Raw genomic sequence first — 115,343 nt, forward strand, 5'->3', positions numbered from 1 at the left:
CGCCGGCGGGGAGCGGGTCGCGGCCACTGAACGCTCCGCCGGCGGTGCGGGGGTGCTTTCCGGGTGGGCGGACACCCCCTGGGCTGACCGGGGAGGTCGGCCGATCAGGCCCGGCCGCGGAGGGGGCGGCGACGGCGCATCACGTGGACGCCGGCGCCGAGGGCCGCCGCGCCGACGAGGCCCGCGCCGATCGCGGTCTCGGCGGTGGACGGGCCGAAGGATCCGCCGATGCCGCCCTGCGAGGGGTTGCCGCGGAGGATCGTGAAACGGTGGGTGGCGACCAGGCTGCTGTCGTTGCACTTGACCGACAGCGTGTGGTGGCCGGGAGAGGCGTGGTTGAAGATCCGCACGGTGGCGAAGCCGACCGAGCCCGCGGACAGGTTGGCCGGCGGAAAGTTGCCGTGCGACGTGACGGTGCCGCCGTGCCCGCAGCCCGAGGCACTCACCTGCATCGTGGACCCCTGGTGCACGGCGTACGGATTGACCGAGATGTTGCTGGGACCGCCGCCCCCACCCAGCGGGGGGTTCGCGGAGGCGAACGGGGCGCTGAGGGCGATCGCGGCGAAGGCCGCCGCCGTCACGGTAAGAGCGCGGAAAGCACGCATGGTGGAACCTCCAGCGGAAAGCGCCCCGGAGCGTCGGCCCCGGATGATCGACGAGAACGCCTCCCACGTCGAACACTCGGGGGCACCCGCAACCTCCGCATGTCAGCCTTTGGGCCGCCCGGTTGAGCGACACGCCGAAGCGGGGGCGGCTCAGCTGACGGACCCGCAGGTCACGACCCGTCAGGCATTTATGTGACGATTACCTGGATGGGCGCACCCCTTACGGCCCCCTTCGGCCCCGGCGCCCCCGGCGCCACCCGTTCGCCCCTCAGCTCTCGCCGTCCCGCCGAGGCAGCCTTAGCGTGCGTGAAGTAGGGCGTACAGGGGTGGGACAGGACCGCGGGACGGGACCCCCGCGTCGGGAAGGGAGAACGATGGGCGAGGACGAGACAGGGCAGTCACGCAAACGCTCGCCGTGGGGCGTACTCGCCCTTGTCATGCTCACCGGCCTCGCCATGGTGCGCAACGGTGTGAACACGGAGGACGGGCCGCCCCAGCCCACCGCGGCCTCGGCCGTCGCGGTGACGGCCGATCAGCTGCCGGCGAATCCGCCCGTGCCACGGCCGGACCTGGAGGTGCTGGAGCACTCGTCGGTGCAGCGCGTCCGGATTCCCTCGATCAGCGTGGACGCTCCGGTGATGACCGTCGGGCTGGACGCGGAGGGGTGGATCGACGCCCCGCCGGCGCAGGAGCGGAATCTGGCCGGCTGGTACCTCAACGGCATCTCGCCGGGGCAGCGGGGCTCCTCGGTGATCGTCGGCCATGTGGACAACGAGCAGGGCCCGGCCGTCTTCTTCGGTCTGGGCTCGGTGAAGCCGGGCGGCCACATCGAGGTGGAGCGGTACGACGGGCGCACGGCGGTGTTCGAGGTGTACGGAGTGGAGGTGTTCTCCAAGGACGCCTTCCCCGGAGCCAGGGTGTACGGGGACACCGGGCACCCGGAACTGCGGGTGATCACGTGCGGCGGCGCCTACTCCAAGGCGGGCGGCTACAACGGCAACGTGGTCGTCTTCGCGCGGATGGTGGAGGCCCGCTAGCTCCCCGCCCGCGGGGAGCCCGGCCCGACCGGGCTCCGCCGGCGCGGGCTGCCTCGACCCGCGCTGCGTCGACCCGGGCTCGCACCCGGCCCCCGGCGCGGCGGTCCCCGCCGCCCCGCCGGGGGCGGCTTCCTCAGCCCGGCGCCGTCGCCGGAAGGGACGGCAGCGTCATCCGGTAGCCCCGCGCGAGCAGTTCGGGCAGGTACGAGGAGACGGCCCGGACGCTCTGCGACCGGTCGCCGCCCGCGTCGTGGGACAGCACGATCACCCCCGGCGCGGCCGCGCCCAGCACCCGGGAGACGATGGTGGTGGTCCCCGGCTCCTTCCAGTCGAGGGTGTCCACGGTCCAGGCGAGCGGCTCCATGCCCAGCTCGGCCCCGATCTCGAAGGTGGCGCGGTTCCACGCCCCGTACGGCGCGCGGAACCACAGCGGCGCCTCGCCGACGGTCTGCTGTACGACATCGCTCGTGCGGCCGATCTCGGAGGCCAGCGCCGGCCGGCTGAGCCGGGGGATGAGCGGGTGGGTCCAGGTGTGGTTGCCGATCACATGGCCCTCGGCGGCGATCCGGCGCAGCAGGTCGCGGTTCTCGGCGGCCATCTCGCCGCAGACGAAGAACATGGCGCGGACGCCGTACCGGGCGAGGGTGTCGAGGATGCCCGGGGTGTAGCGGGGGTCGGGCCCGTCGTCGAAGGTGAGCACCATGCCGCTCGACGCGGCGGGCGAGTGGGACGGCAGTTCCAGGATGGGCCGGGTCCGGACGACCGGTTTGGCGGCGGGCGGGCGGGCCGGGGCCTCGGCCGTCATCGGCCGCAGCCGGTAGGACTTCTCGGGCGGCCCCTGGGGCATCATCCCGGGCGCCCCCGCCGCGGGAAGGCCGCCCGGGCCGGCCGCGGGGCCCGTCCCGCCCGCCCCGCCCGGGCCGGGGGCACCGTTCTCGCCGCTGAGCAGGCCTGCCGCCGCGGCGACTCCGAGGAAGACGGCGGAGCGCAGGAGCACGCGTCGCCCTACTGTCGGCTCGTCATTTTTCATTATTACTACGTATCAACGACATCGCCGCGGATGTCGAGGGGCGCGGACGGACCTCCTCCCCGTCACCCGCCCGGACCAGCCGCCAGGACGGTCAGCCGCGCCGCACCAGGGGGAACGGAAGGGTCTCGCGGATCGTCAGGCCCGTGAGGAACATGACGAGGCGGTCGACGCCGATACCCAGTCCGCCGGTCGGCGGCATGGCGTACTCCAGGGCGTCCAGGAAGTCGTTGTCGATCTCCATCGCCTCCGGGTCGCCGCCCGCGGCGAGCAGCGACTGCGCGGTGAGCCGGCGCCGCTGCTCCACCGGGTCCGTCAGCTCCGAGTAGGCCGTGCCAAGCTCGGTCCCGAAGGCCACGAGGTCCCAGCGCTCGGCGAGCCGCGGGTCCTTGCGGTGCTGGCGGGTGAGCGGGGACACGTCGGTCGGGAAGTCCTTGTAGAAGGTGGGGAGCCCCGTCCGCTCCTCCACCAGCCGCTCGTACATCTCCAGGACCACGTCCCCGCGCGTGTCCTCGGGCGCGTGCGGCACCTCGGCCCGGTCGCACAGCACGCGCAGCGCCCGCTCCTCGGTGTCGGCGTCCACCTCCTCGCCGAGGGCCTCGCTGATCGCCCCGTACATCGTTTTGACCGGCCAGGGCCCGGAGATGTCGTGGACGACGAGCTTTCCGTCGGGTCCCGCCTTGTGCGCGACGGGCGAGCCGAAGGCGGCGACGGCCGCGCCCTGGATCAGCTCGCGCGTGAGGTCGAGCATCACGTCGTAGTCGGCGAAGGCCTGGTAAGCCTCCAGCATCGTGAACTCGGGGTTGTGCTTGTAGGAGACGCCCTCGTTGCGGAAGGTGCGGCCCATCTCGAAGACCTTCTCCATGCCGCCGACGCAGAGCCGCTTGAGGTAGAGCTCGGGTGCGATGCGCAGGTACAGGTCGAGGTCGTAGGCGTTGATGTGGGTGCGGAAGGGGCGGGCGTTGGCGCCGCCGTGGATCTGCTGGAGCATCGGGGTCTCGACCTCCAGGTAGCCGCGCTCCAGCAGCCCCTGCCGCAGGGCCTGCACCGCGCTGGAGCGGGCCCGTACGACGTCCCGGGCCTCCGGGCCGGCCACCAGGTCGAGGTAGCGGCGCCGCACCCGCGCCTCCGGGTCGGCCAGGCCCTTGCGCTTGTCGGGCAGGGGGCGCAGGCACTTGCCGGTGAGCTGCCAGGTCCGGACCACGAGGGAGAGCTCGCCCCGGTCGCTGGCGCCGATCTCGCCGCTCGCGACCACGTGGTCGCCGAAGTCGACCTGGGTCGTGAAGGTGTCGAGGACGTCGGCCCCGGCCTCGTCGCGGGTCAGCATCAGCTGGATGTCCCCGGACCAGTCGCGCAGGACGGCGAAGACCACCCCGCCGAGGTCCCGTACGACCATCACCCGGCCGGCGAGGGTGGCCTCCTCGCCGGTGCGGGTGCCGGCCGCCGTGGCGGGGTGGGCCGCCTTGAGTTCGGCGACCGTGTGGGTGCGGGCGCGGATGCCGACCGGATACGGGTCGGTGCCGGCGGCCCGGATGCGCTCCATCTTGTCGTGGCGGACCCGGACCTGTTCGGGCAGCCGCTCGGCCCCGGCGCCCGTACCGCCCTCCTCCCCCACGGCGTCCAGGCCCAGGGAGGCGATGGAGGGGAGCCCTTCGGTGGTGGCGGGGGCGGTGAGCCCCCCGGGATGGCCGTTGCCCCACAGGGTGCGCAGGCTGGGTACGGAGACGAAGCCCTCGGCGATCCCGGAGGCGAGGCTGACCCGGGCGAGCGAGCCGGCGTCCTGGTAGCAGAGGTACCTCGGGTACCACTCGGGGCCGTACTTGACGTTCGACCGGTACAGGGCCTCCAGCTGCCACCAGCGGGAGAAGAAGAGCAGCAGCTTGCGCCACAGCCGCAGGACGGGCCCGGCGCCGATCCGGCCGCCCTCCTCGAAGGCGGACCGGAAGACGGCGAAGTTCAGGGAGATCCTGCGCACGCCCAGGGCCGGGGCGTGGGCGCAGAGCTCGGCGACCATGAACTCCATGACCCCGTTGGGGGCGCTGCGGTCGCGGCGCATCAGGTCGAGGGAGATGCCGTCCCGGCCCCAGGGGACGAAGGAGAGCAGCGCGATCAGCGCGCCCTTGCCGTCGAACGCCTCCACCAGCAGGCAGTCCCCGTCGGCGGGGTCCCCGAGCCGGTCCAGTGCCATGGAGAACCCGCGCTCGGTCTCGGTGTCGCGCCAGGTGTCGGCCCGGTCGACGATGGTGCGCATCTCCTCCTCGGTGAGGGCGGAGTGCCGGCGGATGACGGTGGTGGCGCCGGCGCGCCGGACGCGGTTGACGGCCTGGCGGGTGACCCGCATGTCACGGCCGTCGAGGTCGAACCGGGCCACGTGCAGGATCGCCTCGTCGCCGAGTTGGAGGGCGCCGAGTCCCGAGCGGGCGTAGGCGGTGGCGCCCTCCTCGGAGGCTCCCATGACGGCGGGCTGCCAGCCGTATCGGCGGGCGACGCCGAGCCAGGCGTTGACCGCGGGGGTCCAGGCGACCGGGTCGCCGACCGGGTCGCCGCTGGCGAGGCAGACGCCGGCTTCGACGCGGTAGGTGACGGCGGCCTTGCCGCTGGGGGCGAAGACGACGGCCTTGTCGCGCCGGGTGGCGAAGTACCCCAGCGAGTCGTTGCGGCCGTAGGCGCCGAGCAGCGCCCGGATCCGGGCCTCCTCGTCCCCGTGCAGGGCGGCGGTCAGCCGCTGGGACCGAAAGAGGGTGGTGGCGGCGTACAGCAGGGCGAGGGCGCCGAAGAGGCCGAGCAGGAAGGACAGCGGGCGGGGCGGACGGCCGTCGAACTCTCGGGCCGAGAAGAGGCCCCCGAAGACCTCCTTGGCCGCCCAGTCCAGCCACTGCCCGCGGGGCAGCGTGCCGGGGAAGACGGCGACGAGCCCCCAGCCCACGAGTACGGCGGCGAGCAGTCCCAGGCCGAGGACGAGCATGGCCCGCCACAGGGCACCGGGCCGGGAGGCCGCGTAGAACTCGTCGCGGGCGGCGATCAGTACGGCCATGGCCGCGACGGCGACGGCCATGGAGGGCACGCCGATCCAGTAGTCACCTACGGCGATGTCCAGCACGTCGTCCAGGATCAGCAGGGCCAGGTAGGTGACGACGATCCACCAGGCGACCTTCTTGCGGGTGCCCAGGGCCGCGGCGAGCAGGAAGAGGAAGACCGCGTAGGCGAGGTTGGCGCTGACGGGTACGACGACGAGGTCGAGGAAGCGCACGACGTGGCGCAGCAGTCGCCGCAGTGCGGGGGAGAGTGCCAGCAGGGCGCACAGCAGACCGAGCGTTCCGAAGAACGCCCCGCATCCGTCGGGCACCCGGTTCAGGAGGCGGTTCCGGGTTCCGCGCGCGTCCTCCACGGTGGCACTCATGGTTCGCACTGTAAGGACGGCGGCGCCGGTGCGCGCGCCGAGCCGGATAGCCTCGGAGGGTGACGGAGCACGGGAGCACCGAATTCGAACGCGGCACCGACGGGCCGAAGGTGATCCTCGCCGGGGTCGACGGATCGGACTCCTCGCTGCGGGCGGCGGCCTACGCGGCGGGGCTGGCCCGCCGGCAGAACGCGCTGCTGGCGCTGGTGTACGTCCAGCCCGTGATGCCGGCCGGGGCCTCGCTCGGCGTGCCGGTGGCCGATGCCACCGGCGAGATCGCCGAGGGCCTGGTCGCCGAGATCCGGGACGCGGCCGAGCGGCTCCGGGGCATCTACGAGGTGCGGTGGCAGTTCCACACCTTCCGCGGCGACCCGTACGGCGGACTGGTGAGCGCGGCGCAGGAACTGAAGGCGGACGCGGTCGTGGTCGGCGGGTCCGAGCAGGCGGGCCACCGGATCGTGGGTTCGGTGGCCGTCCGCCTGGTGAAGTCCGGGCGCTGGCCGGTCACCGTGGTGCCGTAGGACCGGCGGCGCTCCGCGCCTTTCTCACCTCGGTGAGGCCGTCCTTCGCGGCGCCGCGGCCCAGGACCGCCTCGCTGACGGCCGCCCGGGCCGACTCGTAGTCGCTGCGGCCCGGGTCCTCGGCCAGCGCGTCCGGGAGATTGACGACCCGGCCGACGGACAGGTCCATCATCTGCGGCACGAACTCGGCCTTGGCGACCTCCCAGCGCCGCCCGGGCCCGGTGGGCGGGGCGAAGGTGAAGCGTCCGATGGAGCCGTAGTTGCCGCGCATGTCGCGTGCGCCGCTGTGGTTGAACATCTCGCCGGCCACCTGGTCCCCCATGCCGTAGACGATCCAGGTCCCGTTGACCTTCTCGTACGCCTGCGGGACATGGGCGTGCGTGCCCAGAAGAAGGTCGATGTCCGGACGGCCCCCGGTCCGCGAGGCGGTCAGTGCCCTGCCCAGCGAGAGCTGCGTCTCGTCCGGGTCGGTCTGCCATTCCGTGCCCCAGTGCAGGCTCACCAGCACCACGTCGGCGCCCGCCGTCCGGGCCGCCCTGGCGTCGGCGACGATCTTCTCCTGGCGCATCAGGTTGACCGCCCACGGCTGGCCCTCCGGCAGCGGGTAGCCGTTCGTGTCGTAGGTGTACGCGAGGTGCGCGACCTGGGCGGAGCCTGCCGTATAGGTGGTGGCCTTGGCCGCCTCGGCGGCCGTACGGGCCGAACCGGCGTGCCCCAGGCCCACCTTGTCGAACCGGTCCAGCGTGCGGCGCAGGCCGTCGGCGCCGTCGTCCAGCGTGTGGTTCGAGGCCGTGGAGCAGCCGTCGTACCCGGCGTCCTTGAGTCCGTCGGCGACCGACGGCGGGGAGACGAAGGCCGGATAGCCGGAGAAGGGGCCGCCCTCCTCCCCGTAGATGGTCTCCATGTGGCACAGGGCCAGATCGGCCCCGGAGACCACCTGCTTGACGCCGGAGAACATCGGCCGGAAGTCGTGTCCGTCGCCGGCGGCGTCGTTCGCCGCGCGCCGGATGACCGAGGTGTGCGGCAGGACGTCCCCGCTCGCCACCAGGGTGAAGCCCTCGGCCGCCGGGGATCCGGCGGCGTTCGACGGAGTCGGCGAGCCGGAGCCCGCGAGGCGGGCGGGGGCCGGGCCGCCGGCTGCCGAGCAGCCCGCGGCCGCCGAGAGCAGGAGGGCCGAGAGGAGGGTGGCGGCCTGGCGGGTGCGCTGCGTCATCTGTCCAGCTCTCATTTGTATGACTATCCGCTTGTCCGATCACCTGCAATCCATAGAAAGAGACGCACCAAGTCAAGGAACGACTCCGTCCGCTCGGCGCGCGCTCACTCCGATGGCCGTTCGCCGCGCCGTTCGACCGTTCACCGCCCGGTGCGGCCGCCCACCGGACGACCCGGGTGCTTGGGCGCAACACCGCGACCGGACGGTTCCCGGAGGGCGAGGTGCAGGTCAGGGTGGTTGCGTCGCCCCCGCACGGACCCCACGCGCTTCGGAAGGAGCCCCTCGTGCCGCTCTCCCCCACCCTTCGGCGCACGGATGCGCAGACACTGGCCGAACTCCAGCGCGACCACGGGCGGGCCCTGTTCGGTTTCCTGGTCGGGCTCACCGCCGGCGACGCCCAGCGCGCGGAGGACCTCGCGCAGGAGACGCTCGTACGGGTCTGGCAGCACCCGGAGGTCCTCGCCACCGAGCACGAGTCCCTGCGCCCCTGGCTGTTCACCGTGGCCCGGCGACTCGCGATCGACGCCCGCCGGGCCAGGCTGTCGCGCCCGCAGGAGGTGGACCCGGAGGGGCTGGAGCTCGCACCGGCGCCCGAGGACGCCGTGGCCGGCTCGGTCACCGCGATCGACGTCCGGCGGGCCGTGGGCTCGCTGGGACCGGAGCACCGCGAGGTCCTGATGGAGGTCTACTTCCGGGACCGCTCGGTGGCCGAGGCCGCGGCGGAGCTGGGCATTCCGGCCGGGACGGTCAAATCCCGTACGTACTACGCCCTGCGCGCCCTGAAGAAGGGGCTCCAGGGGTACGGCTACGGCCTCGGCGCCTGAGACCCGTCCCGGGAGAAGGGCGCAACGGCGGCCCTGAATGCACGCGAACCGGACACGGACCGCATCGAAACAGGCATCAGGTCGTGCAAATTGAGTAAACATCCCCCGCTCCGCGAGCCGCTCGGGACAGGCTCGGAGCTGACAGCGGGACGCTCGACGTGCGGGAGAAGGTGGAACGGTGCAGCCCGAGGGTATGAACGGCACCAGTGACGGCGGGCTCGCGGTGCCCATGGCTTGGCTCTACGCCGAGTACATCGCAGACGAACTGCTGCGCACGGGCCGGCTGATCCCGGTCAGCACCCTGGAGTTCCGGGCCGGGCGGGACACGCTCGCGCTGACCATCTACCTCTCGGACGCGGCCGGGGAGCTCTCCGGGATCCGGGTGGTCTCGCAGCTCGACGAGTGGATGTCGCTGACCGCCTACGGGCACCCCTGGCGCGACTGGGTGCACACCCGCTTCCTCGCTCTGGGCGAGGAAGCCAGGGAGCACTGCGCGGGCGAGGACCCGGACCTGGAGCTCGCCCGGGCGGCATGGCGCTGGCTGGACCGCACCGAACTGTTCGCCACCAACCTCGACCCCGGGCGCCACGGCCACACCGACACCCCGGGGCTGGACGAGAACGCCCGGGTGTGGACCCCGGCCTGGCAGCTCGGCCTCCCCCTGGGCCACCTGGCGATGCACCTGTTCTAGGCCGTCCCTTCCCCGCTCATCGCGGCGGACGCGGGCCCGGCACCTCCGCCGGGTCCATGACCAGACCGGTGAAGTCGGCCTCGTTCCGCTCGGCCCGGGTCACGTACCAGCGGGCGATGAGCCACATCACCGGGTACACCAGCACGCCGAGCACCACCCACAGCAGCGGCGACGACCCGGCGCGCGGCAGCAGGAACACCAGCGGGAGGAGCCCGACCACCAGGACCAGAGCGGCCAGCGCCCCCAGCGCGGCCCGCAGTTGGCTGCGCATCAGGGCGCGGACGTAGGTGGCGCCGAGCGTGGTTTGCTCGGAGATCTCCGAACGGGCCGGAGCATGCGCCGGCGGCCGGCGGCGGGCGCCCCGGGGCACTCCGGTGACGACCTCGCGCCGCGGCGGCGACGGCTGGTGCTGCTGCTCCTCGGACACGGTGGCGGAGTCTACGCAGCCCCCGCCTATTTGAGGAGGCGCGAGAGCCGGCGGTCGGCGAGCGGCTTGCCGCCCGTCTGGCAGGTCGGGCAGTACTGGAGCGAGGAGTCGGCGAAGGACACCGACCGCACGGTGTCCCCGCACACCGGGCAGGGCTCCCCGGCCCGCCCGTGCACCCGCAGCCCGCTCTTCTTCTCCGCCTTCAGACGGCCGGCCGCCACCCCGTGCGCCCGCTCCAGGGCCTCCAGCAGCGTGGCCCGGACGGCCTCGTAGAGGTGGGTCACCTGGTCGTCGTCGAAGGAGGCGGCCAGTTTGAACGGCGAGACCTTGGCGCGGTGCAGGATCTCGTCGCTGTACGCGTTCCCGATCCCGGCGACGACCCCCTGGTCGCGCAGCACGCCCTTGATCTGGCGTCGCTCCCCCACCAGCAGTGCGGCGAAGGCGTCCCGGTCGAAGGCCTCGGCGAGCGGGTCGGGTCCCAGGCGTGCGACACCGGGGACCTCCAGGGGGTCGCGGACCACGTACACGGCGAGGCGCTTTTGGGTCCCGGCCTCCGTGAGGTCGAACCCGCCGCCGCCCTCCAGCGCCACGCGCAGCGCGAGGGGCCCCTTGCCGGGGCCGGGCGGCCGCTCGGGCAGGGTGTCCCGCCAGTGCAACCAGCCGGCGCGGGCCAGGTGGGTGACGAGGTGGAGGTCGCCGATCCGCAGCGCCAGGAACTTGCCGTACCGGGCGGTGCCCCCGGCGGTCTGCCCTTCGAGGGCGCTCGGCGGGGGCTCGTACGTCTTCAGCACGCTCACGGCGAGCGGGAGGACGTGCTCGACCACCCTTCCCGTGAGGTGCTCGTCGAGGTACTCCCGCAGGGCCTCGACCTCGGGCAGTTCCGGCATGCTCCCAGCCTGCCGCCGGGTCGGACCAAACGCGAGCTGGGGACGGGTCCGGGTGAGCCCCGGCGGTCCCGCGGCCCGGGGAGCCGTTCGGGGGCGACCGATGCCGCGTAGAGGCCTCGGCGTGCCGGTGCTCGTGACGAGGCCGAGCGTGGCGGCCCGAACCGGAAAGCGGGCCGGGGCCACGGGGCTCCACCCCGGACCCCGCGCCTCAAACGCCGGCGGGGCTGAATGTGCCGGTCCGCACTCCCGCCAGGAACCGCCGCCCGACCTCCGCCCCGCCAGGGACCACGCCCCGCAGGGGACCGCGCCGCCGGGCCCGCCGCGAGGCGTCGGGCGTCAGCCCATGATGAACTCGCACCAGACGCACTTCCCGCTCCCCCTCGGCTCCACCCCCCACACGTCCGCCAGCCGGTCCACCAGCATCAGGCCCCGTCCCGACACCCCCGCCTCCCCCGCTTCCCGCCGCCTCGGCAACGCGCTGGAGCGGTCCGCCACCTCCACGCGCAGGCGCCGTTCCGGCCCCGCCAGGACCCGCAGGGTCACGATGGCGGGGCCGTCCGTGTGCATCAGCGCGTTCACGATCAGTTCGTCCGCGACGAGTTCGATCTCGTCGGACCGCTCCCGCGCCCCCCACGCCCGCACCGCCGCCCCGATCATGTGCCGGGCCGCCACCAGGCCCTCGGGGTCGCCCGGGGCCACGTGCTGCTGCAGGCGGCCCCGGATGCCGTCCCTCGGAGCGTCTTCGACGCGGCGGCGCAGCAGGAGCAGCGCCATGTCGTCGTCCCCGCCGCGCTCGTCGACGACGCCGCACAGCCGGTCCGCCAGCATCTGGAGGTCCGCCGGTCCGGCGCGGACCAGCGAGGTCAGCAGTCGGATGCCGTCGTCGAGGTCTGCGCCGGGCTGTTCCACCAGGCCGTCCGTGCACAGCAGGAGCGTTTCTCCCGGGTCGAGCTCCGCCGTGGTCACCGGGTACTCCAGCCGGCCGAACTCCGCCGAGAGGCCCAGCGGCATGCCGCCGCTCACCGGAAGCCTGCGGCACTCGCCGTCCCGGGTGCGCAGGAGCGGGTCGATGTGGCCCGCCCGGACCATCTGGAGCACGCCCGTCGAGAGGTCGGCCTCCGCGTACGTACAGGTGGCGAAGCGCTCGGTGTCCAGTTCGTGGAGGAAGACGGAGGCCCGTGCCATGACGGTGGCGGGCGAGTGCCCCTCGGCGGCGTAGGCGCGCAGCACGATCCGCAGCTGGCCCATCACCGCCGCCGCGTGCGTGTCGTGGCCCTGCACGTCCCCGATGACCGCGCCGACCCGGCCGCCGGGCAGCGGGATCACGTCGTACCAGTCGCCGCCGATGTCCTGGCCCATCCGGGCGGACCGGTACCGTACGGCGATCTCCGCCCCCGGCACCGACGGGATCCGCCGGGGCAGCATGGCCTGCTGCAGGCCCTCCGCGAGGTCGTGCTCCTGTTCCAGCAGCATCGCCCGCTGGAGGCTCTGCGCGATGCTGCTGCCCAGGGCGACGAGCAGGTTGCGCTCGTCCTGGGTGAAGCCGTCCTTGTCCTGGTAGAGCAGTCCGATCGCGCCGATCGGCCGGGCCTGGGCGATCAGCGGCAGGTAGGCGGCCGCCGAGATGTCCATGGACGAGATCTTCGACCACAGCTCGGGGTACCCCTCGGCGAACTCCTCGGCCGAGTCGAGGAAGCGGGGCTGGAGCGAGCGGACGACCTCGCTCATCGGGTACTGCTCGTCGATGCGGGTGTAGCGGGTGCCCGGGACGAAGCTGCCCACCGGCCCCTCCGCCACGAGGTGGATGCGGCCCGCCTCGACGAGGCCCATCACCATGCCCATCGAGCCGAGCCGCTCCAGGCCGTGGGCGTCGCCGAGCGCGTCGATGACGTCCTGCACGGTGCGGGCGTGCGCCAGGGCGGCGGTGGTGCTCTCGACCACCGACGTCTGCCGGCGGCGCTCCTCGTCGAGCCCGAGGCGTTCCGCCGAGTGGCTCAGTTCCTCCGTGGCGTCCCGGACGATCCCGATGATCCGGTACGGCCGCCCGTCCCGGCCCCGCATGACGCGGCCCTGGGTGTGCGTCCAGCGCAGCCGTCCGTCCCGGCAGCGGATGCGGAAGTAGGCGCCGTAGCTGTCCACGCCGCGCTTGAGGGCGCTGGAGACGAGGGCGTCGAGCCGGCTCGCCTCGGCGGGCGGGACGCAGGGGCCCAGCGACGCGGGCCTGCCGTCGTACTCCTCGGGGACCGTGTCGAAGACGTCCAGCGCCGCCTCGTCCATGTGCATGAGGCCGGTGAGCAGGTCCCAGTCGAAACTGCCCATGCGGTTCAGCGAGAGCGACTGGTCCGGGTGTGCGGGCCAGTCGTCCGGCAGCGATACGGCGGTCGGCACCGATCCACCATGACACACGGGCCGGTCAGGCGCTCTCCAGCGAGACTCCGGGGTCCGAGGGCCACGACTGCTCGTCCGGGACGGCGAAGGGGTCGTCCGGTTCGGCCGGCGGGTACGGGTCCGAGGGCGCGGACGGGTCCGAGGGCTGCCCCGTCGAGCCGTCGGGGTCCGCCGGGAGCTCCGGGTCCGCGGGGAGCTCCGGGTCCGCGGGGAGCTCCGGGTCGGGCGAGAGCTCGGGCGGCAGGCCGGACGGGTCTTCGGACGGGAGCTCCGACGGGTACTCGGACCGCGGGTCCGAGGGGACCTCGGACGGCTGCTGCGGCACGATCGGCCGCGTCGGCGCGTCGGGGCGCGGCGGCCGCCCCTCGGCGGGCGGGCTCGGCGGGCAGTCCGTCGCCCCGTGGGTCGGGGGCGCGGCGGGGGCGGGAGCGCTGCCGTCGGGCGGCCTCGGGGGCGCGGTGCGGGCGAGGCTGTTGGTGACGGGGTTCTCGCAGGGGTCGCCGGTCGGGATACCGGGCCCGGTCGGGATGCCGTCGGCGGGGTCGAAGGGGGGCACCACCTGCGGGACCCGGTCCTGGGCCCCGTCGTCGCCGGCCCTGCGCTCGATCCAGGTGTTGTCGGCGACGTTGACGATCACCAGGTTGTGGATGACCCGGGTGGTGGGTTCGATGACGACGACCTGGTTGGGCTGGTAGCCGTTCCAGGGCTCGCCCTTGTGCACCGGGGACCCCTTCGGGGCGCGGGGCGGGAGCAGCGGGTTGCCGCAGCCGCAGCGGACCCTGGGCATCCCGTAGCCGTCGACCAGGACGGCGGTGCCGGCCTGCAGGACCGACTGGAAGCTGTCGGCCCGGCCGTCGCGGAAGCCGTGGTTGGTGACCCGGGTGTCCGCGCGGAGCACGACGGGGGTGAGGCCCCGCAGGAAATCGGGGATGCTCGCCTGTTCGATGTCGGAGGCCCGCGCGAAGGCCCGGGCCTTGGCCTCGTCGGCCGTCAGGAAGCGGACCTGCTGCTCCACGTCGCAGCTGCCGAGCCGGTGGGTACCGCCGTAGAGGCCGGGGGTGGCGGCGTTGACGGTACGGATGCCCTGGCCGGTCGGGTTGGGCAGCGGAGGCTGTACGGGGGCGGACTCGGCGGTGGCGGACGAGACGGTGAAGGGAGCCGGTCCGGCGGAGGCCACGGGCTGGAGGTGGACGTCCTGGCTCTCGGGTCCGGGGGCGCTGCGGCGCTCCTCGGGTCCGCCGCAGGCGGCGGCGAAGAGTCCGAGGACCGCGAAGAGGGCCGCGCCGGCGGGTGCGTGACGACGCGGCGCCTGACGAGGTGTCGGAGGTGTCGGTGCGTGCACGTGTATCTCCCTTTTCGCCCCGGTTGCTTTCTCCTGTCTGCCGCATCGCCGCGCGCGCCGCAACCGGAGGCCCCCGGGACGGGGCGCGACTGGGCCGAAGGGCCGCACGACGGCCGGTGCGAAAACGCTTTGAACATGTTCGAGGGCGCCGCCGCAGTCCGCCCCGGCAACCGGGTGGGGGTCGGCTCCTGAAGATCGCTCCTGGAGGTCGGGGCCTGCGGCACGGCTGGTTCACGGTGCCCGCCTTCAGCCGCCCGGACGTCTGGCACACCGGCTCGCCGGCCCCTTTGACCCTTCCTCCGGCTCCGCCGCGCGCGCCGGCCGGAGGACCGCATGCGCCCGCTGGTGGCCGCCGCCCGACCGGTCCGATACTGGAGGAGATGGACTGGTTCACGGCGCCCGGGTACTGGCTCGGCCGGCTGGTCTTCCAGCGGGCCCTGGCCGGTGTCTACGTCTTCGCCTTCATCGGGGCCGCCCTGCAGTTCCGGGCCCTGATCGGGGCGCACGGCATGCTGCCCGTGCCGCAGTACGTGCGGTACGTGCCCTTCCGGCGCGCCCCGAGCTTGTTTCAACTGCGCTACTCGGACAGGCTGTTCGCCGGTTGCGCCTGGCTCGGGGCCGCGCTCGCCGCGGCCCTGGCCGCCGGGGTGGGCGACGCCGTACCCTTGGGCGCCGCGATGGGCATGTGGGCGCTGCTGTGGCTCCTCTACCTCTCGATCGTCAACGTGGGCCAGACCTGGTACTCCTTCGGCTGGGAGTCCCTGCTGCTGGAGGTGGGCTTCCTCGCCGTCTTCCTCGGCAACGCGCGGACCGGGCCGCCGGTGCTGGTGCTGTGGCTGCTGCGCTGGGTGCTCTTCCGGGTGGAGTTCGGCGCGGGGCTGATCAAGGTGCGCGGGGACTCCTGCTGGCGCAAGCTGACGTGTCTGGACTTCCACCACGAGACGCAGCCGATGCCGGGACCGCTGAGCTGGTTCTTCCACCATCTGCCGAAGCCGCTGCACCGGGTGGAGTGCGCCGCCAACCACGTGACCCAACTCCTGGTACCGGTACTGCTGTTCACCCCGCAACCGGTGGCCTCGTACGCCGCCGTGATCATCGTGGTGACGCAGTTGTGGCTGGTGCTGTCCGGCAACTTCGCGTGGCTGAACTGGCTGACGATCACCCTGGCCCTGCCGGCCGTGGACTTCACCGGGCTCACGGGGGCGCCCCCGGCGGCCGCCTCACGCACGGGGCCGCTCTGGTACGTGGTCCTGGTCTGCGCGGTGACCGCGCTGGTGCTGTTCCTCAGCCGGCGCCCGGTGCTCAACATGCTCTCGCGCCGCCAGGTCATGAACCGCTCCTTCGACGCGCTGCACCTGGTCAACACCTACGGGGCCTTCGGCTCGGTAGGCCGGGTCCGGATGGAGGTGGTGGTCGAGGGGACCGCCGATCCGGTGCCGCGCGAGGACGGCGCCTGGCGGGAGTACGGCTTCAAGGGCAAGCCGGGCGACCCGCGCGCGCTGCCGCGCCAGTTCGCCCCGTACCACCTGCGGCTGGACTGGCTGATGTGGTTCGCGGCCCTCTCCCCCGGCTACGCGCGGGACTGGTTCGGGCCGTTCGCGGAGCGGCTGCTGGCCGGCGACCGGGACACCCTGCGGCTGCTGCGCCACAACCCCTTCCCGGACGAACCGCCCCGCTATGTCCGGGCCCGGCTGTTCCGGTACCGGTACACCACCTGGCGGGAGCTGCGCGAGACGGGCGACTGGTGGCACCGCACGCCGGTACGCGCGTACCTGCCGCCGACCCGTCTCGCGGGCGCGCCGCGGTCAAAGCCCGAGTAGGGCCGCCTCGCGGGCCGGGTCGATGCCCGGCGCCGGTCGGTCGGAGCGCTGCGGGGCGACGCCGCCGAGCTGCTGGAGCCACGTCCAGGTGTCGGCCACGGTCTCTTCCACGGGCCGGCACTTCAGACCCGCCGCGACCGCCTTGGACACGTCGGCCCGGTGCATGGTGTCGTACGCCTCGCCCTCCGGTACCCAGACCGGGAGCTCCGTCCACGGCTGCACGCCGGCCTCCTGGAGCACGGCCGGGTCGGTCCAGCGCAGTTCGGCGGCGCCGCCGGTGGCGGCGGCGCAGGCCTCCAGGAAGGTGGCCATGGTGGCGTGCCCGGGGGGTGAGACCAGGTTGTAGGCGCCGCCGAGCCCCGTGGCGGCCGCGTCGAGGGTCCAGCGGGCCAGGTCGCGCACATCGATGTACTGGAGCGCCAGTTCGCGGGGACCGGGCGCGAGTACCGGGCCTCCCCGGGCGGTGCGGTTCAGCCACCACGGCAGCCGGCCGACGTTCTCGTACGGGCCCAGGATCAGGCCGGCGCGGACCAGCAGGGCGCGGTCGCCGAAGGCGTCGAGGGCGGCGAGTTCCGCGCCCCGCTTGTCCTCGGCGTAGGCCAGGGAGGCCGCGTCGGGCGATCCCTCCACCAGCGGTCCGTCCTCGTCGAGGCCGGCCGGGGCGGGGTAGGCGTACACCGAGCGGCTGGAGATGTACGCGTAGTGCCCCGCACGTCCGCGCAGCAGCCGGGCGCTGTCGCGCACGGCGGTGGGGGCGCCGCCCCAGGTGTCGACGACCAGGTCCCACTCCCCTTCGGCGAGGGCGTCGAGCCCTCCCGGCGCCGTGCGGTCGCCGTGCACGGCAGAGGTGCCGGGCGGGGGCGCGTGGCGGCCCCGGTGGAAGACGGTCACCTCCCAGCCCCGGTCGAGGGCGTCCTCGGTGATGGCGCGTCCGACGAATTCGGTACCACCCAGCATCAGTAGCTTCATACACGTCAGCCTGCCGGGGCCGCGGGCGCGGCGGAAGCGGTGATCGCCCACAGCGATGACGCTCACGGCGTACGGGGGACGGGAACTCCCGGGAGATGCGGGCCTTCCCGCCCGTGGCGGAGGCACGTCGGTGGCGGAGCCACCCCGGGCGGAGGACGTCCCGGCGGCGCGCGTCCCCACGCGACACGACGCCCCCGCGCGGATCCGCGGGGGCGTCGGGTACGGCTCCGGTCCGGCGCGATGGCGCCGGGGCTCCGTACTAGTCGATGCCGGGCAGGATGTGCGCCTCCGCCAGGTCGTCCTCGTACCCGGCGAGCCTGATCGGGGCCGACCGGGCCCAGACCTCAAGGCTGCCGAGCTCGTCGGACCGGTGGGCGGAACCCCAGCCCGTACGCTCCAGAACTGTCGCTTCGGGCTTCGTCGATTCAGTCACCGCGAACTCCTTTTGTGTCGCGTAACCCGGCAGGCTGACCGCATGGCCGGGCAAAGGATGGGAGGGTCTCCGGACGCGGTGGCGCCTTGGTGAAGCGTGGCCCGGATGGGGGCCGTCTTGATGCCCCAGAGTACACATATGAGCGCACCCCCGCTCGATGGAACGGTAAAATTCACTCCTGTTTCTGAGTTTCACCGCGAATTCACGCAATCGTCAGCCGCACGGCCCACGTCGGTACCTCCACGCGGACCCTGCTTCCGGTAGGCGCGGCGCAGGGGACGGCCGCGGGCCGGGCCGGCCGGGCAGGCGGTTCCGAGGACGCTCGAACTGCCCCTTGCCGCAGGGGGGTTGAGACCGGTGGAGCTCCGGTCCGGCAGCCGCCGCAGCGCTCCCGACGGCCCTCGCGGACGGCGGATCCGGACCGTTCGACCGCTCCCGGGCTCACCGCCGTTCGTGGAAGAAGCGCAGGTCACGGCTTTGGCCCAGGACGCGGCCACAATGCTCCGTCCGGGTGAGCGGAGGAACCGGGCGGGTCGTCGGCGGGTCGTCGGCGTGTCGCGGGGCCCGCGGATACGCGGCCGGCCCCCTCGGGAAGGTCCGAGGGGGCCGGTCGCGGACGCCCGCGCGGTGGCGCGCGGAGCGTGAGGTTTCCCGGCCGCGGCGCGCCGGGGGCGCGGTTACCAGTTCGCGGGCGCGTAGTCCTTCAGGAAGACGCCGAAGAGGTCCTCGCCGCCCTCGCCCCGCACGATCGGGTCGTATACGCGGGCCGCGCCGTCGACGAGGTCCAGCGGAGCGTGGAAGCCCTCCTCGGCCAGCCGGATCTTGTCCGGGTGCGGGCGCTCGTCGGTGATCCAACCGGTGTCGACCGCGGTCATCAGGATCCGGTCCTTCTGGAACATCTCCTGGGCGCTGGTGCGCGTCAGCATGTTCAGCGCGGCCTTCGCCATGTTGGTGTGCGGGTGCCCGGCGCCCTTGTAGCCGCGGCTGAAGACGCCCTCCATCGCGGAGACGTTGACCACGTAGCGGCGGCCGGCCTCGGCGGCCGCCATGGCCGGGCGCAGTTTGCTGATCAGGATGAACGGCGCGGTGGAGTTGCACAGCTGCACTTCGAGCAGCTCGATCGGGTCCACCTCGGACACCGTCTGGATCCAACTGTTCGTGTCGTGCAGGTCCGGGACCAGCCCGCCCGCGTCGATGGCCGTACCGGCGGCGATCCGCTCCAGCGAGGCGGAGCCCGAGACGAGCGCCAGCTCGGTGACGTCCTGCGCGCTCAGCTTCTCGCCCCGGCCGCTGGGCAGCGCGGCGACGCGGTCGACCGTACCGCTGCCGAAGGTGCCGATGACCTCCGCGGCGGGCAGCTCACCGGCCGGGAGCGGGGCGCCCTCGGCGGCGACGAGCTCGCTGTAGGCACCCGGGGAGCGGCGTACGGTCTGCGCGGCGTTGTTGATCAGGATGTCGAGCGGGCCCTCGGCGGCCACCGAGTCGGCGAGCGCGACGACCTGGGCCGGGTCGCGCAGGTCGATGCCGACGATCTTCAGGCGGTGCAGCCACTCGGAGCTGTCCGGCATGGCCTTGAAGCGGCGGATCGCGTCGTTCGGGAAGCGGGTGGTGATGGTGGTGTGCGCGCCGTCGCGCAGCAGCCGCAGCGCGATGTACATGCCGATCTTGGCGCGGCCGCCCGTCAGCAGGGCGCGCCGGCCGGTCAGGTCGGTGCGGGCGTCGCGGCGCGCGTGGTTGAAGGCGGCGCAGTCCTGGCAGAGCTGGTGGTAGAAGGCGTCGACCTCGACGTAGCGCGTCTTGCAGATGTAGCAGGAGCGCGGTCGCTGGAGTATCCCGGCGATCGGGCCCTTGGTGGCGGCGGTCAGGGCGTTGCCCTGGGTCTCGTCGTCGATGCGTTCGGCGGAGCCCGTGGCGGTCGCCTCGGTGACGGCCTTGTCGTTGGCGGTCTTGGCGGCGCGGCGCTCCTGGCGCCGCCGCTGCTTGACCGTGCGGTACAGCCCGGCGGTGGCACGGCGTACGGTGATGGCGTCGGGGTGGTCGACGTCGAGCTTGTCCAGCTCGTCGATCACACCGAGGCAGAGAGCCAGCCGATCGGGGTCGATGCCCGGCCCGTATGCGTGGTTGTCTTCGGTCACCGTCATGGCCGCTGCCGTTCCTCGTTCACTGGTCCGCATCCGCCTGCTGCGGAAGTCCCCAAAAGGGAAACTGTACGGATCCCTCGCGCCCGGAACAAAACCCGGCCCCGACCCCCTCACGTACCGCGACGGCCCGACGACCCGGCGTACCGGCAGGAATAGCCCCGCCGGGAGGCGCATTGTGGTTTTCATGAGTGCACTGGCGCTGTCGGTCCTCCTCTGCATCGCCTCCGCCCTCGCGTACGCGGGCGGGGCGATCGTCCAGGAGCGGGTCGCCGCCAGTACGCCGGACCGCCCGTACGCACCGGTGCGCCGGGCGGCTTGGTGGGCGGCGGTGGCGCTCAACGGCCTGGGCGCCGCGCTGCACGTGACGGCTCTGGCCTACGGGCCGCTGAGTCTGGTGCAGCCGCTCGGCGCGCTCACCATCGTCTTCGCCCTGCCGATGGCCGCCGTCTTCGTACGACGTCGGGCGGGGGCGACGGCCTGGCGCGGGGCGCTGCTCGCCACGGCGGGGCTGGCCGGGCTGCTGGCCCTGACCGGCGGGGACGGACGGGCGGAGCAGTCCCTGGTGGAGGGGGAACGGACCCTGTTGCTGTCGGTGGCCGCCGCTTCCGTCGCCGTGCTGTTCGCGGCCGCCCACCGGGCGCACCGGGACGTGGTGCGCGGCGTGCTGCTGGCCACGGCGGCCGGTGCGTCCTTCGGCCTGGCCTCGGTCTTCACGAAGTCGGTGGCCGAGTCCTTCTCCCCCGGCACGCCGGCCGTCCTGGCACCGGACCTCACGGCGATCGCCGTACTGGCGCTCGGCGGACTGCTGCTCTCGCAGGCGGCCTACCGGGGCGCGGGGCTGGCCGCGCCGCTGGCCACCCTGACCGTGGTCAATCCGGTGGTCGCGGCGGCGGTCGGCATCTCGCTCTTCGGCGAGGGCTTCCGGTACGGCGCGGCGGGCGCGACGGCGGCGGCGGTCAGCGGCGTCCTCGCGGCGGCGGGGCTCGTCCTGGTCACGACCGCGCCGCCGCACGGACGCGGGTCAGATGCCGACCCCGTGGGACCGGAGGTACTTGAGCGGGTCGATGTCGGAGCCGTAGCCGGGTCCCGTGCGCATCTCGAAGTGCAGGTGCGGACCGGAGGAGTTGCCGGTCGAGCCGGAGCGGCCGATGCGCTGGCCTCCGGAGACCTGCTGCCCGGCCTTGACGCCGAGGGCCGAGAGGTGGGCGTACTGGGAGTACCGGCCGTCGGTGTGCCGGATGACGACCTCGTACCCGTACGCGCCGCCCCATCCCGCCGAGACGACGGTGCCCGGGCCAACGGCCTTGACGGCGGTGCCGGTCGCGACGGGGAAGTCGACGCCCGTGTGGTAGCCGCTGGACCAGGAGGAGCCCGAGACGCGGTAGGCGGTGCCGAGGCCCGCGTCGACGGGCGCGAAGAATCCCCCCGCCGCGGGCTGCTCCCGCGCTGAGGTGTCCCGGGCCGGGGGCTTGGCGGGCTGCGCGGCGGGCTTGGCCGCGGGCTTCTCGGCGGCGGGCTCGGGCACGGGCTTCGCGGCGGGCTTCTCCGTCGGTTTCGCGGCGGGCTCGGGCGCGGGCTTCGGAGTCGACTCTCCGGCCGCCGGCGCGCCCGGCAGCACCGGCTCCGCCGTGCGCGGCGGCTTCTCCGGATTCTGGGCGGGCGGCGCGGTGGTGATCCGCAGCGTGAGGCGCTGGCCGGGGAAGATGAGGTCGGGGTCGGCTCCGACGGTCGTGCGGTTGGTCTCGTAGAGCGCCTGCCAGCCGCCCTCGACGTGCTGCTCGGTGGCGATCGCCGAGAGCGAGTCGCCGGGCGCGACCACGTACGGGTTCGGCAGCACCGAGGTGCCGGTGGCACGGGGCACGGCGGCTTGACGCGGTACCGTCCTGGTCGGCTGCTCGGCCTGCCCGTTCGTCTGCTTCGTCTGCGGCGGCGGGGCGGCCTTGCTCTGCTGCGCCGGGATCTTCACGGGCTGTGCGCCGACGGCGGGGGCCGGTCCGCCCCGGGTGAGCCCGGCTCCCTTGCCGCAGTGCGGCCAGGCCTGCGGGCCCTGCCCCTTCAGCACCTTCTCGGCCACGGCGATCTGCTGGTCCTTGGTGGCCAGGTCGGCCCGGGGCGCGTACGCGGCGCCGCCGAAGGCCCGCCAGGTGCTCTGGCTGAACTGCAGACCGCCGTAGTAGCCGTTGCCCGTATTGATGCGCCAGTTGCTCGTGGACTCGCAGGCGGCGACCTTGTTCCAGGTGTCCACGGAGGCGGCGTGCGCGGTTCCGGCGCCCATGAGGGGCAGCGCGATCCCGGCACCTCCGGCGGTGACGGCGAGCGAGGCCCGGTTGATGCTGCTCGGCTGATACCGGCGGTGCCGGCCCCGTACACCCATGGGAGCCCCCATCGAAGACATCAGGAACCGCACAACCTAACGTCGCGATCAAGGCGTGACAAGAGGCGCAACAGGGCGCACGCGCAAGGAAATTGGCCACGGACCGGCGGCCTGCGCAAACGGCTCCGGGACTTACTCGCCGTGCGTCCCCCGGCGCTTCGCCGCGGCGCTCCGGCATGCGCCGGAGCGCCCGCGCCGCATCCGCGTCCGGTCGCCCGGACGCGCGGGCTCAGCTCAGGGGGCCGGGCTGCGGAACGGGGGCGGGGCCCGGCGGCGCAGGGACCGGGTCCGGCTCCGGTACGGGCCCGGGCACCGGCGGGGCGGGCCGCGGCATGGGCTCGGGGTCCGGGAAGGGGCCCGGCGGCGGCGCCGGAACCGGGCTCGGCTCGGGCACGGGGGGCTGGGTCTGGTCTTCGTAGCGCACCATACGTCCCACCTTCCCGCGATCGTGACCTGTACGCCTTCCGGACGCGGCCGTCACGGGCGCGGTTCGGGCCGGTCGGGGAACGGGCCTTCGGCCAGGGCCAGCCCCGCCGCCAGACCCGGGGCCGGACTGGACAGGACCGGGACCCGGCCCGAGACCAGGTGCGCGGCGCCGGCCATCGAGGCCTGGGCGAGCACGATGACGTCCACGTCAGCAAGGGCGTCCGCGGCCGCCGCCACGCGGGCGTGGCAGCCGGCCGCGTCCCCCGCCTCGAAGCACTCCCAGGCCCCGGCGACCAGCTGCGTACGGACGGCCACGGGCCGTCCCGCCGCCTCCTCGGCCAGCAGGTCCCGGGTGGGGGCGAGCGTCGACTCCAAGGTGGCCAGTACGGCGATCCGCGCGCCGGTGCGCACCGCCCGGGCCGCCATCGGCCGGTCCACCCGCAGCACCGGGACACCGAGCGTCGGCGCCAGTGACTCGGCCGTGGCCCCCAACGTGGAGCAGGTGACGAGCACGGGCCGGGGCGCCGGCCGGTCCCCGGCCCCCGACAGCAGCCGCAGCAGGGCCGGCGCCAGGGCGGCGGGGCCCTGCGCGCGGGCCCGGTCCAGCAGCTCCGGAACCACCAGGTGCCGCAGCACGGCTCCCGGGTGGTTCCGGTCGCGCAGCGCGTCGAAGACCGGGACGTGCGCGGGCGAGGTGTGGAGCAGCGTCAGACGGGGCTCCGTCACCACGGCGCCGGCCCGGTCAGACGGCCACGGCGTGGGGGCTGCGCCGCTGATCCGTACCCGGCACGGGGGCGGCCGGGTCCGTCCCCAGCTCGACGATCCGGTTGTCGGCGTCGACGTGCACCACGCGGGGCTCGAACACCCGGGCCTGCGCGTCCTCGACCTGCGCGTAGCTGATGAGGATGACCAGGTCCCCGGGGTGCACGAGGTGCGCGGCGGCCCCGTTGATCCCGATGACACCGGACCCGCGCTCGCCCTCGATGACGTAGGTCTCCAGTCGGGCGCCGTTGGTGATGTCCACGATGTGGACCAGCTCCCCGGGCAGCAGATCGGCCGCGTCGAGCAGATCGGCGTCCACGGTCACGGACCCGACGTAGTGCAGGTCGGCCTGGGTGACGGTGGCCCGATGGATCTTGGACTTGAACATGGTACGAAGCATGAGACAACTCCCGGTTCGTCTGCTCCCTGCCTGCTTCCCGCAGGTCAAGGGCGTTCGCCGGAGCCTACAACGATTCGTCTGTCAGGTCAGCAGCCCCCAGGTCTTCCAAGGACCCACGCGGTCGGCCGCCGCTTCGCGCACCCGGTTGCTGGACGGTTGGCTGGAGTCGCGCACCCGCGGACAACTGCCGGCCCTGGTACGGGAGCAGCTCGCCGATGACCGTGACCTGCGCCGCCGGCCGGAGTTGCGCGCGGCAGCCGCCGCGAGGACACCGCCGTCGTCCGCGAGCGCACTCCGAGCCTCCGTAGACGTTCATGGCCGCCTGGACGAGGCACCGGCCGGAGGGAACGGGAGGCGCCCAGGAGCGTCAGCTGTCGAAGCCGAGGCCGAAGCGGTCGAGGCTGCGCAGCCAGAGGTTGCGGCGGCCCTGGTGGAGGTCGGCGCGGGTCATGGACCACTTGGTGATGCCGATGCCGACGGACCGGACCGGCTCGGGCGGGAACGGCAGCGGCTTGCGGCGGACCATCCGCAGATCGGTGCGCTCGGTGCGCTCGCCCGCCAGGAGGTCGAGCATCACCTCGGCTCCGAAGCGGCTGGCGCCGACTCCGAGGCCGGTGAACCCCGCGGCGTAGGAGACCTTGCCCTGGTGACTCGTGTCGAAAAAGACGCAGAAGCGCGTGCTGGTGTCGATGGCTCCGCCCCAGGAGTGGGTGAAGCGCACTCCCTCCAGCTGCGGGAAGGTCGTGAAGAAGTGACGGGCGAGGGTGGCGAAGGTCGCGGGCCGCCGGTCGTGTTCGGCGCGCACGCGTCCGCCGTAGCGGTAGACGGCGTCGTATCCGCCCCACAGGATGCGGTTGTCCGCGGAGAGCCGGACGTAGTGGAACTGGTTCGCGCTGTCCGCGAATCCTTGGCGCCGCGTCCAGCCGACGGAGGCGAGCTGCGCCTCGGTCAGCGGCTCGGTCATCAGCGCGTAGTCGTACACGGGCACGGTGTACGGGCGGTGGCGCCGGAGCAGGGAGGGGTGGGCGTTGGTGGCGAGCGCGACCCTGCGGGCGGTGATCCGGCCGTAGGGCGTACGGACGGCGAGCACGGCGCCGTGCTCGTCGAGCGAGCCAGCGGGGGTGTGCTCGTGGATCCGGACGCCCAGGGCGAGACAGGCGTTCTTGAGTCCCCAGGCGAGCCCGGCCGGGTTGACCATGGCGACGTCGTCCCTGTTCCACAGGCCGCCGAGGAAGGTCGGGGAGTCGATCTCGGCGCGGACGGCGTCCGCGTCGAGCAGGAGCGGCTTGCCACCGTGGCGGGCGGCGGCCGCGGCCTCCTCCGCGAGGCCGGCGAGCTGGTACGACTCGGTGGCCACGACGATGGAGCCGGTGCGCTCCCAGTCGCAGTCGATTCCGTACCGGTCGACGGCGTCCTCGATGGCCTGGAGGTTCTCCCGCCCGAGCCGCTCCAGGAGGTCGATCTCCCCGGGCCAGCGCTGGAGGCCGTTGTGCAGGCCGTGGGTGAGGCTGGACTCGCAGAATCCACCGTTCCGTCCGGAGGCGGCGCCGCCGACCTCGTCCGCCTCGACGAGCACCACGTCGGCGGAGGGGTCGCGCTCCTTGGCCCGGAGGGCGGTCCACAGGCCGGTGTAGCCGCCGCCGACGACGAGCAGGTCGCAGGTGACGCCGCCCACCAGGGCGGGAGTGGTCTGCGGGCGGCGGGGGTCGTCGAGCCAGAACGGGCGGGGCTCCGCGTCCCTGAGCGAGGTGAGGTGGTCCATCGAGGTTCCTTCGCGTCGCGGAGGCGCCCGAGCACGGGGGCCCTCCGAGGTGCGGCCCATGAGACCTCTCGCCACATGGCAAGGTCAATGGTGTTGACATAAGCCTGCCGCTCGGCCTGCCGCTCAGCCAGGCCGTCGCCTGCGCCGCCGGTTCAGCCGCCGTCCGGCGCCGGGCAGGCCGCTCGGCCTGCCGCTCAAGCCGTCGCCTGCGCCGCCGGTTCAGCCGCCGTCCGGCGCCGGGCGGAGGGCCGCCACCGCGCCCAGCATCAGCTCCAGGGCGAAGGGGTAGCCGCTGTCGCGCATGTCGGCGGCGAGCAGCGGGAAGGTGGCCGCGATGTTCGGGTGGGTCTCGGGCGACAGCCTGCCGTACACCGCGTGCCAGACCTCCTCGTCCGCCTCCCGCGCCGCCTCCGGCAGGGCGAGCGCGGCGGCGTCCTGGGCGGCGAAGGCCAGGGCCTGGTCCACGAAGGCGTGGTAGATCCGCACGGCGAGCGCGTCCGGGAAGCCCCCGGAGCGCAGGATGCCGAGGATCACCTCGACGGCCCGGGTCTCGTGGGGGCGCCCTGTCGTGCGGTGCGCCGTGAGGAGCGCTGCCTGCGGGTTGGACTGGTAGGAGGCATGGATGCGCAGCCCGATGGCACGCAGGTCGGTCCGCCAGTCACCGGTGGGCGTCCAGCCGTCCTGCGCCCGGCCGACCAGCTCGTCGGAGAGGGCGAGGAGCAGGGCGTCGGTGTTGCGGAAGTAGCGGTACAGGGCGCTGGGATCCGCGCCGAGCGCCGCGCCGAGCCTGCGGGCCGAGAGCGCCGCCGCGCCGTGCTGGGCGATCAGGCGCAGGGCGGTGTCGATGATCAGCCGTTCGGAGAGCACGGCGCCCTGCTTGGTGGGCCGGTGGCGCCGGCGCCTGTCTTCGGGAACCACTCGTTCGGCCATGCCGGGACCTTACGTCAACACCATTGACGTGTAAACGGCCGTGCCGCTTGCATGGCCCCACCCACCGTCGCCTCATGCACTGGAGCTCCGTATGGCCAAGGCCGATCTGGTCTTCACCCACGGCCCCGTCGTCACCGTCGACCCGGCCCGCACCCGGGCGACCTCGCTCGCCGTCGTCGGCGACCGGATCGCGGCGGTCGGCCACGACGAGGTGCGGGAGCTCATCGGCCCCCGCACGGAGGTCGTCGACCTGACCGGGAAGCTCCTGGTCCCCGGGTTCCAGGACGCCCACATCCACGCCGTCTACGGCGGTACGGAGCTGGCCGAGTGCGATCTGACGGGGACGGTGGGCGTCGCGGAGTACCTGACCCGGATCCGCGCGTACGCGGACGCCCACCCGGACCACGCGTGGATCACCGGCGGCGGCTGGTCGATGGAGAGCTTCGACGGAGGACTGCCCACCCGGCAGCTGCTCGACTCCGTGCTCCCGGACCGGCCGGTGTTCCTCGTCAACCGGGACCATCACGGCGCCTGGGCCAACACGCGGGCACTCGAACTCGCCGGGATCACCGCCGCCACCCCCGATCCGGCCGACGGCCGGATCGAACGCGAGCCGGACGGCCGTCCCAGTGGAGTGCTCCAGGAGGGCGCCACCACGCTGGTCTCCCGACTCGTGCCCGCGAGCACTCCCGCCGAGCGGCTGTCCGGCCTCCTGCGAGCCCAGGAACTGCTGCACTCGCTGGGCATCACCGGCTGGCAGGACGCGCTGCTCGGCGTGTTCGGCGGCAAGCCCGATCCGTCGGACGCCTACGTGAGCGCCGCCCGGGACGGCTCGCTCACCGCCCGGGTGACCGGCGCGCTCTGGTGGGACCGGGACCGCGGCGCCGAGCAGATCGAGGAACTGGTCGCGCTGCGGGAGAAGTTGAGCCACGGCCGGTTCCGCGCCGGCTCCGTGAAGATCATGCAGGACGGGATCGCTGAGAACTTCACGGCCGCCATGACCGCCCCGTACCTCGACGGCTGCGGCTGCGCGACGGCCAACACCGGGCTCAGCTTCGTCGAACCGGTGGCGCTGCGCGGGTACGCCGCCGCACTCGACGCCCTCGGGTTCCAGATCCACTTCCACGCCCTGGGCGACCGGGCCGTCCGCGAGGCGCTCGACGCCCTGGAGGCCGCCGTCGCCGCCAACGGCCCGCGCGGCAACCGCCACCACCTCGCCCACCTCCAGGTCGTCCACCCCGACGACCTCCCCCGCTTCGCCCGGCTCGGCGCCATCGCCAACATCCAGCCGCTCTGGGCCGCGCACGAACCGCAGATGGACGAGCTCACCATCCCCTTCCTCGGCCCCGAACGCACCGCCTGGCAATACCCCTTCGGCGATCTGCTGCGGGCCGGCGCCACCCTGGCCGCGGGCAGCGACTGGCCCGTCAGCAGCCCCGACCCCCTCGAAGGCATCCACGTAGCCGTCAACCGCAAGGGCCCCGGGGCCGGCGCCGCCGACGACCGGGTCTTCCTGCCCGAACAGCGCCTCGACCTCGCGACCGCGCTGGCCGCCTACACGGCCGGCTCCGCCCATGTGAACGGCCTCGACGACGCGGGCAGTTTGCGCCCGGGCCACCTCGCCGACCTGGTCGTACTCGACCGGGACATCTTCGCCGCGCCCCCGGAGGAGATCGCCGAGGCGCGGGTGGAGCGGACCTACGTCGGGGGCAGGCTCGTCCACTCCCTCTGAACGCGCCACACCGCCTACGGTCGCCGTACCGAGGACGCCCGCACTTCGAGCCGGGTCGGCACGAGCATCCCGGCCGATTCCCGGCGGCCGTCCTCCAGGACCGCCACCAGGAGCCCGATGCCCGCCTCCGCGACCGCCTCGGGCCGCAGGCTCAGCGTCGTCACCGGCGGCTCGGTGTGCTGCGCCGTCACGTCCTCGCTCACACAGACGATCAGCAGATCGCCGGGCACCTCGTAGCCCCGGCGGCGCGCCGCCTCCAGGACGAGGGGCGGGCTGGCCTCGGCCACGACGAAGAGGGCGTCGGGGCGCGTGCGGTCCGGCCCCTCCCCGCCGCCCGCCAGGGCGGTCTCGACCGCTCGTACGACCGGCCCGTTGCCCGGGGCCGCGGCGCGTGCCACCCGCTCCGGCAGGCCGTGCGCGGCGCACCAGGCGCGGTAGGCGGCGAGCACCTCCGTATGGAACCGGGTGGTGCTGTCGGGCAGGACGAGCGCGGGCCGCCGGGCCCCCTCCCCCCGGAGGTGGTCCAGGGTCTCGCGTACGGCCGCGGCGGCGTCGACGTCCACCCAGTGGGCGCCGGGGCGCCCCTCGACGGAGCGGTCGCTGAAGACCGGGATCCGGGCGGCGAGCAGGTCGTCGACGATCGGGTCGTCCGCGACCGGGTCGGCGACGACGACCGCGTCGAGGGGCAGCTCGGCCCACTCGCTCTGCAAGGAGCCCGCGGGCAGCAGCACCAGGGCGTAGCCGTGCCTCAGCGCGGTCGCGGCGGTGGCTCCGGTCAGCCTGGCGAAGTACGGAGACTCCAGAAAGGTCCAGGGGGTGTCGGCGAACTCCCCCACCGCGTATCCGATCAGCCGGGCCCGGCCCGCGCGCAGTTGCCGCGCGGTGGCGTTGGGCCGGTAGCCCATCGCGCGCGCGGTCTCGCGCGCCTTCTCCCGCACCTCTGGGGAGAGCCGTCCGGTGCCGTTGAGCGCCGCCGAGACGGTCGTCTTGGACAGTCCCGCCTCGCGGGCCACGTCGACCAGCCGGACCCGCCGGGCGGGCTGCGGGGCAGCCCCGTCATGCCGTGAAACATCGGTCATGGGTCGATGCTGCCACCCCCGCGACCTCTGCAAAACCGTTCCCGCAAAGTCTTGTGCGGGAACGTTCCCGCATCAATACTCGCTCCATCCCCCAGCGCCCGTCACTACACCCGTAAAGGGGTGGGTCTGCATGCGCACGCCCAGGACCGTCACGCTTCTCGCCTGTACCGCCGCCCTCGCGGCCACCACCAGCGCCTGCTCCGGCGCCCCCACTCCCCCGGCCGCCGACGGCGGCAGCTTCAAGATCACGTCGACCTCGCCGCCCGCGCGGGGCCCACTGGACTCCTTCACCTGGTCCCTGTACGCCGAGCCCTACACGCTCGACTACGCCCTCGCGTACGACTACCCGCCGAACACCGTGCTCGCCAACGTCTGCGAACAGCTCCTGCGGGTCACGCCCGACCTGAAGATCGAGCCCGGTCTCGCCGTCGCGTACGCGCAGCCCGACCCCCGGACCCTGGTCTACACCCTGCGGCCGGGGGTGAAGTTCCACGACGGTACGACGATGACCGCCGACGACGTGGTCGCCTCCCTGAACCGCCACGTGGACCCGGCGACCGGATCCCCCTGGGGCTCGGCGTTCAAGAACGTCACCGCCATCGAGAAGACCGGCCCCCTGGAGGTGACGCTCCGGCTCGCCCGGCCGGACGTCCTCCTGAACGAACTCATGGCCGCCTCTCCCGGCACGGTCGAGAGCGCGGCCACTTTGGCCAAGGCCGGCAAGGACTACGGCACTCCCGCGGGGACGGTCAACTGCACCGGCCCGTACGCCCTCGCACAGTGGGCCCAGGGCGAGAGCATCACCCTCAAGAAGAGCGCCGACTACTGGGACCGGTCCCTGACCCCCAAGTCCGACAGCGTGCGGTTCACCTTCATCGAGGACGCCGCCGCCCGTGCCAACGCCTTCCTCTCCGGCACGGCCGACGGCGGGTACATGGTGCCCCCCGCCTCCCTGGCGCAACTGCGGGGCAGCGGTAAGGGATCGGTCCTCTTCGGCCCCAACACCGCCGCGGCGAACCTCGCCGTCCTGGACTTCCACGGACCGCTCGGCGACCTCAAGATCCGCAAGGCCCTGTCCATGGCCCTCGACCGGAAGAACATCGTCAAGGCCGCGGCCGGCGGCGTGGGCTTCCCCGCCAAGGCCCCCGCCGCGCGCGGCGCCTGGGCGCTGGCCCCGGAGAAGACCGCCGCGCTCCACGACTCCCTCACCGAGCCGGTCTTCGACGTCGAGGCCGCGAAGGAGCTCGTCCGCGAGGCCGGAGCGGACGGACGCACGATCACCCTGGCCACCAGCTCCCTGTCGCCCGAGATCAGCGTGGTCGCCAACGCCGTCCAGGCCGCCGGTCGACAGATCGGCCTCGACGTCCGGCTCAAGACCGTCGCCCCGGACGCGTACAGCAGCATCTTCGTCGACCCGAACGCGCGCGCCGGCCTCGACCTGGTCATCACCAGCGGGTACGACAACACGCCCGACCCGCTGGAGTTCTACCAGTACCTGCGCACCGGCGACTTCGGGAACTACGGCAGCTGGTCAAACGCCGAGTACGACGCCGCGTTCGACCGGGCCAACGCGGAGCCCGATCCGGCCGAACGGGCGGAGCTGACCGCCGACCTCCAGCGGATCGCGCTGCGCGAACTGCCGATCATCCCTGTCTACGAGGCGCCCTACACGGTCTTCCTCGGCAATCGGGTGACCGGCGCACCGACCGGGATCGCGCAGCTGTACTACCCGTGGGCCGCGACGATCGGGGCCGCGAAGCCATGACCCGCTACCTCGTCGGACGGCTCCTCGGCCTGGTGACGGTGCTGTTCGTGACCTCCTTGGTGGTCTTCGGCTCCATCCACCTGGCCCCCGGCGACCCGGTGTCGTACCTGCTCCACGGCCGCCCCGCGACCCCCGAGGCCGTGGCGGCCCTGCGCTCCCAGTACCACTTGGACGAGCCGCTGCCCGTGCAGTACGCACAGTGGCTCGGCGGCGTCCTGCAAGGCGACTTCGGCCGCTCCGCGCAGTTCCACCAGGACGTCACCGACCTCATCGGCTCCCGACTGCCCGGCACCGCCGTGCTCGTCGGGTACGCGGCCCTGCTGGTCGTCCTCCTCGGTGTCGCGGCCGGCATCCTCGCCGCACTGCGCCCCGGTGTGCTGGACCGCGCGGTGCTCCTCGGCACCGGCGTGGCCACGGCGACCCCCCCGTTCGTCACCGCCATCGCGCTCGTGTCGCTCTTCTCCGTTCAGCTGGGCTGGTTCCCGGGGCCGGGCGGCATGCCCGCGGGCCTCGCGGACCGGCTGTACCACCTGACGCTGCCGGCCTTCGCCCTGGCCCTGACCTTCGCGGGTCTGCTCGCCCGGGTGACCCGCTCGGCGATGCTCGACGAACTCGGCCGCGAACACGTCGAGGTGGCGCGCGCCCGCGGCGTCGCGCCGCGGACCGTGGTCCGCAAGCACGTGCTGCGCAACGCGCTGGGCCCGGTCGTCACCGTCGGCGGCACGATGCTCGCCGGACTGCTCATCAGCACCTCGATCGTCGAGACCGCCTTCGACGTGCCCGGCCTCGGCTCCCTCCTCGTGCAATCGGTGACCGCCAAGGACTTCGCCGTCGTCCAGGCGATCACGCTGCTCAGCGTGGCGGCCTTCGTCCTGGTGAACCTCGCCGTCGACCTGCTCGCACCCCTCATCGACCCCCGGCTGTCCCTCCACGGGGAAGGCTCCTCATGACCCCCACCACCCCCGCCGCGCCTCCCGCGGCCGGCGCGGCGCCCGCGGCGCTGCGCCGCCGGCCCGGCCTGCGCGGCCTGCGCCGCCTCGGTCAGGGCCCCCTGTTCACGGCCTCGGTCGCGGTGCTCGCCGTACTCGTCCTGGTCGCCCTCCTCGCCCCCGTCCTCTCCCCGTACGACCCCGAGGTCCTGGACATCTCCTCGCCGCTCGCCGGAACCACGGGCGAGCACCTGCTCGGCACCGACCAGTCCGGCCGGGACGTCCTGTCCCGGGTGATCCACGGCGCCCGCACCGGCCTGCTCGGGCCGCTGGCCGTCGTCGTGGTCTCCACCCTCCTCGGGACCCTGCTCGGCGTCGTGGCGGCCTGGCACGGCGGCTGGGCGGACTCGGTCCTGTCCCGCTCGATGGACATGGCCTTCGCGATCCCCGGTCTGCTGCTCGCGATCCTCCTCGTGTCGGTGGTCGGCTCCGGCACGACCGCGCCGGTGATCGCCATGTCGGTGGCCTACACCCCCTACGTGGGACGGCTGGTGCGCGGTATCGCCCGCCAGGAGAAGGCCCGCCCGTACATCGAGTCCTACCGGGTACAGGGGTGGTCCGGCCGGCACGTGTGCCTGCGCCACCTGCTGCCGAACATCGCGCCGACCGTCTTCGCCCAGTCGGCGATGAACTTCGGGTACGCGCTGATGGACCTGGCAGCGCTCTCCTTCCTCGGCTTCGGTGTGCAACCGCCGACCGCCGACTGGGGAGCCATGATCAACGAGGGCCAGTCGGCCGTCCAACAAGGGGCGATGCTGCCCGCCCTGGCCCCCTCCGCGTGCATCGTGCTCGCCGTGGTGGCGTTCGGCATCGTCGGCGAGGGGCTCGCCGACCGGATCGCGAGGCGGGAGCGGTGAACGCCATGACCGAGGACAACACACCGGCCGGCGGGCCGCCCGTCCTGGAGATCGACGGGCTCGGCATCCGACTGGCGGGCGACCGGGCGGCCCGGCCGATCCTGGACGGGGTCAGCCTGCGGGTGCTGCCCGGCGAGACGGTCGGCCTCGTCGGCGAATCCGGCTCCGGCAAGTCGGTGGCCTGCCGCAGCGTCCTCGGGCTGCTGCCCGCCGGCGCCCGTACCAGCGGACACGTCCGGGTGGCCGGCCGGGACGTCCTCACCATGGACCGCGCGGAGCGCACCGCCCTGCGGGCCCGACAGGTCGCGATGGTCTTCCAGGACCCGCGTTCCTCCGTCAACCCGCTGCGCCGGATCGGCGATTTCCTCACCGAGGGACTGCGGGCCGCCGGGACGCCCGCCGGCGCGGCGACCGCCCGCGCCGAGGAACTCCTCGACGCCGTCGGCATCCGCGATCCGCGGGGCGCCCTGCGCCGCCGTCCGCACGAGTTCTCCGGCGGCATGCTCCAGCGGGTGGTCATCGCCGCGGCGCTCGCGGCCGAACCCGCCCTGCTCGTGGCCGACGAACCGACCACCGCCCTGGACGTCACGACCCAGGCGGAGATCATCGCGATCCTCACCCGGCTACGGGCCGAGCGCGGCACGGGCCTGCTCTTCGTCACCCACGACCTCGAACTCGCCTCCGCCATCTGCGACCGCGTGTACGTGATGTACGCGGGACGCATCGTCGAGACGCGGGGCACGGACGAGCTGTTCGAACGGCCGCGCCATCCGTACACGGCGGGACTGCTCGCCTGCACCCCGCGCATCGAACCGGGCTCACCGGCCCCGCGGCCTGTCCCCGGCCGCCCCGTCTCCCTCGCCGAGGCGCCACCCGGCTGCGCCTTCGCCCCGCGCTGCGCCCACGCGCTGCCGCGCTGCTCCGAGGAGACACCCGCACTCGCGCGGTACGGCGACGGGCTCGTCGCATGCCACCGCGCCGACGAAGGGATCACGCTGTGACCACCGCGACGCAGGAAATCGTCGTCGAGGGGCTGTGCAAGCGATACGGCACCCACACGGCCGTCGACGACGTGTCGTTCACCCTGGCACCGGGGACCTCCCTCGCCCTCGTCGGGGAGTCCGGCAGCGGCAAGACCACGACGGTCCGCATGCTGGTCGGGCTGGAGCGCCCGGACGCCGGCACCGTGCGCCTCGGCGGCCGGGACCGTTCGGCGCGGGTCCGCAGCCGAGCCGAACGGCTGGCCCGGGCCCGGGAGATCCAGATGGTCTTCCAGGACCCCTACCTCTCGCTGGACCCGCGGGTGACGGCGGGGGCATGCGTGGACGAGGTCCTGCGGCTCCACACCCGACTGGACGCCGCCTCCCGCGGGGAGCGGGTCGTCGAGCTCCTGGACCAGGTCGGGCTCGGCGAACGCGAGGCCTCGGCGCTGCCGCGGCGCCTCTCCGGCGGGCAGCGCCAGCGCGTGGCCATCGCGCGCGCCCTCGCCGTGGAGCCCAAGGTCCTCGTCCTCGACGAGGCGGTCGCGGCGCTCGACGTGTCCATCCAGGCGCAGATCCTCGAACTGCTCTCCACGATCCGCCGCGAGGCGGGCATCGCCTACCTCTTCGTCACCCATGACCTGGCGGTGGTCCGGCACGTCGCGGACGAGGTTCTCGTACTCAAGTCGGGGAGGGTCGTGGAATCGGGTCCGACCGGCCAGGTACTGGACGCACCGCGGCACCCCTATACGCGCCTGCTGCTCGACTCCGTACCCCGGCGCGGTTGGGACCCGGCCACCGCGGTGTCGGGACGCCGAGCCCTCGGCTGACCGGCCTTCCATCGACGTCGGCGGGCCATGAACAGCGAGCTGCTCAACGCGGTCGATTCCACTCATTCGCAGTGTGTCTCCTGGCGGTGATCGACCAACTATCGACCCAGATCGATCAACAGAGCTTTCCGTTCCAGTCAAGGCCACCTGGCGTACCCGAACTGACTATGCTCGCCTCGCGTGTTGCGCTGCACCCCACGCGAGGCGAGCTTCGCATTGCGCGCGGACGGCACCCGGCCGCAGAAAGGCGTGACCACCGATGCCCTCTCGAACCGGCCCTTCGGGCCCACCCCTTGCAACATCGTTGCTCGGCCGAGCGAAGTCCCGACCGTTCTTGTCGGCGCACCGCATCACGCTCAGTCCACCAATTCCAGAGTGTTTAGGAACCCTTCGATGGTTCGTGCAGGTTCAACCCCCGGAGCGCTGCCACGTGCGGTGGCTCCAGCATGGCTCATCCCCCCTGGTGTCCTGACCGGGGCCTGCGTGGTGGCGCTGATCTGTGTTCCCGCGCAGATACGTACGCCTGTCGCCTGGTGCGGCCTCGTCGCGGTCGTCCTGACGGCGATCGCTGCGGCCGGGACGGCGCGCCGGGCGGGCTCGGCAGAGGCCGCTCGCTACGCGCGGGCGACCGCCGAGGTGCAGCGGTACTACGCGCAACGTGAGACCGCACTGCTCACGCGCTTGTCCGACCAGCGGGCGAGCACTGTATGGCTCGCCGAAGAGCTCCTCCCCGCGGCTGTCGCCCGCCTGCAGAGGGGTGAGCCCGCTTCGGAGATCCTGCAGTCCGTGCCGTTCGGGGAGCATCTCGACCGGGAGTTCGCCGAAGCCCTGCGGACAGCCCTGCGGACGCTCCTGGAAGCCGTGGATGCCGAGGAACGCACTCGGGACTCGTCGCAGAGGGCGCTGGTGGCGATCGCCCGGCGGGTCCAGGCGATCGTGCACCAACTCGCCAAGGACCTGCGGGACATGCAGATCCTGCACGGTACGGATCTGGTGGTCTCCCACGGCCTCCAGGACATCGACCATCGCAATGCCCTGATCGGGCGCCTCGCGGCCAGCATCGCCGTACTGGGTGACGCCCGGCCCGGGCGCCAGTGGTCGAAGCCGATCCCGCTGTACGACGTCGTGCGAGGGGCCATGTCACGCATCGTGGACTATCCCCGCGTGAAGCTGCAGTCGGTGACAGAGGTGGCTGTGATCGGCCAGGGAGCCGAGCCCCTGATCCACCTGCTCGCCGAGCTGCTCGACAACGCCACGACCTTCTCGCCCCCGCACGCCCCCGTCGAGGTGACCGCGAACGAAGTGCCCTCCGGTATCGCGATCGAGATCGAGGACCGCGGGGTCGGACTCACCGAAGAGGTCCGCCGGCGCATCGACCGCGTCATGGCTCAGGCGTCGTCCGGCATCGGTCTGGCCGACCTGGGCGAGGCGACGCAGCTCGGCCTGCCCGTCGTCAGCAGGCTGGCCCGCGAGAACGGCCTCGACGTCGATCTGCGCACCTCCGCGTACGGAGGAGTGCGGGCCGTCGTGCTGGTTCCGCGGCGCCTGATCACCACGGTTCAACCGTCTGCCTCGAAAGTCCAGCAGTTCACGCCCAGGCCCACCGGCGCACCGACCGTGCCGAGGCGGATGACGGCGCGCGGGGGGCCGGCGGACCCCGTCCAGGGAGAACAGCCCGTCACCGGACTGCCGCAACGGCGCCGCGAGTCGCCCGTCCCGACACCGGTCGTCCGCACGACCCCTGCTCCCCCCGCCGCTCCGGCCGCCACCCCGGGATCGGCCGGCGCGCCCCGGCAGCCGGGCCTCATGTGGGAGGCGTTCAGCGGCGAGAAGAGACCGGTCACCGGCCCTTCCATCCACACCAGCGAGCCATCAGACGAGGGTGAGTAACCGTGCCGCCACTGCCCAACATGGACTGGATGCTCAAGGAGCTTGCGACCGGCGTCCCGTACGTGCGACACGTGGTCGTGTTGTCGTCGGACGGTCTGTGCATCGGTCAAGCGAACACGGAGCCCGACACCGCTGACGCGATCGCCGCCGCCTGCTCGGGCATCCAGAGCCTGGCGAAGGCCATCGCCCAGAAGTTCCCGCACGGAAACGGCTCGACCCACATGGTCGGGATCGAAGTCGACGGCGGCTACTTCTCGCTCATGGCGGCCGGACCCGGGGCCTATCTCGCGGTGCTGGCCGATGAGGAGGTGGACGCGGGGTTGCTGGGCGACCGCATGCGCACCCTGGTGTTCCGGATCGGTCAGCACATGACCAGCCCACCTCGTGATGACATCGGGCAGGCGATGTGACGTCACAGAACACGGACGCATGGGATGAAGGCAGTCCCGTGCCGCTGTACGTCATCTCCGGTGGCGGCCCGGGTTCCTCGGCCAAAGCCTTCAACCTGGTCACCCTCATCGCATCGAGGTCGGCGCCCGAACCCGGTATGCAGCCCGAGCAGGCAGCCATTCTCGCCATGTGCCAGTACCCGCTGTCCGTGGCCGAGATCTCCGCGTACCTCAGCCTGCCGTTCAGCGTCATCACGGCGCTGCTGTCCAAGCTCGTGGACCACGAGCGAGTGGAGGCCACCGCTCCCGTTCCGGTCGCGGCGGTCCCCGAACTTGGCCTTTTGGAGGCGGTGATCCATGGACTACGCAGGCTCTGACGCACTCGCCGCCGGCCCCCGCCGCTCGGACGTGCTGCTGCCGCACGGCGCCAGGGGAGTCAAGGTGGTGATCGTCGGCGGCTTCGGGGTGGGCAAGACGACCATGGTCGGGGCGGTGAGCGAGATCCCGCCCCTGACCACCGAAGAAACCATGACGCAGGCCGGCGTCGGGATCGACCACAATCCCGGTGCGGAAGGCAAGAACACCACGACCGTCGCTCTGGACTTCGGGCGCATCAGCATCAATGAGGAGCTGATCCTCTATCTCTTCGGTACGCCGGGTCAGGAGCGTTTCTGGTTCCTCTGGAACGGCATCTTCGAAGGCGCGCTCGGTGCGGTGGTCCTCGTCGACACCCGGAGGATCGAAGTCTGTTTCGAGATCATCACCCGCCTTGAAGACCGCCGCGTCCCCTTCGTCGTGGCCGTCAACACCTTCCCCGAGGCGCCGCAGCACCCGATGCCGGCCCTGCGCACCGCTCTGGCTCTCAACGAATCGGTGCCCATCATCGCTTGTGACGCTCGGGACAGGTCGTCCAGCCGCGACGCGCTGCTCTCGCTGATGGGCTACCTGTGCACCCTCGCCGCCGCTCAGGAGTCCGTATGACCGTCCCGCCCGCTGACCACACCACCACGGAAAAAGGGCTCACCCCGCCTCCGGGTTGCCCGGCCCACGCCGCCACGGGGGTCGAAGCGGTGACCCGGCTCTGGGGCGCCGCTGCCGAGACCGACCCCATGGGCCTGTACGAGGAGTTGCGTGCCGCCCACGGTCCGGTGGCGCCCGTCCTGCTCGACGGGGGCGTACGGGCCTGGCTCGTCCTGGGGTACCTCGAAAACCGTGATGTGGCCAGCCGCTCCACCCAGTTCTCCCGCGACCCCCGCACCTGGCACGGTTGGAAGAGCGGCGAGATCGACGCCGCCACCTCGCCGCTGGTGCCGATGATCGGCTGGCGACCCGACTGCGTGTCCGCGGACGGCGAAGAGCACCAGCGCCTGCGCGGCGCGGTCACCGCCGCCCTCGACCAGTTCGACCAACGCGGAATCCGCCGCCGCATCACCCGCTTCGCACACCAGTTGGTCGACGAGTTCTGCGAAACGGGCAGCGCGGAGCTGGTCAGTCAGTTCACCGAGCACCTGCCCATGCTCGTTCTCACCCACCTGATCGGCATGCCGGACGAGTACGGTCCCAAGCTCGTGCACGCCGCCCGGGACCTCTTCAAGGGCACCGAGACGTCGCTCGCGAGCAACGCCTACGTGCTGGAGACCCTGGAACAACTGGTCGTCGCCAAGCGCGACCTGCCCGGGCCGGACATCGCATCCGTACTGATGGCCCACCCGGCCGGCCTCACGGACGAGGAGGTGCAGCACCATCTGCGCCTCATCCTCCTCGCGGGCTACGAGACGACCGCCAACCTCATGTCCAACGTGCTGCGCATGGTGGTCACCGACCCGCGGTTCCGCGGGTCGTTGGCCGGAGGGCAGATGACCTTGCCGGAGGCAGTGGAGCAGGTGCTGTGGGACGAGCCGCCGCTGATGGTGTGCCCGGGCCGCTGGGCCACCGGTGACACCTCCCTCGGAGGACAGGAGATCAAGGCGGGAGACATGCTGCTGCTGGGCCTGGCCGCCGGGAACGTCGATCAGGCGATCCGCCCGGACCCCTCGACCCGCGTGCACCACAACCGCGCGCACCTGTCCTTCAGCGCCGGGGCCCATGAGTGCCCCGGCCAGGACATCGGCCGTGTCATCGCCGACGCCGGCATCGACATCCTGCTCACCCGGCTTCCCGACATCAGCCTGGCCGTGCCCGAGGAAGAGCTCACCTGGCGCTCCTCCACCTGGTCGCGGCATCTGACGGCGCTGCCCGTGACGTTCGCGTCCCGCGGTCCGGAAGCCCATGACGTGCTCACACCGCTGCCGGCGGCGCCCCCTCCGAGCACCGGTATGCCGATGGCGCCCCCGTGGCCGGTGTCGGACACCGAGTCGCTGCGCCCGGCCGAACCCCGCCCCTCGTGGCGAGCCCGGTTGAGGCGGCTCCTGCGGGGGCGGTAGGCCTCACGGCTCGCGGCTCCCGACTCAAAGCAGAGCGGAGCATTACGGGCCGAGGAGGCTGCCGGACGGCGTGGGTCGGCAGCCTCCTCACAGCTGGGCGGGCACCAGCGAGTGAGCGTAGCGGGGCGCCCCCACGGCCCGCGCGACTGTTGACCGGTTCCTGGACTCCCGCGTCGATGTACCGCGCCAGGGCCCGGTTGAGCCCCTGCTGCCAGTGGGCCATTCTTGGAGGGAACAGCCATTGCTGGAGGTCGGCCATGCCCTGTTCGACTGCGTTGGCCGGCTCCGGCGACCGGGCGCCCGGCTCCGGCGGCAGGAAGGCATGGAGGCGGGCGGTGAAGGCTCGTGCGCCGGTGAGGTCGCCCGTCCGTTTGAAGGCGGAGGCGAAGTAGTGCTCGGTCGCTCTCCAGCATGCCCATGTCCCGCGCCCACGTCCCGGTCGCAACCCCCCGTAGACCTCTTCGGTCCCCGATTGAGGCTGGTTCGCGGGGAATGAAACGATCCTTCCGGGTCGACTAGGCGCAAATTCGATCCCGCAACCGGCCATGATCGACATCCGGCGGCCCGGCGGAGCGCACCGTGAGCGGGAGGCCGACCACGACGGCCGAGCAGTGCTCAGCCGGGGAGGGCGCCCGCCGCTGCTCAGCTGCCGTCGCCGCTCCCGCTGCCGACGGCGCGCAGCGGTTGGAAAATGAAGTATGAGCCATCTCCTGGTACGCCTCCGGCATTGGCTGCCCGGTCCGACCACGGGCTCTTCTCCTCCTCCTCCTCGGCGTGCCCGCTCGGGGCGCCGGGGGGAGTCCCAGGAGCACGCCCGGCACCCCGGGGAACGGCCGCGGCGGCCGCACCGCCTCTCCTCCCTCCTGAGCGTGCGCAGCGTGGCCGGCGAGGTGTTCCTGCTGCAGTTGGCCGTCGTGGCGCTTCTCGTCGCCGCCGCGGTGGTGGCGCTCGTGGTGCAGGCCCGGAGCGCCGGCATGCTGGACGCCCGGCACCGTACGCTCGCCGCCGCCGGAACGTTCGCGGAGTCTCCGGGAATCGTCGCGGCCCTGCGCGGCCCCCGTCCGAGCGAGGTACTGCAGCCCAGCGCAGAGGCCGCCAGGAAAATCGCCGGGGTCGACGGCATCAACGTGTACACGCTCGACGGCGTCACCCTCACCCACAGCGACCCGAAGCAGATCGGGAAACACGTCGTCGGCCCCTTCGCCAAGGCGGCGGCCGGCAAGTCCTACACCGAGACGTTCGAAGGTTCCCTGGGGCGGTCCGTGGTCTCGGTGGTCCCCGTCAAGGACGCCGACGGCTCCGTCATCGCCGTCGTCGCCTCCCCGGTCACGGTCCAGAACGTCCAGAGCATGGTGAACCGGCAGCTGCCGGTCGTTCTCGGCAGCGCGGCCGCGGTGCTCGCCCTGTCCGCGGGCGGGACGGCTCTGGTGAGCCGTCGGCTGCTGCGCCGGACCCACGGCCTGGGACCGGCCGAGATGACGAGGATGTACGAGCACCACGACGCGGTGCTGCACGCGGTGCGAGAGGGCGTACTGATCGTCGGCGGCGGCGGACGCCTGCTGCTGGCCAATGACGAGGCGCGACGGCTGCTGGACCTGCCGGTGGACGCGGAAGGGCGCTCCGTCGCGGACCTGGGCCTGGAGGAGGGGATCGCCGATCCGATCGCGTCGGGCCGTTCCGCGACCGACGAGCTGCACAGGGCGGCCGACCGGTTGCTGGCGGTGAACATCCGGCCCACCGCCCCCTACGGGAAGGCCGGGACCGTCGTCACGCTGCGGGACACCACCGAGCTACGGGCCCTGTCCGGCAGGGCCGAGGTGGCCCGCGAGCGGCTGAAACTGCTCTACGACGCGGGTATGCGGGTCGGAACGACGCTGAACCTGGAGCGCACCGCGGAGGAACTGGCGGAGGCGGCCGTCCCGCGGTTCGCCGACGTGGTCACCGTCGACCTGCTGGACCCGGTACTGCTCGGCGAGGAGCCGGCCGCAGCGAGCACGGAGATGCGCCGCACCGCCGTCGTCGGCCTTCTGGGCGACCACCCGCTCTCCCCCGTCGGCGAGCTGATCGAGCTCGCCCCCACCGGCCCCATGGCCGCCGGGCTGGCCGGCGGCCATGCGGTCCTGGAGGCGGACCTGCACGCCACCCACCGCTGGCGGGCCCAGCATCAGGCGAACGCCCAGCAGATCCTGGACCGCGGCATCCACTCCCTGATCGTCGTGCCCCTGCGGGCCCGGGGCGTGGTGCTGGGGATGGCCGGCTACTGGCGGGGGCACGGCGCTCCGGCGTTCGACGGGGAGGACGTGTCCTTCGCCGAGGAGCTGACCGCCCGGGCGGCACTGTCCGTCGACAACGCCCGCCGTTACACCCGCGAGCACAACATGGCCGTCACCCTGCAGCGCAGCCTGCTGCCCCGGGGCGTACCGGAGCAGTCTGCCGTCGAGGTCGCGCACCGCTATCTGGCCGCCCAGGCGGGGGTGGGCGGCGACTGGTTCGACGTCATCCCGCTGCCGGGCGCCCGAGTGGCCCTGGTGGTCGGCGATGTCGTCGGCCACGGTCTCCACGCCGCCGCCACCATGGGGCGCCTGCGCACCGCCGTGTACAACTTCTCCACCCTCGACCTGCCCCCGGACGAACTCCTGAGCCACCTGGACGAGCTGGTCGCCCACATCGACACGGACGAGCAGGAGTGGCAGGGGATCACGGGAGCCACGTGCCTGTGCGCCCTCTACGATCCCGTCTCGGGGCAGGTGACCGCCGCCACCGCCGGGCATCCGGGCCCCGCTCTCGTCCGTCCCGACGGAACCGTGTCCTTCCCGGAGGTGCCCGTCTCCCCTCCGCTGGGCCTGGGCGCGGGTCTGCCCATGGAGACCATGACCGTCTCCCTGCCCGAGGGCTCCCGGCTCGCGCTCTTCACCGACGGGCTGATCGAGAGCCGCGACCGCGACCCCGACGCGGGTCTGGCGGCGCTGCGCGCCGCTCTGGCCGGGCCCGCCCGCACCCCGGAGGAGACCTGCACCGCGGTGATCGACGCGATGCTTACCACCCGGCCCACCGATGACGTCGCGCTCCTGGTGGCGCGCACCCGCCGGCTGGACCCGGCGCGGATCGCCGAGTGGGACGTGCCCCCCGACCCTGCCGCGGTGTCCCGGGTGCGCAACGCCTGCGCCCGCCGACTGGCGGACTGGGGCCTGGAAGACATCGCCTTCACGACGGAGCTCATCCTCAGCGAGCTGATGACCAACGCCATCCGTTACGGCACCGAGCCCATCCGGGTGAGACTGCTGCGCGACCGCAGCCTGATCTGCGAGGTCTCGGACGGCTCCAGCACCTCCCCTCACATGCGCCGGGCCGAGGCCACCGACGAGGGCGGCCGCGGCCTGTTCCTCGTCGCGCAGTTCGCCGAGCGCTGGGGCACTCGCTACACCGCCCGCGGCAAGATCATCTGGAGCGAGCAGGCCCTCTACGACGGGGTCGCACCGCCCGCGACGGATCTCGGGGAGGCGCTTTTGACCGGCTGGGACGACGAGGGGCTCTGAGAGCGCGCCGGTACGGTACCGCCAGCCGCAGGGAAGACGGCGGACACCCCCGTCCGCAACCGCGCCGCCCGGACCGCCGAACGTACGCTGGCGTCGATCAGTACGCGACCGCCCGTTATGGAGCCTTCGTGCCCGTATCCCGTCTCCGGACCGCCTCCGTCGCCACCTGCCTGGCTGCCGCCGCGGCGCTCCTCGGCGCCTGCGCGGACAAGCCCGTCGCCGCGCCCGCAGCACCCGCGGAGGCCACCTCCGCGGCGGACGCCGGCGGTATGGCGGCCCTGACCGCGGCGGCGAAGAAGGAGGGCTCGCTCAACGCGATCGCGTTCCCGCGCGACTGGGCCGGCTACGGCGCCCTGATCGACGGCTTCGAGAAGAAGTACCGGATCGAGGTCGTGGTGGAGAACCCGGAAGGGACCAGTCAGGACGAGATCGACGCCTTGAAGGAGCACAGGGGCGAAGGCAGGGGCGAAGGCCGCGCCCCCGACGTGATCGACGTGGGGGGCTCGTTCGCGCAGTCCGCGGCCCGGCAGGGCCTGCTCGCTCCGTACAAGGTCGCCCCGTACGACCGGATCCCCGAGGAACAGAAGGACCCGCGGGCCCGCTGGTACAACAACTACGGCGGCTACATCTCGATCGGCTGCGACGCCCAGCGCGTCACGACCTGCCCCTCGACCTTCGCCGACCTGCGCAAGCCCGAGTACAAGGGCAAGGTCGCCCTCAACGGCGACCCCACCAAGTCCGGCTCCGCCTTCGCCGGGGTGTACGCGGCGGCCCTGGCGAACGGGGGTTCCTTCGACGACATCCAACCCGGCATCGACTTCTTCGCCGAACTCAGCAGGAACGGCAACTTCATCCCGGTCGAATCCACCCCGGCCACGATCGCGAAGGGCCGAACCCCGATCAGCATCGACTGGGACTTCCTCAACCTCGGTTACGCCGAGGAATTCCGCGAGAAGGGCACGGACGTCGACTGGCGGACCGCCATCCCCTTCGACGGCAGCTTCGCCCAGTACTACGCGGACGGGGTGAGCGACGACGCCCCGCACCCCGCGGCGGCACGTCTGTGGCAGGAGTACGTCTTCAGCCCGGAGGGCCAGAACATCCGGCTCCGCGCGTACGCGCGCCCCGTCCTCATGGACGCCATGGAAGAGGACGGCACCCTCGACGAAGCCGCCGCGGCGAAACTGCCGACGGTCGAGGGCACGCCGTCGTTCCCGACGGAGGCGCAGACGGAGAAGGCGAGAGCGACCGTCAACCGCGGCTGGGCCGAAGCCGTCTCGGCCTAGGACCGGGGCGGCCCCGGCGGGCGTGCGCCCGCCCGCCCGCCGTGCTCCAATCGACCCCGCGCGCGCGGTCCGCCGGCCGGCGGACGGCGGTCCGGTGGCGGTCCGGTCGACGGCGGACATCCTCGGCGGGTCGGCAGCCCGTGCGCCGGACCCGGTGCGACCCTTGCGCCCATGACCTCCAGGGCAGGCTCTTCTGTGGGCAAGGCGGCGTCGGGAGTCGTCCTGCTGACACTCGCGGCCGGGCAGTTCCTGATGGCGCTCGACAGCTCCGTCATGAACGTCTCGATCGCGACGGTGGCCGAGGACGTGGGCACGACCGTCAGCGGGATCCAGGGCGCGATCACGGCGTACACCCTCGTGATGGCGATGTTCATGATCCCCGGCGGCAAGGTCGGCGCGCTCATCGGCCGCAAGCGTGCGTTCCTGATCGGCTGCGTGATCTACGGCTGCGGATCCCTGACGACCGCGCTGGCCCCCAACCTGCCCGTACTCCTCCTTGGCTGGTCGTTCCTCGAAGGTGTCGGGGCCGCGCTCATCCTCCCCGCGATCGTCGCGCTGGTGGCGAGCAACTTCACCGTGGAACGCCGACCGGCCGCCTACGGACTGGTCGCCGCCGCGGCAGCCGTGGCGGTCGCCGTCGGGCCGCTCGTCGGGGGCGTCGCCACGACGTACTTCTCCTGGCGCTGGGTCTTCGCCGGTGAGGTCGTGATCGTACTCGGCATCCTGGTGCTGGCCCGCCGCGTGGCCGACGCCCGGACCGAAGGGCGCCCGCGCATCGACCTCGTCGGCGCCGTGCTCTCCGCCCTCGGGCTCGGGATCTTCGTCTACGGCGTACTGCGCTCCGGTGAATGGGGCTGGTTCCTGCCGAAACCCGACGCGCCCGCCTGGCTCGGGATCTCCCTGGTCGTGTGGATGATGCTGGCGGGGCTGCTCCTGATCTGGCTCTTCCTGCGGTGGGAAGCCCGCCTCGTGGAGCAGCACAGAGAGCCCCTGGTGGACCCGGCCCTGCTGCGGAACCGGCAGCTCACGGGCGGCCTGACGATGTTCTTCTTCCAGTACCTCGTGCAGATGGGCGTGTTCTTCGTCGTACCGCTGTACCTGTCGGTCGCACTCGGCCTGTCCGCGCTCCAGACCGGTGCCCGCCTCCTGCCGCTCTCGGTGACCCTGCTGGGTGCCGCGATCCTGATCCCGCGCTTCTTCCCGGACGTCTCGCCGCGGCGCGTGGTGCGACTCGGTGTCCTCGCGCTGCTCGTGGGCGCGGTGGCCCTGCTGGCCGCACTCGACGCGGACGCGGGCGCGGAGATCGTCGCCGTCCCGCTGCTGCTGATCGGACTCGGCATGGGAGCACTGGCCTCCCAGCTCGGGGCGGTCACCGTGTCCGCGGTGCCGGACCGGCAGAGCGCGGAGGTCGGCGGCGTCCAGAACGCCGTCACCAACCTCGGAGCGTCGATCGGAACGGCACTCGCCGGGTCGATTCTGATCGGCGCGCTCACCTCCTCGTTCCTGACCAACATCGAGCAGAATCCGGCCGTCCCGGCGGAGGTCAAGAGCCAGGCGACGGTCAAGCTCGAAAGCGGCGTGCCCTTCATGTCGGACGTCCAGCTCAAGGCGGCCCTCGACGAGGCGGGCACGAGCCCGGAAGTGGCTTCGGCCGCGGTCGACGCGAACGCCGCGGCGCGGCTCGACGGTCTGCGCGCCGCCCTCGCCGCCCTCGCCCTCGCCGCCCTCCTCGCGCTGTTCTTCACTCACCGGATCCCGACGAGCCAGTCACGCTCGAAGGAACCCGGCGGGTGACGTGCGCGCGTACGTCGGCGGCCGCCATCAGGCCGACCCCGGGTCCCGGCCTGGACGGCGAGCCGACGCGAGGCGTAAGGCAGCGACCGCGCGCACGGCGAGGATGAGCAGGTGCCCGGCTGGTACCGCTCGGCGCGGTACGCGTGAGACTCCTGTTTGGCGGCCATGATTCGTGCATCGTCATACAGGACATCGAGGGCAACGAGTTCTGTCTCGACTGACCATCCGCCGGCCCGGCGAGGTGGGGCCCCGGACGAACTGAGCAGGGCGGCGGCAGGTCAATCCGGGAGATGCTCCCGGCCTCCGTAGTCGGGGCTGGTGAGGCCGGGGCTGGTGGATGACGTGGGGCCGGAGGTTTCACCGGGGGTGGAGAAGTCCGGGCCGGTGTAGCCGCGGTTCCGGATGCGGGTGGGGCGGGAGGGGGTGTTCCCGCCCGGAGGGAAGGTGTCGGGACCGGCGAGGGCGTCCCTGACGAAGGGCCTGATGCCGCGTTCCAGCAGGGCATGGCGCCAGCCCTCCCTGGCCCGGGCCACCTCGTCCTCCAGTTCGCGGTGCTGTGCCGCCTCCGATGCCTCCGCGGCGCGTCGGCCGCCGTTGCGCAGGGCCGTGACCAGCAGGAGGGTGACGAGGACGGCGAACCCGCCCACCGCCATGGCTCCGAACAGCCGGCCCGCGCCGAACACGGTCCGGGCGATCGCCGGATCCCCGGTCGACATCTGCAGGATGAGACCGAGGGCGAAGGACAGTACGGCGGCCGTCATCGACAGAAGAGTCGCGGACACGCCGACGACCGTGGCGAGTCCGGCTCCGGTCTCCCTTGGCGGCTCCTCGGCCCGGGAACCGCGGTCGGACGGGCGCTCCGGACTGTGCCGGGGCCGGGGCCGCGCCCCCGCCGGTGCCGCCGGGCGTACGTGCAGGCCCAGCAGCGCCGCCAGCAGGCGGCGGCCGTAGGACATCCCGCCCCACAGCTGCGGGGCAACTCCGTCACCGGCCCTGCGGCCGCCCGGCCTTCCGGTGCCCAGAAGGGCCGTGCCGAGCCGCTGGCCCAGACCTGCGGGTGCCCGCACACGATGTCCCGGGGTGGCCGGGGGCGCCGACTCGCCCAGCTGGCGGCGGATCTTCACGTAGTGGTCGTACTCGGCCGCCGCGGCCGCTGTGATCAGCGCGCTGGCGTTGAGAGCCATGGTGCGCAGTTGCTCGGGGCTCGGCCGCGGCCCCGCGTCGGCCCGGTCCGGCGTCGCGTGGAGTACCTCGTCCAGGAGCCGCTCGTACTCCGGGCGGTCCTCGCTCAGCAGGTGCCGCGCTCCGTTCACAGCCCCTCCTCCCCCATGGCCGGTCGCTGCCGCCATGGTGGCGCGGCTCGGCCTTCGGTGCCAGGTCCTGTGCCGTGGGGCGGGTCCGCCGGGGAGGGGGCGTCCGTCGGGCGCGCGGGGTGCGGGAGCCGGGTCCGGTCCGCGGGGAGCTCACCCACGGCGGGGTCCGGGAAGCCGGCGTCCGCCGTCGCCGCGGCCGGCCGGGCGGGGAGACCCGGTCGCGTGCGCAGTGGTGGCGGCGGGGCCGTCGGGGACGCCAGATGTGCGGGTGGGGGCTCGCTTCGGGGTGGGGTGGCGGACGGCGCCGGCACGCCAGGGGCTTGCACGGGCGGGTTGGCGCCGTTCCCGCCTCCCCCGTCCACCGCGCCGGCGGCCGGCGGTCCCCCGGCCCCCACGGCCGCCTCCGCCGCCCCGGCCGGCTGCCGGTCGGCGCCGGTCACCAGCTCGTTCACCGTCTGGATACGGCTGAGTTGGGTGAGCAGGATCGGTGCGGACATCCCGACGACGAGGGCGGCGTACTCTCCGCTGATCTGTCCCGTCGTACCGAACAGCACGGCGGCCCCGGCACCCATCACGCCGTGCAGGGCCGCCGCGACGATGTCGACGGCGGGGTCGAAGTACGTCCCGAATCCCGGGGGTTCCCCTTGGACGACTCCCTCGGCGGTCAACTGTCGGTGGGTGTGCCGGTCGCCCTGCCACGCAACGAAGCGGGTGTACAGGTCCAGGACCCCGCGCAGCAGGCCGCCCGCCGCCCCCAACAGGATCAACGTCGGGACGTCCACGGTCTCCCCCGGGTGACGGCGCTGCGGCCTGACCACGATCTTCCGGACACCGAACGAGCGTAGAGCCGTGCGGGCACCCCGGGGAAGGGACTCATCGCATCTCGGCCACCCTCCGATTGCGGCCGCCGAAAACAACCGCTGGGCTTGCCGATTCAGGTCTGGCGTCGAACGGGGCCCGAAATTGTCCGGGCTCCCGGCATCGCGCGGCGACGTCGCAGCCTTCCTCGACCACCTCGGGCCGGCGGAGGTCGCACTGCTCGGTCATTCCCTCGGCGGCGTGAACGCGTACCAGTTCGCCGCCCGGCATCCCGAACGCGTCACCGCGCTCATCGTCGAGGACATCGGAGCGGTCTGCGACATCGACCTGGCCTTCGCGCGGAACCTGCCCGACCGCGTCCCGACCCGAGGCGGGCTCGTCGGAGCCCTGGGCGCCGCCGCACCGTACTTGGAGGCGACCTGCAGGGAGCGGGCAGAAGGCTGGGGCTTCGCCCAGAGGCGGAGGCGTCAGGCGCCGGCGCGGGTGGCCCACTTCACCGGGTGCTCTCCTCCGTGGTGTCGGCAGGGTGCAGGGCGTTGACGGCCCTCTCGGCGGCGAGCCGGTCGGGCGGGGGGAAGTAGTCGCGGCGTTGGATACGCCGCAGTTCGGCGCGGAGCCTGCCGAGGGTGCGCCGGCGTTCGGCGTCGGTCGTGCCACGGGCGTCTTCGGCTCGGGTCAGCACCTGCTGGTACTCGGCGGCACGGGCCTGGATCATGGCTTCGGCGAGCTGCTGTTCCTGGCCGGCGGCGGCGGGGTGGGCGATCCATACGGTGGCGGCGCCGCCGAAGTCCGTGACCTCCTCGGCGATCCACTCCAGTTGCTCCTGGGTGCGGGCGTCGGCGGGCAGCGCGACCAAGCCGTCGCTGATCTGCGCGACTCCCAGGCCCTTGAGCCTGCGCCACACGGTGATCCGCGGGGTGGAGGGCTCCCGGGGCAGGCGGTAGGAGAGCAGCACCCACCGCCGTTCCTCGTCCTGGCCGCTCAACGAGGGCTTCCCGCTCGACCTGTTCCGGACGGGTCCGGAGGCCGCGACGAGCCACTGGTGTCCATCTCCCGAGATCTCCCTTGCGACGACTTCCGACGACCCGAGGTGTGATGCAACCATGGTTGCACAGCAGCTGGCGGCGCCGGACGTGTGAGCACAGGTCCCGGGTCCTCAGTACCGTCGGGCCGTCCCCGTCCTCAGCGGCGGCCTCGCAGAACGGAGTGAGTGCCGGTGACCGCCACCGACCAGCCACCGAACCCCGCGGACAAGGCCGATCGCGCCGTCGGCGGCGGCGATGTCGTCCCGCTGCGGCAGGCGGCCCGTGCATGGTTCGCGATCTCGTGGCAGACCTTCGGCGGACCGGCCGGGCAGATCGCGGTGATGCAGCGGGCCCTGGTGGAGGACAAGCGCTGGATCGGCCAGCAGCGGTTCAACCACGCGCTGAGCTACTGCATGCTCCTGCCGGGCCCGGAGGCCCAGCAGCTCGCGATCTACAGCGGATGGCTCCTCAACGGCACCCGCGGGGGCCTGATCGCGGGCACCCTGTTCGTCCTGCCCGGCGTCCTCGCTTTGCTGGCGCTGTCCGCGCTGTACGTCGCCTTCGGCTCGACGGCGGCCGTCACCGGTGTCCTCGCGGGCCTCGCGCCCGCGGTCGTCGCCATCGTCGTCCAGGCCGTGTCCCGGGTGGCGAAGCGCTCCTTGACCCACCCGCTCCTGATCGCCGTGGCGGCGGCGTCCTTCGCGGCGCTGGCTCTCTTCGCCGTGCCGTTCCCCGCCGTCATCGCGGCATCGGGCCTCGCGGGCTGGCTCATCGGCCGCTACCAGCCCGACGCGCTCCGGCCCCCGGCCGGGCACGGGACCGACGACGGGCCGCCGCCGCTGATCCCGGACGACGCGTTGCATCATGAGCAGGCCAGTCGCCGCCGCACCTGGCGCGTCCTCGCGGCCGGGCTGCTGCTGTGGGCCGTCCCGGTGGCCGCGGTCGCCGCCCTGACCGGCACCGACAGTGTCTTCACCAGCCAGGGCCTGTTCTTCTCCGGCACCGCCCTGGTCACCTTCGGCGGCGCCTACGCGGTCCTCGCCTACGTCGCCCAGCAAGCGGTGCAGACCTACGGATGGCTCGGCCCCAACGAGATGGTCAGCGGCCTGGCCCTGGCCGAGACGACCCCCGGCCCGCTGATCATGGTCGTGCAGTTCGTCGCCTTCCTCGGCGCCTACCGCGACCCCGGCGCCCTCGACCCCTGGGCCGCCGCCGTGCTCGGCGCCCTCCTCACCACCTGGGTCACCTTCGTCCCCTGCTTCCTGTTCATCTTCCTCGGCGCCCCCTACATCGAGCGTCTGCGCGGCAACCGCCGGATATCCGCCGTCCTGACCGGCATCACCGCCGCCGTCGTCGGCGTCATCGCCAACCTCGCCCTCTACTTCGCCGAACACGCCCTCTTCACCACCGTGGACGCCAAGACCTTCGGCCCCCTGCACATCGCCCTGCCCGACGTGACCACACTGCGCCCCGCGGCCCTGGCCATCACCGTGATCGCGGTGCTGCTGATCTTCACGCTCCGTTGGAGCGTTCTGCGCACCCTCGGCATCTGTGCCTCTCTCGGGTTGGGCGCGGCCCTGATCGGCCTTCCCGGTATCTGAGGCGCCGCCCGCGGGCGCGGGAGAGGGGACCGAGAGGGCCGGCTCCCCCTGTCCGGCACCCACCACACCCCCACCGGCGCCACCTCCGCCGACCCGCGAGACAGATAGGGGCAGGGCCCGCCCTCCGCGGGCCCGGCGCTTCCCCCCGCGGAGGTCGCCGAACGGCGAATGCGATCATGAGGGCCGAAAGCGCCGGCGTGCGGCGACGCGGGGGAAGGACAGTGCATGACCCAGGAGCGGATGACGTACAACGTGCGGTACGGGACGTCCTTGCCGGCCGTCGTCCGCCAGGGCGACGGCGCGGGACACGAAGGGCATGTCGCCATCGGGCTGCTCTGCCGCGTGCCCGACGGCCACGGAGGCGCCGCGCACCCCTCCGTCCGCACCTTCGACGTCGTCGGTGAGGGCGGCACCGCGATCGCCCGGGTGTCGACGGAGGAGACAGGCTCACGCGTGAGCGGACGCCCCGCCGTGTACCGCGTCGACGACCCGTACGGCGCCCCGCTGGGCCGGATCACGTACCGGCGCGGACGCGCCCTGCGCGGCGCCCGGGCGCGCTGGACCGTGGAGTCGGTGACCGGACACTCCGTGCGCGGTTTCCGCGGCCGCCTGTTCTGGTGGGCGGTGTGGTGGCCCCTCGGCCTGCCCGTGAGCCTGGTGTGGCTGATCCTGTCCCTGCTCGGCGAGGGCGACGACGGCTTCGGCAAGCCGCGCAGGGTGATCTGGCGCGACTCCTCACGGCGGGCGCACCTCGTCTTCCGGGGGGTCGCGGACGAGTACCGGGTCCTGGACGGGAGCTGGGACCCCCGGCTGGTGGCGGCGCTGCTCGGTCTGCACCAGTCGTACGACCCGTCGGAAGGCAGCGGCGCGGACGGCTGGTACGCCAGGCCCTGAGCTCGTCGTCCGGCCTCCGGTCCGCTCCGGGGTGGGTCGGTCGAGCCGGGCCGAGCACCGCGGAGCAGGCACTCGAAGGGCCGGCGGGTGAGCGGCGCACAGCCGGACCTGTCCGGTGGATGCCGCCCCTGCTCGGCGTACACCCCGCACGGAGCGCGGCACCGGCCGGTCCGGTCGGCGGCCCCTCGGCGAACGTGCCGTCCATCCACCGCACACTCGTCCGGCGCACCCGGCCGGGCGCTTCTTGGCGTCTGCGGACCGGGAGCGGGCCCCGGGGACGGCGGGTCCTCCGGCGCCGGCACCATGGCCCGGCAGACCGACCGGCGTCGAGCACGGCAGCCGACTCCGTTCGCCGGAGCGCTATGCCCGTGTTGCCCAGATATTCTGGGAAGGTGATCGACTCTGGACGGCCCCGGCTCCGGCGGCGCTATGGCCGAGGGTGGCTCGTGCGGCTGTCGCCGATCATTCTGACCGGCGTGATCGCCGGTTTGGCCTACTCCACTCCGCCGGAAATGGCCTTCAGCCGCCTCCTGCCCGCGGCCCCGGCCCTGGCAGCCGCCATGTGGCCGGTCCTGCCCACCGTCCTGCTCGGGACGGTCTGCCTCCTTCTGATGATCGGCCTCAGCCTCGTCTTCCCCGACCTGGGAACGTGGTGGACGGCGGCCGGGATCGTCGCGGTCACCGTGGCCGCCGCGTACGGGAGCCATGTCCGGCTCCAGCGGGAGCGCACCCTCTTCCAGGTGAGGCTCGTCGCCGACGCGGCGCAACAGGTGGTGCTGAGCCCTATCCCACGCCGCTTCGGGAACGTCGAGATCGAGTCGCTGTACCTCGCCGCCGCGGCGGAGGCCCGCATCGGCGGGGACTTCTACGAGGTGGTCGACACGCCATTCGGGGTCAGGCTGCTCATCGGTGACGTGCGGGGCAAGGGCCTGCCCGCGGTGGGGGCGGCCGCGGCGATCGTCAACGCCTTCCGGGAGGCGGCCTACGGTGAGACCGACATGGTCGACGTCGCACGCAGGCTGGACGCCAGCAGCACCCGTTACAACGCCGCTTTTCCCCCCGACGGGCCGATGGAGCGGTTCGCCACCGCGCTTCTCGTCGAAATCCCGCACGAGGGCAGACGTATCGACATCCTCAACTGCGGACACCCGCCGCCCCTGCACCTGAACCGCAAGAAGCTCCGTGTTCTGGAGCCGGTCACCCCCTCACCGCTGCTCAGCCTCGCGGAGCTCATCGGCGATCACTACAACGTCGACACCTACGACTTCGCCCCCGGCGACCTGCTGCTCCTCTACACCGACGGGATCGCCGAGGCCCGCGCCCGCGACGGCGAGTTCTTCCCGCTGGCGGCATGGATGCGTGGACAGCCCCCCACGCCGCCCCGCGAACTTCTCACGGCTCTGCACCGCGACCTCCTCCGCTACACCAGAGGACGCCTCGACGACGACATCGCGGCCCTCGCCGTACGCCTGCGTGAGCCCTGAGGCACCCGCCCACGACCGTGCACCGCGGGCGCGTCGGGCACGACCACCCTCCGACGCCGCCTGATCACCCCGTCCGTGCGGGTGCGGCTCCCGCATCTGGCGGCCGTCGACGTCGACGCTGCGGACGTGGACCAGGACGGTGCGGTAGCCGGGTGCGCGCCCGGCCGTGCGGTGCGCTCGGAACCGGCGGCCTTCTAGGCGTGCTGTCCGGGGGCGGGGTGCAGGGTCGCGTCGCCCGTGACCTGGATGCCGATGCGCCCACCGGGGGCTACGGGCGCTTCGCCGGGGACACGGACGTCGACCGGTTCGTCCATTCCGTCGACGGCGACGGTGACCATGGCGTCGTGGCCGTAGAAGCGGACGTCGGTCACGGTTCCCCGAGCCTCCGCCGAGTCGGCGTCGCTCAGCCGGAGCTGCTCGGGCCGCAGCAGCACCATGCCCTCGCCCCGCCCGGCCGGTTGCCGGTCGGTCAGCCTGACGCGGCCGAGCGCGGTGGTCGCCGTGCCCTTCTCCGCGGTGCCGGAGACCATCACGGCGTCACCGACGAAGGAAGCCACCCAGGGGTCGGCGGGTCGGTGGTAGACCTCCTGCGGGCTGGCGCACTGGGCGACGCGGCCGTCCCGGACGACCGCGACGAGGTCCGCCGTGGACAGGGCCTCCTGCTGGTCGTGGGTGACCATGACGGCGGTGGCTCCGGTGGCGCGCAGAGCCGCGCGCACATCGGCCCGTACGCCGGTGCGCAGGGCACTGTCCAGGGCGTTGAACGGCTCGTCGAGCAGCACCAGTTGCGGCTGCGGGGCCAGGGCGCGGGCGAGCGCGATGCGCTGTTGCTGGCCACCGGAGAGCTCGTGCGGCATACGGTCGCCGAAGCCGGCGAGCCCGACCAGTTCCAGCATCTCCTCGACGCGCCGGCGCCGCGCACCGCGGTCCGGGCCGGTCAGGCCGAAGGCGACGTTGCGCGCCACGCCGAGGTGCGGGAAGAGGGCGCCTTCCTGGGGGACGATCCCGATGCGGCGGCGTTCGGGCGCGAGGTGCGTGCCGGGGCCGCTGAGCGTGCGGTCGCCGATGGTGACGGTACCCGCGTCGGCGCGCAGGAACCCGGCGATGATGCGCAGCAGGGTGGTCTTGCCGCAGCCCGAGGGACCGAGTACGGCGACCAGGGCGCCGGCGGGGACGGTGAGGTCGAGCCCGTCGAGGACGGCGGCACCGGTGCCGTACGCCTTCGTCAGCCCCGTGATCTGAAGGTCGGTCATGTGCGGTGCCTTCCGAGGAGGTACGAGGGTACGGCGGCCAGCAGGATCAGCGCCGCGGCGTAGGGCGCCGCGGCGGCGAAGGATCCGGTTCCCGTCTCCGTCCAGAGCCGGGTGGCCAAGGTGTCCATGCCGGTGGGGCGCAGCAGGAGGGTCGCCGGTAGTTCCTTCATGCACACGACGAAGGTCAGGGCGGCTCCCGCGGCGACACCGGGGGCAGCCAGCGGCACGGTCACCTCGCGCAGCACCCTCAGCGGGGAGCGGCCGAGCGAGCGGGCGACCTCTTCCAGTACCGGCGGGGACTGGAGCACGGCGGCGCGCGTACCGGCCACCGCGACCGGCAGGAAGAGCACGGCGTACGCGCAGACCAGCAGGGGGAGCTCCTGGTAGAGGGGCTCGGCGTAGCGGACCGCGAAGAAGACCAGGGACAGCGCGACGGTGATGCCGGGCAGGGCGTGTCCGGCGTAGGCGGACTGCTCCAGGAGGTGTGCGGTGCGGCCGCGGTGGCGGGCGGCGATGACCCCGACGGGCAGGGCGAGGAGCGTGGTGAGGGCGGCGCCCGCGGCGGCGACGCCGAGGGTGGTTCCGGCGGTGTCGAGGAGTCCGGCCGGATCCCAGGTCGCCGAATTGCCCACGGCGAGCCAGTACCCGAGGGTGCCCAGCGGGGTGAGGACGGCGACGGCGGTGATCGCCGCGCACCACGCCAGGGCCGGTGCCCGCCAGCGGCCGAGCGGTACGGGAACGGCGGGGCGTGCGGCGCCGGCTCCCGTCCTCGCGTGGCCGGCGCGGCCGCGGGTGCGTGCCTCGGCGGCCACGAGCAGGATGGTCATCAGCACGAGGACGACGCTCAGCGCGGCGGCCGGGGTGCGGTCGAAACTGGCGCGGTAGGAGGTGTAGATGCCGCGGGTGAAGGTGTCGTACCGCATCAGGGAGACGGCCCCGAAGTCGGAGAACACGTACAGCGCGACCAGTACGGAGCCCCCCGCGGCCGCCGGGCGCACCTGGGGCAGCGTGACCCGCAGGAAGGTCTTCAGCGGTCCGTGGCCGAGTGAGCGGGAGACCTCCTCCTGTGCCGGGTCGGCGCCGCGCAGCGCGGCCGTGACGGGCAGGTAGACGTAGGGGAAGCTCACCAGGGTCAGGGCCAGCGCCGCCCCGCTGAAGCCGACCAGGTCGGGGAAGGCGGACAGCCAGGCGAAGGCGGCGACGTAGCTGGGTACGGCCAGCGGCAGGGTCACCAGCACCGACCAGGCGCGGGCGCCGGGCAGCGCCGTCCGTACGGTCAGCCAGGCCAGCGATACGCCGAGCAGCAGACAGGCGGTCACGACGACCCCGGCGAGGGTCAGGCTGCGGCCGAGCAGTTGGGCGGTGCGCTCGTTGGCGACGGCGTCCCAGGCGAAGGCGGGGCCGCGCTCCAGGGAGCGGACCGCGAGGTAGCCCAGGGGCAGCAGCGCGAAGGCCGCGGCGACGGCCGCGGGGATCAGCAGGACGGCGGGCGGGCGGGCCTCGGCGCGCAGCCGCCCGGCCGGCGCGCGGGCACCGGTCGGGCGGGCGGCCGGATCCGTCCGCGGGACGGGATCCGTGGAGGACATGACGGCTCAGACCATCCCGGCGTCCTGCAGCATCTTCAGGGTCTCCTGAAGAGATTCGAGCTTGCCGAGGTCGATCTTCGGCGCGTCGAGGGAGGCCAGCGGCGGCAGGTTCTCGACCGTGCTGGTGACGCCGGCGGCCAGGGGGTATTCCTTGGTGTCGTCGGCGAAGTACTTCTGCGCCTTTTCGGACAGCAGGAAATCGACGGCCTTCTGGGCTGCCGGCGTCTGGGAGCTGCCCTTGACGAGGCCGACTCCGGCGACGTTGACGAGGGCGCCCGGGTCGCCGCCCGGCAGGAAGTGGATCTTCGACTTGACCTTGGCCTCGCCCTTTTCGGCGACCTGCTCGTACCAGTAGTAGTGGTTGACGAGGCCGAGGGAGACCTCGCCCTTTCCGACGCCTTCGAGCACCTTGAGGTTGTTGTCGTAGACCTTCGGCTCGTTGGCCTTGAGGCCCTTGAGCCAGGCGCGGGTGGCGTCGTCGCCCTCCAGGACGCGCATGCCGGTGACGAAGGCCTGGAAGGAGGCGTTGGTCGGGACGTAGCCGATCTTGCCCTTCCATTCCGGCTTGACCAGGTCGTGCACGGTGTCGGGCACCTTGGAGACCTGGCCCGGGTTGTACGCGAGGACGCGCGCGCGCCCCGAGGTGCCCACCCAGTCGCCCGCGCCGCCGCGGAACGCCGGGTCGACCTTGTCGAGCGACTCCTGGGGCAGCTTCTCCAGCAGGCCCTTGGTGGACAGGGCGCCGAGGGCTCCCGCGTCCTGGGAGAAGAACAGGGCCGCCTTGGTCTTCGCGCCCTCTTCCTGGATCTGGGCCGCGAGTTCGGCGCTCTCGCCGTAACGGACGGCGACCGTGGTGCCGACGGCCTTCTCCAGTTCGTCCAGGAGCGGCTTGACGAGCTTCTCGTTGCGGCCCGAGTAGATGACGAGCCCGGCATCGTCCTCGTCCACGCCACAGCCGGCGACAGCGGGGAGAAGGAGCGCTGCCGCGAAGAGCGCGGTCAGACGTCGGACGGAGGGGCGTCGCATGGGAAGCCTTCCTGCATGTGCGGCGGAGAACGTCAACGCCCCATAAGTAAGGTAAAGCTAACCTAAAGGTCAAGAGTGACGAACGCAACGTTTCCACCGCGGCACGGCGGCGGCGGAGCCGACCTTACAGGTGTCCCCACAGTCGATCTTCAGCGGGTCGAATGTGACTTTTCTGTGACTGTGCAATGAGGTAAGCCTTTCCTAAGATTCCCCCGTGACGCCCCTTTCCGCCCTACTCCCCGGTACCAAATCCGTCCCGTTCGCCCATTCCCTCGGCGTCCACGGCGACCGCACCGCGGTCATCGCCGCCGACGGTGCGGTGACCTACCGCGAGCTCGCCGCGCGCGTGGAAGCGACGGCCCGCCGCCTCGGCCGGGAGCGCCGGCTGATCCTGCTGTACGGCGCCAACACCATCGACGCACTGGTCGTGTACCTCGCGGCGCTCGCGGCGGGGCATCCCGTGCTGCTCGTGCCCGGCGACCACCCCGAGGCCGTGCAGTCGCTGATCGAGGCGTACGACCCGGACGTGGTGGCCCACCCGGAGGGCGGTCGGTGGGTACTCGACGAGCGGCGCGCGGTCTCCGCCCACACCCTGCACCCGGACCTCGCGCTGCTGCTGAGCACCTCCGGCTCCACCGGATCGCCCAAGCTCGTCCGGCTGTCGCACGAGAACCTGCAGTCCAACGCCGAGTCGATCGCGCAGTACCTGGGCATACGGGACACGGACCGGGCGGCGACCACCCTGCCCATGCACTACTGCTACGGCCTCTCCGTCATCCACAGCCACCTGCTGCGCGGCGCCGGGCTGATCCTCACCGAACTCTCGGTCGCCGACAGCTGCTTCTGGGAACTGTTCCGCACCGGCCGCGGTACGACCTTCGCGGGCGTCCCGTACACCTTCGACCTGCTCGACCGGGTCGGGTTCGCCTCGATGGAACTGCCCCATCTGCGGTACGTGACCCAAGCGGGCGGGAGGCTGGCCCCCGACCGGGTCAAGCGGTACGCCGCGTTGGGCCGCGCCGCGGGCTGGGAGCTGTTCGTCATGTACGGACAGACCGAGGCGACGGCCCGCATGGCCTACCTGCCTCCCGCCCTCGCCGAGACCCGCCCCGAAGCGGCGGGCGTCGCCGTCCCCGGCGGCTCGTTCCGCCTCCAGCCGCTGCCGGACTGGCCCGAGGAGGACACCGGCGAGCTGGTGTACGCGGGCCCCAACGTCATGCTCGGCTACGCGCGCAGCCCGCGGGACCTCGCGCTGGGGCGGACCGCGGCAGAGCTGTACACCGGCGACATCGCGCGCCTCACCTCCGGAGGGCTCTACGAGATAGTCGGCCGCCGAAGCCGTTTCGTGAAGATCCTCGGCCTGCGCATCGACCCCGCACAGGTGGAGGCGATGCTCGCCCAGCACGGCGTCACCGCCCTGTGCGCGGGTGACGACGACGGCCTCGCCGTCGCCGCCACCGGTACGCGCGCGTCCGAGGCCCGGCGCATCCGGCGGCTGGTGACCGACGCCTGCGGTCTGCCGCCGGGCGCGGTGCGGGTCGGTGTGCTGCCCGAACTCCCCCGCCTCGCCACGGGCAAGCCCGACTACCGGGCGGTCCGGGAGCTGGGCCGTCCTGCTTCCGGGAGTGCGCCGGGGGCGGAGGCCGGCCGGGGCGCGGGTCCGGAGGACCTGCGCGCCCTCTTCGCGGCGATCCTGGACAAGCCCCTCGCGGAGGTGACGCGCGACAGCTCCTTCGTCGGGCTCGGGGGCGACTCGCTGTCGTACGTCGAGATGTCGCTCCACCTGGAGGAACGGCTCGGGCATCTGCCGGCCGACTGGCACACGACGCCGATCCGGGACCTCAGGCCGCCCGAGCGGGGGCTCCCCCCGCACCGGCGGGCGTTGGAGACCGGCGTGGCCCTGCGCGCCATGGCGATCTTCTGCATCGTCGGTTCCCACATCCACGTGTTCGGGATCAAGGGCGGCGCGCACCTGCTGCTCGCGCTCGCGGGATTCAACTTCGCCCGCTTCCACCTGACCGGCGCCGAACGTCGGGAACGCGTACGGCGGACGGGGATCAGCATCGCCCGCATCGCGGTGCCGAGCATGGCCTGGATCGGCTTCGTGCTGCTCCTCAACGACGACTACACCCTGGCCAATCTCGCCCTGCTCGACAGCGTCTTCGGCCCCGAGGACAGCAAGACCGGCATGCAGTTCTGGTTCATCGAGGCCCTGGTCCACATCCTGGTGGCCGTGGTAGCCGTGCTGGGCATCCCCGTCGTGGACCGCGCCGAGCGCCGCTTCCCGTACGCCCTGCCCCTGGCGATCGCGGCCCTGGGCCTGCTCACCCGCTACGACCTCCTCGGCCTCCCGGACCGTACCCTGATGCCGGACGCGGTCACGGTCTTCTGGCTGTTCGCGCTGGGGTGGGCGGCCGCCAAGGCCACCACCTCGCGCCAGCGGCTGGTGGTCACCGCCGCGGCGGTGGCAACGGTGCCCGGTTTCTTCCCCGGCGACCCGGGCCGGGAGGCGATCGTCATCGTCGCCTTCACCCTCCTGGTATGGGTCCCCACCCTGCCCGGTCACGAGCGCGTCAACCGACTCGCCGGCCTCCTGGCGACGAGCTCGCTGTACATCTACCTGACCCACTGGCAGATCTTCCCCTTGATCGAAGACTTCTCCAGGCACCTGGCGTTCGCGGCCTCACTGGCGTTCGGCATCGCGTACGCGACGGTCGCCACCCGGCTGATGCGCGGCCTTGCGCTCCTTCGGACGCGGGCCCATCGGCTGGTGCGACTGCCAGGGGCGCGAGGGCACGTACGGCGAGCACCGCGTGACGGTGGGCCCGACCGTACGGGCGCGGGCCGACTCCGTGCCGCGGCGACGGGCGGCCGCCGCCCCGCTCCCCGCAGCACGGATGATGTCCGACCCGGGCAAGACCCGGTCCGGCACCCCCTGCACGGCTGAGTACGTGCGGCACAGGCCCTCTCCTGCGCCGATCCGGCCATCGCCGTGAACCCGATTCGGTCAAGTACCGGAGAAGAGACCACTTCGCACTTCGCTTCCCCCTAGGGTCTGACCTCTGCGGCAGAAAACGGGGAGAACATGGATCCGATCACGGCCATCGCTGTAGCCGGGGTGGCTCTGGTCGCCAAGGGTGTACTGGAGACCGCCGGCCAGGAAGCGGGGCGCGCGAGCTGGGGTGGAGGTGTCCAGCTCGTCGAACGGCTGCGGGCTCGGTTCCGGGGGGACAGCGAGGCCGAAGCAGCGCTCGACCGGGTACGGCGGAGTCCGCAGGACACCGCGGCCCAGGACCACCTCCAGCGCATGCTGCTGGCGCACATGCTCCGCGACCGGGACTTCGAGGCCGAGATCAGGCGGACCGTCGACGAAGCCGTGACCGCACGTGGCGGCCCGGGCCACGTGAACGCTGCCGTGATCAAGAACGCCCAGATCTTCAACGCAAAGGTCGAGGTCCAGGGCGACTGGAACATCTCCTGACGGGCTGAACGTTCATGAGCGAGGAACCGCTGCCGGACGAGGCGGTGCACGCGGCCGGCGTCGTCGGCCCCGTCCCGAAGGACCCGACGAACGGGACGACCAGCCCGCCCGTGACCGACAGCACAGCGGACGAGGACGGCCCGGTCAGCGAGTCGGAGGCATTACGGTCGCTGACCGCGAGTGGGGGCGGGAGCGAGGCCGAAAGAGTCGAGGCACTGCGCGCCGGGGCCATCGCCGACCTCATCGCCGAGCGGCTGAACGCGGACGCGTCCGGAACGAGCATCGGCACCCTGGCGCTGTTCAACGACACGGTGAGCTTCGGCGGCGGATTCAACTCCGGCGCGGGGCGCGGTTCGCCGGCCGCACGCGGGTCGACGGGTACGGTGCCCGTCGCCGAGGACGAGATCGCCGAGTACACGGATCTGTACGTGCAGCCGGAGCGCTACGACGAGGCGCTGGACGCGTTGTGCAAGCGGCATCTGCTGGTACTGACCGGCTCGCCCGGTAGCGGCCGGACGGCCGCCGCCTTCAATCTGCTCGCCGAGGCGCTCACGCTGAACAGCTCCTCGGACGGCGGCTGTCACCGTCTTCTCGACGCCGGGTCGATCATCTCCCCCGCCTGGGAGCCCCCGGCCGAGCGGAGCGCCTGCATCGCCGTGCTGGACGGCCGTCCCAAGGGGCTTTCGGCACGCGGGCTCGCGGGCGCGGCGTCGAAGCTCCGGTCCACCGGGTCCCATCTCGTGCTCATCGGCGGCCCCGAGATCGAAGCGGCGGTGTCCGGCCCCGGCGGCGACGACCTCGCCCGGCACGGGCTGATGCCGGTGGATCCACTCGCCGTGCTGGAGCTCCGGGTCCTCGGGCACGGCGCTGATCCTGAGGACCGAGCCGACCTGATGGCCCTGCTGGACGCCTCGGGAGCCCTGACCGCGCTGCGGGAACAGCCGCTCGCCGCCCATGCGGTGCGGCTGGCCTCGGTGGTCACGGCCGGCGGCGATCTGGCAGCGGCCGTCACCGCGTTGCGCGACCCCAGCGATCAGGTCTACACGTGGTTCCGCGCCCATCATGAGCCGGAGGCCGTCTCCTTCGCACTCGCGGTCGCCGTGCTGGAGGGCAGCGGCTATCTCACCGTCGCCGATGCCGCACTCCGCCTCCGCCAGGCGCTTGCGCCCGAGGAACCGGCGCCGCCGGACGTGCGTTTTCGGGACCGCCTGGAGCAGGACCAGCCCTGGATCGAGTTGGTCTTCCCCGGACCGGGGGAACTGCCCGGGTCCCCGCGGGTGCGTTTTCGCAGTGCGCTGGTGCGCCATGTCGTGCTCACCTACGCGTGGACCACGCTGGACGGACGCCGGGAAGCGGTCCTCCAGTGGTTGCGGCGGCTGCTCGGCCATTCCGATCTGGAGGTCAGGGCCCAGGCGGCCGTCGCGAGCGGGGTGCTGGCCCGGGCGGACCACCACTACGCGGTGCACCGCTTCCTGAAGTCCTGGGCCGGCAGCACTTCGTGGCCCGTGCGGCAGGCCGCGGCGACGGCCGTCGGCGTGGCCGGATCGACTCCCGCCACAGCCGAGCCGGTCTGGGAGCTGCTGCACCAGTGGGCGGGCGGCGGCCACTCGGCCTACGAGCGGCGGCTGGCAGGCACCGCCGCCACCGCGGTCGGCGGGCTCTTCGGCCGCAACGTCCCTGATCGGGCCTTGGGCGTACTGCGCAGCGCGCTGGACCGGGGGGACGACTGGGGCACCCTGACCCCGGTCGCCTGGGGCGGGGTCCACCTGCTCCACCAGGGGCGCACCCACGAGGTACTGACCGCCTACCTCCAGTGGTCCCAGCCGCAGGACCAGTCGCCGATGGTCCTCAAGACGCTCTCCGCCTTCGTCTTCGCCGCCTCGACGCCGTACACCTCGGCCGTGCCCGGCGGAGCGGGACCGGAGGGGGCCGTCGACGGGGTGCCGCTGCTGCTGAGCGTGCTGCCTCACCACCGCCGGGCCCTGGCTGAGCTCTGGGGGCGGGCGCTGGCCCGCAAACCCGTGCAGGAGCCGGCGTTCGCGGCCCTGCGCGGCTGGATCGACACCTACGCGGACACCTGCCCGGGGGCTCCGGCCGCCCTGCGCACCCTGGTGCTCGACATCGCGCGTCTCCCGGGCAAGCACCGGGAGCGGTTGCACTGGTGGCTGACGAAGTGGGCCGGCGACCGGGAGCACCCCTCCGGGTGTGCCGACGACCTGGCCCGCGCCCTGGAGCTGTGAGAGGAGAACGGTGACGGAACTGACGGAACTGACGTACGACCCTGTGCTGGACTTCCAGCCCGTGCCGCGCCGGCGGCTCATGAACCCGCTGCGGCCCCCGGTCCCCGGGCGGGCGCTCGTCCTGGTGCCCGACCGGGGGGCCGCGCTGACGATCCTGCCGGGCGAGGAGGTTCCGGCGGCCCGGTTCGGTTCGTACCAGAGCGTGTATACCGTGGATCTTGCCGAGCACCGGCTGGTCCTGGACATCCCGCTGCTCAGCAGGGACCCCACTTTCTCGTTCCGCAGCAGGGTCGACCTCGTGTGCCGGGTCGCCCATCCGGCCGAGGTCGTCAGGCGCGGCATCCGGGACATGAGCGGAGCGCTGTACGGGCACCTGCGCAAGATGCTCCGAGAGGTGGCCCGGGAGTACGACGTCGCCGAATTCCACCGGGCGGAACAGGCGTTGAACGCCTCGGTGGGCGGCTTCACGGGGGACTCGGCCGTACTGCTGCGCGGCCTTCATGTGGAACTGCTCGTCGACGAGGACGAGATCGCCACCAGCGGGCGGGAGTTCCGCGATGTCGTGCGGGAGACCCGGCTCGACGGGATGCGGCGCCGGCGCCACCTGGAGCTGATGCGGGACGAGGGCGTCGAAGGCGTCATCGCCGAGATCATGGAGAGGGAGGGCCCGCGCGCCGCACTCGCCTGGATCGAGAAGGGCCGGGCCGAGCATCGGGAGGCACATCTGCAGACGCTGCGCATGGTGCTGGAACGGGGAGACGCCGACCGTGAGCCGTTCGAGCAGGCGGAACTCGAACGTGCCGTGCTGGAGGGCATTCTCCGCGGCGAGGACGAGCCGTTCGGCGACGTGCGCCGTGGACGCCTGCGGGGCGCTCTCTCGTCGGGACGGGACGCCCGGACCTCGGCCCCGGAGCCGGAGGGGGACGCGGCTCGTCCGTCGTCCGGCTCCGGCCCGGGCGGGCGCACGTCGCCCGCCGCAGTGCCCCGGGCATCGGCGAGGACGCCCGTGCGGGGCGAGGTGGTGATGCCGACGTCGGCGGTTCCGCCGGAAGACGAACCGGTGCCCTCCACGACACCGCCGAGGCGGCCGGAAGCGGGCCGACGGGGACGGGCGCCGGATGACCGACCGGTCTCCGGCCCGGTCGGCACGGCCGAGCCCTCGCGACTGCCGGGCCCGGTACGGCCCTCAGGAGCGGGACGCCCCTACGACGCCGGCACCCCGGAGACCGAGCAGCCCAGGCGGGTGAGCCGGGTACGGGGCACGGCGAAGCGGAAGCACGGCACGGACGGTGGCGAGCGAGGATGACTTCACCGCACCAGGGCCCCGCTGACGACGGGGCCGGCCTCATCGGCGGCCGTCCCGTCGCCCTGCCCCCCTCACCGTCCCGCGGGGAGGACCGGTCTCCGCTGCGCGAAGACACCTCGGCGCCCCCGCCTCCTTCCGGTGCACCGGCCGCCGCGTCCTCACCACCGCAGCCGACCGGTTCCGCCGCTACCGACGCTCCGCGACCGCGGTCCTCCCCGCGCAAGATCTGGGGCCACGGCACCACCGGGCTCCACGCCGTCGCCGTGTGGACGGAGCGGGTGCCGGGACGCGGTGAGGACGCCGAGCCCCTCCTCGCCTACCACCTGCCGACGCAACGGGGCCTAATCGGCGTGTTCGACGGTTCGGGAGGCTCCGGTTCCTCGCCGGCCTGGCAGGCCCCGGACGGGACGCAGCGCACGAACGCGTGGGTGGGCTCACGCGTCGCCCGGCTCGCCACGGACTGCTGGTTCCAGGAGGTGACCACCGCAGGCGAGGAAGCCGACTCCGCGTACCTCAAGGGGTACTTGGACTACTTCCACGCACAGGCGCCGCAGCGACGCAGCAAGATCGTCGGCCGCATGCGGCGTCAGCTGCCGACCACCCTGGCCGCGATCGCGTTCCGCCTGCGGCCCGGCCGGTTGGAAGGGCAGGCCCTGTGGGCCGGCGACTCGCGCGCCTATCTGCTGGATCCGCAAGCCGGGCTCCAGGTCCTGACACGGGACCACACCGAGGTGAGCGACGCGCTGGAGCTGCTTCGTTCGGATCCGCCGATGACCAACACGGTCGGTTCGGACCGCGACTTCTTCGTGCAGGAGCACGCCTTCGAGTTCGCTCTGCCCTGTGTACTCCTGACGGCCACGGACGGGTTCTTCGGGTACGTCCACACGCCGGCCGACTTCGAGGACACCCTGCTGTCCACCCTGCGGGACGCGAACTGCGAGACGGAGTGGGCCGAACTGATCCGCCGGAGCGTGGAGGGCTATACCGCCGATGACGCCTCTCTCGGCCTCATCGCACTCGGCTACAAGGACTTCGCGCACCTGCGGTCGGCCTTCGCCGCGCGCCAGGGGTTCATTGCCGGGTTCTGCCGGAAGAACCGGCCCACGAGCACGGATCCCGCGTATGCCGTACGAGCCTGGCAGGACGGGACCTGGCACGACTACCGGACCGGCTACGAGGCATACCTGCCGACGCCGCGGGAGGAGCAGGCATGAAGCAGGGTGACGAGATCGCGGGATACCGCGTGGTGAGCGAGCCGACCAACGCCAACGGCGGCAAATGCATGTGGGCCTTCGCCGAGAAGGACGGCCGGCAGTACTTCCTGAAGCGCTTCCTCGAACCCAAGCGTCCGCGCGAGGGGTCCACCGCGAGCGCGGCCAGCCGGCGGATCCGGCTCGAAGTCTGCCAGGAGTTCGAGGACCGGCACCGCGGCATCATGAAGCGGCTGCGCCCGGACGCCCGCGGCGGCGGCAACCTGGTGCTGGCCACGGACTTCTTCCACGAGGGCAGCACGTACTACAAGGTCACGGAACGGATCGACACCTCCAGCCTGGAGAAACCCCAGGCACTGGAGCCCCGGCAGAAGGCCGTGCTGCTGAAGACGCTGGCGCTGAGCCTTCAGCTGCTCCACGACATCGACGTGGTGCACGGTGACCTCAAGCCGCTCAACGTGCTGATCCAGAAGCGCGACGGGGTCGTGTTCTACTCGGCGAAGCTGATCGACTTCGACGACTCCTACGTATCGGGCCGCCCGCCGGGCCGCCAGGACGTCGCCGGGGACTCGCTGTACGGGGCACCGGAGTGGCGGCGCTACGTCCAGGAGGACGAGGCCGTCCGACCGGAGCATCTGACGACGGCGGTGGACGTCTTCGCGCTGGGCCTGATGACGCACTACTACCTGACCGGCGCGCTACCGGGACACAGCGCTCGGTACGGGTCCCCGGCCGACGCGGTCAACGCGGGTGAGTCACTGGACCTGGACCCGCGGCTCTCGGATTCCATGCGGGGGCTCATCCGGGCGATGACGGCTCCGGCGCCGAGGGACCGACCGCGCATCGCGACGTTTCTCAAAACGCTGACGGACCCCCAGGTATGCGCCCTGGTCCACCGGCGCCCTGGTACGGCCAAGCCGACGAGGACGGAACCGGAGGTGCCGGGCCCGGCGGGTCCGCAGCCCGGGGCGTCCGACGACACCGCCGCGCGGACCAGCCGGATCAGGACCAATATCGGCCGCGGCACGGCCCCCGCTCCCCCGCCCTCGCGCACACCCCCTTCGGTTCCTTCGCCCGCTCCGCCTCCTTCGGCTTCTGCCGGGACGGCGCAGGACGACGAGAAGGCACCGGCCGCCGGGCGGACGTCCCGGGTCCGCATCAACCTCGGCGACCGCCGCCGTACCTCGTAAGCCATCCCAGATCTTCAAGGAGACCCACCCCATGAACGGCAGCAGTGACCAGTACCAGGGCAATCTGCAGTATGCGGTCGACATCGTGCTGTGCATCGACGCGACGGGCAGCATGTTTCCGGTCCTGGACACGGTGAAGACCAGCGCCCTCCAGTTCCACGACCGGCTCAACGAGGTGATGGCCAAGAAGGGCAAGGCGATCAGCCAGTTGCGGCTCAAGGTCATCGCTTTCCGCGACTTCGGTGACAATGCCGACGACGCCGTCGAGCAGACCGGCTTCCTCGTGCTGCCTGACCAGTCGAAAGACTTCGAGACGTTCGTCCGGAGCATCGATGCCGGAGGCGGCGGCGACATTCCGGAGTCGGGTCTCGAAGCGCTCGCACTCGCGATCAACTCGCCGTGGGAGAAGGGCCTCGACCGTCGGCGCCACGTCATCGTGATGTTCACGGACGCCCCCGCCCACCCTTTGGGGACGGTCGGCACGTCGGCTCAGACCTATCCGGCCGGCATCCCGCGCACCATGGACGAGCTCTTCGAGCAGTGGGGTTACGCCCGCAGCCAGACGGCGGTGATGGAGCAGTCCGCGAAGCGTCTGGTGCTCTTCGCTCCGGACGGAGCGCCGTGGCAGGACCCGATCGCGGAGGAGTGGGACCTGACGCTGCACTTCGAGTCCAAGGCCGGCGCCGGGCTGGAGGAGTTCGAGATGGACGAGATCATCGAGACGATCGCGAACAGCCTGTGAAACTGGATCTCCCGGGCGCGTCGGTGCATGTGGCCGAGGGTGCCTTCGCTTTCACCTGGCACCGCTTCGGTGGGCTGGACGTGTCGGTCGCACGCTGCACCTCGCTGCACACCAGGGCCCACGGCCGGCAGGGCGAAGTGCAGTTGATCTTCCAGTTCCGGCCCGACGGGGCGGGCGAGGGGGCGAGCGGGATGGTCGTGGTACGGGTCGACGTTCCGTCCCGGTACGCGCCCTCCGCCATGGAGTTCACGACGGAGGTCCGTGCCAGGTACGGCATCGGCGGGCCGGCGGACGAGGGCGGCCAAGAGGACACCGTGAGCCGCGTTCCCGGGGACGACCGGCACTGGATCACGGGGCCCACCAACGCCGACTCCGAGGAACTGTTCGGAGAGATCTTCGACCGGATCACGACGGAGCCGGCGGCCTGACGGTCCCACGACAGGAAGAGGGGGGCAACGGTGGCCGGGGCCAACTGGCGCTGCACGGCGTGCGACGTCTACAACGTACCTGCCGCGAAAGCGTGTCAGGCATGCGATACGGAACGCGTCGGAGCGCCCGTACGCAAACCGTCCCCCGCCCGACCGTCGGGCAACTGGAACTGCACCCAGTGCGGTACGAACAACGACCGGGACGATCTGAGCTGCATCGGCTGCGCGACCGGCTGGAAAGCGGCGACGAAGAAGGCTGCCCCCAGAAAGCCGTCACCGCGCAAGCCGACCGCAAGAAGATCGACCCCGACCACAGCCACTGCCGCGAAGAGGACGACAGCCGCGGCAGCCCCCAGGAAAACGACCACCAGGAAGACCACGCCGAGCCCCACCGTGCCCGGCGGCACGGTGGGGTCCCGATCCACCGTGCCGCCCCGCGGGGAAGCACCGGAGGTGTTCTACCCCTCGGCGTCGGGCGGGTACGCGCCCCCGTCCACCGCTTCGGCCCCTCCACCCCCCGCTCGGAGCGCGCCGTACCCCCCTCGACACGTGCCTCCATACCCCCCTCCTTCCTACCGGCCACCGAAGCGGTCAAGTAGGGGCAAGGGCTGCGCGCTGGGCTGTCTCGGGCTGTTCGTCGTCATGGTCCTGCTGCCGATGCTGACCGCAGGGGTGCGGGATCTCGTCCTACCGGAGGGTGACGGCTCCGGCCCGGGCACCGAGGGCGCGACGCCGGCGGCCGCCTCCTGCCCCGACCGGATCGCCGAGGCCGTCCCCGACGGAAGCGGGGCGCGGTTGGTCAAGGCCTTTCGAACGGAGAACAAGCAGATCACGCTCTGCCGGACGAGTGGCGGGAGCCTGTACTACTACGGAGAGTTCAGCGACCAGCGCGAGCCGGGGATCGCCATGCCCGCCGAGGAGACCACGAGCGGCTTCGAGGCGCGCAACGACCCGTACAGCTACCGCATCGACGGCGATACCGTGACCGTCTACCGGAACGGCAACCGGATCGGCCAGGAGACCCTCACCCCGGAACCGTCCCCGTCCTGAGGGCCGCCGTACGATGCCGGGCATGATCATTGCCTCCGTGGACACCACCTCGCAGAGTTTCGCCCTCGGACAGGTGAGCGCAGTCCTGGCTGTCGCCGGCGTCGCCGTTATGCTGCTCTGGCGTTTCACCCGCAGCTGGCGCATGCCGTCGACTCCCCCGGGTGGCGACCCTGCCGGGACCCTGCGCGAGGAGAGACGGCGGCGCCGGTTCGTCGTCGGCGTGACGGTGCTGATCGCGCTGGGCGCGGCGGCGCGGGCCGCGACCTCGTACGCCCCGGAACCCCGTGCCTCCGAGGCCCGAGCGACCGCGGCCGCCGCCGCAGGCCAGGGCGCGCAGGCGGGCGAGCCGCCCAAGGTGGTACTGCCGGAAAGTTTCGCGGGTTTCCACCTGATGACCGGCGCGGCGGCCGAGCGGACCCAGGCCGCGGTGCTCGCGGGCCGCACGCTGCCCGCAGGGACGAAGGCCGGCTTCTACGCCCACGACGGGGACGAGAACCTCGACCTCCTCGTCGTCGTCCGCAGTGCCGAATGGGACCCGACGATCCACGAGGACAAGGCACGGAACTCGATCGCGCAGGAATTCCGCGACTACTTCGCCGGCGCGAAAGCCCGCGACGTGACCGCCTTCGAGCCGGGCCCGTACGGCGGGGGCCTCAGCTGCGGCCTCGCACAAGGCGCGGACGGCGAGCGGGCGGTGTGCGCCTGGAGTGACGCCACCACCTTCGGCTCGGTACGGCTTGCCCGCGCGAGCACCCTCGCCGAAGCCGCGCAGACCGCTCTCGCTCTCCGCAACGCCGCCATGCACTGAACACGGCGCAGAACGGCCCAGTGGCGCGATGCGTTCGGCGCGTCCGGCCGGGGCGGCGCGGGCGGCATGCCGGCGGCGGACCCCGGACGTGGCGGAAGGAGGTGGCGGGAGGAGGTGGCGGGAGGAGGTGGCGGGAGGGGTGGTGGCGGCATGGGTGGAAACGCGGACGGGGGTCCGGAACGTGCGCGGATCTGCGAGGGTGGGAGTCTCGGTGGGCGCGTGAGGGTGGCCCAGGACCAGGACGGGGCCGATGACGTGTCAGGACACGTGGGCGAGGCGAACGGCAGCGAGGAGAGGACCGAGGTGAGTACGCCGCTCTACCAGTTGAAGGCGGAGTTCTTCAAAACCCTCGGCCATCCCGTCCGCATCCGTGTCCTGGAACTCCTCAGCCAGCGCGAACACGCCGTCTCGGAGCTCCTGGCCGAGGTCGGCGTCGAGCCGGCCGCGCTGTCCCAGCAACTCGCGGTGCTCCGCAAGGCCAACCTGGTCCACACGCGCCGCGAAGGCGTCAGCGTCCACTACCGTCTCGCCGGCGACGACGTCGCCGAGCTCCTGCGCGTGGCACGCGGCATCCTCACCGGAGTCCTCCAGGGCCAGGCCGACCTCCTCGCCGACCTCACCTCCCGCCACCCCTGACGCCGTCCTCCGGCCGGCCGCCTTCCCGGGGAGATGGTCCGCGCGGGCCTCGCCGATCAGGCCAGTCCCGTTGCCAGTTCTCCCGAATCCCCGCAGTCGGAGCGGGTCTGTGGATAGCGTCGCGTTGACAGGGCGGCGCGTGCAGCGCGCCGGCACACGCGAGGCACGGAGGGCGAGAGCTCATGGCGAACGTGGAAACCGCACTGAAGGACATCATGGCCAGCGTCGAGGGAAGCCTCGGGGCGGCGGTCGTCGACTACACCAGCGGCATGGCCCTGGGCACCGTGGGCGGGGGACGCGACCTGGACATGACCGTCGCCGCCGCCGGCAACACCGACGTGATCAGGGCCAAGGTCCGCACCATGCAACACCTCGGCCTCGACGACGACATCGAGGACGTGCTGATCACCCTCGGCGAGCAGTACCACCTGATCCTGCTGGCCAGGGGGCGGGGTAAGGAAACGATGTTCCTCTACCTCGTCCTCGACAAGCGCAACGCCAACCTCGCCATGGCCCGCCACCAACTCCGGCGCATCGAGGCGGAGCTCGACGTCTGAGGCCCGGATCCCACACGCACGCCCAAGAGTTGCATTTTTATGCAACTAATGACTTCGGAATGTCGCCATATGCGCACTCCGAACTCCGTTGTCAGTAGCTCCGCCTGGCCGAGGGCGGCGGCCGGGCGGCGGTCTCGCAGGCCGGTGGCGTGCTGCTGGTCGAGACCGTCCGCAAGGCCGGCGTGGACACCGCGATATCAGCGGCGCTGACGCCGTGGCGGAAGGCTCGGGCGGTGCACGATCCGGGCGTGTTCGGGCCGGTGGCCTTCGACCCGACGGACCGGTCGCGGCCCTGCTCAGACCAGGCAACGCGGGATAGAACGCGGCCACCGACCACCTCACCGCCGCCCGGCTGGCCTTGGTCCAGCTACCGAAGAAGTACCGGCGCGGGCGCGGGACCCTGATCCGCACCGCCCACATCACCGCAGCCCTCGACCGGCTCACCCAACTGCCCGACGTCGGATGACCAGCGGATTCTCCGCCCCTTCGGCAGCACCTCAAGCCGGAGCAGTGGAATCCGGCGCCATCCCGAGGCGACAATCGGGTCTTCGGCCTGCACAGCCTCGGCCCACGGCGCGAAGGTCGGCGTGCGCTTTTTACCGACAGCTCTGGGGAACCTGAGGTTGCGCAATCCATGCATCTTTTATCGAATGCACAATATGAGATGCGGACACGGTATTATCATCCCACCATGTGACTTTAGTGGTCGGACCCAATCCCATCAAGTACTTGTCGTCACAGTTGTAGTACAGGAGCTGCCCAGTGTCCGCATCGTCGCACTTGGACAGGTAAACCTCAGACTGATTCATGTCCAGACATGACCCCTTGAAGAAATCGTTTTCAAGCATGAAGACTCCATAGTTATTGTAAGGCTCCATTGTCCAATTGCTCGTACTTCCCGCCGCCGCATTGCAAGGGTAAAGCATAACCCCGCGACTGCGGTGATGTACGGATAGGCATTCATTTTGACCGTTGTTCGCCACGAAGCGAATCGGTCCTGAATTCCAAACAAAATCCGACTGAGAAGAAGATGCAGCTGCGGAACCGGGCATGCCCGTCAGTGCGAGGAGGCAGCCGGCGGCCGCGAAGGAAGCGGCGCGACTCATTTTAGACATTTGAAACGATTACCTCTCAAGGAGCGAATTCGGGGAATTCTTCACGTGGCCCTGGACAGGAAACTGCCGCTGGACTGTTGTTGCGTCGATGGGCAATTTGCGGTCCCCGAGATTCACCATTCCTCGTCCACGGGGACACCCAACTGGTATAGCCAGTTCGTGTTACCCGGGTCAAAGCGCGCTATGGTGGCGTAGGCGCTGTTGGAGCCCGACGTGGCCTCGGATTTTGAGGTTACCCCGACCTGAACGGTTTGTCCGTTGGGCAATGTTTTAACTACGGGGCCACCCGAGTCCCCCCAGAAGATCCTTGCGCCATCTTTAGTGAATACCCGAAGCGCCGGTCCGCCCAAAATGTCCCGAGCGCTGTCCGTGACTCTCACATCCGCATTCTTCAGGACCCTGGCGAGGTCGGCCCAGTATCCAGTCTTTCCCCAGCCGTAGACGGTCGCCGTATCATTGAGTCCGATATCACCGACGGCCCCGGAGGAGATATCGAGGTGCTTGACCCCCGACAGTTGAGATACGTCATATTTAAGGAAAAAGAGAGTCAACTCGTATCGGCTGGCCATGGCGTCCACATGGATCAGGTGACCTTCCGCGCGAGTAGTATTACCGACGCGAACAAGATACTTGGCGGGATCCCGACCTTGTTCAAGACAGTGAGTCGCGGTCAACACGATTTTTGGGCCCACGACACTACCCGAACAAACAAAGAGCCAATCACCGTTCTTTCGTTGATAGATTTGGGCGGCACCGGTGGGAGCGTCCGCAATGGCCGTGCGCCCGTTCTCGATAGCCGTCGCCGGAGTTCCCTGGAGTTGCAGAGCGAGGGAGAGGAAAGCCACCAAAGCAAGGGTGATTCCTCGGATGCTATTTTTCATTGCTGCCTTTCTGCACCGTATGCCCGTTTTGCAATTCACGCAGCCGCCGAGGGGCGAGGAGCGCTGGGTCGCGGTAACAGTGTGAATGAGAGAGCTTGTACGATTCTTGCTCTTCTCTTGCTCGCGCTGGGGGCCGTTTCCGTGAAGGCGGGACGGAATCCCGAGTTGGAGGTGTACGTGCGGAGTCGTTCGGTTGACAGGAAGCTCAAGCCGAAGACGCGTCTCCTCGCCATGCGCTGAGATTTGCGTCCCACCACGAGCTGACCGTTCCGGTCAGGTCGCTGAACGGGGCGTACCGCGCGGCGAAGAGAGGGACGTGGTCGCTGAGGCCGAGCCGTACGAGCATGTCGCGGGCGCCGTCGAGGAGGCGGCCGGGCGCCGGCCACACGCCGGGGGCGATGTTGCCCGGGGGATCGCCGAGCGCGCGGCCGGACCGTCGACGTCCAGCTCGGACAGCAGGGCGATCAGGTCGGCTACGGAGATCCACCCGCCGAGGCGCCATGATCGCCTTCCGTCGTCCGTGGTCGGCACACCCTCGGCAGCCTCAGAAGTCCGCGACGACGAGCGGGTGGCCGGTACCGGGGGCGCCGATCGCCTGCTCCGTCCAGATGGTCTTCCCGGTACTGGTGAACCGGCTGCCCCAGCGGTCGGTGAGCTGGGCGACGAGGAAGAGGCCGCGGCCTCCTTCGTCCGTCTCCCGCGCTCGGCGCAGGCGCGGCTGCGTACTGCTGGAGTCGGTCACCTCGCAGACGAGCACCCGGTCCCGGATGAGCCGGAGCCCGACCGGACCCGCCGTGTAGCGGATGGCGTTGGTGACGAGTTCGCTGGCGACGAGCTCCGTGACGAAGCCCAGGTCGTCCAGCTCCCAGGCGGAGAGCTGACTCACCACCAGCTCGCGGGCGCGCGAGACGAGGGACAGGTCGGCCTCCAGCTCCCACTCGGCGACGCGGTCCGACGAGAGGGCGTGCGTGCGGGCCAGCAGCAGGGCCACGTCGTCGGACGGGTCCTGGGGCAGCACGCCGTCGAAGACGCTCTGCCCGACCTCGCCCAGGCTCCTGGCCGGGTCCGCCCCGGCGAGCGCGCTCCGCAGGCGCTCCATCCCCTCCTCGATGTCACCGCCGCGGCTCGCGACGAGCCCATTGGTGAAGAACGCCAGCATGCTCCCGGGTCGCACGCCGAACTCCGCGACCTCGAAGGGGACTTCGCCGACGCCCAACGGCGGTCCCGGCACCATACCGACGAACACGGGCTCCTCGCCCGGCGTCAGCAGGGCCGGCGGCGGATGCCCCGCGGTGGCGGCGGAGCACGCCCTGGCCACCGGGTCGTAGACGGCGTACAGGCACGTCGCGCCGAGCACCGCCGTCTCCGACCGGGACTCCCCCGTCGCCCCTTCGCCGGAGAGACCGAGCACCAGGTCGTCCACGTGCGTGAGGAGCTCACCGGGATCCAGGTCGAGGTCGGCCAGGGCCCGCACCGCGGTCCGCAGCCGCGCCATGGCGGCGGTGGCGTCGAGTCCGTGGCCGACGACGTCCCCGACGACGAATCCGACCCGCAGGGACGGCAGGGGGATCACGTCGAACCAGTCCCCGCCGACGCCCATGCCGCGCCCCGCCGGCTGGTAGATCCCCACGGTCTCGGCGGCGGCGAACTCCAGCGAGGAGCGCGGCAGCAGGCTGCGCTGCAGAGCCACCGCCGAACGGTGCTCCCTGGTGTATCGGCGCGCGTTGTCCACACCGAGCGCGGCCCTGGAGACGACGTCGCGCAGCAGGGCGGTGTCCTCCTCGCCGAACGCGGACGGCAGCTGACCGCGCCAGACCGTGACGCAGCCGAGGACCAGGCCCCGGGCGTAGAGGGGCACCGCCACGGAGGAGTGCACCCCCTTCGGCACGAACAGCCGCAGCCGCTCCGGGTCCACGTCGAGCCTCTGGCGGAGGGCGGCGACGTCGGAGATCAGCACGGACCGCCCCTCCATGAGGGGGTGCAGCACCGCGCTGTCCCCCACGGGAGGCAGCGCCTCGCCTACCGCCAGCAACTCCTCCGCGGAGATCTCCGGGCTCTGCGCCGAGGCGGTCCGGCGCAGGCGGACGTCACCGCTCGCGTCGAGGTGCGCGGGCTCGTCGCCCACCAGTACCGCCTCCGCGATGTCCACGGTCGCGAGGTCGGCGAAGTCGGGGACGAGCAGGTTCACGAGGGCCTCGGCCATGTCGGTCACGTCGAGGGAGGTCCCGATGCTCGCCGCGGCGGCCCGGGAGAGCCCCGTCCGGCGGCGCTCGGCGTCGCGCGCGGACGCCTCGGCCTCGGATTCGGCGGGTGTGATCAGTACGAGCCACCGCACCTTCGAGACCGTACCGCCCGCGGCCCGCTCGCCGAGGCGGACCACCTCGTAGAAGAGGCCTTCCGGCGGTGTCGCGGTATCCCCCGCGTCATGTCCGCCGTGCGGGAGCAGCGTCAGCAGCGCGGGGCACAGCTGCCCCGGCGAGCACCCCAGCAGCGTCGCCGCCGTGCCGGAACAGGCCACGACCACGCCCTCGTCGTCCAGTACGACCGCTGCCGTGTCACTGACGTGTCCCGGGGCCCGGCTCGGGCCGCCGTACTCCGCCTCGCGGTGCTCCGCTTCGCGCATGTCGCCTCCACACGGCGTGGCTTTCAGTATCTCCCCACCCGGTCGGACCCGGCGACCGGGCGCCGTCCGAGCCCGCCGCGGGCTCGGACGGCGGGCCCGGGCGGCCGGTGATACGACTGGGTGAGGCTCCTGCGTGCCTCCCCCGACGACCTCCCCCGACGACCGGGCCCGACACGGTCGGGCCCGGCGCAAGAGGCTGTCCCGGTCGGCGGCCGAGGCGCCACCGCAGTACGAGCTGCGCCCGGACCCGGTGGCGGTGCCGGCCGCGCGGGATGTCGACCGGGTGTTGGAGCCGCTGCCGATGCGGTACGGGCCGTGACCGGCCCGGCGGCGGCGTAGGCCCACCGCCGGTCCCGCGGCGTACGGGGATCAGCCGCCGGTCGCCGAGAAGTGCCGGGTCGACCGGGCCGCCCGCCCGGTACGTGGCGCCCAGCACCGGGCTCAGTACGAGTCGCGGCCCTCCGCCTCGCGATGCACCGCACCGGACGCCGCAACCTGGCAGACCCTTCCGGCCGCAGCACTGGACGGAGCCGTCCGGGGCGGGCGCCGCGCAACACGCGCAGCGGGCCGCCGCGCCGGACCGGCGCCCCGGCGCACCCGCATCCCGCCGCACCGCGCCGGTACACCGGTGCGCACCCGTAACCGACGCGGCACCGAAGGGTTAGCAGTGCGGAGATCACCCACCCGACATCCGAAGATCTCCGACGCGCGCCCCGGGGCGCCGGGCAGCGGCCCGGCCGGGGCGCTGTCCCATGCCCGGGAGATCTCATGGCGCGGCAGCACACGACGTCCCTGCGGGAGTTGCTCCGGTACCGGTTCGACCAGCTCGTGGCGGGCGGCACCACCGCGCTCATCGGCTGGCTCGCACTGGCCTGCCTCGCCGTCGTGGTCCCGGCGAGCGCGGTCCTCGTCTGGTCCGACCGGACTCCGCCGGCCTCCCTCTCCGGCCGGCTCACGGCCGTCTGGGTCAGCGTCGGCCAGACGCTCAAGATCGGGGGCGCCGTCGGCTCCCCGCTGTACGTGCTCGCCTCGGTGTCGCTGGCCCTGGTCGCCCTGCTGTTCGTGTCGACGCTCGTCAGCCTGATCACCACCGGCATCAACAGCCGCATCATGTCGCTCCGGCTGGGGCACTCCACCGTGCTGGAGTCCGGGCACACCGTCGTCCTGGGCTGGTCCGACCAGATCTTCCCGGTGGTCGGGGAGCTGGTGAGCGCCAACGCCAACCAGCGCCGCTCGGCGATCGCCGTCCTCGCCCCCAAGGACAAGGTGGAGATGGAGGAGGAGATCGCCACCCACGTCCCCGACACCGGCAGGACTCGGATCATCTGCCGCACCGGCAGCACCACCGACCCCACGGTGCTGGCCAGGGTGAGCCCGGCGACCGCCAAGGCCGTCCTCGTCCTGCCGCCGAGCGGCGAGGCGGGCGACGCCCGCGTGGTGAAGACCCTGCTCACCCTGAACGCGGCCGTCCCCGGCGGCGGGGACGCGGTGCTGGTCGCCGCCGTACGGGACACCCGCAACCACCGTACGGCCCGACTGGCGGCCGGTCCGGGCGGGCACGTCCTGTGCGTGGACGACATCGTCGCCCGGCTCCTCGTTCAGACCGCCCGCCGACCCGGACTGTCCCTGGTGTACCAGGAGTTGCTGGACTTCGAGGGCGACGAGTTCTACCCGGTGGCCGCCGAGGCGCTCGTGGACCGCACTTTCGGGGAGGCCCTCCTGGCGTTCGCCACGTCCTCGGTGGTCGGCCTTCTGCACGCCGACGGCGAGGTCGCGCTCAACCCGGACTCCGGAACCAGGATCCGTGTGGGCGACCGGCTCGTCGCCGTCACCCGGGACGACGACACGGCCGTACCCGCGAACACGGCGGCGTGGGTGGACGAGAGCGCGATCGTCTCGGCCGCCCCCCGTGCCCCCCTCGCCGAACGCCTGCTCCTGCTGGGCTGGAACCGCCGCGCCCCGCTCGTCGTGGAGCAGCTCGACCAGTACGTGAGCCCGGGCACCACGCTGGACGTCGTGGCGCTCGGCGGTGACGCGACGGCGCGGGGCGCCGCCGGGTCGGCTGCGGTCCGGCGGAACCTCGAAGTGGCTTTCCGCGAGGGGGACATCACCGATCCGCGGGTCCTGGACAAGCTCGACGTCCCCTCGTACGACGGCGTGATCGTCGTCGGCGAGCCGGGAGACGGGACACGAGCGGGGACGGGGACGGGAGCGGCGGGGGCGGAGACGGAGGCCGAGGCCGAGGCGGACGACCGGACGCTGGTCGCCCTGCTGCACCTGCGGGCGATCGCGGAGGCCTCGCACCGGGAACTCGCGCTCACCACCGAGATGTCCGACGACGGCAACCGGCTGCTCGCACCGGCGCGGGAGGGCGCCGACTTCATCGTCAGCGGCCGGCTGATCAGCCTCCTGATGACCCAGATCTCGGAGAGCGGGTACCTCGCCCGCGTCTTCGAGGAATTGTTCCGGGCCGAGGGCAACGAGCTGTCCTTGAAGCCGGCCGCGGACTACGTCCGGACGGACCGCGAGGTCACCTTCGCCACCGTCGTCGAATCGGCGCGCCGACGCGGCGAGTGCGCGGTGGGGTACCGGCTGCGCGCGCGGGCCGCCGCGGGGCCCGACCACGGGGTGCGGATCAATCCGGACAAGCGGCAGGGGGTGCGGCTCGGCGCTCAGGACTGGGTGATCGTGCTCGCCGAGAGCTGACCGCCGGCCGCCGGCCGCCGATGCGCGCGGGCCGGGGGCCGGAAGCCGGAGACGGGGAGCCGCGCCGCGCCGGCCGGGCACGGCGCGGCTCCCCGTCGCTCACTGCGCCGCGTGCACCTCCAGAGCCGTCCGAACCGCCGACTCCAGGGCGCCTTCGATCCAGGCGGGCTTGACCGAGGTGTGGCAGCCGGCGAAGTGCAGGTTGCCCTCGGCCGCCCGGACGTGGGGGAAGAGCTCGGTGTGCTGACCGGGCAGGAGGACGGAGGCCTCACCGTAGGCGTACGGGTCCCGCATCCAGGACTGGGTGCGTCCGACGCCGGTGTAGAACACCTCGATCCGCTGCCCGAACACCTCCTGTACCCCGGCGAGGGCACGCGGGTAGCGCTCCTCGTCGTCGAGGGAGTCCCACTTCAGGGCGTCGTCCGCCCAGCTGTAGGAGGCGAGGACCACGCCGCCGGGGCTGCCCTCGACGGGGTAGGAGGGCTGGAACATGAAGCGGTTGGGGTTGTCGGTGGCCGAGCCGCCGCCGATGACGCCCGCCGCCTCGGGCTGGTCGCGGGCCACGACGCGGCTGGCGGCGTAGTGCGAGCGCTGCCCGGCTGAGATGTGCCCCTTGGGCACGGAGGGGTGGGCGCCCAGCATGCCGCCCTCGCCGGAGGCCTGGCCCAGCTGGTACTTCCGGTACAGGCCGGGCTGTACGGCTTCCAGTTCGCGCTTCCAGTCCGCTTCGTCGAACTCCCACCAGCGGCGGCTGAACTCCAGCAGCACCTTGGTGGCGGCGTCGTAGTGCAGCTCGGTGACCGCGCGGCGCTTGCCGTAGGAGAGGGCGGGAGTGACCGGGATGTGGCGCAGTCCCGAGAAGGGGACCGTGATGATCGCGGTGTCGCCGGTAAAGGTCTCGCGCCGTACCGGGGCGCCGTCGCGGCCCTCGGAGACGGTCTCCACGGCGACGCTGCCCGGGCCGTGCGTGATGCGGGTGGCGCGGCGGTCGAGCCGGACCAGATCCTTGACGCGGGCGTAGAGCGCGTCGGCCAGGGTGGCGGTGCCGTCGGGCAGTTCGAAGAAGGCCGTGTCCGGGCTGATCAGCGAGGACCCGATGAAGCTGTGCACGAAGGCCAGGTGCAGCCGGGAGGTGAGGTTCTCCACGGTTCCCACGAGGTCGATGGTCCGCTCGTCCAGCTCGGCCTCCTCGGTCAGGAAGCGGTACATCGACATGTGGCCGTAGCGCTGGATGACCCGGGCCCAGCCCTCGACGAGCTCCTTGTCCTTCTTGCCCTCGATCTCCTTGCGCACCGGAGCGAAGGCGTTGCGCACGATCTGCGCGGCCGGCAGGGACTCGTAGGCCGCCGGGACCCCGAAGGAGCGGTTGAGGGCCTGCGGGCTGCGGGCGTAGTCGGCCCGGCGGACGCGGATGCCGTTGACGAAGATCCAGGTGCGGTAGGCGGGGCGGCCGGACGCGTCGACGTCGACCAGGTGGAAGCGCCGGCGCTTCAGCCCGAGGCTGTCGATCAGACCGGTGACCAGGGGGTGGCTGTCGGGAATGCGCATCGCCCCGGCCTCGGCGTACTGCTTCGGGTCGGCGAAGGCCGGGGCGGACTTCTCGTGGCCGCCGGTACGGAAGGTCTTGATCCGGCCCCCCACGCGGTTGCCGTTGGCCTCGATGACGGTGACCTGGTGCCCGGCCTCGCGCAACAGGTGGGCGGCGGTCAGCCCGGCCGGGCCGGCGCCGACGACCAGCACCTTCTTGGCGGGGCGGCCGGCTCCGCGGCCCCGGGGCAGACCGTTCCTCAGGAGGACGTCCGCGTAGCGCGGCACCAGCGGCTGGTCCTCCTCGTCCCGGACGAGGATGGCGCGGGCGATGGTGAGGCAGGTCTCCCAGTCGGGGCGGGCGGAGCCGGACGGGGCCCGCGTGGTGGTGCCCGCGGACGCGGCGGCGACGCTCAGAGCGCCGGCGGACGCGACCGCGGCGGCTCCGGCGATGAGGGTGCGACGGGAGGGGCGGCGGGAGGCGTGTGCCGCCGGTTCGTCCGTGGAGTCGCGGTCGGGGGGTTCGATGATCATGGGTCAACTCTTGCGGCCCCCGGTCGCCTTGAACGCCGATCGGAGCCCCGGGGAGGAACAACCACCCGGACGTGCGGCGGCGGCCGCCCGGCATTGACGAACGGGATTTCGGGCGGCCCGGCGCCCGCGCGCCCCGCGGGTGCCGCCGGCCCGGACGGACGGCCCGGAGGGAACGGCCGGGACGGGTCGGAGCCGGACGGGAGCGGCCGGGACCGGCCGACGACGACGGCGTGTCGGCCAGTTGTCCGGATTTCAGCTCGTTCGTGAGGAGCACAGGGATCGGCCCTCGGGGATGATTCCCCCGTCCCGCCGGTGCAACAAGCTGAGTCCGTCAGCGACTTCATCGAAAGGATGGACCGCCATCGTGCGTCTGAAACGCCTCGCCCCGCTGCTCGCCACCGCCGGGCTCGTCGCGACCACCGTGCCGCTCCTGGCCGCGACCCAGGCCTCCGCCGCCTCCGCGTCGGACTACCTGCGGCAGAAGCCCGCCTGGCAGCGGTGCAGCGCCGAGCAGCCGGCCTCGTACGAATGCGCCACCCTCAAGGTGCCGCTCGACTACCGGCGTCCGCAGGGGCGCACGATCGACCTCGCGATATCGCGGATAAAGAGCGAGAACCCGGCCCAGCGGCACGGCGCGATGCTCTTCAACCCGGGCGGTCCCGGCGGTTCCGGGCTCGACCTGCCGCTGCTGATGAACGCCTCCATGCCCAAGGAGGTACGCGACCAGTACGACCTGATCGGCTTCGACCCCCGCGGCGTCGGCGCCAGCAGTCCGATCACCTGCGGCCTGACCGAGGCCGAGCAGAACATCGACCGGCCGTACCGGCCCGAGACGTACCCCTCGGACGTGGAGTGGGCGCGTACCGTCGCCGACAAGTGCCGGGAGAAGGCCGGCGACGTACTGCCGCACATCACCACCCGGAACACGGCCCGCGACATGGACACCATCCGTGCGGTGCTCGGCGAGCGGAAGATCTCCTTCGTCGGCTACTCGTACGGCACCTACCTCGGCGCCGTCTACTCGCAGATGTTCCCGGCCCGCACCGACCGCTTCGTGCTCGACAGCGGCGTGGACCCCACGAGGATCTGGCGCGGCATGATCCAGGTGTGGGCCAGCGAGGCGGAGCCGGCGTACAAGCGGTGGACGGAGTGGGCCGCGCAGCGGTCCTCGGAGTACCACCTCGGCGACACCCCGCAGGCGGTGTCGCAGACCTTCTGGGGGCTGGTGGCGCGCGCCGACCGGGAGCCGATCGACCTCTACGGGCAGAAGCTGACGGGTGACGACATCCGTACCGCCCGGGGGCTGTTCTTCTACCCGGCGCAGGTCACCCCGCTGATCGTGGAGCTCAAGGCGGCTGCCGAGGGCAAGCCGCGTCCGGCGGCCACGTCCGGCACGGCCGTACCGGACGTGAAGAAACTGCTGGCCGAGGGCCGGACACCGATCCGCTCCGCGGTGGGCGGTCCGGCCGGCCGGACCGTCACGGCGGGGGCCGAGCCGGCCGCCGACAACGGGACCGCGGTCTTCCTGTCCGTCATCTGCGGGGACACCGGCGCCTGGCCGCGCTACACCGAGCAGTACGAGCGGGACGCGGCGAAGGACAAGGTCCGCTACCCCCTGTACGGCGACTTCGCCTCCAACATCAAGCCGTGCGCCTTCTGGAACCGGCCCGTCGAGGCGGCCACTCCGATGCGGGCCCGGGCCGGCGTCCTGACCGTGCAGAACGAATGGGACTCGCAGACACCGCTCGTCAGCGGCCAGGGCCTGCACAAGGCGCTCAAGGGCTCGCGCATGGTGCTGGTGGCCGGCGGCGAGGGCCACGGCGTCTACCTCGTGGACCCCACCTCGTGCGCCAACGCGCCCGTCAACAGCTACCTGACGACGGGCCGGCTGCCGCGGGAGGACATCACCTGCCAGAACCAGCCGAGCGGTACGGAGCGCCGCGGGGGCGCCACCTCGCCGAAGCCCCTCCCGCTCCCGTCCGCCCCCGACCGATTCTGACCACTTCTGACCATCCCTTTCTGCCTCTGATCACTTCCGATCGCCCTTGATCCCGGGCCCGTCCGGCAACCCGCCGGACGGGTCCCGGCCGTTCTCAGCCGAGCAGGGCGTAGACGGTGGAGGCACTCGCGGCCGGCTCGCTCTCGCCCTCGGCGGTGAGGGTGACGTCGGCGAAGGCCATCCGCTTGCCGAGTTTGGTGACCCGTACGTCGATCAGCACATCGGCGCCGGTCACGGGCCGCTGGAAGCTGGTCGACTGCTGGACGGTGGTCATCGGGCCGTAGCCACCGCGCGCGGCGGAGATCGCGACGACGGTCGCGGTGTCGGCGGCCGCCATCAGCGCCTGCCCGGACAGGCCTCCGCCGTCCCGGGCCAGGGCGTCGGACCAGGGCAGCCGCAAGACGGCGTGCCGTTCGCCGGTCTCCACGACGGTCAGGCCGAGGGCGAGCACCCAGGGGGCGAAGTTGTCGGCCAGGATCTTGTCGGCTTCCGCCGGTGTCAGCGTCACCGGACGATTGTGGCGGCCCCGGGCGGGCCGCCACAACACCGCCGGCACGACCGGAACTCCGCGGTCGAGCCGGGCGTCCGGCGTCCGGCGTCCGGGTCAGAGGGTGGCGGCCAGCTCGGTGCCCTGGCGGATGGCCCGCTTGGCGTCGAGCTCGGCCGCCACGTCCGCGCCGCCGATCAGGTGCGCCTCGACACCGGCCGCGCGCAGCGCCTCGTACAGGTCGCGGCGCGGCTCCTGGCCGGTGCACAGGACCACCGTGTCCGCGGGTACGAGGTGCGGCTCGCCGCCGACGGTGATGTGCAGGCCCTCGTCGTCGATGCGCTCGTACGCGGCCCCGGCGACGGAGACGACGCCCCGGTGCTTGAGTTCGGCGCGGTGGATCCAGCCGGTCGTGGTGCCGAGCCCGCCGCCCACCTTGGTCGCCTTGCGCTGGAGCAGGTGGACCTGGCGCGGCGGCGCGGGCCGGACGGGGGCGGTGAGGCCGCCGGGGCCGGTGTACTCGGTGTCCACGCCCCAGTGGCGGAAGTAGACGTCGGGGTCCTGCGAGGCGCCCTCGCCGCTGTCGGTCAGGAACTCGGCGACGTCGAAGCCGATGCCGCCCGCGCCGACGACCGCGACCCGCTCGCCGACGGGGGCGCCGTCGCGGAGCACGTCCAGGTAGCTGACCACGTGGGGGTGGTCCACGCCGTCGATGTCGGGAGTGCGGGGGGTGACGCCCGTCGCGACGACGACCTCGTCGTAGCCCCGGAGGGTCTCCACGTCCGCCCGGGTGTTCAGGCGGACCTCCACGCCGCTCTCCACGAGCTGCGTGCCGTAGTAGCGGATGGTCTCCTCGAACTCCTCCTTGCCCGGTATCCGGCGGGCGATGTCGAGCTGCCCGCCGATGTGGCCCGAGGCCTCGAAGAGGGTGACGGCGTGGCCGCGTCCCGCGGCGCTCACGGAGCAGGCGAGTCCGGCCGGGCCGGCGCCGACGACGGCGACGCGCTTGGCCCGGCGCGTGGGCGACAGGACGAGTTCCGTCTCGTGGCAGGCGCGCGGGTTGACCAGACAGCTGGTGATCTTGCCGCTGAAGGTGTGGTCGAGGCAGGCCTGATTGCAGCCGATGCAGGTGTTGATGGTCTCGGGGCGTCCGGCGGCGGCCTTGGCCACGAAGTCGGCGTCGGCGAGGAAGGGCCGGGCCAGGGAGACCAGGTCGGCCCGTCCGTCGGCGAGCAACTCCTCGGCGATCTCGGGGGTGTTGATCCGGTTGCTGGTGACCAGCGGGACGGATACCGCGCCCATCAGCCGCTTGGTGACCCAGGTGTAGGCACCGCGCGGGACGGAGGTGGCGATGGTGGGGATGCGGGCCTCGTGCCAGCCGATGCCGGTGTTGATGAGGGTGGCGCCGGCCGCCTCGACCTCCTTGGCGAGGTGGACGACCTCGTCGAGGGTGGAGCCGCCGGGGATGAGGTCGAGCATCGAGAGGCGGTAGACGATGATGAAGTCCTCGCCGACGGCCGCTCGGGTGCGCCGGACGATCTCCAGGGGGAAGCGCACCCGGTTCTCGTACGCGCCGCCCCAGCGGTCGGTGCGCTTGTTGGTCGCGGCGGCGATGAACTCGTTGATCAGGTAGCCCTCGGAGCCCATGATCTCGACGCCGTCGTAGCCGGCGAGCTTGGCCAGCCGGGCGGCGCGGACGAAGTCCTCGACGGTCCGCTCGACCTGGACGTCGGTGAGCTCGTTCGGGACGAAGGGGCTGATGGGGGCCTGGAGGGCGCTGGGGGCGACCAGGTCCTTGTGGTAGGCGTAGCGGCCGAAGTGGAGGATCTGCATCGCGATCTTCCCGCCTTCGGCGTGCACGGCCTCGGTGATCACCCGGTGCTCGGCGGCCTCGTCCTCGGTGGTGAGGCGGGAGCCGCCCTCGAAGGGGCGGCCGGCGTCGTTCGGCGCGATGCCGCCCGTGACGATCAGGCCGGCGCCGCCCCGGGCGCGCTCGGCGTAGAAGGCGGCGAGGCGCTCGAAACCGCCCTCGTGCTCTTCGAGACCGGTGTGCATCGAGCCCATGATCACGCGGTTGGGCAGGGTCGTGAAACCGAGGTCCAGCGGGCTGAGCAGATGCGGGTAGCGGCTCTGGGGACTCTGCGGGCTCATCGGGGGTGCCTCCTCGCACACGGGTGATGAACCTGTTCTAGCGAGGCGCGGGAGGTTTTGCAACTAAGTGCATAACCAGGATGAGGCCCCGCCCGACGGGAAACCCGGGGCCACGGGCCTGCCGGCCCGGGTGCCTGTGTCGGAGTTCACGGCGGCCGCGCCCGAGCGGGCCCGCTCGGGCGGGGATCATCGCCGCCGCCGGCCCTCGGGTCCGCGGTTCGGCCGGCCCCGGGGTAATGCGTTGCGAGGGCCCCGCGGCGGCGCATAGGTTCCCCCCATCACGGCGTGTAGCTCAGCAGGCAGAGCACCGGGCTCGGGACCCGGAGGGCGCAGGGGCGGAACCTGCCACGCCGGCCATGGACACATACGCTGACAAGCAGCCTCCCACCGCATCCCCGTCGTACGCGGCCGCCCGGCTGGCCCGGGCCACCCGCACCGCGCTGACCCACAAGGACGCCGCCACGCGCGAGCGGGCGGAGTCCCGTGTGATGCGCTGGCGCGCCGTGCTGTCCGGCATGGCCGCCGGGACCCTGTCCGTCGGCTCGCGCACGCCGGTCGCCGGGCTGCCCGCCTGGGTCACCCCGGACGTCGTCACCGGCGGGTTCGCCACCGGCGCGGCCTCGGCCGGCGGGCCGCTGCTGGCGTACGAGGAGGAGGCCGCCCGCAGGGCCGGCGTACCGGCGACCCGGGCGGCCCTGTTCGCGCACAGCCTCACCGAGGACGGGCTGGCCCGGCTGTGGGCCCTGCTCGACAGCGGGCGCTACGAGGTACGGGTGCCCGAGGAGGCGGCGCTGGCGACCGTCGCGTGGCTGGTGCGCGCCGGGGACTTCGAGGCCGCGGCCGAACTCGTCGCCGTGCTGGAGCCGTTCGCCGACCGGCTGCGCTTCACCCCCCGGCCCGCGGACCGCCCCGCGCCCGGGGTGGGCGCCGTGCACCGCAGGACCGTCGGCGAGGCCGCCGCGGCGCTCGCGCGCCGCGCGCCGAACCCGGCCGTGGAGGCGCAGCGGGAGGCGCTGACCGTCTGGCGGCCCTTCGAGGACGAACTGCTCGCCCACCGGCTGGAGGCCGTCACGGGCGCGGCCGGCTCGCGGTGGCACGCGGACGGCGCCGCCCTGCTGGCGCGTTACGGGGCGCTCGCCGCCGCGCACACCCGCTGCACCAAGCACCTGAACCCCAAGTCCAACGCGGCCATCCTGCGCCGGGCCCTCGCGGAGGAGGTCGCCGGCCGCACCCCCGCTCCCCGGCTGGCCGGGCTGCTGCGGGTCGCCGTGGACGCCATGGTCGCCAAGCGCGGACGGCCCGGTTCCGCCGCGCACACCCGGCTGCGGGGGGCCCAGGCCGCGCAGGCGGCGCTGCCCTCCCACCACGCCTTGGCCGCCTTGGTGCTGGGCCGGCTCTCCACGCTCGACCAGGGCGCGGGCACGGCCGACGTCGGATCGCCGGTGACCCCGGTGACCGCCGGGGAGGCCGCGGCCACGGGCCTGCCCGAGGGCGCCGCGATCCCGCCGGCGATCGCCGCCACCGTCGCCGCCGCGCTCAGCGCGCCGCTGGAGACGCTGGTCGAGCGCGGCGTCGTACCGTCCGCCGAGGTACTGGCCGAGCTGGTGCCGCAGTTGGTCGCGGCCGTCAGCGCCGAGCGGTACGCGGACGCGTCGCTGCGGACCCTCGCGGCCGCCACCTACCGCGCCTTCCGCGGCCGGCGGTCCCTGCTGCTGCTCGACCTGGCGCACCAGGTGCGGATCGAGGAGCTTCCCTGGGTCCGTGCGGTCGCCGCCCACGCGCGCGCCGACGGGCCCGGCCGGGAGCCCGCCCACGAGGCCCTGCGCCGGCTCGGCGAACTGGCCGTGCGGGCCTTTCCCGCCACCGTGCTGCCCAATCCTCTGGTACGGGAGCTGGCCCAGTTGTCCGGCCAGGCCGACCTGGGCGCGCCGTTCGTGGAGGAGCTCGCCGCCGACATCTTCACCGGGACCTTCAGCCCGAAGTTCCTGCAGGCCGCCGGGGTGGCCGCCGAGCTGCTCGAAGGCAGCCTGTACGAGCGGTACTACGGCATCGACTACGCCGCCGTACGGGCCATGGCGATCGCGCGCGGCGCCATGGCCCGCGGCGGCGGCCGGTCGGCGTCGGCGCCGGCGTCCGTACCGGAGTTCGCGCGGCTGTGCGCCGAGCGCGCCGGTGGTTCCCCCGGCCGGTCGGTGGCGGCGAACGGCAAGGTCATCGAGCAGGCCCAGATCCTCACGACGCACAACCTCGCCACGTTGGTCGCACGGGTCGGGATCGCCCCGCGTCCCGGCTGGGCGGCCCTGGCGGGCGACTGCTTCACCACCGTGTGCCGTCTGGTGGCCCGGGTGGAGGGCCACCCGTACCCGCTGGCGACCGTCAAGGACGCGGCGTACGCCTGGCGGCAGATGCTCTTCCACCTCTCGCTGTGCGAGCCGGCGGAGCGGGCGGACGCGCTGGCCCGGATCGAGGCGGAGGCCGCCCGCCGGCCGGCGCACGTGCGGACCCGGCTCGCCCCCGCCCTCGCGGGGCTGCGCCTGGTGGCCGCGGGCGCCGCGTTCGGCCCGGACGGTACCGCCGACTCCGGCCGCGCCCGGCGACTGCTGGGCTGGAGCACCGGCGGCCACTGGATGCGGTCGCCCGCGGCCCCGTAGGCCCCTGGGCGGGACCCGACGCCGCGCTACGAAGCGGCTCGGGCCGGGTCCAGGAGGAACTGGAGGCGTCGGCGGAGCAGGGAACTGGAGACGTGCGAGGTGTACGGAAGGTAGACGACCTCCACACCCAGGGCCCCGAAGTCGCGCTCCCACTGGACCCCGCGCTCGGTGCCCTGCCAGTCCTCGCCCTTGAACAGGCGGTGGAAGCCGACCTGGTGCCAGGCTTCCACCTTCTCCAGCGTGGAATCGGCCACGGCCTCGTCGACGAACTCCACGGCACGCACTATTTCCAGCCGTTCGTCGAACGGCACGACGGGGGCGTGCCCCTTGTGCGCGGCGACCTCGTCGACGAGCACCCCGGCGACGAGGTGGTCACAGTGCGCCCGCGCCTCCCGGAGGAGGTTGAGGTGTCCGACGTGGAAGAGGTCGAAAACACCGGACGCGTAGCCGATGATGCGAGACACGGGCTCCCCTGAGCTGTGCGGATACCCTCGGTTACCGCAGGGCAGCCTGATCGTAGAGCAGGGGTGGCGGCGGGCACGAGGGGGGCCCGCCCCCCGGTCCGACGGGTCCTCCTCGGCAGGCCGGCGCCTGCGGGACCGGGCCCGCGCGGGCGCCGTCGGGGAACCTCCGGGGGCGTCCGCGCCCGCCGGGCCGGCGCCCGGACGAGGGGGCGCAGCGACCTACTTCAGGGGATATTCGGCCTTCTCGGCGAGCTTCCCGTCCGTGAAGCAGAAGCGGAAGACTGTCTCGTTCCCGCCCTTGCTCTCCCCGTTGGACATGTACCAGGAGCACTGACTGCCGCCGGGCTGGGCCGGGCCGCCCTCCTTGAGCCCTTCCTTCATGAAGGTCTCGCCCGACGGGAGGCGGTCGCGCACCGCCTGCTCCGCGTCGCCGACCTGGACCGCCGCGTACACCTCCGGAGCGACCAGGGTCTTGCCGGCCACGTCCAGGATCTTCCCGAAACCGATGAACAGGGCCACGACGAGCGCCACGCCCACCACCAGCGCCGCTCCGCACCCGATCAGACAACCCTTGCGCTGTGCCACGCCGTTCCTCCGTAGTCCCGCCGCGTCCGGGCGTCGATCGCCCGGACACCTCGACCCTCGCAAAGGGCGGTGTCCCGGCGCCGTCCTCGAAAGTCGTCCGCCGTCGCGACCATCGTCGTTCGAGCGAGCCCGGCGGGAGGCGGGAGGTCACGCGGACATGCGGTCACGAGGTCACGAGGTCGCCCGGGTCGGTGTTGGCCCCGCAGAGGACGACCGCGATCCGGGCACCCGGCGGCGTCGGCTCCGCGCGCAGTGCCGCCAGAGCGGTGGCCGCACCCGGTTCGACGACGATCCGGTGCTCCTCCCAAAGGGCCCTGCGGGCGGCCGTGATCGCCGCGTCGGGGACGAGCACGGAGCGCACGTCCCCGTCCCGGGCGGCGGCCAGGGCGTCCGCCGAGACCCGGGTGGCCCCGAGGGAGTCGGCGGCCACGGAGTCCACGGGGACGTCCACCGGGTGCCCGGCGGCCAGGGCCGCGTTCAGGGCCCGGCAGTTCTCGGGCTCGGCCGCGAGCACCCGTACGCCGTGTTCGCGCGCGGCGGTGGCGATGCCGGCGAACAGCCCGCCGCCGCCGACCGCGACGACCACGGTGTCCAGACCGGGCAGCGCGGCGCGCACCTCGTCGAGCAGTGTGCCGGCGCCCGCGGCGATGAGCGGGTGGTCGTAGGCATGACTGCTCAGGGCCCCGCTCCGGGCGGCGAACTCCTCGCACGCCGCCAGCGCCTCGGCGTAGCGGTCCCCCACGAGCCGGACGTCTGCGCCGTAGCCGCGCAGCCGTTCCACCTTCACCCGCGGGGCGTTGGCCGGCAGGAACACGGTCGCGGGCACCTCCTGGGCGCGCGCCGCCCAGGCGCAGGCGAGTCCCGCGTTGCCGCCGGAGGCGATGGTGACCCCGGCGCCCGGCAGGGTGCCGGCCCGGTGGTGGGCGGCGAGGAAGTTGCGGGCGCCCCGGGCCTTGAAGGAGCCGGTGTGCTGGAGGTACTCCAGTGCGTACCAGACGCCTTCGGCCGCCGGCACGACCGCCGCGGGCCGCACGGCCCCGGCGATCCGGTCGGCGGCGGCGCGCACCGCGGCGTAGTCGAGCTGCTGTTCAGCGCACATGGGTGGGACTGCCTTTCAGACGGCGGGCCGGGCGGCCTCGATCAGCTGGCGCAGGGCGCCGTAGTACACCTCGTGGTCCGTCAGCGCGGGCAGTACGTCGGCCAGCCCGCCGGACAGGACGGGGAACCGCTCCGGGTCGAGCGCGGCCAGCGCCGCCCGCGAGGCGGCGGTGGCGCCGGCCGGGTCCCGGTGGTCCACGAAGGCGGCGCTGCCCAGGGTGAGCAGGTACATGCGGCGGTACGCGGTCATCGCCTCGGCGGGGGTCATGCCGGCGGCCACGCTGTCCGCGAGCGCGGGTTCGACGAGCCGGGCCAGCAGGTGGCGGCCGAGCCACGGCCGGCCGCCGCGCAGGACCAGCAGTCCGGGGTGTGCGGTGAGCAGTTGGTACAGGGCGCGGAAGCGCTGCTCGGTGGCCTGCGCCCAGTCCGTGCCGGGGGCGACGTCGGGCAGCTGCGCCGCCAGGTGCTCCGTGCAGAGGTCGAGCAGCCCGGCGAGGTCGACGCAGCGGCGCTGGACCGTGGCGTGGGAGACGTCGAGCCGTTCGGCGAGGGCGCGGAAGCTGAGCGCGCCCGGCCCGTCCTTGTCGAGGATGCGCAGGGCGGCGACGGCGATCGCCCCGGGGGTGGCGCGGTCCAGTGCGATGGATCTCCTCGGCATGCGATACACCGTAACATACGACGTATCCACGCGCTGGCCGTCCACCGCGTCACTCCTCTCGCGTGACGGCCACTACGGCCAAATTGCTGGTCATTGCGGCTTAACCCTCGACGCATGTTGACAGTGGGTAGTCGCATGGCTCCACTGGGCGCACGACTGCCCCCACGTCAAGGAGACTCCGTGCCGCCTCGCCTGCGCGCCTCGCTCCCCTGTCTGACCGCGGCCGCCCTGTTCGCCCTCGCGCTCTCCCCCGCCCCCGCGGCGGCCGAGCCCCGGGCGACCTCGGACACACCGCTCGCGCTCACCCCGCCCATGGGCTGGAACAACTGGGCGCACTACATGTGCGACATCGACGAGGCCAAGGTCGTCGCCAACGCCGACGCCCTCGTGTCCACCGGCCTCGCCGCCAAGGGCTACGACACGGTGACCATCGACGACTGCTGGATGACCAGGAGCCGCGACGCGGACGGCGCCCTCGTCGTCGACACGCAGAAGTTCCCGCACGGCATGGCCTGGCTCGGCGACTACCTGCACGCCAAGGGCCTGAAGTTCGGCATCTACCAGGACGCGGGCTCCCTGACCTGCGAGAAGTACCCCGGCAGCGGATCGCCCCAGGGCGGCGGGCCGGACCACTACGCCCAGGACGCACGGCAGTTCGCGTCCTGGAAGGTCGACTACGTCAAGATGGACGGCTGCAACCTCTGGGTGCCGGAGGGCAAGACGAAGGAGCAGGCCTACCGCGACGCCTACAACGCCGTCGCCAAGGCCCTGCGGGAGAGCGGCCGCGACATGGTCCTGTCGGCCTCCGCACCCGCCTACTTCCAGCAGGGCGAATGGGGCGGCTCCGACTGGCACAAGGTGCTCGGCTGGGTCGGTGAGACGGGCCAGCTGTGGCGCGAGGGCCGCGACATCAAGGTCTACAACCCGGCCGCGCCCGCCACCTCCCGTTGGAGCTCGGTGCTGGGCAACTACGGCTACAACCGCTGGCTCGGCCGGTACGCGGGCCCCGGGAACTGGAACGACCCCGACTTCCTGATCGCGGGCGCGCCCGGACTCACGGCGGCCGAAGGCCGCAGCCAGGTCGCCCTCTGGGCGATGATGGCCGCCCCCTTCATCCTGTCCTCCGAGGTCTCGAAGCTGACCCCGGCCGGCATCGCCGCCCTCGGCAACACCGACCTGATCGAGCTCGACCAGGACCCGATGGGCCGCCAGGGAGCGGTGGTGTCCTCCAACTCCACCTTCGAGATCCTGGTCCGGCCGCTGGCCGACGGGGACCGGGCGGTGGCCGTGCTCAACCGCTCGGCCGCCGACCGCGACATCGCCGTGCCGCTGGACGAGATCGGCCTGTCCTCCTGCCCGGTCGAGGCGAAGGACCTGTGGACCGGGGAACGGCGCGCGCTCTCCGGGACGCTGACCGGGAAGGTCGGCGCCCACGACACCGGCGTCTGGCGGCTCACCCCGGCGGGCGACTGCGGCGAGGCCGTCCCCACCGGCCAGATCGTCGGCAACGGCGCCAAGTGCGCGGACGGGGCCAACACCACGGGCGTCGGCGCGGTCGTGCTCGCATCCTGCACCGGAGCGCCCGACCAGCGCTGGACCCTCGGCGTCGACGAGCGCCTGCGCCTGGCCGGCGAGTGCCTGTCGGCGGGCGTGGACGGTGTCGTGGAGCTGGCCGACTGCGCCCCCCGGCCGGAGAAGCAGCCCGGCCAGTCCTGGGAGCACCGGCGCGACGGCGCCCTGGTCGAGCAGGTCAGCAGGCTGTGCCTGACGGCGCCGGCCCCGGCCGCGACGCCCGACGCCCCGGCCGAGCCGCTGCGGCTGACGGCGTGCGGCGACCACCGGGTCGACCAGGCCTGGTCCCTGCCGGTCTGACGGCGACGAACGGATGACGCAGATGCACCCGCTGCCGAGCCCGGGGGGCCGGTCTTCCGGCCGACCCCCCGGGCGGGCCCCCGGCTCGGCCCCGCGCCCGGTCCCCGGCCCCCACCCCCGCCCGCTCGCCCTCGTGGCACTGCCCGCCGCGCTGCTGGGCCTGCTCTGCGCGGCGGGGGCGGCCCCCGCCGCGACCGCCCCGCACGCGGCGGCGCCCGTACGGACCGATGCGCGGGCCGACGTACCGGCCGACGTACGGGCGGGCGCGGCGCACGCGCCCGGCCGGGACTCCGTGCCGGGAGCGCTCCCGGGCACCGCGCCCCGGCCCCGTACCTTCGACACCGCGCCCGCGCGCGCCGCCCTGGGACGGCTGCTGCCGCGCCACGCGGGGCAGTTCACCCTCGTGCCCGACACGACCGCCGCCCGCGACACCTTCACGGTGTCCGGGACCGCGGGCGCGATCACCGTGCGCGGCAGCACCGGAGCCACCCTGCTCACCGGCGTGGGCTGGTACCTCCAGCACGTCGCCGGGGTCGACATCGGCTGGCCCGGCGACAGCATCGGCATGCTCCCCGCCACCCTGCCGGCCGTCCCCGCCCCGGTGACCCGGGGGGCTCTCGTCCCGCACCGGTACGCGCTCAACGACACCGACGACGGCTACTCGGGCCCGTACCGCTCCTTCGAGGAGCACCAGCGGCAGATCGACCTCCTCGCCCTGCACGGGATCAACGAGGTGTTCGTCCAGGTCGGGGCCGAGTACCCGTACTACCTGGCGCTCCAGGACTTCGGCTACTCCGCCGCGGAGCTGCGTGCGTGGATCCCCGGTCCCGGCCACCAGAGCTGGTGGCTGCTGCAGAACCTCAGCGCTTTCGGCGGTCCCGTCTCCGAACGGCTGCTGCGCGAGCGCGCCGAGCTGGGCGGACGGATCGCCGGACAGCTGCGCGCGCTCGGCATGACACCGGTGCTGCCCGGGTACTTCGGCACGGTGCCGCCGGAGTTCGCCGCGCGCAACCCCGGGGCCACGACCGTGCCGCAGGGCGACTGGGCGGGCTTCGACCGGCCGGACTGGCTGGACCCCGCCTCGCCGGTGTTCGCGGAACTGGCCGCCGCGTACTACGCGGAGCAGCGCGCGGTGTTCGGGGACAGCACGATGTACCGGATGAGTCCGCTGCACGAGGGCGGGCAGACCGGCGGCGTCGACGTCCGTGCGGCGGCGGGCGCCGTCCAGGCCGCCCTGCACGCCGCCCATCCGGGGGCGCTCTGGGCGGTCCTGGGCTGGCAGGACGATCCGACCGCCGAACTGCTGGCGGGGGTGGACACCGACAAGCTGCTGATCCTGGACGGACTGTCCGACCGCTACAACCGCCTCGACCGCGAGACCCGCTGGGGCGGTGCCCCGTACGCGATGGGGACCATCTACAACTTCGGCGGGCACACCACCATCGGGGCGAACACCTCGGTGTGGATCGAGCGGTTCGGCCCCTGGCGCGCCAAGAGCAACAGCGCGCTCACCGGGATCGCGTACCTGCCCGAGGCCACCGGGACCAACCCGGCCGCCTTCGACCTCTTCACCGACCTGGCCTGGGAGCCCGGCCCGGTCGACCAGCGCGGGTGGTTCGCCGATTTCGCGGCCCGCCGCTACGGGCGGCCCGACACGGCCGCCGCCGCGGCGTGGGAGGAGCTGCGGAAGGGGCCGTACAGCACCTCCTCGGGGCTGTGGTCGGAGTCGCAGGACAGCCTCTTCAGCGCCCGGCCGAGCCTGACCGCCGCGGGCGCGGCGTACTGGAGTCCCAAGTCCATGCGCTATCCCGCCGACACGGTCCGCAGGGCGCTGGACCACCTGCTCCGGGTGGATCCGGCGCTGCGCGCCTCCAGCGCGTACCGGTTCGATCTCGTCGACACGGCCCGGCAGGCGCTCGCCAACCACTCGCGGACCCTGCTGCCGCAGATCAGGGCGGCGTACGAGGCGAAGGACCTGACCCGTTTCCGGCAGCTGACCGCCACGTGGCGCGAGGCCGAGCGTCGACTGGACGCGGTCACCGGCGCGGACCCGAACTTCCTGTTCGGCAACTGGACGAGTGCGGCCCGCTCCTGGGGCTCCGACGAGGCGGAGCGGGACCGGTACGAGTACGACGCCCGGTCGATCCTGAGCGTCTGGGGCCGCCGGAGCACGAGCGAGGGCGGCTTCCTGCACGACTACGCGAACCGCGAATGGAGCGGCCTGATCAAGGAGTTGTACGCCGAGAGGTGGGCGCTCCACTTCGCCTCGCTGGACGAGGCGCTGGTCCGGGGGGCGACGCCCAGGGAGATCGACTGGCACGCGTTCGAGGAGGAGTGGGCCCGGCGGACGACCCGGCATCCCACCCGGACGACCGGGGACCCGCACGCGCTGGCGGCCGGGGTCGCCGCGTTCCTCACCTCGGCGGCCGGGTCCGGGGCGACGGCGTCCGGGGCGGCGGGGCGCTGACCTGACCTTCCTCCACCCACAAGGAAGGGGTGACGATCACATGATCGGGTGATCCTCACCCTTCCGGGGGAATATCCCTACCCGTCCGAGGGAGAGGGTCCCGGGCGCTCCGCCCCGCGCGGCGCGCCCGTTGATGATCAGGGGCATGTCCGAGACCGAACAGGAGCGGCCCCCCTCCGCGCTGCTCGCCGACGGAGTGGTGGAACTGCGCAAGCGCCGGGCGAGGAACCCGCGGCCGGCGGCCCCCGCCCCGTACGGCCGGATCCGGGAGGATCGGGTCGTGGACGACGACCCGGCCTTGCTCCGCCGCGTGGCCGAGGGCGACGAGGCGGCCTTCGTGACCCTGTACGAGGCGGTGAGCGGTGGTGTGCTGGGCGTCGCCCTCGCGGTGCTCCGCGACCGCGCCCAGGCCGAGGAGGTGGCGCAGGAGGTGCTCGTCGAGGTGTGGCGCGGCGCGGCGGGCTACCGCGCGGACCGGGGCAGCGCCCGCGCCTGGGTCCTGACGATCGCCCACCGCCGGGCCGTGGACCGGGTGCGGTCGGCACGGGCCTCGGTGGACCGGGACCTGCGGGCGGCGCGGCCGGAGTCCGCGGTGCGGGAGTTCGACGAGGTGAGCGAGGCGGCGCCGGCGGGTGACGAGCGCGCCCGGGTCCGGCACTGCCTGCGGGCGCTGACCCCGGTCCAGCGGGAGTCGGTGGCCCTGGCCTACTACCGGGGGCTGACCTACCGTGAGGTGTCCGAGACGCTGTCGGTCCCCCTGGGTACCGTGAAGACACGGCTGCGGGACGGCTTGCTGCGCTTGCGTGACTGCCTCGGGGTGAGCGGCGGATGAACACGGAGAACCCGCACGAGGCGACGGCCGCGTACGTACTGGACGCGCTGCCCGCGGCCGAGCGTGCCGCGTTCGAGGCCCATCTGGAGACGTGCCCCGGGTGCGCCCGCGAGGTACGGGACTTCGTGGCGACGGCGGCCGTCCTGGGCGCGGCGGCCGCGGTGGACCCCCCGCCGGAACTGCGCGACGCGGTGCTCCGCCGGATCCGCACCGCGGCGCCCCCCGCGGGCGCGCCGGACCGGACGGAACACCCGGGCGGCTCCGCCCGGCCGGCGCGCCCGACCCTGCCCGAAGACCGAGAGGGCGCCCCCGCCCGGCCGGCGCGCCCGACCCTGCCCGGGGACCGGGTGGACGGGCGGACGGCCGGGGGCGGCGGTCCCGGGGCCGTCCCGCAGCGGGCCCCGGCCGGGAACCGGTGGCCGCGGTGGACCCTCGCCGCCTGCCTCGCGGCGGTGACCGGGCTGGGCGGGATCGCGGCCTGGCAGTACCAGCGGGCCGACGCCGCCCGGCAGGACGCCCTGCGGGCGGAGGCCCGGGCGCACGCCCTGACCGAGGTGCTGGCGGCCCCCGACGCCCGGCCCGCCACCGGCCGGCTGGATGACGGCGGCGCCGCCACGGTGGTCGTCTCCCGGAGCCGGGACCGGGCGGTCTTCGTCCCCGCGGGCGTGCCCGCGCCACCGCCGGGCCGGGTGTACCAGCTGTGGTTCGCCGACCCGGCGGGGACCATGCGCCCGGCCGGCGTGATGGATCCGGCCCGGCCCGACGCACCGGCGCTGATGGCCGGCCCGGTGCGCGGGGCGACCGCGGTCGGGGTGACCCTGGAACCGGCGGGCGGTTCGCCGGCGCCGACCTCGGAGCCCCTGATGGTGCTGGCCCTCCCCGCGCGCGGAGCCGCGTAGCGCCGCGCGCCCCGCCGCGACGGGGCCGGTGACGCGGTGGCGCAGCGTCCGGTTCCGCGTCAAGACCCTCGTCCGCCCGCTCGGCGGCCGCCGCTTCCCGACCTGGACCGCCCTGGACCGCCCAGGACCGACCTGGACCGACCTGGACCGACCTGGAGGGCCGTCCACCCGGACGCCCTCGGCCGGGTCAGCACGGAGACCGCCCCATCGAGACAGCTAGCCGGCGGCCGTCAGGCGGATCGGGAGGGTCTCGACGCTGTTGCCGATGAAGCTGCGCTGGCGCGGGAGGGCGGGCTCGGGCACCGCGAGGTCCAGGTCGGGGAAGCGGGTGAAGAGCCGTTCCAGGGCGATGGTGGCCTCCAGCCGGGCGAGCGGTGCGCCCACGCAGTAGTGCGCGCCGTGCCCGAAGGAGAGGTGCCGGGCGGCCGTCGGGCGGGTGATGTCGAAGCGGTCGGCGTCCGGGCCGTGGAAGGCCGCGTCGCGGCCGGCGGCGGTGTAGCCGGCGAGTACGGGAGTGCCCCGGGGGATCAGCGACCCGTCGACGGTGAGGTCGCGGGTGGGGTAGCGGAACGGGAACCAGCTGACGGGGCCGTCCCAGCGCAGCGTCTCGTCCACCACGTCCGACCAGGTGGCCTTGCCGTCCAGGACGAGGGCCAGCTGGTCGCGGTGGGTGCACAGGGCCCGGACGGCGTTGCTGATCAGGTTGAGGGTCGTCTCGTGGCCCGCGACCAGCATCAGCCGCATCGTGCCGATGAGTTCGGCCTCGCTGAGGCGGTCGCCGTTGCCTTCCCGGGCGGCGATCAGGGCGCTGGTGAGATCCTCCCCCGGGTGCTGCCGCCGGGTGGCGGCGATGGTGCCCATGAGTTCCACGAGCTCGCGTACGGCCGCCATCGCCTCGGCCGGGGTGGTGTCCGTGGCGACGATCACCGTGTTCGACAGCGTGTGCAGCCGGCCCCGGTGCTCGGCGTCCACGCCGAGCAGTTCGCAGATGACGCTCATCGGGAGCGGGAGGGCGTACTGCGTGCGGAGGTCGGCGACGCCGTCGGGGGACTCGGCCGCCGCCCGGGCCAGGCCGTCGAGGAGCTCGCCCGCCAGCTCCTCCACGCGCGGTCGCAGCCGCTCCACCTGCCGGGCCGTGAAGGCCCGGCCGACCAGGGCGCGGAGGCGGCGGTGGTCGGCGTCGTCGGCGGTGTGCATCCCCTGGGCGTTGGCGAAGACCCGCAGCGGCCAGTCCGCGGGGACGCTGCCGTCGTGCAGGGCCGGACAGTGCCGGGCGTCCTTGGCCACCTCGGGGTGGGCGAGGAACTCCTTGAGCGCGTCGTGCCCCAGGACGACCGCGCCGGGCACACCGCCGGGGAGCACCACCTCGGCCACGGCACCCCGGGCGCGGAGCCGGGCGTTGAGGGCGTGCGGGCATCCGCCGGCCGGGTCGACGCGGTGCGCGTCGGCGGTGTTCGACGACAAGGCGATTCTCCTGACCTCATGACGGAAACTCGGTCAACTGTGCTGGCTTCGGGTCGGGTTGTACAAGTCTCCGGGCCCGGCCTGCTGCGCAACGGTCCCGCCGGGTCGTAGGGTCGGACCGTGGCGGAAGCGGAGCGGACCCTCGAAGGCAAGGTCGCCCTCGTGGCCGGGGCGACCCGGGGCGCGGGGCGGGGCATCGCGGTACAGCTGGGCGCCCGTGGCGCGACGGTGTACGTATCGGGGCGCAGCACCCGCGGCAGGCGCTCGGAGTACGACCGGCCCGAGACGATCGAGGAGACCGCCGAGCTCGTCACGGCGGCGGGCGGACGCGGCGTGGCGGTCGTCGCCGACCACCTGGTACCGGACCAGGTGGAGGCGCTGGTCCGGCGGATCGACACCGAGCAGGGCCGTCTCGACGTGCTGGTCAACGACATCTGGGGCGGCGAACTGCTCTTCGAGTGGGAGAGCACCGTCTGGGAGCACGATCTGGACCGGGGGTTGCGGTTGCTGCGCCTCGCGGTGGAGACCCACGCGGTCACCAGCCACTTCGCGGTGCCGCTGCTGCTGCGCGAACCGGGCGGGCTGGTCGTGGAGATGACGGACGGCACCGCCGAGTACAACGCGACCCGCTACCGGGTGTCGTTCTTCTACGACATCGCCAAGTCGTCGGTCCTGCGGATGGCCTTCGCGCTGGGCCACGAGCTGGGGCCGCGCGGAGCCACGGCGGTGGCGCTGACCCCGGGCTGGCTGCGCTCGGAGATGATGCTCGACGCCTTCGGTGTGACGGAGGCGAACTGGCGGGACGCGCTGGACAAAGTGCCGCACTTCGGCATCTCCGAGACCCCCGCGTACGTGGGCCGGGCGGTCGCCGCCCTCGCCGCCGATCCGGACGTGGCGCGCTGGAACGGCCGGTCGCTGTCCAGCGGGCAGCTCGCCGGGGTCTACGGCTTCACCGACCTCGACGGCAGCAGCCCCGACGCCTGGCGCTACATGGTCGAGGTCCAGGACCCGGACCTCCCGGCGGACACCACCGGCTACCGGTAGCCGCCGCCCGGTTCTTCGCCCGGATTCCCGCCCGCACCCCCGCCCTACGCCCGCCTCCCCTCGACCAGGCGGGCCAGGCCGTCCAGTACGCACTGGAGGCCGAAGGTCCACACGGCCTCGGGGTCGTACGCTCCGACCGCGCTGCCGACGCGCCGGCCGAGCGGGTAGCTGTCCGGGTCAATAGCGCGCTCCAACAGGGGCGCGCTGACGGCCCACCACTCGTCGTCGCTCAGGCCGCTGTTGTGCGCGGCGGCGTCGGCGGCGGCCAGCGCGTTGGCGTGGACGAATCCGAGGAGGTGGCTCAGCGCGGCGTCCATCTCCGCATCGGTGAGTCCGATGCCCTCGAAGGCCGCCAGCTCCCGCTCGTACTTGCCGATCACACCGGGACCCAGCGGCGGCCGGGTGACGGCGAGGTCGGCGACCCACGGGTGGCGGGCGTACAGCGCGCGGTTGTCCTCGGCGACGCGGGTGACCTCGGCGGCCCAGTCCGTCCCGCCCCGACCGGCGGCGCCGCCCGCACCGGCATCCGCGCCGACGACGGGATCGGGATCGGCGTCCGGCTCGGGACCGGTGCCCGGCCCGCCCTCCCCGTCCTCCATGCGCCGGTACACCTCGTCCAGCATGAGGTCGAGCAGCTCGGCCTTGCCGGGCACATAGGTGTAGAGCGTCATCGGGGTCACGCCGAGCCGCTGGGCCAGGGCCCGCATGGTCAGTGCCGCCAGCCCCTCCGCGTCGGCGAGCCCGGTCGCGGCCAGGACCACCGCGTCCACACTGAGGCCCTGCCGGGGGCCGCGCCGTCCACCCTGCGGCTTCGGCTCCCGCCCCGACTCGCGCCACAGCAGCTCCAGCGTACGGACGGGGTCTCCCGCCCCGCTCCGGTCCTTCGCCATGTGCCGGCCCTTCCCAGGCTCTGGCTGCTCGACGGTCGAACAGCTCGGTAAGAACTGAAACCCAGTAACTCCCTACAGCGTATAAAGTACAATGTATAAAGTTAGCTCGCGACACCGCCACCTGAGGAGTTCCGTGCAGATCGACGCCCCCGCCGCCGCCGACAGCCACCAGGTCATCCAGGTCCGAGGCGCCCGGGAGAACAACCTCGCCGACATCTCCCTCGACATCCCCAAGCGCCGCCTGACCGTCTTCACCGGCGTTTCCGGGTCGGGGAAGTCCTCCCTGGTCTTCGGCACCATCGCCGCCGAGTCGCAGCGCATGATCAACGAGACGTACACGGCCTTCGTCCAGTCCTTCATGCCGAGCCTGGGGCGGCCGGACGTGGACGGACTGCACAACCTGAGCGCCGCCATCGTGGTGGACCAGGAGCGGATGGGCGCCAACTCCCGGTCCACCGTGGGAACCGCGACCGACGCCTACACCATGCTGCGGATCATCTACTCCCGCGTCGGCACCCCCCACATCGGCACCTCCACCGCCTTCAGCTTCAACTCCCCCGAGGGCATGTGCGCCCGCTGCGAGGGCATCGGGCAGGTCTCCGACATCGACGTGGACCAGCTCGTGGACCGCGAACTGTCCCTCAACGAGGGCGCGATCACCGTGCCGGGCTACACCGTGGACTCCTGGTACTGGCAGGTCATGGCCAACTCCGGCTTCTACTCCCCCGACACCAAGCTCAAGGACTTCACCGAGCAGGAGTGGGCCGACTTCCTGCACAAGGACCCGGTGAAGGTGAAGGTGGGGCCCAACAACTTCACTTACGAGGGACTGATCACCAAGATCACCCGCACCTTCCTCGCCAAGGACCGAGACTCCATGCAGGCCCACATCCGGGCCTTCGTGGACCGCGCCGTGGTCTTCACGGACTGCCCGGACTGCGGTGGCACCCGCCTGTCGGCCGCCGCGCTCTCCTCCCGGATCGAGGGCGTGAACATCGCCGAGTGCTCGGCCATGCAGATCAGCGACCTCGCCGCCTTCGTCCGCCGCATCGACGACCCGGGCGCGGCGCCGCTGCTGGCGAGCCTGCGGGACCTGCTCGACTCCCTCGTCGAGATCGGCCTCGGCTACCTGAGCCTGGACCGCCCCTCCGGGACGCTCTCGGGCGGCGAGGCCCAGCGGGTCAAGATGGTCCGGCACCTCGGTTCCTCGCTCACGGACATCACGTACGTCTTCGACGAGCCGACCACCGGCCTGCACCCGCACGACATCCGGCGCATGAACGACCTGCTGCTGCGCCTGCGCGACAAGGGCAACACCGTCCTGGTGGTCGAGCACAAGCCCGAGGTCATCGCGATCGCCGACCACGTCGTCGACCTCGGCCCGGGTGCGGGTACGGCCGGCGGGCAGCTCTGCTACGCGGGGGACGTGGCCGGGCTGCGCGCCTCCGGTACGCTCACCGGCCGCCACCTCGAACACCGTGCGCGGCTGCGGGAGTCGGTGCGCACCCCGCGCGGGCAGCTCTCCGTCAAGGGGGCGGACCTGCACAACCTCAAGGACGTCACGGTGGACGTGCCGCTGGGCGTACTGGCGGTCGTGACCGGCGTCGCGGGGTCCGGCAAGAGCTCGCTGATCCACGGCTACCTGGCCGGACGCGACGGGGTGGTGGTGGCCGACCAGTCGCCGATCCGCGGCTCGCGCCGGTCCAACCCGGCGACGTACACCGGGCTGCTGAATCCGATCCGGACCGCCTTCGCCAAGGCCAACGGGGTCAAGGCGGCTCTGTTCAGCGCGAACTCGGAGGGCGCCTGCCCGCACTGCAACGGCCTCGGACTCGTGTACACGGACCTGGCGATGATGGCCGGAGTGGCCTCGGTCTGCGAGAAGTGCGAGGGCAAGCGGTTCACGCCCGAGGTGCTCACGTACCGGCTGCGCGGCAAGAACATCAGCGAGGTCCTCGACATGCCGATGGCGCAGGCCTACGAGTTCTTCACCAGCGGGCAGGCCCGGGCGATCCTCGGCCGGCTCGCCGACGTCGGCCTCGGGTACCTGCGGCTCGGGCAGCCGCTCAACACCCTGTCGGGCGGCGAACGCCAGCGCCTCAAGCTGGCCATCAACATGGCGGAGAAGTCGTCCACGTACATCCTGGACGAGCCGACGACCGGTCTGCACATGGCGGACGTGGACAAGCTGCTCGCCCTGCTGGACCGGCTCGTCGACGACGGGAACTCGGTGATCGTCATCGAGCACCACCAGGCGGTGATGGCGCACGCGGACTGGCTGATCGACATCGGCCCGGGCGGCGGGCACGACGGCGGTCAGGTCGTCTTCGAGGGCACGCCGGCGGCGCTGGTCGCCGGGGCGGACACGCTGACCGCCCGCCACCTGCGCGAGTACGTCGGCATCGGCGCGTAGGGCGGCCGGACGCCCGGCACGCACCCCGTACGCAGGGAGGGGTGGGAGCTGTACGCTCCCTGCGTACAGCGCGCGCTAGCCGGCGGTTCGCAGGAGCCCCGGTCCGCGGCCCCCCGCGAGCGGGGCGAAGAACCGCTCCACGTCCGCGCCGGACACCTCGGCCAGGGCCGCCGGGGACCAGCGCGGGCGGCGGTCCTTGTCGACGACCTGCGCCCGGATGCCCTCCACCAGGTCGGGCGCCGCCAGCGCGTTGCAGGACACCCGGAACTCCTGGACCAGCACCTCCTCCAGCGAGCCGAGGTCGGCGGCGCGGCGCAGCGCGGCCAGGGTGACCTTCACCGCGGTCGGGGACTTGGCGAGGACGGTCGCGGCGGCCTCCTTCGCGGCGCTCTCGTCCCGGCCGAGCAGCCGTTCCACGATCTCCTCGACGGTCCCGGCCGCGTAGCAGTGGTCGATCCAGGGGCGGCGTCCGGCGAGCTCGCCGGGCACGGGCGCGGTCGCGAAGCGGGGCAGCACCTCGTGGACGGGGGCGTCGGCGAGTGCGGACGTCAGCTCCGGGAGCCGGTCCGAGGGTACGAAGTGGTCCGCGAGCCCGCACAGCAGCGCGTCGGCGGCGCCCACCGCGGTCCCGGTGAGCGCGAGGTGGGTGCCGAGCCGGCCGGGGGCGCGGCCGAGCAGGTACGTCCCGCCGACGTCGGGGACGAAACCGATACCGGTCTCGGGCATGGCCACACGGGAGCGCTCGGTGACGATCCGGACGCTGCCGTGCGCCGAGATCCCGACGCCGCCGCCCATCACGATGCCGTCCATGAGGGCCACGTACGGCTTGGGGTAGCGGGCGATGCGGGCGTTGAGCCGGTACTCGTCGCGCCAGAAGTCGGCGGAGGCGCCGGTGCCGGCCTTGGCGTCGTCGTGGATGGCGCGGATGTCCCCGCCCGCGCAGAGCCCGCGCTCACCGGCGCCGCGGATCAGGACCTGCGCGACGCAGGGGTCGCCCTCCCACGCGGCGAGGGCCGCGTCGATCCGCAGCACCATCGGGTGGGTGAGGGCGTTGAGGGCCCTGGGGCGGTTGAGGGTGATCACTCCGGTCCTGCCCACCACGTCGAGCAGGACGGGATCGTCAGCGGGCTTCTCGGCCGGGTTCATGGCCGGCGTCTCAGCGGGGTTCTCGGCGGCGGAATTCTCGTCTGCGGTCTTCACGCCGATCAGTATGTCCGCGCGGCGTGCGGGGCCCGCTCGGGCCCGACGTCACTGCTCCGGGGACCTGAGCGGCGCCGGGACGGCGACCTCCAGCCACACGCACTTGCCGCCCGGAAGGGAGCGGGACCCCCAGCTGCGGGCGAGCCGCTCCACGATCAGCAGCCCGTGCCCGCCCGGGCGCCCCCGCACCGACGCCGAACCCCTGCGCGCGGGCACCGGCGGAGTCGGGTTCGCGTCCGTCACCTCGATGCGCAGGCGCTCCTCGGTGCAGTCCAGGCGCAGCGCGTTCGGGCCGCCTCCGTGCAGGCAGGCGTTGGACACCACCTCGGACACCAGGAGCAGTACGTCGTCGGCGGCTTCCCGGTCGTCTTCGGCCGCGGCCGGCAGCCACTTCCACGCGGTCAGCGCCCGGCGGGCGAAGTCGCGGCTGCGCGTCACGACGTCGGTGGCACCTTCCAGCACCAGGTACCAGGTCCGATCGGGTGACCCCGACTGTGCCATGACGCTCAGACTCCTCCGTGTCGGTACGGCCATGTGTCCGAGAGCGCCGGGTGCCACCCGGGTGTCAGTCCCGAGTGCCGGGGCCTTGCCCGTCCCGCCCGGTCAGCGCTTGCGAAACGTCGGCGTGCACCGGGAACAGCCCGTCCGCTCCGGTGATGTGGAACATCCGGGCCACGGGCCCCCGCAGCCCGGCCAGCTCCAGCGTGCCGCCGGTGTCCTGGGCGGCGAGCCTGCCGTGCAGCAGTACGTTCAGCCCGGTGGAATCGCAGAACCCGAGGTCCGCGAGGTCCACCAGCAGTCGGGCGCCCGGGGTGACCGCCGCGTCGAGCGCCTCCCGCAGGGGCTGCGCCGTGTCGTGGTCCAGCTCGCCCGCCAGCGCAAGGACCACGCCCCCGTCCACGGGTTGCACCGCGACCGTGAAGCGTCCTGCGTCGTCTCCCTGAACCATCGGTTATCACCCTCCGTCCTGACCCTCACCTTCCCGGAAGGACGGGGGATACGCACGTCGTCCGGCAGGAAGTGCTGCGGGCGGCCCCCGGGCGATCGAGGCCCGGGGGCGGTTCCGCGGTCCGGGGTGCCCGCGGAACGCGCCGCCTACGAGCTCCTCGGCGGGGCCTCGAAGCGGGTGAAGGCGCTCCGCTTCGGCAGCCGGTAGGTCTCCCGGCCGGTGACGGCGTTGAGGATCGTCGCGTTGCGCACCGCGCCGATGTCCAGGTTCGGCGAGGAGACGCCGTGGCTGTGGGTCTCGGCATTGGCCACGAACACGCGGCCGGTCACCCCCTCCGCGAGCTCGACGGAATGGTCCAGGCGCACCCGGGGACGCCCGCGCCCGTCCCGCAGCAGCAGCTTGTCGATCGGCTCCAGGAAGGCGGGAGGCCGGTTGCGGTAGCCGGTCGCCGCCACCACCAGGTCGGTGCTGTGCTCGAAGAGCTGCCCGGTGTCGCGGTGCCGGCAGGTCAGTACCACGTGGCCCGCCGCATCCTCGGCGGCGGACTCGACCGTGATGCCGAAGCGCAGTTCCACGTCGGCCAGTCCGTGCTCCAGCTGGCGCCGGTAGAGCAGTTCGTGGATCTCTTCGAGGGTGTCGGTGGAGATGCCCTTGTAGAACTGCCACTGCTCGGCGGTCAACCGGTCGCGTACGTCCTCCGGCAGCGAGTGGAAGTACCGCATGTACGCCGGGGTGGTCATCTCCAGGACCATCTTGGTGTAGTCCAGCGGCGCGAAGGACGAGGTCCGGGTCAGCCAGCTCACCGCCGGCCCGCCCTCGACGTTGCGGCCGAGCAGGTCCACGGCCACCTCGGCGCCGGACTGTCCGGAGCCGACCAGCGTGATCTTCGACGCCGCGCCCAGCTCGGACGCCCGGTACAGGTAGTCGCCGGTGTGCAGGAGCCTGGACGCGGGCAGGGCCGCCAGGGCGTCCGGCACGTACGGCGCGGTGCCGATGCCGACGACGAGGTTGCGGGCCCGGGCCCGCGTCCGGGTGCCGTCGCCGCGCAGGACGTGGACGGTGAAGCGCTCCTCGGCCTCGTCCCAGTGGACCTCCTCGACGCGGTGCGAGAAGCGCACCGAGGGGAGCCTGGCCGCCGCCCAGCGCAGGTAGTCCTCGTATTCGCGGCGGGAGGGGAAGAAGTTCTCCCGCACGGTGAAGGTGTAGAGCCGGTCCATGTCGTGGAGGTAGGTGAGGAACGACAGGGGGTGGCCGGGGGCCACGAGGGTGACGAGGTCGGCGAGGAAGTTCACCTGCATCGAGGCGCCGCCGAACATCATCCCCCGGTGCCAGGTCAGCTCCGGTTGCTCCTCCAGGACCACCAGGTCCAGGCCGTCGACGGTCGAGGCCAGTGCGGCGAGCCCCAGGTTGAAGGGTCCGCAGCCGATGGCCACCACGTCGTGTTCGCCGAGGGGACCGCTCATCGGGGCATGTCCTCCTCGCCGCGCGGACGGATGACCAGGGCCGAGGTCTTGTCGGGGAAGACGACCTCGCCTGCGTGGCGGAATCCGGCCGCGGCGAACGCCCTGAGCGAGGGCTCGTTCGCCACGTCCGGCTCGGCGACCACTCGCGTGCAGTGCGGATCCGCGGCGAGCAGGCCCTCGGCGAGCGCCCGCAGCAGTGCCCGGCCCAGCCCCCTGCCCGTGCGGCCCACCTCGCCGATGGCGATGTGCAGGCCCAGGTCGCGGGAGCGGTAGGGGTACTCCTGCGCGAGCCGGTCGCGCAGGACCCGGTAGACCTCGATGTACGCGAAGGGCTTGCCGTCGAGGTCGATCAGTACGGGCAGGACGGCGTCTCCCGCGAGGTGCCCGGCGATCTCCTCGGCCCAGCGTTCGCGCGGCCACGCCTGGTGCCAGAAGGCATCGACGTGCCGGGCCCGCATCCAGTCGTGCACCAGGTCCAGGTCGGCTCCGTCGGCCCGCGCCACCCGGGCCGTCCAGGGGTCGCCGAGCAGCGGGAGCGGCGGCCCGGCGACGGCGGCGGGTGGCGCCTGGTCGTCCTCGCCGTTCGCGCCCCGGTCCTTCGGTAACGGCTGTGCGGAATGGACCGGGGTCATGCGGAGGCCTCCTGGAGCGGGTTGGGGGCGTCGAGGTAGACGGACTGGGCGTCGAGGGGGGCGAGGACCTCGTCGATGCCGTGCAGGCGGGTGAGCAGGTTGCCCTTGCAGGGGAGGGTGTCGGCCTCCAGCCAGCGGCGTGCCAGCCGGTCGCCGCCGGGTCCGGCTCCGGCGAGGTCGGGCAGGGCCGCGCGCAGCCGGTCGACGAGGACGGCGAGCAGGTCGCGTTCGTCCGCGAGGCCGTCGACGGCGAGGCATCCGACGACGGACAGGGCCTGGTTGCGCAGGAGGTAGTACGACAGCCGGTCGTCGACGAGGGTGTCGTCGACGACGGCCAGCGTCGAGGAGTCGGCTCCGAGGCGGCGCAGCAGTCGGGGGAGGTGGGAGGCGGCCAGGTAGTAGCCCTGGTTGTCGCGGAAGACGGCGCCGGTGACCCGGCCCCGCCCGTCCAGGCGGACCAGCGTGTTCTGCTGATGGGCCTCCAGTCCGATGCCGGTGGCGGCGTACAGGTGCAGCATCGGGACGAGCACCTTGTCGGTGTAGTCGGCCGTCCATTGCTCGGCCGCTCCGGCGCCGAGGTGCGACACCAGGCTTCCCAGGGTGCTGCGGCCGAGGCCCGGTCGGGGGGCCACCAGGCCCACGAGGCAGCGCAGGTCGGCGATGCCGTCGGGTACTTCGCGTACGGCGACGTCGAGTCCGGTGACCTCCGGTCCCTGGGGGCGGCCCGGTTCGTCCACGGCGAGCCAGGCCGGGTCCCGGGTGATCGCGAAGCCGGGGTGGGCCTCGAAGGTGCTGTCGGCGTGGCCCGCGTCGAGGAGCCGGTTGATCTCCAGCCCGCGGCGCAGTTCCGTACGGGTGGACTCGCGGCGGGAGTTGGTCAGCCGCAGGCCGAGCGAGAGCTTCAGCATCACGTCGGCGCCGGGCCGGTAGACGGTGCGCACGCTGGAGGTCGGCCACCACTCGGGGCCGAGCTCGCCGAGCGGTTCGAGGGCCCCGGAGGCGACGAGGGCGGCGATGCGCGGGCGGTGCAGCAGGTCCCGGGCCTGCCAGGGGTGCGCGGGGACCAGGACCCGGCCGTCGTCGGGCCGGCGTCCGGCGAGCTCGGCGAGGAGGGCGACGGTGTCCCGGCCGGCGAGGGACGGGGCCTTGTCCACGGCGTCGTGCGAGACGACGGACGCGTCGGCGGAGAACCAGTGGAGCCGGAAGGAGCCGCGCAGTTCGGGTGAGAAGGCGGCCGCGTCGCGGTCCGAGATCCCGTCCCGGCTCTTGGGCGCCGGGTGGTTCAAATGGCCCAGCAGGAGCGCCTGTTCGGCGTCGAGGAAGCCGTCCACCCCGGGCGGCGGCTGGGGGTTCTCGCGGCGGTCGGCGATGAAGGAGGTGACGCGGCGCACGGATTCCGCGGTGCGCTCCACCAGGTCGGCGATCTCGCCGGCCGGGACGCCGCCGGGGCGGCTGCCGCCCCGTACGGCGGCTTCGGTGGACAGCAGCGCGACGGTGGTCACGGGGTCGGCCGTGTCGCCCAGCGGGCCGCCGGGGCCCTCCAGGAGGGTGGGGCCGAAGCGGTGCCAGCCGGTCGGCGAGCGGTGGGTGACCTCGGTGACGAGGGTCAGCCCCGCGGTGGGCAACTCGATCCGCAGGGGACCGGCCTCGACCGGGGTGCCGGTCTCCAGCAGCCAGCACCGCAGCAGGGCCTCGATGTGGGCGTGTTCGGCGGCGCCCCGGGCGTCGGGGCCGTGCAGCGGCCCGCCGGGGCCGGAGGCCGGTCCGGGACGGGAAGACGTGGCGATGACGCTCATGCGGCGCCCTCCTCGATCAGTCGTTCACAGACGCGTCCGGCGTCGAGGACGGCGTCCACGAGGCCGTCGATGTCGCCGGTGGTGGCGGTGGGGTTGAGCAGGGTGAACTTCAGGCAGACCCGTTCCGGGCCGCCGGGTCCCCCGGTGCGGACCTCCGTGCGTCCGATGAGGGCGCTGCCGGATTCCATCAGCCGCCGCCGCAGCAGGCCGTTGAGCCGGTCGGAGGTCGACGCCGCTCCGCCCCGATGGCGGAACACCACGGTGGTCAGCTCGGCCGGGGCGACCAGTTCCAGTTCGGGCTCGTCGAGGATGCGGCGCTCGGCGTGCCGGGCGAGGTCGTGGCAGGTGTCGATCATGCGGGCCATGCCGGTGCGGCCGTAGGCGAGCAGGGTGGCTGCGGCCTTCACGGCGTCCGGGCGGCGGGTGGTCTGGAGGCTGCGGCCGAGCAGGCCGTCGTAGCCGGCCTCGGAGTCGTCGGCCGGGTTGAGGTAGGCGACTTCACGGTCCAGGGCGGTGAACGCCGTGGTGTCGGAGACCAGCAGGACGCTGGTGGCGGCCGGCTGCCAGCCGATCTTGTGCAGGTCGAGGGTGATGGAATCGGCGAGTTCCAGGCCCGCCAGTCGGCCGGCGAGCCGTTCGGAGAACAGGGCGCCGAATCCGTAGGCGGCGTCCACGTGCATCCAGACGCCCCGGTCGGCGGCGATCCCGGCGATCTGCGGGAGGGGGTCGACGGAGCCGAAGTCCGTGGTCCCGGCGGTGGCGACGACCGCGAGCGGGGTGCGGTCCGGGCCGAGTCCGTCCAGGGCCTCGGCGAGCGCCTCCGGCCGCATCCGACGGCGCCCGTCGGTGGGGAGGGCGTGGACGGCCTTCTCGCCCAGGCCGAGGGCCGCGCAGGCCCGCTGTACGGAGAAGTGGGCCAGTTCCGAGCAGAACACGACCGGTCCGGGCAGGGCGGCGACCCCTTCCTCCCGGGCGTTGACGCCCAGCCGCAGAGCGGCGGCGTCCCGGGCGAGGAGCAGGCCGAGCAGGTTGGAGAGCGAGCCCCCGGGGGTGAGGACGCCGTCGGCGCGCTCCCCCAGTCCGGCGAGGTGGGTCAGGACGCCGATGAGCCAGCGTTCCACGGCGATGGCCGAGGGACCGGAGTCGTACGTGTCCAGGGAGGCGTTGGTCATGCTCGCCAGGGCGTCGGCCGCCACGGCGACGGCCAGGGGCGGCGGTTGCAGGTGGGCGGTGGCCCGGGGGTGGGAGAGGTCGATGCCGTGCTCGACGAGCGTGGTGGCCAGCAGGTGCAGCGCGGCCTCGGCGCCGAGCCCCTCGGCGGGCAGCCGGGCGGGGCCCAGTGTCCGGGCGGCGGCCGCCAGTACGTCGGCGGGCGCGCCCGCCGGCAATGGTCCGGCCGGGCGGTCGGCGCACCGCGCGGCGTCGATGGCCCGGCCCAGGGCGGCGTGGACCTCGGCCAGGCCCGCGCGGGAGCCGGCGAGCAGGGACGGGGGGAAGGGCGACGGTGCGGGTGGCGCCTCGGTGAGCGGTATCACGCTCTGGCCTCCTCAGCCTTCAGCCAGCGGATTCGGGTGCGTGCCGTTCGGGTACAGCGCGTGGCGCAGGGCCCGGTCGCCGTAGCGGGTCACCACGATCCGGTCGCGGTTCAGGCCGTAGCGCGGGATCTGGGGGGTGAGCAGGTCGTACTCGGCGAAGCGTGCGGACAGTTCGGGGAAGCGCTTCTGGAAGTCGAGGACGGTCCGGCGGACCATGCGCCAGAACGTCTGCTCGGGGACGCCCAGTTGGTCGGCGCACAGCGGGGCCAGGTAGCGGAAGTGGCCGACGAACACCTGGTCCATCACGTGCTGCCGGATGATCGACGGGTGCTTGCGGGGCAGGACGTGGTCGTGCCCGTCGGGCTCGGGACCGCGCTCGGGCACGTCGGTGAAGGACACGCACACGTCGTCGACGAAGTCCTTCAGGTACAGGCGGGTCGGCACGTCGTTCGCGTCGTAGCCGATCAGCGTGTTCTGGCCGTGCGGGTTGAAGGTGACGCCGTACCGGTAGAGGACGTGCAGGATCGGGACGAGCAGGGTGTCGAAGAGCCGTCGCAGCCAGTCCTGCGGGTCGAGGCCGGACGCGCGGACGAGTTCGGCGACGAAGGCGTCGCCGGCGTGGTCGACGTGGAGCAGCGAGGCGAAGGTGCGGACGCGCTCGTCGGGGTCCTTGCGCGCGGTGACGGAGTCCCGCCAGATGCAGCCCAGGGTCTCCAGGTGCTGGTAGGGCGCGTCCTCCAGCTTGGAGAGGTAGGGGTGGCGCACGGTGACGGAGGCGACCTCGCCCAGGAAGACGGTCCGGCACTCCTCGGTGAGGAAGGCGTCACGCTCGACGAGGCCGCGCAGCCACTGGGTGACGACGGGCGCGCCCACGGTGCAGTGCGGGGGGATGCCGCGCCAGACGAGGGTGTTGAGGATCTTCAGCGGGAGTTTGACGTCGTAGCGGGCCGGGGTGTCGACGTTGGCCATGGTACGGATGGACTGGCCCGGCAGGTACGCGTCGGGGCTCTCGCCCAGCGGGATGATGCGCTGCTGCGCCACGTCGGCGGCGTGCAGGATCTGGACGGCGTGGTCCCACTGCCAGGGGTGGACGGGCATCCACACGTAGCCCTGCGGGTCGACCCCGGCGGATTCGAGGACGGCGGTGAAGCGGGACCGGGTCCCCTCGTCCAGCTCGCGCGCCAGGACCTCCTGCTCGGACAGTTCCGAGGTGCCGCGGAACTCGGCGAGCCCCCGGTGCACGGCCACCCACTGGAGGGTGAGCGACTGCGCCGACTCGGGGGCGTACGTGCGTACGTCGGTGGCCGAGAAGCCTATCCGGCCCTTGTTCGCGACGAGGAGGTTGTGCCCGGTCATGCGGCACTCCAGCTCCGTGTGGCCGAGCGCGCGCAGTTCGGCCACGGTCTCGCCGCCGTGCGTGATGCGGGCGGCGTCGACGGCGAGGGTGGCGGACAGCTCGGTGAAGTACGTGGCGATCGTGGAGGCGTCGCTGCCGAGGGTGGAGGCCGCTTCGAGGAGGAACTGCTGGGCGTCCCAGGCGGGTTCGGCCACGGAGTTGCCGAGCATGCTGGTGGCCGTGCGGGTGATCGACCCCGGATCGACGCGCAGCCAGCCGAAGGCACCGGTGACGGCGCCGAACGCGTAGGTCGTACCGCTGTCGAGATCGACGCGGTAGCGGCCACCGCCGGTTTCCACCGCCTTCAGCATGTCCTCGAAACACCACTCGCCCAGGGCCTTGGCGAGGAGCCGGCGGCCGGCCTCCCGCCAGGCCGCGGGGGCCACCTCCGGGAGCGTGGGGACGGGATGGTCGGGGGGGATGGGCATGAACTGCTCCGATGTCTGGCTGGATCGGCCTGGTCGGGTGAGCACCCGAACCGACGTCAGGTTAGGTAAGGCTCACCTAATCATCAAGGTCAACTTCTGGCCATTCCCGCGATATGACGCCGCATCACGAAACCCCTTAGGTTAGCCTAACCATACTCCGACTGTCGTTTACTGGATTCTTCTTCGAGGTGATCCGCGGTGCCCGCACGCCGTCGCACTCCCCGATGGACGTTCGCACTCGTCAGCGCCGGCGGTGTGGTGATGACCCTGGACGTGACCGTCGTGAACGTCGCCCTCGCGGACATCTCCCGCGACCTGGACGCCGGGCTCGGCAGGGTCCAGTGGACCGTGTCGGCGTACTCGCTGGCCTTCGGGGCCCTGCTCCTCACGGCCGGCGCCCTGTCCGACCGCATCGGCCGCCGCGCCGTGTTCACCGCCGGCACGGCCCTGTTCACCCTCGCGTCGGCGGCCTGCGGACTGGCCCCCGACGCGGGCACCCTGATCGCCGCCAGGGCCGCGCAGGGCCTCGGGGGGGCCATGGTGTTCGCCCCGACGCTCGCCCTGCTCGCGGCCGCCTACGAAGGCGCCCGCCGGCAGGCCGCCATCGCCTCCTTCGCGGCCATCGCCTCCGCGGCGGGGGCGCTGGGACCTGTGGTCGGGGGCCTGTTCGTCCAGACGCTCGGATGGCGGTGGATCTTCCTGGTCAACGTGCCCGTCGGCGTACTGGTGGTGGCCGGGGCGCTCACCCGGATGCCCGAGTCCGCCGCGCCGGCCGAGGCGCGCCGCCGGCTGGACCCGCTGGGCGCCGTACTCGGTGTGGGCGCCCTCCTGGCCCTGCACTACCCGCTGGTCACCGGCGCGGAGGCGGGCTGGACCGCGCCTCGGGTCGTGGGCTCCGCCGTGCTCGGCGTCGCGCTCGCCCTGGCCCTGGTGGCCAGTCAGCGCCGGGGCGGCGGACTGATCGACCTGACGCTGCTGCGCGTGCGCGCCTTCTCCGGGGCCGCCGTACTGGGCTTCCTGGCGCGAATGTCCAGCCTGGGCGTGCTCGCCTTCACCACGCTCTGGCTGCAGAGCACCCACGGGTACACGGCACTCGAAGCGGGTCTGCGCCTGCTGCCGCTGACGGGCAGCCTGCTGGTGGCGGGCCTGTTCGTGGCGCGGCTGCAGCGGAGCTTCGCCCCCGACGTCCTCGTCGCGGGCGGCTTCGCCCTGCAAGGGCTGGGGCTCCTCGCGCTGGCCGGCGCCGGGGCGGGAGCGGGGACCGCCGCGACGGTCTCCGGGCTCGTCCTGCTCGGCGTGGGCGGGGCGGTGATCTTCCCGCCGCTCATGGGGGTGGCGGTGGGCGCGGTGCCCGCGGAACGGGCCGGAATGGCCTCGGGGCTGACGAACGCCTGCTACCCGCTCGGCACCGCCACCGGGGTCGCCGTCTTCGGCGCGCTGTTCGCCGCCCGGCTGGAGACCCGACTGGACGGCGGGGCCCCGCGGTCCGCCGTGGAGACCGGGCGCTTCGAGCTCCTCGATCCCGTGCTCCGTCCGCTCGCCCGGTCCGCCTTCTCCGGGGCCTTCACCGCCGTCTGCCTGGCCTCGGCCCTGGTCTGCCTCCTGGGCGTACTCGCGGCCCGCACGCTCAGGCCCGTACCGGCCCCCGAGCCCCCGCCGACCGGACCCGAGCACCCCGCGTACGGGCCCGCGCCCGCCCCCGGTACGGGGACGGGCGCCGGAGCGGGGACCGGAACCGGGACGGGGACCGGAGCCGGGACGGGGACCCGAACCGGAACCGCGACGGGTCGGTCGGCCGGAGCACCGGCCGACTCGGCACCGGGATCCCGGACCTGAGCCCCGCCCGTCCTCCCCCCCTTCCCCTCCCCTTCCCCTCCCCTTCCCCTCCCCTTCCCCTCCCCGTCCCCTTTCCGGTCCCCCTTTCCGTCCCCTTTCCGGTCCCCCTTTCCGTCCCCTCGTCCGGCGGCCGGACCGCACACCGGCCGCCGGGAGCGCGGGCCCCTCACGCCTCCTGGGTCCGGCGCAGGAGCCAGACCAGGTACGGCGCACCGAGCAGGGCCGTGACGATGCCCACCGGAATCTCCGTCGGGGCGAGCAGCCAGCGGCCGAGCGCGTCCGCCGAGACCACCAGGACCGCGCCCAGCACCGCGGCCATCGGCACCATGCGCGCGCTGCTGTTGCCGACGACGCGCCGCGCGAGGTGCGGCGCGACCAGGCCGACGAAGCCCACCGCACCGACGGCGGCCGCCGTTCCGGAGGCCAGTACCGCGCCCGCCCCCAGCACCAGCAGCCGGGCCCGGCCCAGTTCCAGGCCGAGCGCGCGCGGCAGTTCGTCACCGAGGGCCAGCAGGTTCACCGGCCGCGCCGCGGTCACGAGCAGCATCGCCACGAGCGCGGGCAGGGCGAGCCAGCCGAGCGCCGAGTAGTCGCGGGCGTACGTGCTGCCGGCGAGCCAGCTGAGCGCGGCCGAGATGTTCATCTGCGCCCCGACCACCATGATGTTGACCAGGGCCATCGAGGTGGCGGCGGCGCCGAGTCCGACCAGCACCACGCGGGTCGGGTCCAACCCCGTCCGGCCGCCGTCCCGGCTACCGCGGGCCACGAAGACGACCAGCGCGAGCATCAGGACGCCGCCGATCCCGGCCGCCGCCGGCAGCGCGGCCGCCGGTGCCGACGGGACGACGAGGATCACCAGGATCGCCCCGAGCGAGGCCCCTCCGGTCACGCCGACGAGGCCGGGCTCGGCCAGCGGGTTGCGTACGACGGCCTGCACGGCGGCGCCGGCCACGGCGAGGCAGGCACCGGCCAGCGCGGCCACCAGGATGCGCGGCATCCGGTACGCGACCACGGCCTCGGTGATCTGCTCGGCGGAGCCGAACAGCGCCGTGCCCAGCTGGCTCCAGCCGACCTCGACGTCACCGACGCGCAGCGACACGGCCATCGCGACGGCGAGCGCGACCAGGCCCCCGCCGAGCGCGACGGCGTAGGCGGGTGTCCGTCGCCGGCCGGCGACGGCGACGGCCGCTCCGGTGTCGGCGTCGCCGGTGCTCACCCGGCGCGCGAGCAGCATGAAGACGGGGCCGCCGATGAGGGCGGTCACCACGCCGACCGGGATCTCCGAGGTGTACACGGCGGAAGGCGGCACGGCGATTTGCGCGGCCGCGTCCGCCGCCAGCAGCACGGTGGCGGCCAGCACCGCCGACATCGGCATGAGCAGGGCGTGCCGGCGCAGGCCCAGCTGGCGGACCATGACGGGCGCGATCAGCCCGATGAAGCCGATCGGCCCGGCCAGCGACACCGCCGAGGCGGACAGCAGGACCGCCAGGAGGAAGGCGGCGGGCCGGACGCGTTCCACCCGGACGCCCATCGCCTCGGCCGTCTCGTCGCCGAGGGACAGCAGGTCGAGGGGGCGGGCCAGCAGCGGCGCCACCAGCGCGCCGGCGACGACGACGGCCCCGAGCGTGAGCGGCCGTTCGAGCCCCGACTGCATCAGGGTGCCGTTGCCCCAGAAGAACAGGCCCCGGGTCGCCTGCACGTCGAGCATCTGCAGGAACTCCGCGCCGGCGGTGGCGGCCAGGGCGACGGTCGCGCCGGCGAGCAGTACGCGTCCGGGGGTGAGCACCCCGCCCCGGCTGAGGACGTAGACCACGGCGATCGCGAAGAGGCCGCCGAGGAAGGCGGCGCCGCCGGCGGGCAGCGGGCCCGGGCTCACGCCGGTGAACGCGACGAGCACCACGGCCAGGTAGGCGCCGGCGTTGACGCCGAGGGTGTCGGGCGCGGCCAGGGGGTTGCGGGTGGCGCCCTGGACGAGGACTCCGGAGATGCCCAGAGCCGCACCGACGACCAGTCCGGTCAGGGTGCGCGGCAGGCGGCTGCCGACCAGGACGTCCCGGGTGCGGGGGTCGCCGTGGCCCGTGAGCAGGTCCACGATGTCGCCGATCCCCACGCCGGAGGCCCCCAGGCAGAGGTGTGTGACGGCGACCAGGCAGAGCACGAGGCCCAGGG

Annotated in this window: 91 protein-coding genes, 1 tRNA gene and 4 pseudogenes (1 of these 96 running past the window's edge); 51 read left to right on the plus strand and 45 right to left on the minus strand. The window is 72.9% G+C overall.

Going from position 1 to position 115,343, the window contains the following annotated elements:
• Window positions 1-104 precede the first annotated feature (104 nt).
• Window positions 105-605, minus strand: coding sequence for a hypothetical protein (locus tag ACWFQ8_RS16910; protein ID WP_453787003.1), 501 nt, complete (start codon window positions 603-605; stop codon window positions 105-107).
• A 374-nt stretch (window positions 606-979) separates the two neighbouring features.
• On the opposite strand from ACWFQ8_RS16910, the gene ACWFQ8_RS16915 reads away from it, so the two are divergent.
• Entirely contained in the window at window positions 980-1,642 is a 663-nt protein-coding gene (locus ACWFQ8_RS16915; protein WP_453787004.1) for a class F sortase, read from the plus strand.
• 133 nt (window positions 1,643-1,775) lie between these two features.
• Here the strand turns inward: ACWFQ8_RS16915 and ACWFQ8_RS16920 are convergent, their stop codons facing one another.
• Both ACWFQ8_RS16920 and lysX read right to left on the minus strand, forming a co-directional pair.
• Entirely contained in the window at window positions 1,776-2,672 is an 897-nt protein-coding gene (locus ACWFQ8_RS16920; RefSeq protein ID WP_453787005.1) for a polysaccharide deacetylase family protein, read from the minus strand.
• Between the two features lie 91 nt (window positions 2,673-2,763).
• Window positions 2,764-6,069: a bifunctional lysylphosphatidylglycerol synthetase/lysine--tRNA ligase LysX gene (lysX, locus tag ACWFQ8_RS16925; protein ID WP_453787006.1), complete on the minus strand. Its 3,306-nt coding sequence runs from the start codon at window positions 6,067-6,069 to the stop codon at window positions 2,764-2,766.
• A 59-nt stretch (window positions 6,070-6,128) separates the two neighbouring features.
• On the opposite strand from lysX, the gene ACWFQ8_RS16930 reads away from it, so the two are divergent.
• The gene (locus tag ACWFQ8_RS16930; protein WP_453787007.1) at window positions 6,129-6,590 is read left to right on the plus strand and encodes a universal stress protein; all 462 of its coding nucleotides are present in this window, start codon (window positions 6,129-6,131) and stop codon (window positions 6,588-6,590) included.
• Here ACWFQ8_RS16930 and ACWFQ8_RS16935 read toward each other — a convergent pair.
• Entirely contained in the window at window positions 6,574-7,803 is a 1,230-nt protein-coding gene (locus ACWFQ8_RS16935) for a CapA family protein (protein WP_453787008.1), read from the minus strand. The genes ACWFQ8_RS16930 and ACWFQ8_RS16935 overlap by 17 nt on opposite strands.
• 284 nt (window positions 7,804-8,087) lie before the next feature.
• Between ACWFQ8_RS16935 and ACWFQ8_RS16940 the strand changes: the two genes are divergently transcribed.
• Together ACWFQ8_RS16940 and ACWFQ8_RS16945 are read left to right on the plus strand one after the other, a co-directional pair.
• A complete protein-coding gene (locus tag ACWFQ8_RS16940) occupies window positions 8,088-8,627 on the plus strand; it encodes a sigma-70 family RNA polymerase sigma factor (protein WP_453787009.1) in 540 nt (179 codons plus the stop codon).
• 193 nt (window positions 8,628-8,820) lie between these two features.
• Window positions 8,821-9,318 carry a hypothetical protein gene (locus ACWFQ8_RS16945; protein ID WP_453787010.1) on the plus strand — a complete coding sequence of 166 codons (498 nt, stop codon included), beginning with the start codon at window positions 8,821-8,823 and terminating at the stop codon, window positions 9,316-9,318.
• A gap of 16 nt (window positions 9,319-9,334) precedes the next feature.
• Here the strand turns inward: ACWFQ8_RS16945 and ACWFQ8_RS16950 are convergent, their stop codons facing one another.
• The 4 genes from ACWFQ8_RS16950 to ACWFQ8_RS16965 all read right to left on the minus strand — a co-directional run bounded on the left by ACWFQ8_RS16950 (window position 9,335) and on the right by ACWFQ8_RS16965 (window position 14,362).
• Window positions 9,335-9,745 carry a hypothetical protein gene (locus ACWFQ8_RS16950; protein ID WP_453787011.1) on the minus strand — a complete coding sequence of 137 codons (411 nt, stop codon included), beginning with the start codon at window positions 9,743-9,745 and terminating at the stop codon, window positions 9,335-9,337.
• 26 nt (window positions 9,746-9,771) lie between these two features.
• Complete coding sequence (locus ACWFQ8_RS16955) at window positions 9,772-10,632, minus strand: Fpg/Nei family DNA glycosylase (protein ID WP_453787012.1); 861 nt, start codon at window positions 10,630-10,632, stop codon at window positions 9,772-9,774.
• 336 nt (window positions 10,633-10,968) lie between these two features.
• A complete protein-coding gene (locus ACWFQ8_RS16960) occupies window positions 10,969-13,038 on the minus strand; it encodes a SpoIIE family protein phosphatase (protein WP_453787013.1) in 2,070 nt (689 codons plus the stop codon).
• Between the two features lie 7 nt (window positions 13,039-13,045).
• Window positions 13,046-14,362: a DUF6777 domain-containing protein gene (locus ACWFQ8_RS16965; protein WP_453787014.1), complete on the minus strand. Its 1,317-nt coding sequence runs from the start codon at window positions 14,360-14,362 to the stop codon at window positions 13,046-13,048.
• 380 nt (window positions 14,363-14,742) lie between these two features.
• On the opposite strand from ACWFQ8_RS16965, the gene ACWFQ8_RS16970 reads away from it, so the two are divergent.
• Window positions 14,743-16,182 carry a lipase maturation factor family protein gene (locus ACWFQ8_RS16970; protein WP_453787015.1) on the plus strand — a complete coding sequence of 480 codons (1,440 nt, stop codon included), beginning with the start codon at window positions 14,743-14,745 and terminating at the stop codon, window positions 16,180-16,182.
• Here the strand turns inward: ACWFQ8_RS16970 and ACWFQ8_RS16975 are convergent.
• From ACWFQ8_RS16975 to ACWFQ8_RS16985, 3 genes are all read right to left on the minus strand, one after another.
• Window positions 16,168-17,151: an NAD-dependent epimerase/dehydratase family protein gene (locus tag ACWFQ8_RS16975; protein WP_453787016.1), complete on the minus strand. Its 984-nt coding sequence runs from the start codon at window positions 17,149-17,151 to the stop codon at window positions 16,168-16,170. The genes ACWFQ8_RS16970 and ACWFQ8_RS16975 overlap by 15 nt on opposite strands.
• 259 nt (window positions 17,152-17,410) lie before the next feature.
• The gene (locus ACWFQ8_RS16980) at window positions 17,411-17,584 is read right to left on the minus strand and encodes a hypothetical protein (RefSeq protein WP_453787017.1); all 174 of its coding nucleotides are present in this window, start codon (window positions 17,582-17,584) and stop codon (window positions 17,411-17,413) included.
• A 677-nt stretch (window positions 17,585-18,261) separates the two neighbouring features.
• On the minus strand, window positions 18,262-19,725 hold the full coding sequence (locus ACWFQ8_RS16985; protein ID WP_453787018.1) for an SDR family NAD(P)-dependent oxidoreductase: 1,464 nt from the start codon (window positions 19,723-19,725) through the stop codon (window positions 18,262-18,264).
• 184 nt (window positions 19,726-19,909) lie between these two features.
• On the opposite strand from ACWFQ8_RS16985, the pseudogene ACWFQ8_RS16990 reads away from it, so the two are divergent.
• A pseudogene (locus ACWFQ8_RS16990) lies at window positions 19,910-20,725 on the plus strand (DMT family transporter); the annotation flags it as partial.
• 21 nt (window positions 20,726-20,746) lie between these two features.
• Here the strand turns inward: ACWFQ8_RS16990 and ACWFQ8_RS16995 are convergent.
• From ACWFQ8_RS16995 to ACWFQ8_RS17015, 5 genes are all read right to left on the minus strand, one after another.
• The gene (locus ACWFQ8_RS16995) at window positions 20,747-22,099 is read right to left on the minus strand and encodes a transglycosylase family protein (protein ID WP_453787019.1); all 1,353 of its coding nucleotides are present in this window, start codon (window positions 22,097-22,099) and stop codon (window positions 20,747-20,749) included.
• Window positions 22,100-22,576: 477 nt separating this feature from the next.
• Complete coding sequence (locus tag ACWFQ8_RS17000; RefSeq protein WP_453787020.1) at window positions 22,577-23,251, minus strand: aspartate/glutamate racemase family protein; 675 nt, start codon at window positions 23,249-23,251, stop codon at window positions 22,577-22,579.
• Between the two features lie 16 nt (window positions 23,252-23,267).
• The gene (gene panD / locus ACWFQ8_RS17005) at window positions 23,268-23,687 is read right to left on the minus strand and encodes an aspartate 1-decarboxylase (protein ID WP_453787021.1); all 420 of its coding nucleotides are present in this window, start codon (window positions 23,685-23,687) and stop codon (window positions 23,268-23,270) included.
• Window positions 23,688-24,054: 367 nt separating this feature from the next.
• Complete coding sequence (locus tag ACWFQ8_RS17010) at window positions 24,055-25,449, minus strand: NAD(P)/FAD-dependent oxidoreductase (RefSeq protein ID WP_453787022.1); 1,395 nt, start codon at window positions 25,447-25,449, stop codon at window positions 24,055-24,057.
• 219 nt (window positions 25,450-25,668) lie between these two features.
• Entirely contained in the window at window positions 25,669-26,379 is a 711-nt protein-coding gene (locus ACWFQ8_RS17015) for a helix-turn-helix domain-containing protein (protein WP_453787023.1), read from the minus strand.
• A gap of 91 nt (window positions 26,380-26,470) precedes the next feature.
• On the opposite strand from ACWFQ8_RS17015, the gene ACWFQ8_RS17020 reads away from it, so the two are divergent.
• Window positions 26,471-28,111, plus strand: a complete 1,641-nt coding sequence (locus ACWFQ8_RS17020; RefSeq protein ID WP_453787024.1) for an amidohydrolase — start codon at window positions 26,471-26,473, stop codon at window positions 28,109-28,111.
• A gap of 14 nt (window positions 28,112-28,125) precedes the next feature.
• On the opposite strand, the gene ACWFQ8_RS17025 is transcribed toward ACWFQ8_RS17020, so the two are convergent.
• Window positions 28,126-29,190 carry a LacI family DNA-binding transcriptional regulator gene (locus ACWFQ8_RS17025; RefSeq protein ID WP_453787025.1) on the minus strand — a complete coding sequence of 355 codons (1,065 nt, stop codon included), beginning with the start codon at window positions 29,188-29,190 and terminating at the stop codon, window positions 28,126-28,128.
• Window positions 29,191-29,320: 130 nt separating this feature from the next.
• Here ACWFQ8_RS17025 and ACWFQ8_RS17030 point away from each other — a divergent pair, with 130 nt between their 5' ends.
• The 14 genes and pseudogenes from ACWFQ8_RS17030 to ACWFQ8_RS17095 all read left to right on the plus strand — a co-directional run.
• Window positions 29,321-30,955 carry an ABC transporter substrate-binding protein gene (locus tag ACWFQ8_RS17030; protein WP_453787026.1) on the plus strand — a complete coding sequence of 545 codons (1,635 nt, stop codon included), beginning with the start codon at window positions 29,321-29,323 and terminating at the stop codon, window positions 30,953-30,955.
• On the plus strand, window positions 30,952-31,905 hold the full coding sequence (locus ACWFQ8_RS17035) for an ABC transporter permease (protein ID WP_453787027.1): 954 nt from the start codon (window positions 30,952-30,954) through the stop codon (window positions 31,903-31,905). Before ACWFQ8_RS17030 ends, ACWFQ8_RS17035 begins: the two co-directional genes overlap by 4 nt.
• Entirely contained in the window at window positions 31,902-32,801 is a 900-nt protein-coding gene (locus ACWFQ8_RS17040) for an ABC transporter permease (RefSeq protein WP_453787028.1), read from the plus strand. The genes ACWFQ8_RS17035 and ACWFQ8_RS17040 overlap by 4 nt, the downstream gene beginning before the upstream one ends.
• 5 nt (window positions 32,802-32,806) lie before the next feature.
• Entirely contained in the window at window positions 32,807-33,802 is a 996-nt protein-coding gene (locus ACWFQ8_RS17045; RefSeq protein ID WP_453787029.1) for an ABC transporter ATP-binding protein, read from the plus strand.
• Complete coding sequence (locus ACWFQ8_RS17050) at window positions 33,769-34,611, plus strand: ABC transporter ATP-binding protein (RefSeq protein WP_453787030.1); 843 nt, start codon at window positions 33,769-33,771, stop codon at window positions 34,609-34,611. The genes ACWFQ8_RS17045 and ACWFQ8_RS17050 overlap by 34 nt, the downstream gene beginning before the upstream one ends.
• A gap of 435 nt (window positions 34,612-35,046) precedes the next feature.
• Window positions 35,047-36,501 carry an ATP-binding protein gene (locus tag ACWFQ8_RS17055; protein WP_453787031.1) on the plus strand — a complete coding sequence of 485 codons (1,455 nt, stop codon included), beginning with the start codon at window positions 35,047-35,049 and terminating at the stop codon, window positions 36,499-36,501.
• 20 nt (window positions 36,502-36,521) lie between these two features.
• Entirely contained in the window at window positions 36,522-36,911 is a 390-nt protein-coding gene (locus ACWFQ8_RS17060) for a roadblock/LC7 domain-containing protein (protein ID WP_453787032.1), read from the plus strand.
• A 38-nt stretch (window positions 36,912-36,949) separates the two neighbouring features.
• A complete protein-coding gene (locus tag ACWFQ8_RS17065; RefSeq protein ID WP_453787033.1) occupies window positions 36,950-37,267 on the plus strand; it encodes a DUF742 domain-containing protein in 318 nt (105 codons plus the stop codon).
• A complete protein-coding gene (locus ACWFQ8_RS17070) occupies window positions 37,248-37,871 on the plus strand; it encodes a GTP-binding protein (RefSeq protein ID WP_453787034.1) in 624 nt (207 codons plus the stop codon). Before ACWFQ8_RS17065 ends, ACWFQ8_RS17070 begins: the two co-directional genes overlap by 20 nt.
• Window positions 37,868-39,313 (plus strand): cytochrome P450, encoded by a 1,446-nt coding sequence (locus ACWFQ8_RS17075; protein ID WP_453787035.1) that lies wholly within the window; start codon window positions 37,868-37,870, stop codon window positions 39,311-39,313. The genes ACWFQ8_RS17070 and ACWFQ8_RS17075 overlap by 4 nt, the downstream gene beginning before the upstream one ends.
• Before the next feature lie 869 nt (window positions 39,314-40,182).
• Window positions 40,183-42,849 carry a SpoIIE family protein phosphatase gene (locus ACWFQ8_RS17080; RefSeq protein WP_453787036.1) on the plus strand — a complete coding sequence of 889 codons (2,667 nt, stop codon included), beginning with the start codon at window positions 40,183-40,185 and terminating at the stop codon, window positions 42,847-42,849.
• A 128-nt stretch (window positions 42,850-42,977) separates the two neighbouring features.
• A complete protein-coding gene (locus ACWFQ8_RS17085; protein ID WP_453787037.1) occupies window positions 42,978-44,135 on the plus strand; it encodes an ABC transporter substrate-binding protein in 1,158 nt (385 codons plus the stop codon).
• A 171-nt stretch (window positions 44,136-44,306) separates the two neighbouring features.
• A complete protein-coding gene (locus tag ACWFQ8_RS17090) occupies window positions 44,307-45,929 on the plus strand; it encodes an MFS transporter (RefSeq protein ID WP_453787038.1) in 1,623 nt (540 codons plus the stop codon).
• A 113-nt stretch (window positions 45,930-46,042) separates the two neighbouring features.
• Window positions 46,043-46,150: pseudogene (locus ACWFQ8_RS17095) on the plus strand (VOC family protein); the annotation flags it as partial.
• 57 nt (window positions 46,151-46,207) lie between these two features.
• Here ACWFQ8_RS17095 and ACWFQ8_RS17100 read toward each other — a convergent pair.
• Both ACWFQ8_RS17100 and ACWFQ8_RS17105 read right to left on the minus strand, forming a co-directional pair.
• A complete protein-coding gene (locus tag ACWFQ8_RS17100; protein WP_453787039.1) occupies window positions 46,208-47,242 on the minus strand; it encodes a hypothetical protein in 1,035 nt (344 codons plus the stop codon).
• The gene (locus ACWFQ8_RS17105; protein ID WP_453787040.1) at window positions 47,239-48,024 is read right to left on the minus strand and encodes a hypothetical protein; all 786 of its coding nucleotides are present in this window, start codon (window positions 48,022-48,024) and stop codon (window positions 47,239-47,241) included. Before ACWFQ8_RS17105 ends, ACWFQ8_RS17100 begins: the two co-directional genes overlap by 4 nt.
• 67 nt (window positions 48,025-48,091) lie before the next feature.
• On the opposite strand from ACWFQ8_RS17105, the gene ACWFQ8_RS17110 reads away from it, so the two are divergent.
• Window positions 48,092-48,601, plus strand: coding sequence for an alpha/beta fold hydrolase (locus ACWFQ8_RS17110; protein ID WP_453787041.1), 510 nt, complete (start codon window positions 48,092-48,094; stop codon window positions 48,599-48,601).
• Here the strand turns inward: ACWFQ8_RS17110 and ACWFQ8_RS17115 are convergent.
• Window positions 48,555-49,046: a Chromate resistance protein ChrB gene (locus tag ACWFQ8_RS17115; protein WP_453787042.1), complete on the minus strand. Its 492-nt coding sequence runs from the start codon at window positions 49,044-49,046 to the stop codon at window positions 48,555-48,557. The genes ACWFQ8_RS17110 and ACWFQ8_RS17115 overlap by 47 nt on opposite strands.
• 231 nt (window positions 49,047-49,277) lie before the next feature.
• Between ACWFQ8_RS17115 and chrA the strand changes: the two genes are divergently transcribed.
• The 3 genes from chrA (at window position 49,278) to ACWFQ8_RS17130 (ending at window position 53,065) form a co-directional block, all read left to right on the plus strand.
• Window positions 49,278-50,687 (plus strand): chromate efflux transporter, encoded by a 1,410-nt coding sequence (gene chrA, locus ACWFQ8_RS17120; RefSeq protein ID WP_453787043.1) that lies wholly within the window; start codon window positions 49,278-49,280, stop codon window positions 50,685-50,687.
• Window positions 50,688-50,912: 225 nt separating this feature from the next.
• A complete protein-coding gene (locus tag ACWFQ8_RS17125) occupies window positions 50,913-51,581 on the plus strand; it encodes a hypothetical protein (protein WP_453787044.1) in 669 nt (222 codons plus the stop codon).
• Between the two features lie 392 nt (window positions 51,582-51,973).
• Window positions 51,974-53,065, plus strand: coding sequence for a PP2C family protein-serine/threonine phosphatase (locus tag ACWFQ8_RS17130; RefSeq protein ID WP_453787045.1), 1,092 nt, complete (start codon window positions 51,974-51,976; stop codon window positions 53,063-53,065).
• 194 nt (window positions 53,066-53,259) lie between these two features.
• On the opposite strand, the gene ACWFQ8_RS17135 is transcribed toward ACWFQ8_RS17130, so the two are convergent.
• The 3 genes from ACWFQ8_RS17135 to ACWFQ8_RS17145 are packed head-to-tail and all read right to left on the minus strand — an operon-like array spanning window position 53,260 to window position 56,930.
• Window positions 53,260-54,318: an ABC transporter ATP-binding protein gene (locus ACWFQ8_RS17135; protein ID WP_453787046.1), complete on the minus strand. Its 1,059-nt coding sequence runs from the start codon at window positions 54,316-54,318 to the stop codon at window positions 53,260-53,262.
• Window positions 54,315-55,904 carry an ABC transporter permease gene (locus tag ACWFQ8_RS17140; protein WP_453787047.1) on the minus strand — a complete coding sequence of 530 codons (1,590 nt, stop codon included), beginning with the start codon at window positions 55,902-55,904 and terminating at the stop codon, window positions 54,315-54,317. Before ACWFQ8_RS17140 ends, ACWFQ8_RS17135 begins: the two co-directional genes overlap by 4 nt.
• A 6-nt stretch (window positions 55,905-55,910) precedes the next feature.
• Window positions 55,911-56,930, minus strand: a complete 1,020-nt coding sequence (locus ACWFQ8_RS17145; protein ID WP_453787048.1) for an iron ABC transporter substrate-binding protein — start codon at window positions 56,928-56,930, stop codon at window positions 55,911-55,913.
• A gap of 214 nt (window positions 56,931-57,144) precedes the next feature.
• Here ACWFQ8_RS17145 and ACWFQ8_RS17150 point away from each other — a divergent pair, with 214 nt between their 5' ends.
• The 8 genes from ACWFQ8_RS17150 (at window position 57,145) to ACWFQ8_RS17185 (ending at window position 67,528) form a co-directional block, all read left to right on the plus strand.
• A complete protein-coding gene (locus ACWFQ8_RS17150; protein WP_453787049.1) occupies window positions 57,145-59,877 on the plus strand; it encodes an AMP-binding protein in 2,733 nt (910 codons plus the stop codon).
• A 138-nt stretch (window positions 59,878-60,015) separates the two neighbouring features.
• A complete protein-coding gene (locus ACWFQ8_RS17155; protein WP_453787050.1) occupies window positions 60,016-60,411 on the plus strand; it encodes a hypothetical protein in 396 nt (131 codons plus the stop codon).
• A gap of 14 nt (window positions 60,412-60,425) precedes the next feature.
• Complete coding sequence (locus tag ACWFQ8_RS17160) at window positions 60,426-62,651, plus strand: nSTAND3 domain-containing NTPase (RefSeq protein ID WP_453787051.1); 2,226 nt, start codon at window positions 60,426-60,428, stop codon at window positions 62,649-62,651.
• 10 nt (window positions 62,652-62,661) lie between these two features.
• Window positions 62,662-63,957: a hypothetical protein gene (locus ACWFQ8_RS17165; RefSeq protein ID WP_453787052.1), complete on the plus strand. Its 1,296-nt coding sequence runs from the start codon at window positions 62,662-62,664 to the stop codon at window positions 63,955-63,957.
• Window positions 63,954-65,171: a serine/threonine protein phosphatase gene (locus ACWFQ8_RS17170; RefSeq protein WP_453787053.1), complete on the plus strand. Its 1,218-nt coding sequence runs from the start codon at window positions 63,954-63,956 to the stop codon at window positions 65,169-65,171. The genes ACWFQ8_RS17165 and ACWFQ8_RS17170 overlap by 4 nt, the downstream gene beginning before the upstream one ends.
• The gene (locus ACWFQ8_RS17175; protein WP_453787054.1) at window positions 65,168-66,358 is read left to right on the plus strand and encodes a protein kinase domain-containing protein; all 1,191 of its coding nucleotides are present in this window, start codon (window positions 65,168-65,170) and stop codon (window positions 66,356-66,358) included. The genes ACWFQ8_RS17170 and ACWFQ8_RS17175 overlap by 4 nt, the downstream gene beginning before the upstream one ends.
• 31 nt (window positions 66,359-66,389) lie before the next feature.
• On the plus strand, window positions 66,390-67,100 hold the full coding sequence (locus ACWFQ8_RS17180) for a vWA domain-containing protein (RefSeq protein WP_453787055.1): 711 nt from the start codon (window positions 66,390-66,392) through the stop codon (window positions 67,098-67,100).
• Window positions 67,097-67,528, plus strand: coding sequence for a hypothetical protein (locus ACWFQ8_RS17185; protein ID WP_453787056.1), 432 nt, complete (start codon window positions 67,097-67,099; stop codon window positions 67,526-67,528). The genes ACWFQ8_RS17180 and ACWFQ8_RS17185 overlap by 4 nt, the downstream gene beginning before the upstream one ends.
• A gap of 95 nt (window positions 67,529-67,623) precedes the next feature.
• Here ACWFQ8_RS17185 and ACWFQ8_RS17190 read toward each other — a convergent pair whose 3' ends face one another.
• Entirely contained in the window at window positions 67,624-67,908 is a 285-nt protein-coding gene (locus tag ACWFQ8_RS17190; RefSeq protein ID WP_453787057.1) for a hypothetical protein, read from the minus strand.
• A gap of 169 nt (window positions 67,909-68,077) precedes the next feature.
• Here ACWFQ8_RS17190 and ACWFQ8_RS17195 point away from each other — a divergent pair, with 169 nt between their 5' ends.
• The 5 genes and pseudogenes from ACWFQ8_RS17195 to ACWFQ8_RS17215 all read left to right on the plus strand — a co-directional run.
• The gene (locus ACWFQ8_RS17195; RefSeq protein ID WP_453787058.1) at window positions 68,078-68,578 is read left to right on the plus strand and encodes a hypothetical protein; all 501 of its coding nucleotides are present in this window, start codon (window positions 68,078-68,080) and stop codon (window positions 68,576-68,578) included.
• 22 nt (window positions 68,579-68,600) lie between these two features.
• Window positions 68,601-69,386, plus strand: coding sequence for a hypothetical protein (locus ACWFQ8_RS17200; RefSeq protein ID WP_453787059.1), 786 nt, complete (start codon window positions 68,601-68,603; stop codon window positions 69,384-69,386).
• A 303-nt stretch (window positions 69,387-69,689) separates the two neighbouring features.
• Window positions 69,690-70,022, plus strand: a complete 333-nt coding sequence (locus ACWFQ8_RS17205; RefSeq protein WP_453787108.1) for an ArsR/SmtB family transcription factor — start codon at window positions 69,690-69,692, stop codon at window positions 70,020-70,022.
• A gap of 182 nt (window positions 70,023-70,204) precedes the next feature.
• The gene (locus ACWFQ8_RS17210) at window positions 70,205-70,579 is read left to right on the plus strand and encodes a hypothetical protein (protein WP_453787060.1); all 375 of its coding nucleotides are present in this window, start codon (window positions 70,205-70,207) and stop codon (window positions 70,577-70,579) included.
• A gap of 104 nt (window positions 70,580-70,683) precedes the next feature.
• Window positions 70,684-70,991 (plus strand): annotated as a pseudogene (locus tag ACWFQ8_RS17215) (hypothetical protein); the annotation flags it as partial.
• Window positions 70,992-71,175: 184 nt separating this feature from the next.
• Here the strand turns inward: ACWFQ8_RS17215 and ACWFQ8_RS17220 are convergent.
• Together ACWFQ8_RS17220 and ACWFQ8_RS17225 are read right to left on the minus strand one after the other, a co-directional pair.
• Complete coding sequence (locus ACWFQ8_RS17220) at window positions 71,176-71,694, minus strand: ricin-type beta-trefoil lectin domain protein (RefSeq protein WP_453787061.1); 519 nt, start codon at window positions 71,692-71,694, stop codon at window positions 71,176-71,178.
• Between the two features lie 113 nt (window positions 71,695-71,807).
• On the minus strand, window positions 71,808-72,575 hold the full coding sequence (locus ACWFQ8_RS17225) for a S1 family peptidase (RefSeq protein ID WP_453787062.1): 768 nt from the start codon (window positions 72,573-72,575) through the stop codon (window positions 71,808-71,810).
• A gap of 129 nt (window positions 72,576-72,704) precedes the next feature.
• Between ACWFQ8_RS17225 and ACWFQ8_RS17230 the strand changes: the two are divergent.
• Window positions 72,705-72,815 (plus strand): annotated as a pseudogene (locus ACWFQ8_RS17230) (VWA domain-containing protein); the annotation flags it as partial.
• A 304-nt stretch (window positions 72,816-73,119) separates the two neighbouring features.
• Here the strand turns inward: ACWFQ8_RS17230 and ACWFQ8_RS17235 are convergent.
• Window positions 73,120-75,198 carry an ATP-binding SpoIIE family protein phosphatase gene (locus ACWFQ8_RS17235; RefSeq protein WP_453787063.1) on the minus strand — a complete coding sequence of 693 codons (2,079 nt, stop codon included), beginning with the start codon at window positions 75,196-75,198 and terminating at the stop codon, window positions 73,120-73,122.
• Between the two features lie 133 nt (window positions 75,199-75,331).
• Here ACWFQ8_RS17235 and ACWFQ8_RS17240 point away from each other — a divergent pair, with 133 nt between their 5' ends.
• Together ACWFQ8_RS17240 and ACWFQ8_RS17245 are read left to right on the plus strand one after the other, a co-directional pair.
• Entirely contained in the window at window positions 75,332-75,517 is a 186-nt protein-coding gene (locus ACWFQ8_RS17240) for a hypothetical protein (RefSeq protein WP_453787064.1), read from the plus strand.
• 449 nt (window positions 75,518-75,966) lie between these two features.
• On the plus strand, window positions 75,967-77,904 hold the full coding sequence (locus tag ACWFQ8_RS17245) for a CASTOR/POLLUX-related putative ion channel (RefSeq protein WP_453787065.1): 1,938 nt from the start codon (window positions 75,967-75,969) through the stop codon (window positions 77,902-77,904).
• A 99-nt stretch (window positions 77,905-78,003) separates the two neighbouring features.
• Here the strand turns inward: ACWFQ8_RS17245 and ACWFQ8_RS17250 are convergent, their stop codons facing one another.
• The gene (locus ACWFQ8_RS17250) at window positions 78,004-79,965 is read right to left on the minus strand and encodes an FAD-dependent oxidoreductase (protein ID WP_453787066.1); all 1,962 of its coding nucleotides are present in this window, start codon (window positions 79,963-79,965) and stop codon (window positions 78,004-78,006) included.
• A gap of 364 nt (window positions 79,966-80,329) precedes the next feature.
• Between ACWFQ8_RS17250 and ACWFQ8_RS17255 the strand changes: the two genes are divergently transcribed.
• Window positions 80,330-81,964, plus strand: a complete 1,635-nt coding sequence (locus ACWFQ8_RS17255; RefSeq protein WP_453787067.1) for an alpha/beta hydrolase — start codon at window positions 80,330-80,332, stop codon at window positions 81,962-81,964.
• Window positions 81,965-82,058: 94 nt separating this feature from the next.
• On the opposite strand, the gene ACWFQ8_RS17260 is transcribed toward ACWFQ8_RS17255, so the two are convergent.
• Both ACWFQ8_RS17260 and ACWFQ8_RS17265 read right to left on the minus strand, forming a co-directional pair.
• Window positions 82,059-82,472: a PaaI family thioesterase gene (locus ACWFQ8_RS17260; protein WP_453787068.1), complete on the minus strand. Its 414-nt coding sequence runs from the start codon at window positions 82,470-82,472 to the stop codon at window positions 82,059-82,061.
• Window positions 82,473-82,568: 96 nt separating this feature from the next.
• A complete protein-coding gene (locus ACWFQ8_RS17265; RefSeq protein WP_453787069.1) occupies window positions 82,569-84,602 on the minus strand; it encodes an oxidoreductase in 2,034 nt (677 codons plus the stop codon).
• Between the two features lie 281 nt (window positions 84,603-84,883).
• Between ACWFQ8_RS17265 and ACWFQ8_RS17270 the strand changes: the two genes are divergently transcribed.
• Window positions 84,884-84,959, plus strand: a tRNA-Pro gene (locus ACWFQ8_RS17270).
• Entirely contained in the window at window positions 84,959-87,253 is a 2,295-nt protein-coding gene (locus ACWFQ8_RS17275) for a hypothetical protein (protein ID WP_453787070.1), read from the plus strand. The genes ACWFQ8_RS17270 and ACWFQ8_RS17275 overlap by 1 nt, the downstream gene beginning before the upstream one ends.
• Before the next feature lie 26 nt (window positions 87,254-87,279).
• Here the strand turns inward: ACWFQ8_RS17275 and ACWFQ8_RS17280 are convergent, their stop codons facing one another.
• From ACWFQ8_RS17280 to ACWFQ8_RS17295, 4 genes are all read right to left on the minus strand, one after another.
• A complete protein-coding gene (locus ACWFQ8_RS17280) occupies window positions 87,280-87,717 on the minus strand; it encodes an adenylyltransferase/cytidyltransferase family protein (RefSeq protein ID WP_453787071.1) in 438 nt (145 codons plus the stop codon).
• 219 nt (window positions 87,718-87,936) lie between these two features.
• The gene (locus tag ACWFQ8_RS17285) at window positions 87,937-88,302 is read right to left on the minus strand and encodes a hypothetical protein (RefSeq protein ID WP_453787072.1); all 366 of its coding nucleotides are present in this window, start codon (window positions 88,300-88,302) and stop codon (window positions 87,937-87,939) included.
• Window positions 88,303-88,465: 163 nt separating this feature from the next.
• Entirely contained in the window at window positions 88,466-89,401 is a 936-nt protein-coding gene (locus ACWFQ8_RS17290) for a serine/threonine dehydratase (protein ID WP_453787073.1), read from the minus strand.
• Window positions 89,402-89,416: 15 nt separating this feature from the next.
• On the minus strand, window positions 89,417-90,058 hold the full coding sequence (locus tag ACWFQ8_RS17295; RefSeq protein ID WP_453787074.1) for a TetR/AcrR family transcriptional regulator: 642 nt from the start codon (window positions 90,056-90,058) through the stop codon (window positions 89,417-89,419).
• 180 nt (window positions 90,059-90,238) lie between these two features.
• Between ACWFQ8_RS17295 and ACWFQ8_RS17300 the strand changes: the two genes are divergently transcribed.
• From ACWFQ8_RS17300 to ACWFQ8_RS17315, 4 genes are all read left to right on the plus strand, one after another.
• Complete coding sequence (locus ACWFQ8_RS17300; RefSeq protein ID WP_453787075.1) at window positions 90,239-91,930, plus strand: ricin-type beta-trefoil lectin domain protein; 1,692 nt, start codon at window positions 90,239-90,241, stop codon at window positions 91,928-91,930.
• A gap of 133 nt (window positions 91,931-92,063) precedes the next feature.
• Window positions 92,064-94,397: an alpha-N-acetylglucosaminidase TIM-barrel domain-containing protein gene (locus ACWFQ8_RS17305; RefSeq protein ID WP_453787076.1), complete on the plus strand. Its 2,334-nt coding sequence runs from the start codon at window positions 92,064-92,066 to the stop codon at window positions 94,395-94,397.
• A 145-nt stretch (window positions 94,398-94,542) separates the two neighbouring features.
• Window positions 94,543-95,229 (plus strand): ECF RNA polymerase sigma factor SigK, encoded by a 687-nt coding sequence (gene sigK / locus ACWFQ8_RS17310; protein WP_453787077.1) that lies wholly within the window; start codon window positions 94,543-94,545, stop codon window positions 95,227-95,229.
• Complete coding sequence (locus ACWFQ8_RS17315) at window positions 95,226-96,128, plus strand: anti-sigma factor (protein WP_453787078.1); 903 nt, start codon at window positions 95,226-95,228, stop codon at window positions 96,126-96,128. The genes sigK and ACWFQ8_RS17315 overlap by 4 nt, the downstream gene beginning before the upstream one ends.
• A gap of 216 nt (window positions 96,129-96,344) precedes the next feature.
• Here ACWFQ8_RS17315 and ACWFQ8_RS17320 read toward each other — a convergent pair whose 3' ends face one another.
• Window positions 96,345-97,592, minus strand: coding sequence for a cytochrome P450 family protein (locus ACWFQ8_RS17320; protein ID WP_453787079.1), 1,248 nt, complete (start codon window positions 97,590-97,592; stop codon window positions 96,345-96,347).
• 120 nt (window positions 97,593-97,712) lie between these two features.
• On the opposite strand from ACWFQ8_RS17320, the gene ACWFQ8_RS17325 reads away from it, so the two are divergent.
• Window positions 97,713-98,636, plus strand: coding sequence for an SDR family oxidoreductase (locus tag ACWFQ8_RS17325; protein WP_453787080.1), 924 nt, complete (start codon window positions 97,713-97,715; stop codon window positions 98,634-98,636).
• A 44-nt stretch (window positions 98,637-98,680) separates the two neighbouring features.
• On the opposite strand, the gene ACWFQ8_RS17330 is transcribed toward ACWFQ8_RS17325, so the two are convergent.
• Window positions 98,681-99,526: a TetR/AcrR family transcriptional regulator gene (locus ACWFQ8_RS17330; RefSeq protein ID WP_453787081.1), complete on the minus strand. Its 846-nt coding sequence runs from the start codon at window positions 99,524-99,526 to the stop codon at window positions 98,681-98,683.
• A 133-nt stretch (window positions 99,527-99,659) separates the two neighbouring features.
• Between ACWFQ8_RS17330 and ACWFQ8_RS17335 the strand changes: the two genes are divergently transcribed.
• Window positions 99,660-101,939, plus strand: coding sequence for an ATP-binding cassette domain-containing protein (locus ACWFQ8_RS17335; RefSeq protein WP_453787082.1), 2,280 nt, complete (start codon window positions 99,660-99,662; stop codon window positions 101,937-101,939).
• A 75-nt stretch (window positions 101,940-102,014) separates the two neighbouring features.
• Here ACWFQ8_RS17335 and ACWFQ8_RS17340 read toward each other — a convergent pair whose 3' ends face one another.
• The 8 genes from ACWFQ8_RS17340 to ACWFQ8_RS17375 all read right to left on the minus strand — a co-directional run bounded on the left by ACWFQ8_RS17340 (window position 102,015) and on the right by ACWFQ8_RS17375 (window position 111,338).
• Complete coding sequence (locus tag ACWFQ8_RS17340; protein ID WP_453787109.1) at window positions 102,015-103,085, minus strand: enoyl-CoA hydratase/isomerase family protein; 1,071 nt, start codon at window positions 103,083-103,085, stop codon at window positions 102,015-102,017.
• A 102-nt stretch (window positions 103,086-103,187) separates the two neighbouring features.
• On the minus strand, window positions 103,188-103,640 hold the full coding sequence (locus ACWFQ8_RS17345; protein WP_453787083.1) for an ATP-binding protein: 453 nt from the start codon (window positions 103,638-103,640) through the stop codon (window positions 103,188-103,190).
• A gap of 64 nt (window positions 103,641-103,704) precedes the next feature.
• Window positions 103,705-104,088, minus strand: coding sequence for an STAS domain-containing protein (locus ACWFQ8_RS17350; protein ID WP_453787084.1), 384 nt, complete (start codon window positions 104,086-104,088; stop codon window positions 103,705-103,707).
• A 146-nt stretch (window positions 104,089-104,234) separates the two neighbouring features.
• On the minus strand, window positions 104,235-105,551 hold the full coding sequence (locus tag ACWFQ8_RS17355; protein WP_453787085.1) for a lysine N(6)-hydroxylase/L-ornithine N(5)-oxygenase family protein: 1,317 nt from the start codon (window positions 105,549-105,551) through the stop codon (window positions 104,235-104,237).
• Complete coding sequence (locus ACWFQ8_RS17360; protein WP_453787086.1) at window positions 105,548-106,183, minus strand: GNAT family N-acetyltransferase; 636 nt, start codon at window positions 106,181-106,183, stop codon at window positions 105,548-105,550. Before ACWFQ8_RS17360 ends, ACWFQ8_RS17355 begins: the two co-directional genes overlap by 4 nt.
• A complete protein-coding gene (locus tag ACWFQ8_RS17365; protein ID WP_453787087.1) occupies window positions 106,180-107,979 on the minus strand; it encodes an IucA/IucC family protein in 1,800 nt (599 codons plus the stop codon). The genes ACWFQ8_RS17360 and ACWFQ8_RS17365 overlap by 4 nt, the downstream gene beginning before the upstream one ends.
• Window positions 107,976-109,514, minus strand: coding sequence for a pyridoxal phosphate-dependent decarboxylase family protein (locus ACWFQ8_RS17370; RefSeq protein WP_453787088.1), 1,539 nt, complete (start codon window positions 109,512-109,514; stop codon window positions 107,976-107,978). The genes ACWFQ8_RS17365 and ACWFQ8_RS17370 overlap by 4 nt, the downstream gene beginning before the upstream one ends.
• Before the next feature lie 12 nt (window positions 109,515-109,526).
• Entirely contained in the window at window positions 109,527-111,338 is a 1,812-nt protein-coding gene (locus ACWFQ8_RS17375; RefSeq protein ID WP_453787089.1) for an IucA/IucC family protein, read from the minus strand.
• Between the two features lie 198 nt (window positions 111,339-111,536).
• Between ACWFQ8_RS17375 and ACWFQ8_RS17380 the strand changes: the two genes are divergently transcribed.
• Complete coding sequence (locus tag ACWFQ8_RS17380) at window positions 111,537-113,174, plus strand: MFS transporter (protein WP_453787090.1); 1,638 nt, start codon at window positions 111,537-111,539, stop codon at window positions 113,172-113,174.
• 166 nt (window positions 113,175-113,340) lie between these two features.
• Here the strand turns inward: ACWFQ8_RS17380 and ACWFQ8_RS17385 are convergent, their stop codons facing one another.
• Window positions 113,341-115,343 carry the 3' portion of an iron ABC transporter permease gene (locus ACWFQ8_RS17385; protein ID WP_453787091.1) on the minus strand. 58 nt of this gene lie beyond the right edge of the window, so 2,003 of the gene's 2,061 nt are visible here — the last part of the coding sequence; its start codon lies off the right edge, out of view; the stop codon is at window positions 113,341-113,343.

The sequence above is a fragment of the Streptomyces sp. NPDC055254 genome (assembly GCF_053606025.1).

Excerpts from the sequence above, each read along its gene's own strand:
- panD (WP_453787021.1), bottom strand. The coding sequence starts at position 23,687 with ATGCTTCGTACCATGTTCAAGTCCAAGATCCATCGGGCCACCGTCACC.
- ACWFQ8_RS17160 (WP_453787051.1), top strand. The coding sequence starts at position 60,426 with ATGAGCGAGGAACCGCTGCCGGACGAGGCGGTGCACGCGGCCGGCGTC.
- ACWFQ8_RS17220 (WP_453787061.1), bottom strand. The coding sequence starts at position 71,694 with ATGTCTAAAATGAGTCGCGCCGCTTCCTTCGCGGCCGCCGGCTGCCTC.
- ACWFQ8_RS17040 (WP_453787028.1), top strand. The coding sequence starts at position 31,902 with ATGACCCCCACCACCCCCGCCGCGCCTCCCGCGGCCGGCGCGGCGCCC.
- ACWFQ8_RS17245 (WP_453787065.1), top strand. The coding sequence starts at position 75,967 with ATGGCGCGGCAGCACACGACGTCCCTGCGGGAGTTGCTCCGGTACCGG.
- ACWFQ8_RS17035 (WP_453787027.1), top strand. The coding sequence starts at position 30,952 with ATGACCCGCTACCTCGTCGGACGGCTCCTCGGCCTGGTGACGGTGCTG.
- ACWFQ8_RS17375 (WP_453787089.1), bottom strand. The coding sequence starts at position 111,338 with ATGCCCATCCCCCCCGACCATCCCGTCCCCACGCTCCCGGAGGTGGCC.
- ACWFQ8_RS17140 (WP_453787047.1), bottom strand. The coding sequence starts at position 55,904 with ATGTCCTCCACGGATCCCGTCCCGCGGACGGATCCGGCCGCCCGCCCG.
- ACWFQ8_RS17020 (WP_453787024.1), top strand. The coding sequence starts at position 26,471 with ATGGCCAAGGCCGATCTGGTCTTCACCCACGGCCCCGTCGTCACCGTC.
- ACWFQ8_RS17145 (WP_453787048.1), bottom strand. The coding sequence starts at position 56,930 with ATGCGACGCCCCTCCGTCCGACGTCTGACCGCGCTCTTCGCGGCAGCG.
- ACWFQ8_RS17355 (WP_453787085.1), bottom strand. The coding sequence starts at position 105,551 with ATGAGCGGTCCCCTCGGCGAACACGACGTGGTGGCCATCGGCTGCGGA.
- ACWFQ8_RS17125 (WP_453787044.1), top strand. The coding sequence starts at position 50,913 with ATGACCCAGGAGCGGATGACGTACAACGTGCGGTACGGGACGTCCTTG.
- ACWFQ8_RS17090 (WP_453787038.1), top strand. The coding sequence starts at position 44,307 with ATGACCTCCAGGGCAGGCTCTTCTGTGGGCAAGGCGGCGTCGGGAGTC.
- ACWFQ8_RS17225 (WP_453787062.1), bottom strand. The coding sequence starts at position 72,575 with ATGAAAAATAGCATCCGAGGAATCACCCTTGCTTTGGTGGCTTTCCTC.
- ACWFQ8_RS17170 (WP_453787053.1), top strand. The coding sequence starts at position 63,954 with ATGACTTCACCGCACCAGGGCCCCGCTGACGACGGGGCCGGCCTCATC.
- ACWFQ8_RS17340 (WP_453787109.1), bottom strand. The coding sequence starts at position 103,085 with ATGAACCCGGCCGAGAAGCCCGCTGACGATCCCGTCCTGCTCGACGTG.
- ACWFQ8_RS17135 (WP_453787046.1), bottom strand. The coding sequence starts at position 54,318 with ATGACCGACCTTCAGATCACGGGGCTGACGAAGGCGTACGGCACCGGT.
- ACWFQ8_RS17290 (WP_453787073.1), bottom strand. The coding sequence starts at position 89,401 with ATGTGCGCTGAACAGCAGCTCGACTACGCCGCGGTGCGCGCCGCCGCC.
- ACWFQ8_RS17075 (WP_453787035.1), top strand. The coding sequence starts at position 37,868 with ATGACCGTCCCGCCCGCTGACCACACCACCACGGAAAAAGGGCTCACC.
- sigK (WP_453787077.1), top strand. The coding sequence starts at position 94,543 with ATGTCCGAGACCGAACAGGAGCGGCCCCCCTCCGCGCTGCTCGCCGAC.
- ACWFQ8_RS17315 (WP_453787078.1), top strand. The coding sequence starts at position 95,226 with ATGAACACGGAGAACCCGCACGAGGCGACGGCCGCGTACGTACTGGAC.
- ACWFQ8_RS17050 (WP_453787030.1), top strand. The coding sequence starts at position 33,769 with ATGCCACCGCGCCGACGAAGGGATCACGCTGTGACCACCGCGACGCAG.
- ACWFQ8_RS16910 (WP_453787003.1), bottom strand. The coding sequence starts at position 605 with ATGCGTGCTTTCCGCGCTCTTACCGTGACGGCGGCGGCCTTCGCCGCG.
- ACWFQ8_RS17235 (WP_453787063.1), bottom strand. The coding sequence starts at position 75,198 with ATGCGCGAAGCGGAGCACCGCGAGGCGGAGTACGGCGGCCCGAGCCGG.
- ACWFQ8_RS17210 (WP_453787060.1), top strand. The coding sequence starts at position 70,205 with ATGGCGAACGTGGAAACCGCACTGAAGGACATCATGGCCAGCGTCGAG.
- lysX (WP_453787006.1), bottom strand. The coding sequence starts at position 6,069 with ATGAGTGCCACCGTGGAGGACGCGCGCGGAACCCGGAACCGCCTCCTG.
- ACWFQ8_RS17295 (WP_453787074.1), bottom strand. The coding sequence starts at position 90,058 with ATGCCGAGGAGATCCATCGCACTGGACCGCGCCACCCCCGGGGCGATC.
- ACWFQ8_RS16995 (WP_453787019.1), bottom strand. The coding sequence starts at position 22,099 with ATGGGTGTACGGGGCCGGCACCGCCGGTATCAGCCGAGCAGCATCAAC.
- ACWFQ8_RS17175 (WP_453787054.1), top strand. The coding sequence starts at position 65,168 with ATGAAGCAGGGTGACGAGATCGCGGGATACCGCGTGGTGAGCGAGCCG.
- ACWFQ8_RS17350 (WP_453787084.1), bottom strand. The coding sequence starts at position 104,088 with ATGGTTCAGGGAGACGACGCAGGACGCTTCACGGTCGCGGTGCAACCC.
- ACWFQ8_RS17025 (WP_453787025.1), bottom strand. The coding sequence starts at position 29,190 with ATGACCGATGTTTCACGGCATGACGGGGCTGCCCCGCAGCCCGCCCGG.
- ACWFQ8_RS16915 (WP_453787004.1), top strand. The coding sequence starts at position 980 with ATGGGCGAGGACGAGACAGGGCAGTCACGCAAACGCTCGCCGTGGGGC.
- ACWFQ8_RS17250 (WP_453787066.1), bottom strand. The coding sequence starts at position 79,965 with ATGATCATCGAACCCCCCGACCGCGACTCCACGGACGAACCGGCGGCA.
- ACWFQ8_RS17360 (WP_453787086.1), bottom strand. The coding sequence starts at position 106,183 with ATGACCCCGGTCCATTCCGCACAGCCGTTACCGAAGGACCGGGGCGCG.
- ACWFQ8_RS16935 (WP_453787008.1), bottom strand. The coding sequence starts at position 7,803 with ATGACGCAGCGCACCCGCCAGGCCGCCACCCTCCTCTCGGCCCTCCTG.
- ACWFQ8_RS16985 (WP_453787018.1), bottom strand. The coding sequence starts at position 19,725 with ATGACGGTGACCGAAGACAACCACGCATACGGGCCGGGCATCGACCCC.
- ACWFQ8_RS16970 (WP_453787015.1), top strand. The coding sequence starts at position 14,743 with ATGGACTGGTTCACGGCGCCCGGGTACTGGCTCGGCCGGCTGGTCTTC.
- ACWFQ8_RS17200 (WP_453787059.1), top strand. The coding sequence starts at position 68,601 with ATGATCATTGCCTCCGTGGACACCACCTCGCAGAGTTTCGCCCTCGGA.
- ACWFQ8_RS17070 (WP_453787034.1), top strand. The coding sequence starts at position 37,248 with ATGGACTACGCAGGCTCTGACGCACTCGCCGCCGGCCCCCGCCGCTCG.
- ACWFQ8_RS17345 (WP_453787083.1), bottom strand. The coding sequence starts at position 103,640 with ATGGCACAGTCGGGGTCACCCGATCGGACCTGGTACCTGGTGCTGGAA.
- ACWFQ8_RS17365 (WP_453787087.1), bottom strand. The coding sequence starts at position 107,979 with ATGAGCGTCATCGCCACGTCTTCCCGTCCCGGACCGGCCTCCGGCCCC.
- ACWFQ8_RS17330 (WP_453787081.1), bottom strand. The coding sequence starts at position 99,526 with ATGGCGAAGGACCGGAGCGGGGCGGGAGACCCCGTCCGTACGCTGGAG.
- ACWFQ8_RS16955 (WP_453787012.1), bottom strand. The coding sequence starts at position 10,632 with ATGCCGGAACTGCCCGAGGTCGAGGCCCTGCGGGAGTACCTCGACGAG.
- ACWFQ8_RS16945 (WP_453787010.1), top strand. The coding sequence starts at position 8,821 with ATGAACGGCACCAGTGACGGCGGGCTCGCGGTGCCCATGGCTTGGCTC.
- ACWFQ8_RS16975 (WP_453787016.1), bottom strand. The coding sequence starts at position 17,151 with ATGAAGCTACTGATGCTGGGTGGTACCGAATTCGTCGGACGCGCCATC.
- ACWFQ8_RS17015 (WP_453787023.1), bottom strand. The coding sequence starts at position 26,379 with ATGGCCGAACGAGTGGTTCCCGAAGACAGGCGCCGGCGCCACCGGCCC.
- ACWFQ8_RS17265 (WP_453787069.1), bottom strand. The coding sequence starts at position 84,602 with ATGAGCCCGCAGAGTCCCCAGAGCCGCTACCCGCATCTGCTCAGCCCG.
- ACWFQ8_RS17180 (WP_453787055.1), top strand. The coding sequence starts at position 66,390 with ATGAACGGCAGCAGTGACCAGTACCAGGGCAATCTGCAGTATGCGGTC.
- ACWFQ8_RS17045 (WP_453787029.1), top strand. The coding sequence starts at position 32,807 with ATGACCGAGGACAACACACCGGCCGGCGGGCCGCCCGTCCTGGAGATC.
- ACWFQ8_RS17060 (WP_453787032.1), top strand. The coding sequence starts at position 36,522 with ATGGACTGGATGCTCAAGGAGCTTGCGACCGGCGTCCCGTACGTGCGA.
- ACWFQ8_RS17275 (WP_453787070.1), top strand. The coding sequence starts at position 84,959 with ATGGACACATACGCTGACAAGCAGCCTCCCACCGCATCCCCGTCGTAC.
- ACWFQ8_RS17010 (WP_453787022.1), bottom strand. The coding sequence starts at position 25,449 with ATGGACCACCTCACCTCGCTCAGGGACGCGGAGCCCCGCCCGTTCTGG.
- ACWFQ8_RS17030 (WP_453787026.1), top strand. The coding sequence starts at position 29,321 with ATGCGCACGCCCAGGACCGTCACGCTTCTCGCCTGTACCGCCGCCCTC.
- ACWFQ8_RS16920 (WP_453787005.1), bottom strand. The coding sequence starts at position 2,672 with ATGAAAAATGACGAGCCGACAGTAGGGCGACGCGTGCTCCTGCGCTCC.
- ACWFQ8_RS17155 (WP_453787050.1), top strand. The coding sequence starts at position 60,016 with ATGGATCCGATCACGGCCATCGCTGTAGCCGGGGTGGCTCTGGTCGCC.